Here is a 115,343-nt window from a genome sequence, read left to right on the forward strand (position 1 = left end):
GAAGACTTAACCAAAGAAAAGACAAAGTGTTTAAGGGAAAAAGAGATATTAGCTGGTTTTGAGGGAACAAGTTTTTCTCAAAGAGAAGTGCGGTGGCGATAGCAAGAAGGATACACCTGTACCCATGTCGAACACAGAAGTTAAGCTTCTTAACGCCAAGAGTAGTTGGGGGATCGCCCCCTGCGAGGGTAGGAAGCTGCCGTGCTAATAATTCCGGCATAGCTCAGTTGGTAGAGCGTCTGACTGTTAATCAGAATGTCGACGGTTCGAGCCCGCCTGCCGGAGTATATTGCTGGAGAGTTGTCCGAGTTGGCCGAAGGAGCATGATTGGAAATCATGTAAACGGATATTGATCTGTTTCAAGGGTTCGAATCCCTTACTCTCCGTCAGCAAATTGACCCGTTGGTCAAGTGGTTAAGACACCGCCCTTTCACGGCGGTAACATGGGTTCAAATCCCGTACGGGTCACTTGGAGGATTAGCTCAGCTGGGAGAGCGTCTGCCTTACAAGCAGAGGGTCACAGGTTCGAGCCCTGTATCCTCCATGGAATAAAACAAGCGGATCTTTAACTTTTAGATTCGTTTATGGCTCGGTAGCTCAGTCGGTAGAGCAATGGATTGAAGCTCCATGTGTCGGCAGTTCGATTCTGTCCCGCGCCATTATGGAAGGGTAGCGAAGTCTGGCTAAACGCGGCGGACTGTAAATCCGCTCCTTCGGGTTCGGTGGTTCGAATCCACTCCCTTCCATTTTATAGGGGTATAGTTTAAAGGTAGAACTACGGTCTCCAAAACCGTCAGTGTGGGTTCAATTCCTACTACCCCTGCCATGGCGATAGTGGCGAAGTGGTTAACGCACCGGATTGTGGCTCCGGCACGCGTGGGTTCGATTCCCACCTATCGCCTGTTATTGGGTTATAGCCAAGTGGTAAGGCAAGGGACTTTGACTCCCTCATGCGCTGGTTCGAATCCAGCTAACCCAGTTGATGGAGTTTTAAAATCAAAGATTGGCGGTATAGCCAAGTGGTAAGGCAGAGGTCTGCAAAACCTTCATCACCGGTTCAAATCCGGTTACCGCCTTTTACCTTAAAAAGGTAGTATTTTGATTCTGTCTGTGTTATAATTCTTTTATATCTTGCCGGTGTGGCGGAATTGGCAGACGCGCTGGACTCAAAATCCAGTGTCCGTTGAGGACGTATCGGTTCGACCCCGATCACCGGTATTTTTTATTTTCTTTAAGGAACGTAAAAGCCTTTAAATCAGCGTTTCTAGCACCTGGAGAACATTAAGAGAAGTTAATAAACTTAATTTTGTTGTCCTCTTGTTGTCTTAAGGTGTCCATTAAATGTTCTATCTTGTCATCATTTCGGGTTTTATACTCGTTGATAAGGTAGGCTTTTTTTGTTTCTTAATATATATTTGTTACTAATAGAAATGTTCTCTAATCTAGTACCTGTTTGTATTTTATGTCTTGACTTATCAAATTAAATGCAACTCTATAATGGTTGCTTAAGCTGCTCTAATTATATTATCAAACTTGTTCAGCAGCCATGATGTCTGCTTTTTTAAATGTAAGCGTTAACTACTATCTCGATATATTATGAGAAAATCAGTGTGTAAATAGTGTTAAAGCAAATAAATTTGGAAAATATTTTACAGTGACAGAAGTAATTGTTAAAAAAACTTGCTTTTATTTAATAAGCATGGTACATTAAAAACATCGTATGCGACCTATAAAACTAAAGGAGGAATTTTTAATCGCTAAATCAGCGGATTTTTATGATGAACTTTGCTTGAGTGTTTATACCACTAATCGCTATTTTCATCAATTATACGCCTGGATATTGCAAGCTGATGATTTAACATATCTGCAGTATATGGTTTTATTAAATGTTACTCGGCAACCGAACTGTTCATTAACGGATATTTGTCAAACATTGGGGTTAGACAATAACACTTTGACTCCAGTTACCCAAAAATTGCTTCAAAAGGGTTGGTTGGTTAAAGAACGTTCAACTGAAGATCGACGTCGCTGGATTTTAAAGTTAACTTCAATGGCTGTTGAAAGATTTGATAAATTACGTGGTCAAGTTGAAAATTTGCAAGGACGCTTGATTGGTGATTCGACAAGCGAATTTGAACAGGTATTGCGTCAATCGCATGAGCTAAATCAACGTTTGCAGCAGGTATTGGAGCAAGGGCTAACGGATAAGTAAAGGAGGTATCCATTGCTAAAAAAATAAATATATTCTAGTAAAATATTTGTAGTTTATAAACATATAATACGAAGGAGATTTATAATGAATAATTACGATTATGATGTAATGTTTATTGGCAGCGGACATGCAAATTGGCATGCAGCGTTGGCTTTAAGAAAAGCTGGTAAAAAGGTTGTTTTGATTGAAAAGGATTTAATTGCAGGGACTTGTACCAATTATGGCTGTAATGCTAAGATTTTATTGGATGGAGCGGCTGATGTTTTGCATCAAGCGGCCGCTTATCAGGGCAAAGGAATTACTGGTGAGTTGAAAATTGATTGGTCAGCGTTGATGGCTTACAAACAGCAGACCATTAATCCAATTCATTTGTTGCTGGAGCAGCAATTCAAAGCTGCTGGAATAGAAATTGTGGATGGTACGGCTGCATTTGTTGGCCAACATACAGTAACGGCTGCTGGTAAAACAATCAGTGCTCAAGACATTATTATTGGAACTGGTCAGCGTCCAAATATTTTACCAATTCCGGGAAAAGAATTAATGCATGATAGTCGGGATTTCTTAGACTTACCAGAGCTACCTAAGCATTTAACATTTATTGGTGCTGGAATTGTTTCACTGGAATTTGCAATGTTAGTGCGAGCGGCCGGAGCGCAAGTGACAGTAATCGAATTTGCCAAAACAGCTTTGCGAGGCTTTGAAGGAAAATATGTCGAGCTGATTTTACAGCAAATGCGTGATTTAGGGATAAAACTGCATTTTAATGAAGCAGTTCAAAGTGTTGCTAAGCAAGATTCACGGTTAGTAGTTAAAACTGCTAGTGGTTTGGAAGTCATGACTGACTATGTTGTTGCTGGAACTGGTCGAATTCCAAATATTGAAGAACTAGCTTTAGACAAAGTCGGGGTTAAATTTGATAAGACGGGAATTTTAGTTGATGATCATTTACGGACGAATATTAAAAACATTTACGCCAGTGGAGATGTTATTGCTAAGAGAATTCCTAAATTAACTCCAACAGCTACTTTTGAATCGAATTATTTAGCATCTTTGTTATCAGGTCGGACAACTGCACCAATTCAATATCCGGCTATTGCCAGCGTCGTCTTTACGTTACCACGAATTGCTCAAGTCGGAGTTACATCAGCTCAAGTGGCAGCATCACCGAACGATTATCAAGTAGTGACAATTCCTTATGGAGCCCGCTTACGTTTCCAAACTAAAAACGAACCCACAGCAGAAGCCACTTTGATTTTTAATCGGGAACATTATTTAGTTGGAGCAAGTGTTTATGGTGATGAAGCCCCCGAATTGATTAACTTTTTGACAATGATTATTAGTCAAAAGCTAACCTTGAGCAAACTGAATCAAGCAGTTTTTGCTTTTCCAAGTCAAACAATTGGTTTATTAAGTATGCTGAGTCCTTATTTGAAACAAATTTAGTTGCGTTTCTGTCAAGCTATATTGTGGAACCATGAAGTCCTCTGAATAGGGGGCTTCTTTATTTTACAATTAAAAGAATTCTGTCATAAAATGGTCCAATGAAAAAGAGCCCTGCGAGGTAGGATAGTTCAAGTCGCATCAAGCAGTTTGGCAACAAGGAAAACTGCCAAAAAAATTTTAGAATAGACAATACTGAAAAAAGCTCAATTTTGGAGTTACCGAAAAAAACTTGACACATACCTTAAATAAAAAGTTGTTGTCTCTAATTGCAGAGTGTGCTATTATATAAAAGTCAGTTGGTATTCAGCTAATTGATGGTATTCATTGGGATGTGAATGTCTCTTGCGCTGAGTCATACAGATTTAGTGCTTTTTGTTTGATTAATTCTAATTGGGTTATAGCCAAGTGGTAAGGCAAGGGACTTTGACTCCCTCATGCGCTGGTTCGAATCCAGCTAACCCAGTCGGTTATTTTAGGTTGGAGAGCATTATTTATTTACTATTGTTTCTCAATCTTTTAGCAGCAGAAGTTCCTCTTTATGAGGGCTTTTTTTATTGGAAAAAATAGATCGTAATTCTGATAATCTTTTCCATCTTGACGATTAAAATGATCAAATTACCATTCAGACCTAATTGTTTAGCTATAGATAGGCTTAGCAATCAGCTGCTAAATCTAGCTATAGCTAAGAGACTACTGAATTAGGTTCCCAATGTCAGTGGCTAGTTGTAACGGGGTTTCTTTTGGTTCAAGGCGTCGGACAAGCTGACCCTCCTGATCAATTAAAAACTTGGTAAAGTTCCATTTTATTGGTCGATTGTTAGTCCTAGCAATCAAATATTTGAATAAAGGAATTGCTTCTTTGCCGCGAACTTTTACTTTTTGTGAAATGTCAAAAGTCACACCAAAATTTTTGCGGCAAAATGACTCAATTTCTTCATTAGTCCCAGGATCTTGACGCAGAAATTGATTACATGGAAATCCAATAATTTTGAACCTATCAGGGCCAAATTCTTGATAAAGGCTTTCTAAGTCAGCAAGTTGTGGAGTGTGACCGCATTTGCTAGCAGTATTAACGATGATTATCACCTTGCCTCGATAGTCAGCTAATTTTTTGCTTTCACCGTTTATTAATGTGAATTCAAAGTTGTAGAATTCTTCATTCATTTAAATTGCTCCTTTTCAGTTATTCAAAGTTAATAGACACTTAAATTATTGTGGTGCTTTGATAAATGGCAACAAATTTTCTTGTCCAAAATGCTTGGCTTGCCATAAAAGAATATTTGCACAGGCCAAACTATCATCTAGTGCATTGTGATGATGCTCAAGTTTAATATTTAAGTTCTGACAAACCGTGTTTAGGCGATAATTTTCAAATCCTTTTAGTAAACGTCGGCTAGTTTGTAAACTATCAATCACTGCGAATTGTGCGGGTGGTAAATTGAAAGCTTGTAACGATTTTTGTAAGACACTACAGTCGAAACGAGCATTGTGGGCTGCAACTAATTTATCAGCTTGAAAAAAGGTCGCAATATGTGGCCATAATTCAGCTAACGTTGGTGCTTCTTGGATATCATCTGCAGTGATACCATGAATATGGACATTACGTCGATCAAAGTAAGTGTGTGGATTTAACAATGAATAAAGCTGGTCAGTTATCTCATTATTTTTGACAATTGTTAAGGCAAGAGAACAAGCGCTAGCTCGCCGTGCATTAGCAGTTTCAAAATCAATTGCTACAAAGTCCATTTAATTTCACTCCTTAAGTTCCAACTCAACTGGGCAATGGTCTGAACCATAAATATTTGTCAAAATATTAGCTTTTAAAATTTGGTTCTTTAATCGATCGGCAACAATAAAATAGTCAATGCGCCAGCCAGCGTTATTTTCTCTGGCATGAAAGCGATAACTCCACCAAGAATAAATTCCAGTTGTTTCTGGATGAAGAAAACGAAAAGAGTCAATAAATCCCTTTTTCAGCAAGCTGGTCATTGCTTGGCGTTCTTGATCAGAAAAACCAGCATTATGTCGATTGGTTTTCCAGTTCTTTAAATCAATATTTTGATGTGCAACGTTTAGATCTCCGCATAAAATAACTGGCTTTGTTTGATCAAGCTTTTGCAAATAATTTTGAAAAGCTGTTTCCCATTTCAAGCGAAAGTCCAGCCGCTTTAATTTTTGCTGCGAATTAGGCGTGTAACAATCAACTAAATAAAATTTTTCATATTCAAGAGTAATGACCCGTCCTTCATGATCGAATTCATCGATTCCGATTCCATTAGTAACATTCAGCGCTGGGTACTTTGCAAAAATTACCGTTCCAGAATATCCTTTGCGATCAGCATAATTCCAATAAGCTTGATAGCCAGGTAAATCCAATTTGATTTGACCAATTTGTAATTTAGTTTCCTGTAAACAGAAAAAGTCACTATCTAACTGTTCAAAAACGGCTTGAAAATTTTTTTTTAAAACAGCTCGCAAGCCATTAACATTCCATGAAATAAATTTCATATGGGTTTACACCTTTCTTTACTTGTCTAAAATTGATTTTAGCAGTCTGAAGTTAAAAAAACTAGTTTTAGATCTTTGAATAAAAATGGTAGAATTAACATAGATTAATTATTAGGTGAGGATCGTTTGAACAATGAAAATTAAAACAGCAGCTTTTGTGGATCAGTTTCCAGAAATTGAAATTTTAAAGAATGAACCACTTGCAAAATATACTAATACCAAAACTGGAGGGCCAGCTGAACTTTTGGCTTTTCCTAACAACAGTCAGCAATTACGTCAATTGGTTGTCTCAGCTCAGCAAGCAAATCTTGAATTGACAGTATTGGGAAATGCTAGCAATTTAATTGTCCGAGATGGCGGTTTAGATGGTTTAGTGATTATTTTGCAGAAAATGAATAAAATTACTTGTAGCGCTAATCAAGTGATTGCTGAAGCTGGAGCCGCAATGATTCGGGCCACGGAAGTTGCTTGGCAAAATGGGCTGACGGGTCTTGAGTTTGCAGCAGGGATTCCTGGTAGTGTCGGAGGAGCAATCTTTATGAATGCTGGCGCTTACGGGGGAGAAGTGGGGCAAGTTGTTGAGAATGTTAAAGTGATCGATCGGCAAGGAAATTTAAAAACTTATTCGCAAGATGAACTCCACTTTAGTTATCGTCATAGTCGAATTCAGGATGAAGATGATTTGGTGATTGAAGCAGTTTTTTCATTAAAATCCGGTCAGCCAGCTTTGATTCGGGCTAAAATGGATGATTTGAACTTTCGTCGGGCAGCTAAACAGCCGTTGGAATATCCTTCGTGCGGAAGTGTCTTTAAGCGACCAAAGGGATATTACACCGGAAAATTGATTCATGATGCGAAGCTTCAAGGTTATCGTGTCGGTGATGCACAGGTCTCATTAAAACATGCAGGATTTATCGTTAATTTAAATCATGCAACGGCTGATGATTATTTAGCAGTAATTCAACATGTTCAAGCAATCATTTGGCAAAAATTTCAAGTTCGTTTAGAAACTGAGGTTCGAATCATCGGTAAAAATTGATTTATGAAGTAGTCTGTTGGATAAAAAGGCAGACTACTTTTTTTTAGGCAGTTTTTTTGTAATAATAGTATTGAGATACTTAATGTAGAAAAGTTCATAGAAGTTAGGGGGCGGTGCAAAGTGGCAATTGTTGAAACAGTCATTGGATTGATTTTAATTGTGCTTGTTTCAAATTTAATCAATCATTATTTCAAATGGCTGCCAGTTAGTTTAGTTCAAATCCTTTTAGGAACGATTATTGCCTTAATTTTTAATTTAAAGATCGACTTGGATGCTAACTGGTTTTTACTGCTATTTATTGCTCCGTTGCTCTATAATGATGGCCGTCGTTTTCCGCGTAAGGAGCTTTGGAAGCTAAAAGGTCCGATTTTTAATAATGCGATTTTACTAGTTTTTTTGACAATGTTAGTTGGTGGTTTTTTGATTGCTCAGTTGATTCCTAGTATGCCTTTGCCAGTGGGGATTGCTTTAGCAGCCGTTTTAGCTCCAACTGATCCAATAGCAGTTCATTCAATATCAAAACAAGTTAGATTGCCGGAAAATGTTTTGCATTTAGTTAGCGGGGAAAGCTTAATCAATGATGCCAGTGGCTTAATTGGTTTTAAATATGCAATTGCAATTGTAATTACAGGATATTTTTCATTATTCCAAGCAGTTGGAGACTTTTTTTATGTTTCAATTATTGGAGCAATAGCTGGGTTGTTGTTGATGGGGCTGGTTATCTTAATTATTGAGTGGTTGATAATCAAGGATTTCAATGATGTTGTTTTTAACACCGTCTTACAAGTTTCGATCCCATTTATTATCTATCTAGTTACCGAAAAGTATTTACATGCTTCTGGAGTGATTGCTGTGGTTGTCGCAGGAGTCTTTTTTGCAAGTCAACGAAACAATTTTATCAGTGTTCAGCCAGAGATTAATTTGGTGACGGAAAGAACTTGGGATATTATTGCTTATTTGCTAAATGGCACAATGTTTACAATTTTGGGAGTGGAACTACCCTTTGCCATGCAAGGAGCGATCAAAAGTGATCGAGTTGACACATTTCGGGCATTTTTGTTGATTGGGGCGGTCTGGTTGATTTTATTGATTATTCGGGTTTGCTGGACATTCGTTTATCAATTATTTGATCGTCAAAAGACTAAAATGTTGGTCAGACTGAAAATTGCGTTAATTTCTGGATTATCGGGTGTTAGAGGAGCAATCACAATGGCAGGTGTTTTAACGATTCCTTTGACGATTGCCAGCGGTTCACCATTTCCCGAAAGATCCTTAGTTTTATTCTTAGCTGCAGGAGTAATTATTTTAAGCATGTTAATGGCCATCCTTGTTTTGCCATTTTTAGCTGGTAAGTCATTAGCTATTCAAACACGGGGAGCGAATACTGAATTAGATGCGGCTGAATTAGAAAGTGATGAGGAACAATCAGCTATTGCTGAAGAACAGATCCCGATTTTAACAAAAAGCCAAGCTAAATTATATATATTAAAAAATGCTGTTCGCAGTTTGGAAGAACAACGTCGCCAGCAGAATCAATTAGCAGTTTATCAATTGATTTTGGAATACCAATATTTAATTAAGAAACTTGAAATTTCCGAGGAAGATCAGCCAAATGAAGCCAGTATTATTACCGATGAATTGAAATTAAATCGGGTTGCCATCAAAGGTCAACAAAAAGAATTAAAACGGCTGTACCAGTCAAATCAAATTCAACAAAACATTTTTCAATATTACCAAAAACGTTTAGAACATCAGTTGAAAGAAATCGATCATGGAGTAGCTTTACCACATTTTGGATTACTGTTTAGTTTAAAGCGGATGATTTTGAGCTTTGACCGGCATTTTAAGGTTAAGCATGATGCACAACAGGGAAAAAAATTTATGGCTCAGATTAGATTAGCTGAACGGGCGTTGGCTAAAACAGCCATTAAAACACTTTCAGAATATTTGCGTGACCCGGCTGTTAACGAAAAGAAATTTAATCGAGAGGCAATCTATCATTTAATCATTCGTTATCGAACTTTGATTGAAAAGCAAAAAAATCAAGCTAGCTCAGATCCAACTGCTTTTCAACAGCAAATGAAAAGCTTACGTTTGAAATCAATCAATGTTCAACGACTGTCTTTGCAGTTTTTGATCGAACAAGGCTATCTAGATCATCGTGCAGCCATGCAGTTAAGACAATATATTAATCACGAGGAGAATTTGTTGCTGCGGGTTGATCCGGTTTAGCAGTTGAATGCTGACTTTCAAGTCGTTGAAATTCAAAGCGGTTAATAAACATACAGCCCCAAATTAGTAGTTGCAGTGCATACATGAAAGTAACGAAGACCAGCATCCGCCAGCTCCACATACTGATCAACTGTTGTATGACCCATTGAGGATCTAAAATTAAATAAACAGTGTGCAATCTTAAAAAGCGGCCAATATAAATTCCAATTGCTGATAAAACAAGTAAAATGTTGATCAGAATAACTTGATTAAGCCTACTCCAACGTTTTAAGTGCCAGAGAACTTGATCCGCTACGTATTCCAAGCTAATTGTTCCCACCAGTGTACAGGCTAAGGCTCCGATCAGCAAGTTGGTGAATTTTAGCCAAAGATGTAGATTAAAGACCATTAATTTGTTCAAACTGTTGTATGGATCCAACATTGCTAGATGAAACAGATCAGTCAGTTCATAAGGTGCATTTGGGAAAAATAAGAGCCAGATTATAAATAATAAAAAAAACCAGAAATTATTTTGGCGATAGTCGATGTGAAAACTAATTTCGATTGGAATATATGCTAAGAAGGTATTCAATAATAAGAAACTGTAAATTTCGCCTTTTAAATAAACTGTCAAATAAATATAGAGCATGTATGACCAGAAAAATATTCTAAGTAGCCAACGATTCCTTTTTGTCATTTTTTCACCTGATTTCGAACTTTAATCAATTTTAACAGATTTATTTAAGCAGCAGGCTCAAAAAGCAATTTCTTAACTATTTTGAAAAAAACATTAGTGATATAATCAATTTGTTAAAATCAAGGAGGTTAAATTTGTGACCAGTGATATCGAAAATTTATTAAGCTGGCAAACGGCAATTCATTTACTGGATATTTTAGTGGTCTGGTTTGTTATTTATGAATTGATGATGCTGATTCGGGGCACTAAAGCAGTTCAATTATTAAAGGGTGTTGTGGTCATTATCGTCATTAAAGTTGTCAGTCTGTATATTGGATTGAAAACTGTTTCTTGGATCACGGACCAAGTGATCAATTGGGGCTTGATTGCAATTATTGTCATTTTCCAGCCAGAAATTCGCCGCGGTTTGGAACATTTAGGCCGTGGTTCAATTTTTGTTCATAACAATAAGGAAAATGAAAACCAAAATAAAATGATTGATGCTTTGGATCAAGCTGTCCAATATATGTCCAAAAGAAGAATTGGGGCCTTGATCACGATTCAAATGAAAACCGGCTTGGAAGATTACATTGAAACCGGGATTAAATTAAATGCCAATATTACCGGAGCGTTGCTGATTAACATTTTTATACCCAATACTCCTTTACATGATGGAGCGGTGATCATTAGAGATAACAAAGTCGCGGTGGCGGCTGCTTATTTGCCACTTTCAGAAAGTAATCTGATTCCCAAAGAATTAGGAACTCGTCATCGAGCAGCAGTGGGAATTAGTGAGGTCACAGATGCCTTAACAATAGTCGTGTCTGAGGAAACTGGTGGGGTGACGATCACAAAGAATAACGAACTGCTTCGCGATTTGACCAGAGATGATTATTTAAAATTGCTAAGGAAAGAATTATTAGTAACTCCACAAAAGTCGAGTCATTCGCCCGTAGTCGGCTTCTTTGAGGGCTTTTTTAAGGAGGGCAAGCATTAATGAACTGGAATCGATTATTTGATAACAAATGGTTTTATCGTTTGCTTGCACTGGTTTTTGCCGTCTTGTTATTTAATTATGTTAATTCGATTGGCATCGTTGATAAGGATCAGTCATCAGCAGCTGATAATCAAAATGGCAATTCAGTAGTTGCCGAAAGATCTGAAACATTAAATTTTCCGCTAAGCATTAACGTTGATAGTGATAAGTATTTTGTATCAGGTTACCCAGAAAAAGTCAAAATTAAAATCAGTGGTCAAAGCTCACTGGTGACTGCTGCAACTAATACACGAAATTTTAGCGTTTATGCTGACCTGACTGGTTTAAAACCAGGTAAACATTGGGTAAAGCTAAAGCAAGCTGGTTTGAATCGTGATTTAAATTATCAAATTTCACCAGCTAAGATCAAAGTAAAAATCAGTTTACGAAAAACAAAGACTTTCCCAGTTTCGGTTAGTTACAGTTCTGATCAGCTGGCAAATGGTTATCAAGCTGATAAAGCAGTCGTTAGTCCAAAAACTGTTACAGTGACCGGAGCAAAAAAAGATGTAGATCGAATTGCAAAAGTCCAGGCAAATTTGCAGTTATCAAGTGGAACTCAATCAACAGTTAACCGTCAGGTAATGTTGCAAGCAGTTAACAATAGCGGTAAAATTCTAAACGTAGTTATTAGTCCAGAAACTGTAAAAGTTCGCTTGCCGATTTTTTCATCTGAAAGTGAAAAAAAATTTCCGTTAAATTTTGTCGCCAGTGGCAATTCAGGCAATTATGATTATAGTTTTTCAAGTAACATTAAGGAAGTTACAGTCAAAGGAACTAAAAGTGCTTTAGCCAATCTTTCTAAATTTACAGTATCAGTACCAATTGATAATGTAACTTCAGATACGACGAAAGAAGTTGATTTGGTTTTACCATCTAAAGGTATTTCAAGTGTTGATCCTAAATCAATCAAGGTAAATATCAATGTCAGTTCAGTTTCGGCGGGCAGTGTTAATTCCGCTAGCAATACAACTTCGACAAAAAAGAATTCATCAGTATCGACAACTGAAAGCGAAAGCTCTGATTCAGATTCAGAAACATCAAAAACGAATGCAAGTGCTACAACAAATTCAGACAGTGAAACAACTTCCAGTTCTTCAACCGGAAGTACAGCAGGAAATTAAGTTTAGAGACAGAAATGAGGAAGTATATTTATGAAGTATTTTGGAACAGATGGTGTCCGTGGAATTGCTAACCAGGAATTGACACCAGAGTTGGCATTTCGTTTAGGTCGTTGCGGTGGTTATGTGTTGACTAAACATGCTAAAGACAGTTCAAAATCACCACGCGTTTTAGTAGCTCGTGATACGCGGATTTCTGGTCAGTTGTTGGAGCATGCTTTGATTGCTGGTTTACTGTCCGTTGGAATTGAGGTCTTTTCACTAGGTGTAATTACGACGCCAGGAGTTGCTTATTTGGTCAGAGTCCAAGGAGCTGATGCTGGGGTAATGATTTCGGCTTCACATAATCCGGTTCAGGACAATGGTATCAAATTCTTTGGCGGAGATGGTTATAAACTCTCTGATGAAAAAGAAGAAGAAATTGAGGCATTGCTCGAAGCTCAAAGGGACGAGCTACCACGTCCAGCAGCGGATGGTTTAGGGATAGTTAGTGATTATCATGAGGGAAGTTTAAAGTATACTCAGTTTTTGGAACAGACAATTCCTGATGATTTAAGTAGCTTAAAGATTGCAATTGATGGTGCTAATGGGGCAACAAGTGGGATTGTTTCCCGCTTATTTGCTGATCTGGGAGCGGACTTTCAGACAATGGCAACGAATCCGGATGGTTTAAACATTAATAAGGGTGTTGGATCGACTCATCCTGAAGCCCTGGCAAAATTTGTTGTTGAACAAAAAGCACAATTGGGAGTTGCCTTTGACGGTGACGGTGATCGCTGTATTGCAGTTGATGAATTAGGTAACATTGTTGATGGTGACAAAGTTATGTTTATCTGTGGCAAGTTTCTTAGCGAACGGGGACGTTTAAAGAAAAATACAATCGTTACAACAGTTATGAGTAATCTTGGCTTATATAAAGCAATGGAGAAAACTGGACTCAATTCAGTTAAAACTAAAGTCGGCGATCGTTACGTAGTTGAAGAAATGCTTAAAAACGGTTATAACCTTGGCGGCGAGCAATCGGGACATGTTGTTTTTCTTGATTTTAATACCACTGGTGATGGCATGTTGACAGCTATTCAGTTAATGAATGTTGTTAAGCAGACTGGTAAGAAGTTGTCGGAACTGGCAGCTGAGGTCACTAGCTATCCTCAGGAATTAGTTAATATACCAGTAACTGATAAGTTTGCTGCAACTAAGGATCCACAAATTCAAGCCGCTATCAAGCAAGTTGAAAATAAGATGGGGTCTGATGGTCGAGTATTGGTTCGTCCCAGCGGCACAGAAGCTTTATTACGTGTCATGGCAGAAGCTAAGACCAAAGAACAGGTTCATGAATATGTTACGGAAATCGCACAAGTTGTTCGCGAGCGACTAGGTAAAAATAATTAAAATAATTATAAATTGAAAGATCCGGCTAGTAGTGATTCTTCGACTAGCCGGATCTTTTTAGGAGATTTAGTTTTTAATTAAACGAAACAAGAAATTTAGGATCCTGAAAAATAGGTAAAAGGTCAACGTGATCCAGCTGAGATACCAAATGATCAGCAGAAAGACGATCAGCCAGTTTCCAGAGTTAACTAACAACCAACCAGTTGAAAATAGTGTCAGAACTTGCTGTTTTTGATAAACCGCGTAAATTAGTTTAACAATTATCAGCAACCAAGCTAGGTCAAAACTAATTTTTAATTGATTTAAGTTAATCATAATAGCTACCTCGATAAATAATTTTTAATTAACATCAAATTGCAATTAATTTCATTATAAATAAAAAAATAAAAAAAAAAAGTCAAATTATGTTGACAGCGTTTTCATCTTAAGGTACTATTTAGTCACAAGGTAATTTTATAATTTACCTTCTAATCAATTCTCTTTCTCTCTTATGCCAACCACCGCTGCAGTTGCGGTGGTTTTTTTGTTAAATAAAGATTAATCAGCATTAAAGATTAACTAAAGTCTTTCAACTGAAATTATAATTGGGATAATATAGAATGTGAAGTTTAAAAACTGAAGGAGGAAAAAAACTTGAAGAGTCATGAGACATTAACGCTGATTGAAGAAATTACCTTGAATGATGGGACCAGTTATTTTGAAATTTCGAATATGGTTCAAAATGGAAGAGCAGAGTTAGCTGCAATTCGTGGAATGATAAAAAGTGTCAGAATTCTGCAATTAAACATCCCTCATTCTAGCAGTGTGATCGAGTATGAAAGTTATATCAATGAAAATTTTGAAATGCCATCGGAAAAATTTGATCATTTTGAACGTTGGCAAAGAACGCCAGAAATGGAAAAAATTGTTGAGCAAATTTTACAGGAAAACCATATTGCTTAGAAAAATTGAAAAAGAGTTTTTTAAAAAATTGGGTTGAGTTTTTCAACCCAATTTTTTCCTTTACACAACCGTTACAATAACTAGTCTTTTTCCTTTACATTCAAATCATACAATAGGTATGTAACAAGGAAGGGAAGAAAGAAAAAATGAAAAAACTAACAAAAATTGCAACAATTATTCTTGCTAGCTCTGCATTATTAGTTGGATGCGGCAAATCAAATTCGAGTTCAAGCAGTTCAACTAAAAGCAGTTCAAGTACCCAAGTTTCTGGAAAAATTACAATTGTTGGTTCAACGGCACTTCAACCATTAGTTGAAAAAGCTGCTGAAAATTTTCAAAGTGACAATTCGAAGGTTAACATTACAGTTCAAGGTGGCGGTTCAGGAACAGGTTTGAGCCAAGTTCAATCGGGTGCAGTAACTGTTGGTAACTCTGATATTTTTGCTGAACAGCAAAGCGGAATTAAAGCTAGTAAATTAGTTGATCATAAGGTTGCGGTGGTTGGCATGGCTCCAGTAGTCAATAAAGAAGCTGGTGTCAAAAATGTCACGATGAAACAATTGCGTGAGATATTTACTGGAAAAATCACTAACTGGAAACAAGTTGGCGGCAAAGATCAAAGCATTGTTTTGATCAATCGTCCAGAAGGTAGTGGTACTAGGGCAACCTTTGAAGATGCAGTTATGGATGGTCAAACTGCTAAGAAGTCTCAAGAGCAAGATTCAAATGGTACTGTTCAAAAAATGGTTGCTCAAACTCCAGGTGCTGTTAGTTATTTAGCGTTTTCTTATATCAAGTCTGACATTCAACCACTCTCAATCGACGGAGTTAAACCAACTGATGCTAACGTAACGAATAATAAGTGGAAGATTTGGTCTTATGAGCATATGTATACGAAAGGCAAGCCAAACAAAGTTACTAAAGCATTCTTAAACTATATGGTTTCTGATAAAGTTCAAAAGAGTTTGGTCAAAGATCTTGGTTACATTTCGATCAGTAATATGAATGTTGCCAAAAATTCTGCAGGAAAGGTAAGTACAAAATAAAGAAATCGGTGAACTGAATGACAGTTGCGCTGACAATTTTACAAGTAGGATTATTTATTATAACAGCAATCGCTTTAATTGCTTACATTCATTTAGAATTAAATTGGTCACAATTTCTTGAAGTCACTGGTGGGCTGATAATTTTAGGAGTGACTGGTTGGCTAATTTGGCAGTTATTGGTTTGATGTTTTGGGGAGTGAACAACAGTGAACAACTGTTTAGTTGACTCCCAAATTTTGGTAGAAAGGTGAATTTTTATGGACCCGATTAAAAGTAAGATCCAAAATAGCTCCAAAGAAACTCGGCAGGATCTTTATGGCAGAATTATTTCTTACAGTTGTATTGTCTTGATCGTTGTGGTTGTGCTATCGATCTTTTTCTTTGTTTCTTCAAAAGGAATTGCAACTTTTACTGTCAACCATGTCAATCTCTGGGACTTCTTGAGCGGTAAAAACTGGAATCCGGCAGTGACAGACGATAGTGGACATGCTGAATTAGGAGCCTTGCCAATGATTGTTGGTTCTTTCGGAGTAACTTTTTTGGCGGCTTTGTTTGCAACACCGTTTGCAGTCGGAACAGCGCTTTACATGACAGAAATCGCCTCGCGCCGTGGTGAAAAGTTTTTGCAAAGTGTTGTCGAATTGTTAGTTGGCATTCCTTCAGTTGTTTACGGCTTTATTGGATTATCGGTTGTTGTGCCTTTTATCAGGCACCATTTTGGCGGTTCAGGTTATGGAATTTTATCTGGGGCGATTGTGCTGTTCGTGATGGTTTTGCCGACGATCACCTCAATGACAGTTGACAGTTTGCGTGCTGTTCCAAGATTCTATAAAGAAGCATCGTTAGCTTTGGGTGCAACAAAATGGCAAACGATTTATAAAGTTATTTTAAGAGCTGCGACTTCAGGAATTCTGACGGCAATTATTTTTGGAATGGCTCGGGCATTTGGTGAAGCCTTGGCAGTTCAAATGGTAATCGGAAATAATGCAGTTATGCCTAAGGGGCTGTTTTCATCGGCTTCAACTTTAACAAGTGTTTTAACGATGGGAATTGGTAATACGGTCATGGGAACGGTCAGCAACAATGCTCTCTGGTCGTTGGCATTGATTTTATTGTTAATGTCGTTAGTATTTAATATTATCGTTCGACTGATCGGTCGCAAAGGGAGGATGCAGTCATGAAAACTAAAATTGAAAATCAGGTAGCGCTTGCGATTATCAGGTTGATCGCAATTTTAGTTGTAGTGATCTTGGCCTTCTTGCTTGGCGATATTTTACTAGCTGGCGTTCCGCATATTTCTTGGCATTTCTTGACGGCTCCTTCACAATCATTTACCAGTGGCGGCGGAATTGGTATTCAGCTGTTTAACTCAATTTATCTGTTGGTTTTGACGTTGATTATTTCCTTTCCAATCTCATTAGGAGCCGGGATCTTTTTAGCTGAATATGCACCTAAGAATTTTTTAACGGCAATTGTCCGAATGGCAATCGAAGTTTTAAGTTCGCTGCCTTCAGTTGTTGTGGGCTTATTTGGTTTTTTACTATTTGTGGTTCAGTTGAAAATGGGATTTTCAATTTTATCTGGAGCGATTGCGTTGACTTTCTTTAATCTACCTTTGTTGACCAGAAATATTGAGGAATCACTGTCTGCTGTACCAAACCTGCAACGCGAAGCAGGAATGGCACTAGGTCTTTCTAAGTGGCGGACAGTTACACGAATCATTTTGCCTGAAGCCTTGCCTGGCATTATTACGGGTGTAGTTTTAGGCGCTGGGCGAGTCTTTGGTGAAGCTGCCGCCTTGATCTATACAGCTGGTCAAAGTGCGACGAATATTGACTTTACGCAATGGAACCCGCTTAATTCGGCTAGTCCGCTAAATATAATGCGTCCGGCAGAAACTTTGGCGGTTCATATTTGGAAAATTAATTCTGAAGGTGTCATGCCAGATGCCAGTGCAGTTTCAGCTGGTTCGTCGGCAGTTTTGATTATTGCGGTGCTGTTGTTCAATTTGCTGGCTCGAGTTTTAGGAAATGCTTTGTACCGCAAGTTGACCGCATCCAAGACGAATTAGGAGGAACAAAATGACAATTAGCAAGTACGATTTAAGTCAAACAGCCATTTTACCGCTTGAGCAAAAAAATCGTGAACTAGCACTTAAAACACAAAATTTACAAGTCTTTTATGGTAAAAACCAGGCAATTTTTGCAGAGAATTTGGCATTTGAGAGATTTAAAATTACTTCTTTAATTGGTGCTTCTGGTTCGGGCAAATCAACATTTTTAAGATCCTTAAACCGAATGAATGATGGGATAGCTCGGGTGACTGGAAAAATTTATTACCGTGGTTTAGATATTAACTCACGAAACATCAATGTTTATGAAGTCCGCAAGCATATTGGAATGGTTTTTCAACGACCTAATCCATTTTCAAAATCGATTCGTGATAATATTACTTTTGCTTTACGTCAAAATGGATTAAAAGATAAAGAACAGCTGGCGGCCAGTGTTGAATCCAGTTTAAAGGATGCAGCTTTATGGGATGAAGTCAAAGACGATCTAGACAAAAGTGCTTGGGCCTTATCAGGTGGCCAGCAGCAGCGCTTATGCATTGCCAGAACGATTGCAATGAAGCCTGATATTTTGCTGCTTGATGAACCTGCTAGTGCGCTGGACCCAATTTCAACCAGTAAAATTGAAGAAACTTTGGTCGAATTAAAGCAAAAGTATACAATCATTATTGTGACGCACAACATGCAGCAAGCTTCGCGGATCAGTGATTATACGGCTTTCTTTCACTTAGGACATATTATCGAGTATGATAAAACTAAGCATATTTTTACAAATCCTAAAATTGAAGCGACTAATGATTATATTTCTGGAAACTTTGGCTGAGAGGGGCAGCAAGCAATGAGTGAATTTATTGAGACAAAAGATGTGCATTTATATTATGGTGAAAAAGAAGCTTTAAAAGGAATCAATCTCAGCTTTCCAGCCAATGGAATTAACGCTTTGATTGGACCCTCAGGTTGCGGAAAATCAACTTATTTACGGACTTTGAACCGAATGAATGATTTAATTCCTGGGGTCACGATGACCGGCAGTGTCCAAATTAATGGGCAAGATATTTATAGCCCCAAAACTGACACAGTTGAACTTCGCAAAAAAGTTGGCATGGTTTTTCAACAACCGAATCCATTTCCTTTTTCAATTTACGAAAATGTAACTTATGGTTTACGGATTGCCGGCATTAAAGACAAACAACTGCTGGATGAGCGAGTTGAAGAAAGTTTGAAACAAGCGGCCGTTTGGGATGAAATTAAGGACACCCTGCATAAGAGCGCCCTTTCACTTTCTGGTGGTCAGCAGCAGCGTGTTTGCATTGCAAGGGTGCTTGCTGTTAAACCAGATGTCATTTTGCTAGATGAACCGACCAGTGCACTAGATCCGGTTTCCAGCGGACTGATTGAAGATATGCTGTTGGCAATTCGTGATGACTATACGATCATTATCGTGACTCATAATTTACAACAGGCTTCACGGATTTCGGATCGAACCGCTTTCTTTTTAAATGGCAAATTGATTGAGAGTGGTCAAACCAGGCAGATTTTTATGCAGCCACAAAAAAAGGCAACTGATGATTACATCAGCGGTCGCTTTGGTTAAGGAGGATATAAAAATGGCTAAGATTTTGTTGAAGCAACTAAAAAGTCTGCATCAAGATTTTGCAGCAATGGGACTTGAAATTGCGACTGCTTTACAGCAGGCAGCTCAAGCTTTTCGAGCTAAAGATCAAAAACTAGCACAAGCCGTGATTGATCATGATGAAAAAATCAATGAGCAGGAAATTTATTTAGAAAAAAAAGCCACCCAAGTCATTGCTCTACAACAGCCGGTTTCTAATGATTTGCGGATCTTGATTACGATTTTGAAGGCCAGTTCTGATCTAGAACGGATTGGAGATCATGTGGCTAAATTTGCGCAAGCAGCTTTGAAAATTCCTGCGGGAAAGAAAAATTCAATTATTGAAGATGCGATTGCCAAGATGAGTCAGCATGATCATCAAATGCTGCAAGAAATTATTCAAGCGTACATCGACAATGATGAAAACGCTGCTAAAGAAATTGCTAAATCAGATTTAAAAACGGATCATTACTTACGTTTGATCCGGCAAGAAGCAATGAGCACCATGCAAAACGATCCGGACTTTGTCAGTGTTGGGACCGAGTATGTGGTGGTTGCTGCTCATTTGGAACGAATTGGCGACTATGTAACCAATGTGGCTGAATGGATTGTCTACACGAATAGTGGAAAAATTGTTGAATTAGGTTTTCATTAGGCTAAAAAATTCAACTGCTTAAGAGAAAAAATCGGTTAGCAGGCTGAGACAGTCCTTAATTTCAAAATCCGCTTTCAGAATGGATTTTACAAAAATTCCAAAAATAGTTTATGGCAAACTAGGACAAATTAAACTTTGTCTTAGTTTTTTTTGTTTAAAAAAGAATTGAATTTTTAATGAGAATATGCTAATTTTAAATTAAATGAAAATCATTCTCATTTACGAATGGAAGTGCCTGAATGGAATCTTTAGCAGCAATTAAGGAAAAAGGAAAATATATTGTCGTGGATATTATTGGTGCGTCGCATTTTGTACGTCGACTAGCAGAAATGGGACTGGTAGTTAATTCAAATTTAACAGTAATTTCTGTTTCACAAAACGAAAGCGGCTTAGTAGTCTTTTTAAAGGGCCAGCGCTTAGCGATCAGTGACTCATTAGCAAGCAGCATTTTAGTCAAAGGAATTGATGAGCTTGGTGATTTGCAAGTTGAACCACTAGCACAATTGGAAACTGGTAAATCTGCCGTTGTCAGCAAAATAATTGGTGAGCGCCCCGTTAGAAGGCGCTTGATGGATATGGGCTTGACAAAAAATACCGTGATTAAAATTTTGAGAGTCGCTCCTTTAGGCGATCCAATCGAATTAGTGTTGCGAGGATATAAATTAAGTATCCGCAAGCAGGAGGCTGAATATATTATGGTGCGGGAGGTGCTTGAATGAAAATTGTTGCTTTAGCCGGCAATCCTAATAGTGGGAAAACCACTCTTTTTAATCTTTTGACGGGCTCAAATCAGTCAGTTGGTAACTGGCCTGGAGTTACAGTTGAAAAAAAACAGGGCCCATATCGAAAAGATAAAAAGATCATGATTCAAGACTTGCCAGGAATTTATTCTTTATCACCTTATACAGCTGAAGAGGTAGTTTCACGGAAGTATTTGATTGAGCAAGGCCCAAGTCTGGTAATCGATATTGTTGATGCTACTAACATTGAACGTAACCTTTATTTGACCTTGCAACTGATGGAAACTGGCCAACCAATGATTGTCGCTTTAAATATGATTGATCTTTTAAAAAAACAACAACGAAAAATCAATTTAAAGAAATTAGCCTATCTTTTATCGGTCCCGGTAATCGCAATCTCGGCTTTAAAAAAGAAAAACATTGATAACTTGCAACGACAAGCAGAACATTCATTAACTGAACAGCCAGCTTATCCACAACCGCAATATGATGAACGGCTGGAGTCAGCTTTAACGATGATCGAAAAAAATTTGACGGGAATCATTCCAGAAACCAAACTTCGCTGGTATGCAATTAAGTTATTTGAGCGTGATGAACAAGTTTGGCAAGAAATCAAGTTGGATAATACACGAAAAAAAGATATTGAAAAAACCATTGATACAGCTGAAAAGCTCTTTCAAGATACCAGTGACAGTATTATTATCAATGCTCGTTACGAGTTGATTTCACGGCTAGTTAAGATGTGTGTGATTGATGAAAATGATTTTGCGATGAGTTTTAGTGATCGAGTTGATATGGTGATCACTAATCGTTGGTTAGCACTGCCAATTTTCTTTTTGGTCATGTGGGCAGTCTATTACTTGTCGATTCAAACAATTGGGACAATGGGCAGTGATTGGATCAATGATGTTTTATTTGGTAAATTGATTCCTAACTTTGTTCAAGGATGGCTGGTGAAATGGCAAGTTGCTAGTTGGATGCAAGGGCTGGTCATTGACGGGATCATTAACGGGCTTGGCTCGATTTTAGGCTTTGTACCGCAGATCATGATGCTGTTTTTATGCTTGGGGATCTTAGAAGATTGCGGTTATATGTCCAGGATTGCTTTTGTTATGGATCGAATCTTTCATCGTTTCAATTTGTCCGGCAAATCATTTATTCCAATGTTGATTTCAACCGGCTGCGGGGTGCCAGGCATTATGGCAACTAGGACGATTGAAAATGAAAAAGACCGCAAGATGACAATCATGCTGACGACTTTTATGCCTTGTTCAGCAAAGCTAACCGTTATTGCTTTAGTCTCAGGGACCTTTTTCCCTGATCAAAGCTGGGTTGCTCCGTCAGCTTACTTTTTAGGAATGGTAGCGGTAGTTGGCTCGGGAATCTTTTTAAAAAAGACCAAATTATTTGCCGGGCCACCGTTGCCATTTGTTATGGAACTGCCAGCTTATCATTTTCCAAAACCAGCCAATGTTGGCCGGCAGGTTTTGAATCGGGCTGATAGCTTCATCAAAAAGGCAGGAACGATTATTTTTGCCTCCTGTGTTTTAATTTGGTTCTTTTCGAGTTTTAACTTTTTATTACAGCCAGTTGGGCAAAATCAAAGTATGCTGCGCTATTTTGGTATGGTATTATCACCAGTATTTGCTCCGCTTGGTTTTGGCGACTGGCATACAACAGTTGCTGTTTTGGCGGGCTTGATTGCCAAGGAAAATTGTGTTGGAACTTTGAGAATTACTTTTGGCAATGCAACAGCAGCGGGTTTTATGACAACTTTGCGGCAGACTTATTTGCCAATCGCTGGTTACTCATTTTTAGTCTTCAATTTGTTATGTGCTCCTTGTTTTGCAGCAATTGGCACCATGTACAAAGAATTTGGAGACGCAAAATGGACATTGCGTGCGGTTGCGTATCAAACAGTTCTAGCGTATATTGTTGCGATGTTGATTTATCAGGGTTATCAGGTAGTTGTTGGTCAGGGCAACTGGTTCAGTTTATTGCTGAGTGGAATCGCAATTGCAGTGATCAGTTATGGACTTTTAATCAAAAAAGATCAAAACGAAGAATTAAATCAATTACAGGCAGACGTACAGGAAGGAGTTTCAAAATGATTGCAACAATTATCTTAGCGATCGTAATTTTTTCAGGAGTTGGTTATATCATATATACGCGTTTCATTAAGCGCAACCACGCGGCTGGATGCCATGATTGTGATGATCTCGGTTGTCCGTTAGTTGATCCAGTCAAACTTAAACAACAGGCTCATTTGAAAAAATGAGAAAACTTAGTGAAAAAATTTTCAATTATATACTGCGTTTTCATTTAATTTTGTGTTAAAATAAAAATGTACTCAGATGAGTAATATATTTTAGGAGGCTGTTTTATGTCATTCGTAAACGGTAATGAAATCTTCTCTGCTGCTCGTAAGGGCCATTATGCAGTCGGTGCTTTTAACACAAACAACTTGGAATGGACGCGGGCTATTTTGAAGGGCGCACAAGAAACCAAGACACCTGTTTTGATTCAGGTTTCCATGGGCGCTGCAAAATACATGGGCGACTATAAGTTAGTTAAGACCCTAGTTGAAAACGAAATGCGTGTTATGAACATCACTGTACCAGTTATTATGCATCTTGATCATGGTAATTATGAAGCTGCTAAAGAATGTATTGAAGCTGGCTATACTTCAGTTATGTTTGATGGTCATGATCTCCCATTCGAAGAAAATCTGGAAAAGACCAAGGAAATTGTTAAATTAGCACATGCTAAAAATATTTCCGTTGAAGCTGAAGTTGGTTCAATCGGGGGTACTGAAGATGGTATCGTTGGTTTAGGTGAATTAGCTGATGTTGAAGAAGCTAAGAAGATGGCAGCAACGGGTGTTGATTACTTAGCTTGTGGAATTGGTAATATTCATGGCAAATATCCTGCAAACTGGAAAGGCTTGAGTTTTGATCGGCTGAAGGAATTGGCTGATGTCATTGATACTCCATTAGTTTTACATGGTGGTTCAGGCATTCCTAAGGAACAAGTTGTCAAAGCTATCAGCATGGGTATTTCAAAAGTTAATATCAACACTGAATGTCAATTATCATTTGCTGCTGCAACTCGTAAATACATTGAAGCTGGCAAAGATCAACAAGGAAAAGGCTATGATCCTCGTAAGTTATTGGCTGACGGAACACAAGCAATTACTGACACAGTTGAAGAAATCATTAGCTGGTTAGGAACTCCTTCAGTTAAGTAATTTGTATTTTTCGCATTAAGAGTATTTCGTTTGAGATACTCTTTTTTTGTAGCAAATTTTGTAAACAAGTCCTGATTGATTATTGGTTTTGTGTTAATATATTATTGTTACAGCACATTCCCGAAAGGATTCATTTTTATGTGAAGATGCCTTGTAACCAAATTTTTGAATGGGGGAATTTATGTGTCAGAAAGACATTTATTTACGTCGGAATCGGTCTCTGAAGGTCATCCCGATAAAATTGCTGATCAAATCAGCGATGCGATTTTGGATGCTTTGATTGCCAAGGACCCAGATGCTCGGGTAGCTTGCGAAACAACTGTGACAACTGGCTTAGTGGTCGTGGTAGGAGAAATATCGACAAAAGCTTATGTCGATATTTCCAAAGTTGTTCGTAAAACGATCAAAGAAATCGGTTATACTGATGGAAAATATGGTTTTGACGGCGATAATTGCGCTGTCATGACTTCGATCGATGAGCAGTCACCAGATATTGCTCAGGGAGTTGATAATTCCTTGGAAACACGGACTGGAGAGGTCGACCCGCTTGATCAAATTGGAGCTGGAGATCAAGGAATGATGTTTGGTTATGCTATTAATGAAACACCTGAATTGATGCCATTACCAATTGCTTTGAGTCATCGCTTAATGCGCCAGATCGCCCAAGTTCGCAAACAAGGGATTTTAAAATATCTTGGACCGGATGCTAAAGCTCAGGTCACAGTTGAATACGATGAGAATAATCAGCCAAGTCGGGTAGATACAGTTGTTTTATCGACCCAGCATGATGCGGATACTTCACTAGAAGCGATTCGGCATGATGTCATTGAAAAAGTCATTAAAGCAGTCATCCCGGCTAAGTATTTGGATGATAAAACAAAATATTTAGTCAATCCAACTGGTCGTTTTGTGATTGGCGGTCCTCAAGGTGATGCAGGTTTAACTGGCCGCAAAATCATCGTTGACACCTATGGTGGTTATGCTCATCATGGCGGTGGGGCTTTTTCGGGTAAGGATCCGACAAAAGTTGATCGCTCAGCGAGTTATGCAGCTCGTTATATTGCCAAGAACATTGTGGCTGCTAAACTTGCTTCTCAAGTTGAAGTCCAGTTAGCCTATGCAATTGGAGTTGCTCAACCAGTTTCAGTTTCAGTCAACACCTTTGGAACTAGCCAAGTTTCAGATGAAAAGCTAGTAGCTGCAATTCGCCAAGTCTTCGATTTACGACCAGCAGGAATTATTAAGATGCTGGATTTGAAGCGACCAATTTACAAGCAGACAGCAGCTTATGGCCATTTTGGTCGAACAGACATTGATTTGCCATGGGAGCACACAGATAAAGTTGCGGAATTGAAGAAATTTTTACAACTTTGAAAAGAAAAGTTTTTAGAAACAGTTGCATAGCAAACCAAGTTTTGTTATGATTAAATTAATATTTAATTAGAAGGATTAGTAGCTAAAATTAGCATTTTACAGAGAAAGTATCAGGGCTGGGAGTACTTATTTGTTAGTTTAGTGAACTCGCCTGCTTTATTTTCAATTGAACTTTTAATAGGTTGAAGCGGCTGTTTCACCGTTATCGAAATTAAAGTGCTGATCGCTTTGATCAGAAAATAGGTGGTACCGCGAGATAAATCTACTCGTCCTATATTGAGAGTCTCAATATAGGACTTTTTTTAAACTTCGGAAAGGAATGGAATTTTTAAAATGGCATACGATCATACAAAAATCGAAAAAAAGTGGCAGCATTATTGGGAGACACATAAAACTTTTAAAACGTTGGAACATCCGGGCGAAAAAAAGTTTTACGCACTTGATATGTTTCCTTATCCATCAGGACAGGGGTTACACGTTGGTCATCCAGAAGGTTACACGGCAACAGATATTATTTCTCGAATGAAACGGATGCAGGGATATGATGTTTTGCATCCGATGGGGTGGGATGCATTTGGGTTGCCAGCTGAACAATATGCATTAAACACTGGTCATTCGCCACGTGAGTTCACCAAGGAAAATATTAATAATTTTCGTCGGCAGATTAAGTCATTAGGTTTATCTTATGATTGGGATCGTGAAATCAACACGACTGATCCTTCATATTACAAGTGGACTCAATGGATTTTTGAAAAATTGTATGAAAAAGGACTGGCTTATGAAGCTGAAGTTCCAGTTAACTGGAGTCCAGATTTAGGAACGGTTGTCGCTAATGAGGAAGTTATCAATGGTAAGACCGAACGCGGTGGCTTCCCTGTTATTCGCAAGCCGATGCGTCAATGGGTCTTAAAGATCACAGCATATGCGGATCGCTTGATTGAGGATCTTGATGATATTGATTGGCCAGAAAATATTAAAGAACAGCAGCGTAACTGGATTGGTCGCTCGGTTGGGGCCTCGATTCGTTTCAAAGTAGCTGGCAAAGAAAATCTTCAAATTGAAGTCTTTTCAACTCGTCCTGATACGATTTTTGGAGCTACTGGGATGGTTTTGGCACCAGAATTAGATATTGTTAAGGAATTAACGACTCCTGAGCAAAAAGCAGCGGTTGAACATTATGTTGATAAGGTTGCTCACAAGTCTGATTTGGAGCGAACAGATTTAGCTAAGGAAAAAACTGGGGTCTTCACTGGTAGTTATGTTGAAAATCCCGTTAATGGCAAAAAGGTACCGATTTGGATCGCTGATTATGTTTTAGCTACTTATGGAACTGGTGCAGTTATGGTCGTACCGGCTCATGATGATCGTGACTATGAGTTTGCTAAGAAGTTTGGCCTTGAGATCATTCCAGTCATTGAAGGAGGAAATGTTGAAAAAGAAGCTTATACTGGCGATGGTGTGCATATCAATTCCGGATTTTTAAATGGCTTGAATAAAAATCAGGCAATTGATAAGATCATTAATTGGTTAAAGGAACATCAAATCGGCGAGAAGAAAGTTAATTATCATTTGCGTGATTGGTTATTTTCCCGGCAACGTTATTGGGGCGAGCCAATTCCAGTAATTCACTGGGAAGACGGCGAAACTACTCTAATTCCCGAAGATGAATTGCCTTTGCGTTTGCCAAAAGAGAAAAACATCAAACCTTCTGGAACTGGTGAAAGTCCATTAGCTAACTTGACTGATTGGGTAAACGTTGTCGACAAAAATGGTCGCAAGGGTAAACGAGAAACTAACACTATGCCGCAGTGGGCTGGAAGTTCTTGGTATTTCTTACGCTATGTTGATCCGCACAATCAAGGGGCAATTGCTGATAAACAAAAACTCAAGGAATGGATGCCGGTCGATTTGTACGTTGGTGGTGCTGAGCATGCAGTACTGCATTTATTGTACGCTCGTTTCTGGCATAAATTCCTGTATGACTTAGGAGTTGTACCAACTAAGGAACCTTTCCAGAAGTTAGTCAACCAGGGAATGATTCTAGGTGATAACCATGAAAAAATGTCGAAATCCAAAGGCAACGTTATTAATCCTGATGATATTGTAAAACAGTATGGAGCTGATACACTTAGACTTTATGAAATGTTCATGGGACCGCTGGAAGCTGCTAAACCATGGAGTGAAAAAGGCTTAAATGGTGCAAATAAATTTATTAAACGTGTATGGCGTTTACTGATCGATGATGAAGATAATTTACGTGATCGGGTTACCACTTTGAATGATGGTAAGTTGGATTATGTTTATCATCAGACGGTCAAAAAAGTGACGGAAGATTTTACAGTTATGCATTTTAATACAGCAATTTCACAATTAATGGTCTTTGTCAATGAAGCTTATAAAGCTGATGCTCTGCCTCTTGACTATATGGAAGGCTTTGTTAAAATGCTTTCACCGGTGACCCCACATATAGCTGAAGAATTATGGACAAAATTAGGCCATGTCGGAACAATTACCTATGAAGCTTGGCCAACTTATGATGAAGCCAAACTGGTCAAAGATGAGGTTCAAGTTGTTGTTCAGGTCAATGGCAAAGTTAGACAGCATTTAACAGTTGCTAAGGATATGTCAAAAGAAGAATTACAACAGCTGGCCTTAAATGCTGATCATGTCAAAAAGGCTATTGGTGATAAAAAGGTAGTTAAAATAATTGTTGTTCCAAATAAACTTGTCAGCGTTGTAGTTAAATAAATTATTTGCAATTAATGAAAAAAGTCTAATCGACATGTTTTACAGGTTAAGAAAACCTTGAAAATGTCGTGCTAGGCTTTTTTATTTTTAAAGAAAGCTTGCTTTAAACTTACGTATTTAATATAATTTACAATATATTGTTAGATTTTAATTAATAATTTTTAATTTTTGGATCAAGGAGACTTAATTAAGATGAAGAATGAATTGTCACGAGGATTAACGCACCGGCATGTACAAATGATTGCAATTGGCGGTGCAATCGGAACAGGACTTTTCCTCGGCTCCGGTACAGCCATCAAGGAGGCTGGTCCAGCAATTATTTTGGCCTATTTGATGGCTGGAATAATTTGTTTTTTTATGATGAGAGCAATTGGTGAATTAGTTCTGTCAGATATTAAATTAACTTCCTTCATCGATTTTGTTCGGCGTTATTTGGGAGATCGTTTTGAATTTGTAATTGGTTGGACATACTGGCTGTGCTGGGAAAGTTTAGCAATGGCTGATCTGACCGCTAGCGGGATTTATCTACGCTATTGGTTTCCTTTTATCCCGCAATGGGTGACGCCTTTGATTATTATCATTTGTCTATTAGCTTTTAATCTATTGAGTGTAGGTAGCTTTGGCGAATTAGAGTCATGGTTTGCCGGTATTAAGGTTTTTGCTATCATTGCTTTAATTATTACTGGGGTTATCTTACTATTGCTGGATGTTAAAGTTGGTGGTCATCAAGTTACCGTAAAGAATCTTGTTAATTATGGTGGCTTTTTCCCTCAGGGATGGTCAGGTTTTTTAGCTGCCTTTCCGATGGTAATTTTTGCTTTTACTGGCATTGAAATGGTGGGGTTGACTTCAGGTGAAACCGAAGACCCTGAGCGTGATCTGCCACGTGCAATCAATAGTCTGCCAATCAGAATCGGCTTATTTTACATTGGTTCAATGTTTGTTTTAATGTGTATTTATCCTTGGAATCAAATCACAACTACTTCAAGTCCATTTGTACAAGTTTTTGCGGGAATCGGCGTTAAAGCTGCAGCTGGCTTGATCAATTTCGTTGTTTTAACGGCCGCATTGTCAGCTTGTAATAGTGCAATTTTCAGTACTAGTCGAACTTTATATGTTTTGTCTAAAACTCATAAAGCTCCGCAGTCATTTGGGACAACTAGTAATCGTAGTGTACCGGTCAAATCCTTGGTTTTTTCATCGTTAACGTTGCTAATTATTGTTTTACTGAATTATGTGGTGCCGCAGACAGTTTTTGAAATAATTTCCGGGGTGGCCACCGTCAGCTTTATTTTTGTTTGGGTCGTTTTAGTTATTTGTCATTATCGTTGTCGCAAGCAAAATCCTCAGCTTGAAAAGAAATTTCCAATGCCTTTTTTCCCATATTCAAATTATTTAACAATTATTTTCTTTATTGCGGTTACAATTTTGTTGGCATTCGATCAAAGTACTTTGATTTCATTATTTTTTGCAGCTTTGTGGTTGATTGCTTTGGGATTGATCTACAGTTTAGTGATTACTAAACAGAAGATTGAAAAAACTAATTAGTTTAAATAATTTAAGGGTGATTGCATCTATTCTTCAAACAGTTTAAAATTAACAAGGTTAGACTAGATGAAGGCAGGAAAGAAAATGGCTGGAAAACCAATTAATGGAAATTCCTCCCAACCAGTAGCGGTTAGTCATCCTTCAACAAAAGAGAAGATGTTGCGTGGCTCAGCCTGGATGACAGCGGGAAGTGTTTTTTCACGAATTTTAGGAGCAATTTACATTATTCCTTGGTATACTTGGCTTGGTAAGGATAGCTTAGCGGGAAATGCTTTGTATACGAAAGGCTATACTTTATACAGTGTTTTTTTGATGATTTCAATTGCCGGGATTCCGTCAGCAGTTGCTAAGCAAGTAGCACATTATAATGCACAAAACGAATATGCTGTCGGTCAGCGATTATTTAAAAAATCATTGCTTGTTATGTTGGCTTTTGGATTTATTGGAGCGACAGTGATGTGGTTAATTGCACCGTTGCCGTTTATATCATTAGGAGAAAAAGATGTTATTCCAGTTTTTCGTTCTTTAGCGGTAGCATTAATTGTTATTCCGGTCATGAGCCTGACCCGTGGTTTTTTTCAAGGATATCAAGATATGTTTCCTTCTGCTTTATCACAATTAATTGAACAGTTAGTTCGAATTATTTATATGTTGGTAACGATGTATCTGATCATGCAAATTTTACATGGTAATTATCAGTTAGCAATTATTCATTCAACTCTGGCAGCTTTTGTGGGTGCTTTAGGTGGGCTGTCAATACTGATTTGGTATTATTGGAGAAAACATGCTGAGTTGCAGGCATTAGCGTTGCAAAGTGCCGGCAAACTTCAGGTTAAAGATTCAAGAATTATTTATGATATGCTAGCTCAATCAGTACCTTTTGTTTTGATTGGGGCCTCGACAACGTTGTATAACCAGTTGGATTATTTTACTTTTAAACCGACGTTGACACATTTTTCTAATGATAGTTTGAAGATGATCAATGATTTATACGCAATTTTTGCTGGCAATGATAATAAATTGATTATGATCATTGTTGCATTAGCTTCGGCGATGGCTGCTACAGCGGTACCGTTATTATCCGCTGCTTATACTAAAAAGGATCAGCAAGGAGTAGCTAATCAAATTGCAGATGCATTAGAGTTATTTATGATCATTATGTTGCCCTGTTCTTTGGGGATGGCGGCAGTAGCTAAACCGTTATATATTGTTTTCTATCAGTATAATTTTACTGGGATTTTTGTGTTAAGTTTTTCAGCATACATTGCTTTACCAATTGGATTATTTATTGTTCTTTCTTCACTGTTGCAAGGAATTTATCAAAATAAAAGGGCCGTTCAATATTTTTTATTTGGTTTTCTGATTAAATTATTAGTGCAGGTACCGTTGACAATCGGACTAAAAGCTTTTGGGCCGCTTTTGGCAACAGGAATCGGCTTAATGGTTTCAAATGTTTTAATGCTTAGATATTTTTGTTTTGATTGTCATTTAGATCTTAATCGTTTGCTTGAACACTTTAACCAAATCTTAATCTTTTCTTTGCTGACCTTTTTGGCAGCTTTAGGAGTGATTTCTATTGCGTCGCGAATGTTTAATTTAGAGTTTCGGTTGATTTCCTTTATTGTCTTAGTATTTGCAGTTGGATTGGGTGCTTTTGTATATATTTATTGTTGTTTGAAGACTCGCTTAGCCGATCAAATTATTGGTCGCAGGGTGGCGGGCTTACGAAAAATCTTGCATATTAAATAATAAATGCCTACCAAATTATTGGTAGGCATTTTTGAAAGATGTTTATTTTCAAGCCAAACTAACGGTTAACATAAATTCAGGCAAACTTTTGATCAATTGACTTGGCAATACAACATAGTTGGTGGCAGACAGCTTTTGAGCAAGTGCGCTGTGGGCATAAACAGCTGCATCGACCACAGTTTCGTAAGCAATTTGGTGGAACTGTCCTAGAAAAGCAGCAATGATACCGGTCAACGTGTCTCCCATTCCACCAGTTGCCATATATGGACCGCCGACATTTAAGCGAGTAAACGTACGATTTAGATGATAAATCGTTGTACCAAATTTTTTTAGGACGACCGTTGCCTGTAGTTCTTGTTGAACGGTCAAATTGTGAATATCAGTTTGCTCCTTGATTGGAATTTGACTAACTCTTTGCCACTCCATTTGATGAGGAGTTAAAATAATTTTTTGTTTAACAAATTTTTTAAACCAGGTTCGGTGATGGCTTAATATTGTTAGGGCTGAACCATCAATAATTAAAAATTGCTGACTTTGCAATTGATCGAGTGTTTTTTTTAAAATTTTTTCAGCAGCAGGGCTTTCGCCAAGGCCAGGGCCGATTACAATTACATTAGCTTGTTCAAGTGCAGCTGCAATTTGCTGGTCATTCGCAAGATCAACGAACATTGCCTCGGGCACAATTGTATGTAAAGCTGAAAGATTCTCACGGCAAGTAGCACAGGTCACTAGTCCAGCGCCGGCATGAACGGCGGCACTGGAAGACATGATGATGGCACCACCGAAATTTAAGCTGCCGCCGATCGTTAGTATTCTACCATAATTACCTTTATGACTTTCAAGCGGACGAGAATGAATAACTTCTTTGAGAATTTGGTGATCTATTTCAGTCATACTTAATTCCTCCCTCAATAAGTTAATTATAATGATTTTAAAAGTTAATTTGTAACTTTTACCAATAAATCTAACCAATTTTTTTAATGCAATCAAGAAATTACGAACACTTTGGTTTTTGATTCTTTGAATTTTTGCCTTTTTAGCGGTAAAATTAAATTGAGAAAATAATATAGGAGGCTTAAACATGCAAAAAAGTTTTATTAAAGAACTTGAAGCAAACGTGTTGACAGAAGATGGAAATTCCAAAACTTTCCTTGTACCCAGTAAAAGAGAACGATTAGCAGTAAAAATAGATAAGGATGTCTTGAAAAGACTGTCAGACAAGCGGAAACTTGAACACATGTTAAAGAACTTAATAAAAATGAATTCTAAAAGTACAACTGAGGAAACTATTAATATTAATAAACGTAACTTTCGAATTTTTATTTAATAAAAAAAGCTGGCATGAAAGGCTGTGATGAATTTCTCATCACAGCCTTAATTGGGGGGGAACTTATATGTTTTTAACTACCGGCGATATTGATCGCTCATATGTAATCTTGGGAATTATTAATGCAACCGTTAAAAAGTCTTTACGAGCTGATGAAATTGACCAAGTTGATGATTTTGATGATTTATTTACGTCTGCTAAGACAAAGTTATTGGATAAAGCAATCGGTAAAAACGGAGCTGGGGTGATTCAAGTTCGTTTTGTACCTCAAGTTGTTGAGGTTGGAGCTGGTCCCAAATATTTGTTGCTCCATGCATATGGAACAGCAGTTAAGTTTCCACATCAGGTCAAGTAATCACTTTAACGAATTATCAATGCGTCACAAGCAGCTGTTCGAATTACATAGCTTGAAACAGAACCAGTAAAAATCCTTTGCAGATAGTTTTTGGTTGAACTTCCCAAAACAATCAAATCATTGCGATATTCATCTGGAAATTCCTTGGCGATGATTGTCCGCGGATCTCCAAATCTTAAATGAACGTGAACTTGATAAACTGATGATCCACAAGCTACTAGCCGCTTTTTTATACGGTCCAACAGGCTAATGGCTTTTTCTTCAAAAAGATATAAATCATCTTCAGAAGGGGCAGCATGAGTATTTCCAAACCCAACAATTGAACTATCTAAAACATATAAAATGTCGAGTTGAATGTTATTTTCTCGTGCGTAGTCAGCCGCAATGTCCAAGGCCTTTTCGGCTGACTTGCTTCCATCATGCGCAAGTAAGATTCTTTGATAAGGTTGTTGATTCATAACTTCACTTCCTCTAAAACTTTTGTTTATATAATAACATGGTTTGAAAATTTTAAAAGCCAATTTTGACAGAAAGTAATTTTTTATTCTTGAAGTCTTGTTTCTGAAATTGAAATATTGTACAATTAATTTTGTTGTTATTGCGCTTGCCCTCGTGGCGGAATTGGCAGACGCGCAGCGTTCAGGTCGCTGTTTGGGTAACCAAGTACAGGTTCGACTCCTGCCGAGGGCATAGTTTATGTTATTTACTGAGATGTTAGCAAAACAAATTTTCGACTTAATAGCATTCAGCTTTAGAGCTAGGTGCTATTTATTTTGCTACAAGATTGATGCATTATTTTTAGACATCTATATTATCAAATTGTTCAGTCATTTAAAAGAACTCAAATTTGATTTAGCTGTCATGGCTATCATCGTTAAGCTTTGCAGATTTGAGAATAAAAATAGACTGTTTGGTATGAATGTTTCAAAACGAGAATAATTTGTTTTGGCATTTTGTACCTTGCATTAAACTAGCTGTTAATCTACAATCAAAGTAAAATGTAAGCGCAAACATGAGAAAGCAATCGATATGAGGTGAAATTATGGTGAAAAATGTCTATCAACTTGATCGGGCAAGAATCTATTTGGGAGAAGTTCAAAAGGCAATTGAATTTATTATCAATGATGACTGGTTCTTGGCTAATTTAACACTTAAAAGTTTACAGGTTTCGTGCCTTTCAGAGATAAAAAATAATGCATCTCAGACAAATGACTATTTAAATTATCTAAGATCAATGTACCAATTACTTAAAAAAAATGAACATCAGCTTGAAAATCTAGTAAAAGTTCGTAGTTTATGTTATAAATTTATGAAAAACGAATAGTTATTTAGTCTGCGAATTATAGTTGATAATGGTATAATTTAATTAGGCAAAGAAAGAAGTGAGCAAAATGACACAATATTATCAAGAAATTTTGGCTCCAGTTGATGGATCAAAGAATGCTGAACATGCTTTAAAACAGGCGGTTCAAATTGCCAAGAGAAACAACTCACGTCTTGAAATCTTAAATGTGATCGATATTAGAAACTTTACGAATGCATTTGGCAGTATGCTGGATATGAATGGTGATATAGTGTATTCAACCTTCAATTCAGTTGAAAGCTATTTAAACAAATTGAAACAGGCAATCAAACAACAAGCTAATTTTGAGAATGTGAGGATCCATGCCCGGTTTGGTTCTCCAAGAGTTGTAATTGCAAATGACTTTCTAACTGATTACGCAATTGATTTAATTGTGATGGGGAAGACTGGATCTAATCCAGTCGAAAGATTTTTAACCGGATCAGTTACAGATTATGTTACCAGGAATGCTAAATGCGATATAATTATTATCCATAAGTGAGGAGAGTGTGAATTGTCGATTTATGAATTAATAGGACTCTGTGTTCTGGTTGGATTAATGTTTTATAATTTTAGACTTAGTCTAGCGGTTAAAAAACTAAAGCAAAAAATTGGTCAAGCGACCTTAATGAATTTAATGAATTCGCAAAATCAACAGTTAATGGCAGTTGTCCATGAGAAGAAGCGTTGGGGTATTTTAAGTGAAATCTTGATTTTTGCGAGTTTTATGATTGCAATTTTTGGTGGCAATTTATCGGTTCTGCTTTATTTTTTAATCTTGTATACGATCACGACAATTTATATCAATCATCTTACCGAGAAGACTTTCAAAAATATTAGTAAATTAGATTAAAAATCAGCAAAAAAGTTCTGAAACTGGTTACATAAGATCAGTTTCAGAACTTTTTTATGTTAAAAATAATTAAGACGAAACTTGCTAGTCTTTAAGAAACTTATAACATGAATTTGCTAGGAGATTTGTAATTCAAACTATAATTAGCTTTTTTTCGCTTTTATTAAATAGAAACAGTAATTAAGTTTTAATAAATTTGACTTTTCTAATTTCTTTGTTATAATTTCATTAATTGTTGTAATTTTTATTATCATTATTATCTTATGTAGGGGGAGTTTTTTTTATGGGAAAATTTTTCAACAGGCTTGCTCTGAAAGAGGATCCAAAAGTTTATCAAGACAAGGATTCTCATTTAAAGCAAGTTTTGACAGTTAAGGACTTTATTGCCTTAGGAGTTGGAACGATTGTTTCAACGTCAATTTTTACTTTACCTGGGGTGGTTGCTGCTCAACACGCTGGTCCAGCTGTTGCATTGTCATTTTTAGCTGCTGCTATCGTGGCTGGTTTAGTCGCCTTTGCGTACGCTGAGATGGCTTCAGCAATGCCTTTTGCTGGTTCGGCTTATTCTTGGATCAATGTCATTTTTGGCGAGTTTTTTGGTTGGGTTGCTGGCTGGGCTTTGTTAGCTGAGTATTTTATTGCGGTGGCTTTTGTTGCTTCTGGACTCTCAGCCAATTTGCAAGGCTTGCTTTCACCGCTTGGTTTTACACTACCTAAATCATTAAGTGCGGCTTTTGGAACTAGCGGTGGCGTGATTGATCTGTTTGCAGTGTTAGTTGTTGTTTTGGTTGCCATTTTACTGAGTCGCGGAGTTTCTGAGGCGGCGCGAGTTGAAAATATTTTAGTTATTTTAAAAGTTTTAGCAATTTTAACCTTTGTTTTTGTTGGCTTGAGCGCAATCAAAGCATCTAATTACTCACCATTCATTCCGGCTTATCATAAGAATGCTGATGGTTCTGCTTTTGGTGGTTGGCAAGGAATCTACGCTGGTGTTTCATCAATTTTCTTATCATATATTGGTTTTGATTCAATTGCTGCCAATTCAGCTGAAGCAAAGAATCCACAAAAAACGATGCCGCGTGGAATTTTAGGTTCATTGCTGATTGCAGTGGTTTTGTTTATTAGTGTTTCGTTAGTTTTAGTTGGAATGTTCAAGTATTCGGCATATGCTAACAATGCTGAGCCAGTTGGCTGGGCTTTGCGTCAAAGTGGACATGGAGTGATTGCAACAGTAGTTCAGTCAGTTGCAGTTGTTGGAATGTTTACCGCTTTAATTGGTATGATGCTGGCGGGCTCAAGGTTGTTGTATTCATTTGGCCGTGATGGTATGTTGCCAAAATGGCTGGGTAAATTAAATCAAAATGATTTACCAAATCATGCCTTATTAGTTTTATCGATCGTCGGGGTTGTTTTAGGGGCGATTTTCCCATTTGCCTTTTTGGCCCAATTAGTTTCTGCCGGGACATTGATTGCCTTCATGTTTGTTTCCTTAGGAATTTATGCGCTTCGTCCAAGGGAAGGCAAGGATTTGCCGATTCCGAGTTTTAAAATGCCGCTATATCCTGTAATGCCGACATTAGCTTTTATTGGAGCATTTTTAGTATTTTGGGGATTAGATAAAGATGCTAAATTATATGCATTATTCTGGTTTATCTTTGGAATGATTTTGTATTTCTCTTATGGTATTCGTCATTCATATTTAGCTAATAGTTTAAAAAAGTAGGTCCTGATGGTGAGAAATAAAGAATTATTGCAGTTGGAAGATGCGTCGTTATCAAAAACTTCGCGTATCAAATATTTCAATATTGTAATTGATTCCGGTCAAGGAGCAATCATTAAGGATGTTGAGGGGCATGAATATCTTGATTTATTAGCTAGTGCTTCTTCAACTAACACTGGACACTGTCATCCGAGAATTGTGAAGGCAATTCAAGATCAAGCAGCTAAAATTATTCAATATACGCCAGCTTATTTTGCTAATACGCCAGCAGCGTTATTGGCACAAAAATTGAGCGCCGTGGCTCCCATCAGTGGTCCAGTCAAGGTTGCTTGGGGTAATTCGGGCTCGGATGCCAACGATGGAGTTATTAAGTTTGCGCGTGCTTATACTGGCCGGCAATATATTGTTAGTTTTATGGGTGCTTATCATGGATCAACGTATGGCTCGATGTCGGCGTCAGCTGTTAGCTTGAATATGTCACGTAAAATTGGGCCATTTTTGCCGGGAGTGGTTAAAGTTCCTTATCCGGATCCTTGGCATCGGTTGCCAAATGAGGGTGAATCTGAATTTGTTGAGCGGATGTTTGCAGCTTTTTTGGAGCCATTTCAGACTTATTTACCAGCTGAAGAGACAGCGGTCATTATGATGGAAGCTATTCAGGGCGATGGTGGCATTGTTAAGGCTCCAACCTCATTTGTTAAAAAGGTCGTTGATTTTGCTCATCAGCACGGAATTTTATTTGCAGTAGATGAAATCAATCAAGGACTTGGTCGCAGCGGAAAAATGTGGGCAATTCAGCATTTTGATGTTGAACCCGATTTAATGTCAGTTGGAAAATCATTAGCTTCTGGATTACCGTTAAGTGCAGTGATTGGTCGTCAGAAAATTATGGATTCACTAGATGCTCCGGGACATTTATTTACTACTTCGGGCAATCCAGTTACAACGGCAGCTGCATTAGCGACTCTAGCTGTGATTAAAGATGAAAAATTAGTGCAGCGATCAGCTGAATTAGGCCAAGTGGCAGCAGAATTTTTTAAAGAGCAAGCTAAAAAATACGCTTTTATTGGCAGTTGGCGGATGTATGGTTTAGATGGTGGGATTGATATAGTTGATCCAAAGAGCAAGAAACCGGATATCGTGGCTACTAATAAACTGATTTACCGGATTTTTGAATTAGGTGCGATCATTATTAGTTTACGTGGAAATATTTTACGTTTTCAACCGCCGTTGGTAATTACTAGAGAACAGTTGAATCAAGCCTTTGAAATTTTAGCACAGGCATTTGACGAGTTGGCAGCTGACAAGTTAGAACTTCCACCAGCCGCGACGGAAATGGGTTGGCAAAAATGAGTGATTTGTTATTTAATCTATTTTGAAGTTCGGTTAGTTTGGTGAATTTTAATAGTTTCTGTAAATGTTTATCAGCTTCAAAGGGTATCAAATTGTGATCACAATTTGATACCCTTTTTGCCGTAAAGATTTTTAATTGACAGACAAAATAATCTATTCAAATTATTCATAAAAGAAATCTATTAAATATAAGGTTTTGTTTTATTCATTCTATTTAAACAGCTGAGTAAAATATAAGTGGAAAAGTAAAAGATTGAAGTGAAAGAATCTTTTGAAGAGGTTTAACCAAAAAATTTATTCAAGAATTTAAAAAATTGACAGGCAAAAGTTATTTAAAGTTTGCTTGTCTTGAGTGAGTTGTTGGTCTGGAAACTAATTTAAAAAAAAGCTAGTCGGTATGTTGAAAAGTTCAAGAATAAAAAGGAGAGCTAAAAATGATTGAATACAAACATATTTTTGAGCCGATCGTAATTAATGGAATGCAACTAAAAAATCGAATTATTATACCCCCAATGGGATCAAACTTTGCCAATTACGATGGAACGATCAATAATGACATATTAAGTATTATGAACAACGTGCAAAAGGTGGTACTGCTTTGATCACTTTAGAAAATGTTTGTTTTGATTATCCGCTTGGAACGAACGGTACAACTCAATTAAGAATAGATAATGATCAATATCTGCCTGGACTTTGGAAATTCAATGAACGAATGCATGCTTATGGCGCATGTACATCAGTTCAAATTAATCATGCCGGTGCTTCGGCGACGAACTTACGGTTAAACGGATTGCAACCAGTATCAGCGTCTAATATTCCTTCAAAAATGGGAACGAACTGCCCGCGGCCGTTAACAGTTCCTGAAATTAACCAAATTATTGTAAAATATGCCGAAGCCGCTGACCGGGCTAAACGAGCAGGATTTGATTGTGTCGAAATTCATGCCGGACATAGTTACTTGTTGGATCAATTTCTTTCGCCACATTACAATCACCGAACTGATCAATATGGTGGTTCAGTTGAGAATCGGGCTCGGTTTGCCAAAAAAGTTTTGCAAGCTGTTCGTCAAGCTGTTGGTCCGCGTTTCCCAATTTCAGTTCGTTTTAGTGCGGATGAATTTGTCGATGATGGCAATTCGTTAACAGATACACTGAATCTATTGCAATATTTTGGTGAGCCAGCTGACATTTTTAATGTTTCAGCCGGAATCAATGATAATTTGCAGTACCAGATTGACAAAATGAGTCTTTCAGATGGCTGGCGTTCCTATCAAGCGGCAGCAGTCAAGTAAAGATTTAACAAAATTACGGTTACATCTGGAAACTTTCGGTCTCCAAAGGCCGCTGAAAGAATTTTGGCAAATAACGAGGCTGATTTAATTGCTATGGGTCGTGGCTTAATTGCTGAACCCAACTGGGTAAATAAAGTCCAGTTTGGGCAAGAAAAATTATTGCGAAAATGTATATCCTGCAATATTGGTTGCGCTGATCATCGAATTGCTAAGGGCTTGCCGATCCGTTGTACGGTAAATCCAGATGTGATTGGGGAAGATGAATATAAGCATCATCGGCTTAAAAATAAAATTAGGTTAACAGTCATTGGCGGAGGGACAGCAGCTTTAGAAGCAGCCTGTTCTGCTGCCGAAATTGGCGCTGAGGTTAATTTATATGAACAAAAAAGTTATTTAGGAGGCTTAGCTCATCAGATTGCTCAGTTGCCAGATAAAAAGCGCATTGATGACTATGTTAACTATTTAAAACAACGTGCGTCATTATTACCCAATCTCAAAATTAACCTTAATCAAAAAGCTGATCTAGAAACAATTATTCATCAACAGACAGATATGATCGTTAATGCTTCAGGAGCGCAGCCATTTTTGCCCCCAATTGAAGGTCTTCAAGCAGCGCATGCCGCAAGTAATTCTCAAGTTTTTGATATTTTTGATCTGTTAAAAAATTTAGCTGCTTTCCAAGAAAAAAACCAGCAGATTTTAATTATCGGTGGAGGAGCGGTTGGATTAGATGTGATGGAATATTTTACTAAACATTGCGCTGCCAAGGTGACAATGGTTGAAATGCTACCGGAAATTGGTCGTGATCTTGATATTGTTACTAAGTTTGGAATGAAGGAGTTATTAGATAAGTATCAGGTAAAGCAATTTACCCAGACCAAGTTAAAATCAATTTCAAACTCAAAAGCAGTTGTGCTTCAGGCTGGTAAGCAACTTGAATTAGAATTTGATAAAGTTTTTATTTGTTTAGGTATGCGCAGTCAAGCTCCCCTCATGCCAACGTTAGAAAAGTATTCGTTAGAGCAAGGAATCAGTCTGACCAATATCGGTGATTCAAAACAAGCTCGCAGAATTTTTGAAGGGACTCAAGAAGCCCGACAGATTCTAAATGAAGTGCATTTGGTTGATCAACGTAAATCAAAATCAATGCACTTAGAACATAATTATTGAAAAATAATAGCAAGCAGAAGTAGCTTTTCGGTTTGCTGTTATCGATTAGCTATGTTTTGAAATCGGCAGCTTAAGTCATTTCATTGATAATTGAAGCCTTTTAAATCTTGCTAATTGGCAATGCTTTAGAATAAAAGCGGACAGCATATTTAATTATTGAAAACTTTAAGATTTTTCCATGCTTGTGCCCATTCCTTCCAAGCAATGCGTTGTTGGTAAAAAGTTAATTTATGCGGATCTTGAGCAAATGTTGGTGTTGGATGAATTTCAAAATTAAAGAGGTCAGTTAAACCAAAGGGGGCAATCACTTGAAAATGGTCCTGTCGTGTTAGATTCAACCCAACCGCATTGCAAGTTTCTGGAATGGTCTTAAGAGCAGCAGTAATAGTTTTGCCATAGGGCTGATGACTGGAAGAATTGTTCAGACAAACATTTTCGAGATTCCAAAGATAATTTGCGTGATGCAATTTAATTAATTCCTGCAGAGTTAAAAATTCTTCGTAAGACTGGTTTTGGTCGAGATAAATTAAGTCAAGATTGTTACGCAGAAAGTTTGGCTGTCGATTTGCTAAATGGTCCCAAACCATATTACGCAAAGATCCGGCGCAAAGAAAAACCTTATCCAGGTTAAATGACCATAAAATTTGAAAAATTTTCTTGATTTCATTTTCTTGAGCAGCAATTTTAATTAATTCAATTTCATATTTCAATTTAATCCCTCCAAATAAACTAATAAACATTGTAGTTTCTTTTTAAGCAAAAGAAAAGTGCAATTCTTAGAATGAGCTGGTTAAATGAAAAAATGGATTTTTTTTGTTATATTTGTCATAGAAATTATAGAGTAAAAGCGGAGGAATAAATTTGGCTAAAATATTAGCAATTAATGCTGGTAGTTCAAGTTTAAAGTTTAAGTTGTTTGAAATGGGCAGTGAGACAGTGATCGCCAAGGGTAATTTTGAGCGGATTAGTCTGCCTCAAGGAAAAATTTTTCTTAGTTTTGGTGATCAGAAATTTGAAAGTTCAGAAGAAATTAAAACTCATGCAGTAGCAGTTAAGCGCCTTTTACAGTTAATGAAGGAATTTGAAATTGTTAAAGATTTTAGCGAAATTGCTGGTGTCGGTCATCGGGTAGTTGCTGGTGGTGAATATTTTCAACACTCGGTAATTGTTAGTCAACGGGTAATCAGGAAAATCAATCGGTTAGCAGAATATGCGCCGATTCATAATCCAGCAAATTTAATGGGGATCAAAGCTTTTAAGAAATTACTGCCACATGCCGTTTCAGTGGCCGTTTTTGATACATCTTTTCATCAAACGATTCCTAAAATTAATTATTTATTCAGTGTACCTTATGAATGGTATCAAAAATATCGGGTGCGCCGTTATGGTGCCCATGGAACTAGTCATCGTTATGTCGCCAATGAAGCGGCTAAACTTTTGAATCAACAATTAAAAAATCTGAAGCTAATTAGTTGTCATTTGGGAGCAGGTGCATCAGTTTGTGCCATCAAAAATGGCAGATCATTTGATACTTCAATGGGGTTTACGCCGTTAACCGGTTTAACGATGGCAACTCGCGCGGGAGATACGGATATTGCAATGGTTTCTTTTTTGATGCAAAAATTGAAAATGCATTCAATGCCGGAAGTTATTTATGATTTAAATAAAAAATCTGGTTTACTTGGCATTTCAGGGGTCTCTTCGGATATGCGGGATATTCTAGCAGCCGCTAAGGACAATGAACGAGCGCAGTTGGCAATTGATATTTTCGTCAAGGACATTGTCAAGTACATTGGAGCTTATACAGCAGAAATGGATGGCGTTGATGGAATAATTTTTACAGCTGGAATTGGCGAGCACTCCAGTGAAATTCGCAAATTGGTTTGTCAACGATTAAAGTTTTTAGGTATTCAACTTGATGGAACGGCTAATCAGATTTCAGGGAAGAACCTAATAATTTCTAGTGCCGCCTCAAAAGTCAAAGTAATGGTTATTCCAACCGATGAGGAGTTAATGATTGCTCGAGATGTGGTTGACTTAATGAAGCAAAATAAATAGCCAGAATTTTGAAACTTTGGCTTGGAAAAATTTGAATTATTAGAAAGATTGCTAAAAAGGTTCACAAACCTGTCAAAAAGTGTTAGATTATTCTAGTCGAGATATTAAAGATTCTTTTTAGGGGGTTTTGTTATGAGCAATAAGCTTGATCTTATTAATGAGTATCAAGCGGCGAAAGCGAAACTGGCTGAACTGGACCAAGTATGTGAACAAATCAGCGAAACCAATCGTGGACGTCATTTGCTGGATGCTTACGATGAAAAAAGAGAGAAAGCTCAAGCTGAATGTGATCGGCTCAAAGCAATTTTAGAAGCCATGTCAGCGGCAGAGGATTAGTTTTAAGCAAGAAATTACTTAAAAAGTAAGTAATGAATGTTGTTCGCCTTTTGATGAACAACATTTTTTTTGTTGGAATAAGCAGCCTTAAAAAACGTGTTATTAAAAATAACCCGTATAAAAAGCTAAAAAGTAAAAATAAAGTTCGATTTTTCTTTGACAAGGCTGTGTGGTTTTGATAAGCTGTTCACAGATGGAGGGATTAAAGTGAGTAAGCAAATCAGTGTCGTTATGGGAAGTATTTCTGATTGGAACACAATGAGTGCCGCCACAGAGATGTTAGCAAGCTTTGGTATTGAATTTGAAAAAAAAGTTATTTCAGCTCATCGGATGCCAGCTGAAATGTTTGATTTTGCGCAAAAGTCAGCAGGCCGTGGAATCAAAGTTATCATTGCTGGGGCAGGTGGAGCTGCTCATCTGCCAGGGATGATTGCCGCTAATACAACTTTACCGGTAATCGGCGTTCCGGTTCAAAGCCATGCACTAAATGGGATGGATTCATTATTGTCAATTGTGCAAATGCCGGCCGGAGTTCCGGTTGCAACGACAGCAATCGGTAAAGCAGGTGCTAAAAATGCGGCTTTGTTAGCTGTCGAGATTTTAGCAGTCGGACAGCCAGAACTGACTGAAAAATTGCGGCGCTTTCGACAAGAGCAACATGCTGCGGCAGTGAAAAGCGGTGATCAGCTTGACTAAGCAAATGATCGAACAAGGTCAAACGATTGGAATTATTGGTGGAGGCCAATTAGGACAAATGTTGACTTTTTCTGCCAAAAAAGCTGGATTTCGCGTTTTGATCCTCGATCCTAATCCAGATTGTTCTGCTGGTCAGGCAGCCGATGATCAGATTGTTGCACCTTACGCTGATCGACAGGCTATTAATGAATTAGCTCAGAGGTCTGATGTCTTAACTTACGAGTTTGAAAACGTTGATTTGACAGCTTTAAAGGCTGTGCAGGATCAAGTTATGATCCCTCAGGGTACCGAATTGTTGGCGATCACTAAAAATCGTTTACGGGAAAAGACGTTCCTTAGAAATAACGGTTTACAGGTTGTACCATTTACAGCCGTCAATGATCAAAATGATTTGCAAGCAGCAGTCAAAAAAATTGGGCTACCAGCAGTGTTAAAAACCTGCGAAGGTGGTTATGATGGTAAAGCTCAAGCAGTGATTCAAACTAAAACTGATCTGCCAGCCGCTGCAAAGCTTTTGCAGCAGGGTGGATGTATCTTGGAAGGCTGGATTGATTTTAGTCATGAGTGTTCTGTTATGATTGGCCGTAATTGGGACGGCCAAGTGTCGGTTTTTCCAGTCAGTGAAAATATTCATCGCAATGAAATTTTGCATGAAAGTATTGTTCCAGCTCGAATCCCGCAATCAGCGCAAAAAGCAGCCCAGCAAATGGCTCAGAAAATCGCTAGTGCTCTTGACTTATGCGGTATCCTAGGTGTTGAGTTTTTCTTAGGAAAAAATGGTCAGGTTTATGTTAATGAACTAGCTCCACGACCGCATAACTCTGGGCATTATTCGATTGAGGCTTGCAATTTCTCGCAATTTGATGTTCATAACCGGGCAATTTGCAACTGGCCGCTGCCTAAAATCCAACTGCTTAAACCAGTTGTCATGGTTAATGTTTTAGGCCAGCATGTCGCTGGATCCAGAAAATTAGTTTGTGAAAAGCCGCAGTGGCACTTCCATGATTATGGCAAGGCAGAAGTTCGACAAGATCGTAAAATGGGTCATATCACGATTTTAACCGACGACTTAGAGCAAACGCTTGCTGAAATTGAAGCAACGAAAGTTTGGAATTAAACTTAGTAAGGAGATAAAGATGATTTCAAGATATACAAGACCTGAAATGGCAGCAATTTGGAGTGATCAGAAAAAATACCAATGTTGGTTGGCGGTTGAAATTGCCGTTGATGAAGCCTGGTCGAAGTTAGGCCATATTCCAGCGGAAGATGTTGCAAAAATCAAAAAGAATGCTAAATTTGACGTTAACCGAATTCAGGAAATTGAAGCGGTAACTCACCATGATGTAATTGCATTTACACGATGTGTTTCAGAGTCTTTGGGAGCAGAGCGCAAATGGGTTCATTATGGATTGACGAGCACGGATGTTGTTGATACCGCTTATGGTTATCAACTGAAGCAAGTCAATCAGATTTTGCGGCAAGATTTAGTGGACTTTAAACAAATTGTTGCTAAAAAAGCATTGCAATATAAAAAGACTGTCATGATGGGACGGACTCATGGAGTTCATGCCGAACCAACCACTTTTGGCTTGAAATTGGCACGGTGGTATTCAGAAATCAATCGTGACATTGAGCGCTTTGAACATGCTGCGGCCGGGATTGAAGCTGGCAAAATTAGTGGGGCAGTTGGAACTTATGCCAATATTGATCCCTTCGTGGAACAGTATGTTTGCCAAAAGCTAGGCATTCGTCCTCAAGAAATTTCCAGTCAAGTACTGCCACGAGATTTGCATGCGGAATACCTAGCTGTTTTGGCTTTGATCGCCACCAGTTTGGAAAAATTTGCTACGGAAATTCGCGGCTTGCAGAAATCAGAAACACGTGAAGTCGAGGAACATTTTGCCAAGGGTCAAAAAGGTTCTTCAGCTATGCCGCATAAGCGCAACCCAATTGGTTCAGAAAATATTTGCGGCTTAGCCCGGGTAGTCCGAGGTCATATGATCACAGCTTATGAAGATGTAACTCTTTGGCATGAACGAGATATCTCGCATTCTTCGGCCGAGCGGATCATTTTGCCGGATACAACGATTCTGATTGACTATATGCTGCAGCGTTTTGGACGGATTCTTGATACTTTGACAGTCTTTCCTGAAAATATGAAACGTAATATGGGTCGAACTTTTGGCTTGATTTATAGCGGCCGAGTACTATTAAAATTGATTGACAAGGGAATGACGCGTGAAGCAGCTTACGATCTGATTCAACCTAAAACAGCTGAATCGTGGGATAAACAGGTTCAATTCAGACCTTTGTTGGAACAAGATCCTAAGATTTCCTCGTTGTTGTCAAAAGCTGATCTAGATGATGCTTTTGATTATCATTGGCATTTGCGTCATGTCGATGATATTTTTCAACGATTGGGACTAAGTTAAACATTATCATAAATTTGTTGAAAGACTGAGACTAGTAATTAAAACTCAGCCTTTTTTTATTGTTCGTGATTTTGACCAAAAAGTAAATTTTTTAGATTACTGAAAGTTCACTAATTCAGCTAAAATTCTGAGTAAAAGTATGTTTATAAGCATTTTTAAATTCAAATAAAAACTAAAAACTGAAAATAAATAATAAAGTTCGCTTTTTCGCTATTGACTAAGTTAAATAAAATTGTTAGTCTTTAAGAAAAATAGCGATTATTTAATTAGCTATTCATTATTAATATTCGTATTTAGCGAAAGGATGGCAATTTTAAATGGCAAAAATGATTTATGCTGGTAAAGCAAAACAACTCTGGACAACTGATGATGAACAGATTTTACGAGTAGTCTATACTAATCAGGCGACGGCTTTAAATGGAAAACGCAAAGACCAAATTAACGGTAAAGGCGAATTAAATAATGAAATTTCAACGTTAGTTTTTAAATATCTAACTCAAAATAAAATTCCAACGCATTTCATTAAGAAAATTTCAGCGACTGAGGAATTGGTCAAAAAGGTTTCAATCATTCCTTTAGAAGTTGTCACTAGAAATATTGGAGCTGGCCATTTTGCTTCTCGTTTCGGAGTAAAAGAGGGATTGGCATTGGCAGTACCTGTCGAGGAATTGTATTACAAAAGTGATGAGCTTGATGATCCATTTATGAATGAGTCACAAGTTTATGCTTTGAAAGTTGCTACACCGGCTGAAATTAAGCAGATTTGGCAATTATCACGACAGGTGAACCAATTGCTGACTCCTCTTTTTGCATCGATTGGTTTGCAACTCGTTGATTTCAAACTTGAATTTGGTCGGACAGCTGATGGTCAGGTTATCTTAGCTGATGAATTTTCTCCGGACAATTGCCGCCTTTGGGATCTAAAAACTAAGCAGCACATGGATAAAGATGTTTTTCGTCGTGAATTAGGTGATTTAGCAGATGTTTATCAAGAAGTCCTACGGCGTTTGGAAGGAAAATTGGGGGAATAAAATATGAAAAAAGTGCGAATCTATGTAACCTATAAACCATCAGTTTTTGATCCTCAAGGTGAAACGATCACTTCCGCTGTTCAAAGTTTGGGATATCCGCAAATTAAAAAAATTGGGGTTGGAAAATTTTTTGATGTTCAATTAGATGATTCGACTGATCTTGAACAGACAATTTCGGAAGTAGCTGAAAAACTGCTGGTCAATTTTAATTTAGAGACTTATCGTTATCAAGTATTGGAGGAACAGAAATGAAAGTCGCTGTTGTTGTTTTTCCGGGATCAAACTGTGACATCGATCTTTATGAAGCTTTAACATCAGTTTGTCAGGCACAAGCAGAGTATGTTTCTTATCAACAGGATAATTTATCTGGTTTTGATGCTGTCATGCTGCCAGGAGGGTTCTCTTATGGGGATTATTTACGTTGCGGGGCGATTGCTCGCTTCAGCAAGATTATGCCAGCCATTAAAGCTTTTGCAGATGACGGGAAACCGGTTTTTGGCACCTGCAATGGTTTTCAAATTTTAACAGAAGCCGGTTTGCTGCCAGGAGCTCTGAAAAAAAATGATTCGCTGAAATTTGTGTGTAAAACAGTTGATTTGAGAGTTGAGAACAATCAGACAATTTTTACGAGACTATATCAACAAGCTGAACAAATCAAGCTACCAATCGCTCATGCAGAAGGCAGCTATTATGCCGATCAAGCTACGTTAGCTGAGCTTGAAGCTAATCATCAGGTAGTTTTCCGCTATGTTGGCGAGAATCCCAATGGCAGTTTGCACGATATTGCCGGGATTACTAATCGTCGAGGCAATGTTCTAGGCATGATGCCGCATCCAGAACGTGCAGTTGAAGCGTTACTGGGGAATACTGATGGTTTAAGATTGTTTAAATCATTATTATCTGGGAATTTGAAGGAGGCAATCAATTAATGGCAGCAGAAATGACTCCTGAAGAGATCAAAAGCAAAAAGCCTTATTTAGATTGGGGATTAAGTGAAAAAGAATATGATTATATTTGCCAAAAGTTATTAAGACGTTTGCCAAATTACACGGAAACGGGTTTGTTTGCGGTGATGTGGAGTGAACATTGCTCTTATAAAATGTCCAAGCCGCTTTTGCGAAAGTTTCCTAATCAAGGTGCAAGAGTTTTGCAAGGTCCTGGAGAAGGAGCCGGTATTTTAGATATTGGCGATGATCAAGCGGTTGTTTTTAAGGCTGAAAGTCATAATCACCCCTCAGCCGTTGAACCATATCAAGGAGCGGCGACCGGAGTTGGAGGGATTATTCGGGATATCTTCAGTATGGGTGCTCGTCCCATTGCGCTGCTTGATTCTTTGCACTTTGGTGAAATCAATCGTCCAAGGACAAAATATTTGATTAATGAAGTAGTTGCTGGTATCGGTGGTTACGGTAACTGTATGGGAATTCCAACGGTTGGCGGTGAAATTACTTTTGATTCATGTTATACCGGTAATCCATTGGTCAATGCTATGTGTGTTGGTTTGATGGATCAAAAAGATATGCAAAAAGGACGGGCACAAGGAATTGGTAATGCTGTCATCTATGTAGGTGCTAAAACTGGACGCGACGGAATCCATGGTGCAACTTTTGCGTCAGCTGATTTTGCCGATGAGAAGGAAACACAGCGCTCGGCAGTTCAAGTTGGCGATCCATTTATGGAAAAATTGCTAATGGAAGCCTGTTTAGAGTTGACTCATCAACATCAAGATTGGTTAGTTGGAATTCAAGATATGGGTGCAGCCGGCTTAGTTTCATCAAGCTGCGAAATGGCGTCTAAAGCTCAAAGCGGAATGGAGCTACAATTAGATTTGGTTCCGCAGCGTGAACCAAATATGTCAGCTTATGAGATTATGCTAAGTGAATCACAAGAAAGAATGCTGCTGTGTGTCAAGGCTGGGTTTGAAGAAGAAGTTAAACAATTATTCAAGGGTTATGGCCTTGAAGCAGTAGTTATTGGCCGCGTAACTAGCGGTCATCAATATATTCTGCATCAGCATGGTCAAAAAGTAACTGATATACCAGTCAGCTCTTTGACTGATGATGTGCTGGAAGAACAGGTTCCTGAAAAACAGCCCAAGCGGATTCAAGCTACGCAGAATCAAACAAAACGGTTGCCACAGTTTGATGTTGAACAAGTTTTCTATCAAATGCTGCGCCAGTCGACAATTGCTTCCAAGAAAATGTTTACCCAAACTTATGATTCGCAAGTTAGGACCAATACAGTTGTTGGGCCGGGTAGTGATGCTGCAGTTTTGCGAATCAGAAGAACTAAAAAGGGATTGGCGATGACCACCGACGGTAATGGTCGCTTTGTTTATTTAGATCCAGAAATTGGCGGGAAGCTGGCGGTTTTAGAAGCAGCGGCCAATTTAGTGGCCAGTGGGGCTGAACCTATAGGCATTACTGATTGTCTGAATTATGGCGATCCGCATGATCCTGAAGTCTATTGGGAATTACATCATTCGATTCAAGGAATGGCGGCAGCTTGCCGAGCGTTAAAGATTCCAGTAATTTCTGGCAATGTTTCGTTATATAATGAAAACAATCATCAGGCTATTTATCCAACACCAATGGTCGGGATGGTTGGGTTGATTCCGGATCTTCAGCATCAGACAACAATTTCTTTAAAGAATGTTGGTGATCAGGTCTATTTAGTTGGCGCAACTAAGGATGATTATGCTGGCAGCGAGTTACAAAAATTACTGACTGGGTCAATCAGTGGCAAATTACCAGGCTTTGATTTAGACTCAGTCACAGTTTTGTTGAAAAAACTGTTGACTGCTGTTCAAAAGGGCCTGACTGCTAGTGTTCATGACTTAAGTGAAGGCGGACTGGCAGTAGCTGTGGCTGAAAGTGCTTTTAAGACCAAATTTGGTTTGCAGCTTGAAGTGGGTTTGTCAGACCAACAGTTATTTAGTGAAACTCCAGGCAGATTTTTAGTAACTGTTCCAGCCGGCCAAACGGCTGAATTTATCGATTTATTGCAAACCGATGCTCAACTGATTGGTCAAGTTACTGCCCAAAAAACACTTGAGTTGAAGACTTTAACTAGTTGTTATCAACTTGATCTTTTAAAGGCCGAAAAATTATGGGAGGAAGCAATACCATGCCTTATGAAATCAAAGGATTAAACGAAGAATGCGGAGTATTTGGTGTTTTTGGAACTCCCGAGGCAAGCCGGATGACTTATTTTGGTTTGCATAGTCTGCAGCATCGTGGTCAAGAAGGAGCAGGAATTGTTTCTTGTAATGGTCAAAATTTGTTGCAGTTCCGAAATCGTGGTTTATTGTCAGAAGTTTTTGCCAATCGAGAGGATTTAGATCGTCTCGTTGGGACAACGGCAATTGGTCACGTTCGTTATGGCACCAGCGGCAATAATACTTTAGCTAATGTTCAGCCGTTTTTATTCCATTTTCATGATGGTGACGTGGCCTTGGCCCATAACGGCAATTTGACCAATGCTAGTTCATTAAAAAAACAACTTGAAGACGAAGGAGCAATTTTTCAGTCAACTTCCGATACAGAAATTTTGATTCATTTGATTCGGAAAAATCAACAACTGAATTTTATTGATGCTTTGAAAAAAAGCTTGAATCAAGTTCATGGTGGTTTTGCTTTTCTACTTTTGCGGCGGGATTGCTTGATTGCGGCCCTTGACCCCAATGGCTTTCGACCGCTGTCAATCGGTCAGCTCGATAACGGTGCTTACGTCGTTGCTAGTGAAACCTGTGCCTTTGACATGATTGGTGCTAAATTTGTTCGGGATGTTTTGCCAGGCGAATTGATCATTATTGATCGTGATGGCTTGCATATTGATCATTATACGGACCAGACTCAATTATCGATTTGTTCAATGGAATATATTTATTTTTCCCGTCCAGATTCAATTATCCATGGGGTTACGGTTCATAATGCTCGCAAGAAAATGGGCCGTTTGTTAGCTCGTCAGGCACCGGTACCGGCTGATGTTGATATGGTAATCGGGGTTCCAAATTCTTCGCTTTCAGCAGCCAGTGGTTATGCTGAGGAAAGCAATCTGCCATATGAAATGGGACTGATCAAAAATCAGTATATTGCACGAACTTTTATTCAACCAACACAAGAGCTGCGGGAACGTGGCGTAAAAATGAAACTTTCTGCTGTTCGTGGTGTCGTCGAGGGTAAAAAAGTTGCAATTATTGATGATTCAATCGTGCGTGGAACAACTAGCAAACAAATCGTCCGGTTGTTAAAAGAAGCTGGTGCCAAAGAAGTCCATATGCGAATCGCCTCACCACCGTTGCGCTTCCCTTGCTTTTACGGCATCGATATCTCAACGCGTTCTGAATTAATGGCTGCAAATTATACTGTTCCGGAAATGTGCTCAATTATTGGCGCCGATTCGTTAGAATTTTTGTCAATTGCTAATCTGATTAAAGCAATTTCGGTGCCAGATGCGGGTGATGCTCCCAATGGTGGTTTGTGTGTAGCTTATTTTGATGGTAAATATCCAACACCGCTTTATGACTATGAAGCCGGCTATTTAAAATCGTTGCAAAAACAAAAAGCACGGGAGGTCGTTCATTAAATGGATCGTTATCAACAGGCTGGAGTTAACGTCGAGGCTGGATATGAACTGGTTAAACGGATCAAACAGGATGTGGCTTCAACCGCACGACCGGGTGTTCTCGGCCAACTTGGAAGTTTCGGCGGGCTATTTGATCTTTCTGCTTTGAAAATTAAAGATCCAATTTTAGTTTCTGGAACAGATGGTGTCGGCACAAAATTGCTGATTGCGCAAGAAGCTGATCAGCATCAAACGATCGGCGTTGATTGTGTTGCCATGTGTGTGAATGATGTTTTAGCTCAAGGTGCACAGCCATTGTTTTTCTTAGATTATATTGCAACTGGCCATAATCAACCTGAAAAGTTAGCAGCAATCGTTAAAGGCGTGGCGGCGGGCTGTCGGCAAGCTAAAACAGCTTTAATTGGCGGTGAGACAGCTGAAATGCCAGATATGTATGCTCCTGATGAATATGATTTGGCTGGCTTTGCTGTCGGAATTGCAGCCAAGGATCAGCTTTTGACCGCTCAGTTACCGCAAGCTGGAAATGTTTTACTGGGCTTGCCTTCAAGTGGTTTGCATTCTAATGGTTATTCATTAGTTCGGCAGATTTTATTTAAAGATCATCATTTAGCTTTGAATGATCGACCGGCTGAGTTGAATGGTCAAAGTTTAGCACAGGTTTTATTGACTCCGACGCGAATTTATGTTCAAGCTGTTAGGCCACTGCTAGAGCAAAATCTGGTTAAAGGGATCAGCCATATTACAGGCGGCGGTTTTTATGAAAATTTGCCGCGGATGTTTAATGATCAGCTGCAGGCAGTGATTAATCCTGATAGCTGGCCGCGGCTGCCGATTTTCTCCTATTTGCAAAAGTTAGGTCAATTAACTGAAACGGATGCATTTAAAACCTTTAATTCGGGAATTGGCATGGTTTTAGCAATTTCAGCTGAACAGGTCAAGAAAGTTCAACAGCAGCTGAAAGCCAATGGTGAAAAAAGTTATTTGATTGGTAAATTGCGGCAGCGACCGGCAAATCAGGCAAAGATAGTAATTAAGCGAGGCTAAACAATGAAAGTAGCAATTTTTGCTTCTGGCAACGGCACTAATTTTGAAGTGCTGGCCAAGAAGTTTTTAAAGCATGAGATTCCAGGTCAACTGGTACTTTTGTTTTGTGATCATCCACAGGCAAAAGTAATTGAACGTGCTAAACGTTTGGGAGTCGCTTGGAAATCATTGACTGTCAAAGAATGTGGCAGTAAAGCTGAATATGAGAAAAAGGTTTATCGGCTGCTCATTGAAAAAGAGATTGATTTTATTATTCTTGCGGGTTATCTGCGAGTTGTCGGTGGTCCAATTTTGGCAAATTATGAAGGTCGGATTGTTAATTTACACCCAGCTTATTTGCCTGAGTATCCAGGCTTGCATTCGATTGAGCGGGCATTTGCTGATCAGCGAAAACAAACTGGAGTGACAGTTCATTACATTGATGCAGGACTTGACTCAGGGCCAATCATCGCGCAAGAACATGTCCCAATTTTACCGAATGATACTGAAGCAAGCCTTGAGCAGCGAGTTCATGACTGCGAACACCGGCTGTATCCGGCAGTCATTAAACAGGTTTTAACGAAATTAGTGAAAAAGGAGCAGACAAAAAATGAGAAGAGCGGTAGTTAGTGTTTCGGATAAAGCAAATCTAGTTCCGTTTGTCAAGAAATTAATCGAGCATCAATTTGAAATTGTTTCAACTGGTGGTACGCGAAAGGCTTTAGCTGAAGCGGGTATTAAAACAACCTCAGTAGAAGATGTGACTGGTTTTCCAGAAATCCTTGATGGACGTGTCAAGACCTTGAATCCCTTTATCCATGGTGGTTTGTTAGGGCGGCGTGAATTGCCAGAACATGAGCGGGTAATGAAGAAACTTGGCATTCATCCAATTGATTTAGTTTGTGTCAATTTGTATCCTTTTAAAGAAACAATCATGAAATCAGGGGTAACTTTAGCTGAAGCAATTGAAAATATTGATATTGGTGGTCCAAGTATGCTGCGCAGTGCGGCCAAAAACTATCAAGATGTCACTGTCGTCGTGGATACGGCTGATTATCAGTTGATTATGGACCAATTAGATCAAAATGATCAAGTTGAATTAACAACGCGGGCTAAACTGGCAGCTAAAGCATTTCGGCATACGGCGGCATATGACTCGTTGATTGCTGGATATTTATCAAAGCAGGCTGGAATTGAAGCACCAGAGAAGCTGTCACTAACCTATGAGCTGGAAGAAACCATGCGTTATGGGGAAAACAGTCATCAAAAAGCCTGGTTTTACAAAGATGCTTTGCCAGTTAAAAAATATTCAATTACCAATGCCAAACAATTGCATGGCAAGAAACTTTCATATAATAATATCAAAGATGCAGATGCAGCGCTTCGTTTAGCTCGCGAATTCGTGCAACCAACTGTTGTGGCCTTAAAACATATGAGCCCTTGTGGAGTCGGACAAGGTAAGACTTTGGAAGAAGCCTGGGATCGAGCTTATGCTGCTGATCCAATTTCGATATTTGGTGGTGTAATCGTTCTAAACCGACCTGTTGATTTAGCAACCGCGGCAAAGATGCATAAATTATTTTTGGAGATCATCATTGCACCAGACTTCGACGAAGATGCCTACCAAGTATTGGCTAAGAAGAAAAATGTTCGGTTGCTGCAGCTTGATTTTACAGCCAAGGATGAGCCGGCTGAAAAAGAAGCTGTTTCCGTTATGGGTGGTTTACTGGTGCAAGAACAGGATGTATTAGCAGAGGATCCAGCTGATTGGCAGGTCGTAACTAAACAGGCGCCGACTAAAGACCAATTGGCTAATCTATTTTTTGCTTGGAAAACGGTCAAGCACACTAAGAGCAATGCAATTGTCGTTGCTAATAGTCAGCGGACTTTAGGAATTGGAGCTGGTCAGCCAAACCGGATCGATTCAACTAAGATTGCAATCAAACATGCTGCTGACCAAATTGATGATCAGACAGTAATGGCCAGTGATGCTTTTTTCCCGATGGACGATTGCGTTCAATATGCTGCTGAACACGGAGTCAAGGCAATTGTTCAGCCGGGTGGCAGCATTCGTGATCAGGATTCCATTGATATGGCTGATAAGTATGGAATTGCGATGGTCACAACTGGCATTCGTCATTTTAGACATTGATTTAGGAGGTGCAAAATAATGGCTTCAAATTTGCGGATTTTAGTCATTGGTTCTGGTGGCCGCGAACACGCGATCGCTCGCAAACTACTGGCAAGTCCCTCAGTTAGCGAGGTTTATTGTGCACCGGGGAATCCAGGAATGGTTGCAACTGGGATCAAACTAGTTCCTTTGGGTGAGTTAGATTTTGATCAGCTGATTGAGTTTGCCAAAAAGCAAAGCATCAGCTGGACGTTTGTTGGGCCAGAGGATGCTTTGGTGGCGGGAATTGTTGATCGGTTTCAAGCTGCTGGTTTAAAAATCTTCGGACCAACTGCGCAAGCTGCTCAGCTTGAGGGCTCAAAAAAGTTTGCTTTAGAGTTTATGCAAAAATATCAGATTCCAACCGCCCGTTACCAGGCTTATGCTGATGAACAGTCAGCTTTGGCTGGTTTAAGCAATTTTGAACTGCCAATCGTAATCAAAGCTGATGGATTGGCAGCTGGCAAGGGTGTCACGATCGCTCAGGATCAATTGACAGCTCAACAAGCTATTAAGCAAGTTTTTGAGGAGCGCAAGCAACAGGTGGTTTTGGAAGAATTCTTAGTTGGGGATGAGTATTCATTATTTGTTGTCGTTGGTCAAACTGATTATCGAATTTTGCCAATGGCTCAGGATCATAAAAGAGTGGCAGATCATGATCACGGTCCAAATACCGGCGGAATGGGTGCGTACAGCCCCTTACCGCAGTTATCAGCCGAGCTGTATCAGCAAATGCTGACGGAAGTTGTTAAACCGACTGTTCATGGCTTGCGGCAGGCAGGGTTCAATTATCATGGGGTTTTGTATATTGGCTTGATTGCAACCAAAACCGGACCAAAAGTTATTGAATACAATGTCAGACTTGGGGACCCGGAGACCCAAGTCGTCTTGCCTAGAATTGCCAGTAATTTTGCAGAATTAATTGATGCTTGTGTCCAAGATCAGCCCCTGCCACCGGTTGCTGTTGCAGATTTTGCTGCCGTAGCAGTTGTGATTGCCGCTCAAGGTTATCCGCAATCTCCACAAGCAGGTCACAAGCTGCCAATATTAGCAGAAAATAGTAAAATCAAAATTGATTATGCTAATGTTGCTGGTCAAGCACCAGGCAACCTAACTGCAAATGGCGGCCGCTTAGCTGCGGTAATTGCGAGTCAGCCTGATTTATTAACAGCTCAAAAGGCAGCATATGATTATTTAAATTCTCTAAATTTGACAGGGTGCTTTTATCGACATGATATTGGTCAAAAAGCGACTGGAAAAAGTTTTACTTAAGTTGTCAAAATGGTTGTTTTTAATTTATAAAGGGAGCTTGAAACAAAAGTTAATTTGCTTCAAGCTCCCTTTGAGATTTATTAGAAAAAACTATTTGATTAATTAAAATCTGGTTTTAGACTTATTTTTTTAGTTATCCTTTTTTATTGTTATCTGACGTGTTAAGATATGGTTTGTGTTTAAACGATCGATGGTTGCAAAGCCTGTTGAATTGCCTGCCCCAGTTCTTGACAACCCTGTTTGATTTGCTGAGTTGTTGCTCCAGTAAAGTTCAACCGCAAATGATTTGACTGATGTGAAACAACAAAGAGGTCTTTACCTGGCAAAAAAGTGACACCTTTACTCAGTTTGAGTAAATTTTGGGCATCGAGTTCCGCTGGAAGCGTCACCCAGACAAAAAAGCCGCCCGCTGGTTTGGAAAAAGTACAATTTTTCGGTAAATTTTCGGCTAAGCCTGTCAACATAGCTTGCAGTTTGGTTCGATAGGTTTTTCGAAGCTGGCGAATATGGGCTTCAAGGTCATTGTCATTTAGGTATTGATCGATGGCCTCCAAAACAACATTGGAAGACTGGCAGTCAAAAGAAAGCCGTAAAGTTGAAAGAGGTGCAATGATTTTAGGATCAGCTAATAGCCAGCCACAGCGCAGGGCAGGAGATAGAATTTTTGAAAAACTATTAACCATCACCACGTTGCCTGTTTGATCGAAAGCTTTGATTGGTGGCAAGCTTTGACCTTGATAGCGTAATTCGCGATAAGGGTCGTCTTCGATCACTAAAGCATCATAAGTACTGGCTAGTTTTGCCAAACGTTTTCTTTTTGCGATTGACATGCAATAACCAGTCGGATTTTGAAAATTAGGAATAACATAAATTAATTTGATTTGCTGTTGCTGCAATTGATTTTCCAAAAAATCGAGATCCATTCCATCAGGCTGCATTGGAATTTCATAATAGGTTGGTTGATATTCATTGAAAGCTTCGACTGCTCCAATGTAGGTTGGCCCTTCAACGGCGAGTCCATCGTGTTTATCAAGAAATAGGCTGGCTAATAATTTGATTGCTTCTTGCCCGCCTTGGGTCAACATAATTTGATCAGGTTCAGCCTCAACACCTAATTTTTGAACGTAATGCTTGATTTTTATTCGTAAGGCAGGGGTGCCTAAAACGGATTGATATTGGAAGAGATCAGCAGAAGCAAGCATGATTCTTTTTTGAAAAGCTTTTTCTAGTTCATTTTTAGGGAAAAGAGCAGGATCTGGATACCCGCCGGAAAATGAAATTGAGTTAGGACGATCACTCAAGGAGAACAAAGCAGCTAAACTTGAAGTTCCTTGGTGATGACGATATGAAATATTTGGTATCATAATTAGATCCTCCTTGACAATATTTGTGCTTGCTAATAGTGTAAACTAGATTTATTATTAAGTAAAATTCATTTTGTTCAATTTAAAGTGAAATTAATTCAACAAAGGAAGGTAAGCTTTAATGTCAACTTTTGCGTATGAAGTTTTTAGTGAAGTAGCGAAGCAGGAAACTTTTTTGGCTGCTGCCAGTCAATTAAATGTAACCCCTTCTGCTATTAGCCATTCAATCACTAATTTGGAAAAAGAACTTGGTTTTTCACTTTTTATTCGCAATCGAACGGGAGTTAAATTAACCCAAGATGGTGAAAAAATCTTACCAGTTATCCAAGATATTTTAAATGATGAGGCTAAATTAGCCGAAGAAGCTGCACGAATCAACGGTTTAAATCAAGGACGGATTCGAATTGGAGCGTTCAGTAGCGTTTGCATTAATTGGCTGCCGGATATTATTCGCAGTTTTAAGAAAAGTTTTCCGGAAATCGAATTGTCGGTTACGCAAGGAAATTTTAATGCCGTTGCTGAACAAGTTCGCATTGGTACGATTGATATTGGCTTTAGTGCTTTGCCAATTAAAGAAAAGTTGGAAGTTATTCCTTTACATCGTGATCCAATTTATTGCGTAACACCAGAAAGCTTCAAGCCGCAAGCCGGAGAGATTGTCACCGCTGATGATATTGAAGGCCGAAATTTTATTTTGCAACAGATTGATTATGATCGAGACACCAAAAAAGCTTTAGATACTTATCAAGTGTCTTTAAATTCAATTCATTATAGTATTGATGATGCTTCAATCATTGCGATGGTTGAAAGTGGTTTGGGATTAGGAATTTTACCTGAACTGGCCTTGCAGAAGCTTTCCGGCAATGTCAATTATTATCCCTTTAAGGAACATTTTTACCGGACGATTTGTTTGGTTACGCACTCTGAGGCCAAACAAACGCCTTCAACTAAAGCTTTTGTCAGAGCAATTCAAGACTACTTAGCCAGTCGTTACGGCGAGAAATGGTAGTTAACATTTCAAAGGGAAATCTAGCTGAAGTTTGCATAATTAATTTCTGATGACAACTTAAAAAAAATTCAAGAATAGTATTGCAATTAATAAATTTTGTGCTATGATTTAAAAACATGATTTTGATGAAGTGTTTTTGCTTGAATTACAGGAGGATTATATTGAAAGAACTAACTAAGGGCAGCCCAATCAAGCTGATCATCCTTTTTACTTTGCCGTTAGTCATTGGTAACTTTTTTCAGCAGCTGTACAGTATTTCAGATACTTTGATCGTTGGACAAACACTGGGAGTTAAGGCGCTGGCAGCAGTTGGCTCGACAGGCAGTATCCAATTTTTGATTATTGGTTTCGCTCAAGGCCTGACCGCCGGATTATCAATTTTAACGGCTCAGTATTTTGGAGCACATGATTATCAACAAGTCCGTCAAAGCTTTGCAACAAGTATCGTAATTTGTGCGGTGGTAACAGTTTTCTTAACAGCTGTCAGTTTGACATTTATTCATTTGATCCTCCAACTGATGCAGACACCAGCAGACATTGAAAAAAATGCCCAGACTTTTATTTCCATAATTTTTGCGGGTATTTTTGCTTCAATGGCATTTAATTTATTATCAAATGTTATTCGGGCTCTGGGTGATAGCCGGACGCCCCTTTATTTTTTGATTATCGCGGCTGTTGTAAATGTTATTTTGGAACTGATTTTTATTTTAATTTTTAAAATGGGAGTTAGTGGTGCAGGATTTGCCACCGTTATCGCTCAGTTCCTATCAGTTTTGTTATGTATAGGATATATTATTCGCCATATTCCCTTATTGCAGGTGCATAAGCAAGATTTTCAAGCAATTACTTGGAAAAAAATAGCTCATCATCTTTATATTGGTTTGCCAATGGCTTTTCAGGCTTCAATTATTGCGATTGGTTCGATCATGATTCAATCAGCAATCAATGGTTTAGGTACAACAGCTGTTGCAGCGACAACGGCGGCCAGCAAAATTGACCAAATTGCTACTTTACCGATGATGTCGTTAGGAATTGGCATGGCAACTTTTACTGCTCAAAATTATGGGGCAAAATTATATGATCGGATTCTTTTAGGGGTCAAGCAGTGTTTGCTGGTTTCCGTTATTTTCAGCCTTTTTGGCGGAGTTTTGGTGATTTCCTTTGGTAAAGCGATGGTAACGCTCTTCGTCGGCAAAGCAGCTAAAGAGGTCTTGAATCTGGCGCAAGTTTATTTTAACGTCAATGGGTCTGCATATTTTATCCTAGCGATTTTGTTTATCTTGCGTTATACTTTGCAGGGCTTGGGACAAAGTGTTGTGCCAACTCTTGCTGGAATGGCTGAATTAGCAATGCGCTGTGTGGCGGCTTTAGTTTTAGCCAATTCTTTGGGTTATATGGGAGCTTGCTTTGCCAATCCATTAGCTTGGTTAGGTTCATGCTTAGTTTTAGGAATTTCTTATTTTCAAGCCATCAAAATGCTCAAGCACAAGAGCCGGCAAGCCCAGCATTTGGCAGGAGTACAAACAGCCAAAAAAGTTGCCTGTTTGAATGAGTGAATTTCTTGAGAATTATGTTTAAAAAGTGTAAATTGATAAAGAATAATTGAAAAGGTGATCAAATGGATAGTGAGTTTAAAATCGGACAAAAAGTGAAATGTAAAAAATTCGGCAGCCTAAATCATGACTTTGTCGGCAGCATTGAAAAAATTTATGAAAATTCAGCTCTAGTCAAAATTTTGGAGCATGACCAAGAGGATGAAGTGGCCGTTAATGATTTCCATAAGCGGGCGATCGTTCGCTTAAAAAGTATGAAGCAAATCAAATAAAAGTTGCTGACAGTGAAAGTATTTTATGCTATACTAGAAGCTGTCTTGCGGGTGTAGTTTAGTGGTAAAACACCAGCTTCCCAAGCTAGCGTCGCGAGTTCGATTCTCGTCACCCGCTTAAGATCGCAAAAGAGAAGTAGGCTGTTTTTAAGTTGAAGCGAATCTGGAATGGTGGAAGCCGGGTACTGTGGACAGTTGAAGCGTGCTTTTGTGGGCAATTGATATAAATTTATAAGTGGATCGTTAATGATCAACTAGAGTGGTACCGCGGGGAATCTCGTCTCTTACATTTATTAATGTAAGAGTTTTTTTTATCACAAATATTTTAATTTTAAGGAGTGAAGATTATGGATTTTAAAGTACAAGTCGTTCAAAGTCTTCAGCAGGTCTTACCAATTGAGATCGCATCAGAAAAGCTTAATAGTTTATTGGAAATTCCTAAATCAAGCAAATTAGGGGATTTGGCTTTTCCAACCTTTATCTTAGCCAGAGAAATGCATCAGTCACCAGTTAAAATTGCTGCTGATTTGGCTGAAAAAATCGATGCAACACAATTTGAAAAAGTCCAGGCTGTTGGCCCGTATCTAAATTTCTTTTTAGATAAGCAAAAATTCAGTCAACAGATTTTAGAGACTATTTTGGCTCAGCAGTCTAAGTTTGGTCAGCAAGATTTGGGTCAAGGCGGCAATGTTCCGATCGATATGTCTTCACCGAATATTGCCAAGCCAATGTCAATGGGACATTTACGTTCAACAGTGATCGGCAATTCATTAGCTGAACTGTTGAAAAAAGTCAATTATCAGCCAATTAAGATCAACCATTTGGGTGATTGGGGAACTCAGTTTGGTAAGCTGATTACCGCCTACAAGCTTTGGGGATCAGAAGAAGACGTAAAAAAGGATCCAATCAACAAATTACTGCAGTATTATGTTCGTTTTCATCAAGTAGATGTCGAGCATCCTGAATTAGATGATCAAGCACGTGAATGGTTTAAAAAATTGGAAGACGGAGATTCAGAAGCCATGGGACTTTGGAAATGGTTTCGCGAAATTTCCTTGCAGACTTTCATGAAAATTTATAATCGGCTGGGAGTTGAGTTTGACTCATATAATGGGGAAGCCTTTTATAATGATAAAATGGCAGAAATTGTTGAAATCTTGGCGGACAAGGGTTTGTTGCATGAAAGTCGCGGTGCTCAGATTGTGGATTTGAGCAAGTATCATTTAAATCCGGCTTTGATCAAAAAGACTGACGGAGCGACTTTATATATCACGCGGGATTTGGCTGCTGCTGTTTACCGCAAACGGACCTACCACTTTGTGCAATCACTTTATGTCGTTGGTAGCGAACAAACTAATCATTTTAAACAGTTGAAAGCTGTTTTACACGAAATGGGTGCCGATTGGTCCGACCAGATTCATCATATTCCGTTTGGGTTGATTACTTCAGGTGGCCATAAGCTGTCAACGCGGGCTGGGCGAGTAATTCTGTTGGAAAAGGTGCTTGATGACGCAGTGGCTTTAGCTCAAAAACAAATTGAGCAAAAAAATCCTGGCTTAAAGGACAAGACTGAAGTTGCTGAAGCTGTTGGGGTTGGAGCAGTTGTCTTTCATGATCTGAAAAGCAATCGAATGGATAGTTTTGATTTTAATCTGGAAGAAGTTGTTCGTTTTGAAGGTGAAACTGGTCCGTACGTGCAATATACTCATGCCAGAGCAGAAAGTATTCTGCGTAAATCCGGTAAAGATCTTGGAAAGTTGACCGGTCAGTTACAGTTGTCCAGCCAGGTAAGTCCAGACACCTGGGAGATCGTTAAAAAATTGGCAGATTTCCCGTCAATGATTGGACGGGCGGTTGCTGAATATGAACCTTCAGTCATTGCTAAGTACGCACTACACTTGGCTAAAGCGTTCAATCAATATTATGCTCACCACCGGGTCTTAAATGAAGATGCCGGTCTAAATGGTCGTTTAGCTTTGGTCGATGCTGTGGCAATCGTTTTGAAAGAAGCTTTGCGTCTTTTGGGTGTTAAAGCACCAGATGAGATGTAACAATTAAAAATAATTTGAAAGTCGTGTTACTATTAGACACGGCTTTTTGAATAAAAAAATTAAACCCTATATTTCCTTCCCCTAAGTTTTTTGATATAATTATTTGTGTAATAAATTATTTTTAAAAAGTGGGGAAAGTTATGAAAAGAGATGACAAACATCATTTAATCTCAAAGCTAAAGTTTTTTCCGTGGCTGGATAATAGTCTGCAGAAAAGTTTGCTAATTCGTGGTCGGGTTAAAGATTTCAAGAAGAATCAGAATTTAAGTCTCGATTTTAGACTTGATGAATACCTTTTAATAATTCTGCAGGGTGCGGCTGTTCTTTCTAAGTCAACTCAAAATGATTGTGGAGCTAAAATTTTTTTAACGAAGGATTATTTGTATTCGGCAGTTGACCTAGAGTTAAGCCGGACAACTTTCGTTAAAACTGATAGCGGTTTCTATGAGCTGGAAAATTGGGATGAAAGTCGGCTGTTATTTACCGAGATTTTGGGAAAATGTAATGGCTTGGCTTTGCTGATACCGATAGATATTTTAAAAAAGATGATTTCAAACAATGAAAAAATTAGCTTCTTTTTATCTTTTAAAAATAAAATTTTACTAGAAAATATCTATAGACAGCAAATAATTTCGACAGCAATTAGACCAAGTGACCGGGTTATTAAGCAGCTTTTATTTTGGGGGGAGAAGTTTTGTCCAAAAGCTGAAAATGGGGATCGAGTCTTACCAAAATGGATCACGGTTCATGATCTGGCTGTTAGTGCTTCAACAACCGATCGAACAGTTAGGAGAATTTTCAGTGAATTAGCTAGTCGAAACTTAGTTATCCGAGTCGGGTATAAGGAAAAAAGACTAAAAGAACAGTTGTTTATCGAATATAAAGATTTTAATTAGATTGCTCGGCGGTTTTAACACCGCTGTTTTTTTTGCTATAATTAAAAAAACAACGAGATAAAAGATGAAGGGGTTCAAATGAAAAAGGAAATCAGACAAGCAGCAATTGAACAGTTGATCAGTCAAGAAGAAATCGCCAATCAAGAGGAGCTGATGATTGCTTTAGAAAAGCAAGGCATTAAGGCAACTCAAGCAACGATTTCGCGTGATATTCGTGAACTACGGATCGTTAAAGAACAATCATCCAATGGCAAACAACACTATGTTATCTTTAAAGAAGACCCGGTTTCAGAAAAGCAGCAACTCTATGCTAATATCAATGAAATGGTGACGGGGATCACGCAAATTCAATTCTTGAATGTCGTTAAGACACTGCCTCATAACGCGAACGTCTTATCGGCAATCATTGATGATCTGGACTTGTCCCAGATCGTCGGTACATTGGCAGGTTACGATACGATCGTCATCTTCAGCCAAACAACCGAGCAAGCAGCTAAAATAAATCAGATTTTCAAAGAGCATTTACAGTCACAGGATTGATCTGATCAGTAAGGATTGATAGTTTGAAAACAAATTTTAATTTAGTGTGGGAAAAAATTAAACAAGGTTTAAAAAATTGGCGACGGGCATTTGCCAAGCAGTTGAAGCAGATTTGGCATCGCTATTGTCTGACGCGTTGGTTGATTATTTGCTTTTTAGGTTTCTTTTTGCTGATTAGTACGTATTTAGTATTTGTTGCCAAAACTGCCAAAGTTGATGATTTAAAAGCTCGCCTGGAACGCTCAACAGAAATTTATGATTACAACGATCAAAAGGCTGGTTATTTGTATTCGCAAAAAGGAACGTGGAAGTCTTTAAGTCAGATCTCGGTCAATTTGCAAAATGCGGTAATTTCGACCGAGGACCGGAACTTCTACCATGAATATGGTTTTTCGTTCAAAGGAATCGCCCGCGCAGGGTTGTTATATCTTCGTAATCAGCTGACTGGCCGAAATTATATTAGTGGCGGTGGTAGTACTTTAACTCAGCAATTAGTTAAAAATGCATTTTTATCTCAAGAACAGACTTTTTCTCGCAAGGCCAAAGAGATTTTTATTGCTATGCAGGTGGAAAACGAATATTCTAAAAAAGAAATTTTGACGATGTATTTGAATAATGCCTATTTTGGACATGGTGTTTGGGGAGCGGAAGATGCAGCTTTAAAATATTTTGGCGTGCATGCCAGTCAATTGACCGTTCCGGAAGCGGCAACACTAGCCGGGATGCTGACTAGTCCTAATGGCTATAATCCGATTGATCATCCACATGCCTCTAAAGAGCGGCGTAACCTGGTTTTGAATTTAATGGTTGAAAATAAGAAGTTGACGGCTTCACAAGCTAAAAGTTACCAGCAAACCTCAATGACGACCAAGGATCGCTACCACTACCAGTCTGGTTATAAGTATCCGTATTATTTTGATGCCGTGATCAATGAAGCCATTACCAAGTATGGCTTGACTGAATCAGAAATTATGAATGGTGGGTATAAGATTTATACTTCCCTAAACCAGAATTATCAGACTGATTTGCAGAATGCTTTTGCCGATTCGACATTGTTCCCATATAATGCTAGCGATGGGACTAAAGCTCAAGGAGCATCAGTAGCGATTAATCCGAAAACTGGCGGAGTGGTAGCCTTGATTGGCGGCCGCGAGGGTTCACATGTTTTTCGAGGTTACAATCGGGCAACTCAGTTGATTCGTTCGCCTGGGTCAACGATCAAACCGATTTCTGTTTATGCGCCAGCTTTAGCGGCTGGGTATCATTATGATTCTTATTTGGAAGATAAGCTTCAATCTTATGGTACCAATAAATATACGCCACATAATTATGATAATGAATATGCGGGCAAAATCAGGATGTATTTGGCTTTAGCTGACAGCAAAAATGCCGCGACGGTCTGGTTATTGAACAAAATTGGCGTCGATCGTGGGTATCAAATGGCCAAAAAATTTGGTTTAAATGTTACTTCAAGTGATGACAATCTAAGTTTAGCCTTGGGAGGACTGAAAAAGGGTGAATCGCCATATCAAATGGCAAGTGCCTATGCAACATTTGCTAATAATGGCGTAAAAAAATCACCACATCTGATTACCAAAATTGTTGATGCGACTGGAAAAGTGATCGTTAATAATCAAAAGGTTTCCTCTAAGCGAATCATTAGTAAAAGTCAAGCCCAGGAAATGACCAGCATGATGATGGATGTTTATAATCTTGGGACAGGAGTTAACGCAAAACCAAGTGGTTATACGATTGCTGGCAAGACTGGTACAACTCAAAGTTCCCTGGGGTCGACTTCTGATCGTGATCATTGGTATATTGGCTATACTCCAGACATTGTCTTAGCAACTTGGGTTGGTTTTGATTCTAGCAAATATTCCTTAACCAATGAAGGAACGCGTGGTGGGTCAGCATTGTTTAAGGAACAAATGCAGGCGATTTTGCCACAAACTGCTGGAACAAAATTTACAGTTAAGAGTGCATCAGTCCGCCTGAACAGCGCGACTTCATCGAGCAACAATTTGTGGGAAACGATTGAAAATGCTGGCAGCAATTTAAAAGATAAATTTTCAAAATCAACTTCAGGTTTAGGCGAAAAAGCCAGCAGTTTGTTTGAACAAGGAAAACAAAAATTTCAAGACATTTTTGGAAAGTAGGTAATTAACGAAAAAAAATGACTGATTCATGTTACACTGATTAAAGTACGATGATCAACTTAATATTGGAGGAGAAACCATGGTAAATATTTACGATACAGCTAATCAACTGGAAGAAGATCTGCAACAAACGAGTGAGTTCTTAGCTCTCAAAGGCGCCTATGCCAAAATTAAACTGGATCCGCTGGCTTTAGCAATGTTTAAAAAATTTCAGCAAAAGCAAATCGAGTTTCAAAAGAAACAAGCTAATGGGACTTTAAAAGATGAAGACATCAATCAGTTAAAAGATCTAGGTGAAAGAGTCCAAAAAAATCCTTTGATTGTCGACTTGATGCAAAAAGAACAAGGGCTGGCTCATTTGCTAGATGAAATTAGTCAAATTATGTTTAAACCAGTTGATGAACTTTATCATGATTAATTAAAATATTTTGTTAAACCCAATTAGGGAGGAATCAGCTTGAGTTCCAAAAAAATTTACGACTATCAAGTTAACGAAGGTCTTGAATTATTTGTCCTGATCAAGGCTGCTGATGTGCGGGTGGCTAAAAATGGTAAAAAATTCATTTCTTTTACCTTTACTGATCGTTCGGGAGAAATCAGTGCTAAATTTTGGGATGCTTCAGAGCATGAAATTGCTGAATTTCAGCCAGGTAAAGTGGTTTTGCTGAAAGGAAAGCGCGAGATTTATCAAGGAAATCCGCAAATTAAAATTTTGCATTTAAGATTGGCAACTGAATTAGAACCGAATAATAGCAGTTTATATTTAAGACAGGCGCCGATCGCGACTGAAAAGATGGAAAGCCAGATCAACCAAACAGTTTTTGAAATCGTTAATCCAAATTGGAATCGGATAGTACGCTATTTGTTGAATAAAAATCATGCTGCTTTTTTTAAGTATCCTGCTGCTAAAAAAAATCATCATGCATTTGCCGGTGGTTTAGCTTATCATACTTTATCAATGCTGAGGTTGGCTCATGCAGTTGCCGATCAATATCCGGTGATTAATGCTTCGCTGTTGTATGCAGGAGTGATTTTGCATGACATGGGTAAAACAGTTGAACTTTCTGGACCGACAGCGACTGCCTATACTTTAGCTGGGAATTTGATTGGCCATATTGTTTTGATTGATGAGCAGATCGTTGAAGCTTGTCATCAGTTGCAGATCTCGGAAAATCAAGAGGATGTTTTACTGCTCAGGCATCTGATTTTGTCGCATCATGGTTTGCTTGAATATGGTTCACCAATTCGTCCGCATATCTTAGAGGCTGAGGTTTTACATCAAATTGATCAGCTGGATGCCTCAATTCAAATGTTGAGCGGGGTTTTGGATCATACTGAACCTGGTAAGTTTTCTGAAAAGATTTTTGGAATGGATGGTCGCAATTTCTATCGTCCAAGTGAAGATTTGAAGGATACGTTACGTCAAGAAAATAAATTTCAAAAAAACGGTGACTAATGTTAGTCACCGTTTTTGGGGTCAATACCTTCTGATATTGGTGGAACATAAAATCCAATATCAGTTTTTTTATTTTATATGTTAAAGGACATATGGTATCCGGTGATACGATTTAAGTATCTAAACCCAATCAAAAGAAGTAGAAACCATGTCCCAGTTAGATTCTATCGCACGCTTACTCCAAATAAAAGATCCAAATATCAATCCTTTAAAGTTGAAGATCTTAGAGCTGTTAGTTTTGGCGTTGGTTATTTTTAAGATGATTCATGCTGGCCTTAGCGTTGCCATCACAGATTAAAAATGGGACAACTTTGACCAAGTTCCATTTGATGACACTCAATACCAATAGCGGGATCTACCGTAAAAGCCAAGAACTTAAACATTTTTGTTATGGATTCAAAAAGCTGGCTTACTTTTTATATCAGAATTCTTTTGCAAAATAAAGAAGCCCTCCATTCGAAGGACTTCATAGTTCCACCAATACGATTTAACCGAGACCCTTAATTGCTTGAAGAACTTGAGCTTGAAGATAAGTAACTAGAAAGAATATTCTTCAAGTCATCATCCTTAATTGAAACATTTCCACCTTTTAAGACTTTTGAGATAACACTTTGCAAAACAGTTGAATCATTCATATCATCACTGATAATCTGTTTTTTAAGTTCTGCAATGTGATCTGACATCTTGCCCTTAGCCGGCCGTTTGATTGATTTAATGACATGATAGCCATAGCTTGTTTTAACAGGTGTTTTTGTATATTCACCTTGTTTCAAGTTGAAGGCTGCCTTCTTGAAGCTTGAAGCAAGAGAAGTATTGGTATTATCAAAAGCTGATAATTTGCCACCTTTATTCTTAGTTGAACTATCAGTAGAATATTTTTTAGCTAATTTGCTGAAACTTGCTCCATTGTTTAATTGAGTAATAATTTTTTCGGCGGTTGCCTTCTTAGAAACTAAAATATGAGCAACTGTTGTTTTGGGTTGATATTCTTTCCATTGCTTTTTCAGTTTCTTATTGGTAATTTTTACGTGATCCTTAACAGCTTCTTTTAGTAACAGGCTTGAACGAATGGACTTCTTAAAACTCGACTTAGTCATACTGTTTTGTGAGAGAAGTGAAGAAAATGATGATCCATATTCCTTCTTATAAGTATTATAAGTATTATTAACTTTCTTTTGAGAAACCTTGTCTCCATAATCTTTTTCTAAGACCTTATCCAGAATCATTTGTTCCAAGATCTGTTTACCAGAAGAAGTTTTCTTCATGCTATCATAATATGCACTCTCAGTAATTTTACCGCCGGAAGTAGTAGCGACGGTTTTGGAACATGCTCCCAGAGACAGTGTTAGTATGACCCCGGCTGCTGCAAGTAACCATTTTTTCATTATCTAAAACACATCCAATCTAAAGTATTCAGTTAATAACTAACGTTTATAACTATAACACAAGCAGTGAACCAAGACAGTTAAAATAGTAAAATTTACAAAAAATTTCACTTTTTATTCATGGTTCATTCGCGAAAGTCTTTATATTTTGAAAAATTTTTGCTGCAGCATTGCTAATCGTTCTAAAATTGGACTAATTTTAAATTGATATTCAATAAATGATTTTTCTAAGTCAGCTGTAAAAGTTGAATTGGCAAGCTCTTTTTCTAATAATTGAGTATTCTTATTAACTGCTTTTATAGAGTTGCCAATTTTTTGCAAAGCATCATTCAACTCCTGCTTTTCAGTTATGGATAATTGCTGTTGCTTAATGGTTCTATAGAGCCAGACACCAGCAGTTAAACTAGTTCCCAAAAACAGAAATCTTTTCCATCTCATAATTAATCCTCCAGTTGTTTTTTGATGGCATCGGCAATTGTTTGTAATTTTTCCGCATTATAAGTTGCTGAGTTATCTTTAAAAATCATTTTGAAGTCATCTTGATCGTTATAGCGCGGAATAAAGTGGATATGTGAATGAAAGACCGATTGATAAGCAACTTTGCCATTATTATTGATGATATTCAATCCCTCGATCGCTGGGTTGCTTGTTTTGATTGCCCGCGCAATTTTTGGTACTCTAGAAAAAACAGCCTCAGCTAATTGTTCATCATAAGCATAAATGTCAGTAACGTGCTTTTTGGGTACCAAGAGTGTGTGGCCTGGTGTCACTTGCGAGATATCAAGAAAAGCCTTGACCTCTTGATCTTCATAGACTGTGATACTAGGAATTTCACCGCTAACAATTTTACAAAAAATACAATCATCCATAAAAATAACCTTCTTTCTAATCCATTAATTTTAGTATACACTAACACTAGTAGAGCTTTTAAGCTAGTAATTAATAATTAGCATTTTTTTTGCTTAGAAAGGAGTATTCAATGGCACTTGAAATCAATAATTTAGTTGGCGGTTATTCACAGATCCCGGTTTTAAAGAAAATATCTTTTCAAGTCAGACCGGGTGAGTTGGTTGGCTTGATTGGCTTGAACGGAGCCGGTAAGTCGACGACGATCAATCATATTATCGGCTTGCTGCAACCCCAACAAGGCACAATTACAATTGATAATGTTACCTTAGAACAAGATCCGCGCAAGTATAAAAAGAGTTTAGCTTATATTCCGGAAATGCCGCTACTTTATCCAGAATTAACTTTAAAGGAACACCTTGACTTAACAATTAAGGCTTACGATTTAAATCTAACAACTGCTTGGGAGCTCGCTCGGCAGCTGTTGAAAATTTTTCGGCTAGACAATAAATTAAACTGGTTCCCAGCTAAGTTTTCAAAAGGAATGCGGCAAAAAGTTATGATTGTCTGTGCCTTTATTACCCAGGCTGATTATTATATCATTGATGAGCCATTTTTGGGTTTGGATCCGTTAGCGACGCGTGATTTACTGGAATTGATAACTAAGGAGAAAAAAAGAGGTGCTGGAATTTTAATGTCGACCCATGTTTTGAGTACTGCTCAGACAAAATGTGATTATTTTGTTTTGCTGCAGGTAGGACAAATTAAAGCACAGGGGAATCTAGCCGAACTGGAAAAACAATCACAAACAAGCTCGAATCAGTTAGAAGATATTTATTTTGCACTCACTAAGGAAGACAGACAACATGAATGAATTATGGAAAAAACGTAAGCAAAATTATTTGAATACTCTTTTGCGTTATGCAAAATATGTTTTGAATGATCATTTTGTGATTGCCCTCCTTTTTTTCATGGGCGGTTTGGCATTAGCTTATTCAAATCTGGTCAAAAGTTTGCCTGATCAGCCAAATTGGTGGGAAAAACCAGTAGTGATCCTTTGGTTATTGCTGTGGCTGCAGATTGGACGGTTAACAACTTTATTGCAGCCAGCAGATGTGATTTTTTTAGCCCCTGAACAGTACCAAATACCGGGATATTTAAGACAGGCCTTTAAACACTCATATCTGGTCGGTGCAAGCTGGCAAGTGGTTGCTTGGTTTATAACATTACCGTTAGTGGGACAGGGATTAAATTGGTCGTGGCCATTGTTGCTGGGGCTTTTAGTTTTGCAGTTGCTTTTAAAGCTGATTTGGCTGGTTGCCCAGCAAGATCAGGCCTTTAGTTGGGGAAAGGCCTCTGCTTGGCATTTATCAACAGCTAAATGGCTGCTGCCGCTAGTCTGTTTAGCTTTATATGTTTGGACCAGCAATTTATGCAGTCTTTTCTTGCCAGTGGTCGTGATCGCTGGACAAGTTTTATTACATCGATTTTCTAAAAGTAAAAGGATATTTAATTGGCAACAAATGATCAAAAATGAGCAGCAACGGATGCAATCAATTTATCGGGTAATTAATTTGTTCATTGATGTCCCGCAGATCAAAGGCCGAGTTTATCGTTTGCGTTGGTTGGATGGCTGCTTGCCATCGATTAAGAAATCACAAAATATTTATGATTTCTTGTTTTTGCGCAGCTTTTTACGTCGTAGTGAGTATAGTGGCCTATTTTTACGGTTAGTTGTTTTAGCAGGAATTTTACAGGTAATTCTAAAGGGGTTTTGGCTGCCAATAATCTTAGATCTGATTTTTATCTATTTAATTGGCTTTCAGCAGTTTCCATTATATTTTACTTTTGATGATAATGCTTTAACTTATCTTTATCCAGTCGACAAAGGGACCAAGTATCAAGCTTTTAAAAGATTGAATTGGAAATTAATGTTGGCGGCGACAGTGATTTTACTGGTGATTGGTCAGTTGATCGAGTTTGATCTTAAACGTTTGCTGTTTGAAGCTATTAGCGTTTTAATAGAAATTTGGTTACTGAACAATTTATTTTTATTGTCATATCTAAAAAAAAGAACTTGACACTTAGATTTAAAGTTTTGTAGACTATAATTTAGTTGAGTACTAAATCAGAGAGGACTGGCCGTCATGGACTTTAGACTAGATAACGGCTGGCAGATCAGACCAATCGGTGGCAGTACCGGAATGGCTTACATGGGAATTAATGAGGAACAGCAGAAGTTATTTATTAAACGTAATACTTCACCATTTCTGGCTGCACTGTCACTTGAAAAAATAACGCCGCGCTTAGTGTGGACAAAACACACTTCGACTGGAGATACACTAACAGCTCAGGAGTGGCTGAATGGGCGTTGCTTAAAAAGAGAAGAGATGAAAGATCCTGTCGTGGCAAAGCTGATTGCCAGGGTGCATCATTCGGCTTTGCTGAAAAAAATGCTACGGCAAGTTGGTGGGATCTATCTTTCTCCGGCAGATCTGCTCAGCAATTATTTTCGGGGATTAAGCAGTGACTTGCGGCATCATCCGTTATTAAAACAGGTTGCTAATTTTTTGCGGGCTAATCAGCCAATTTTAAATTTTCGTCATTATCAAGTTAGTCATGGTGATTTAAATCATAAAAATTGGCTACTTTCAGATAGTGGCCGTTTGTACTTAGTAGATTGGGAATCAGCGGCTTTAGCTGATCCAGCATTGGATTTAAGTATGTTAATGCGTCAGTATGTTCCACGTCAGGATTGGCAAGATTGGTTAATCAACAAGTATCAGATCAGAGTTGATCGGCAATTGGAAAAAAGACTTCAGTGGTATGAGATGCTGCAATTGTTACTTGAGATCAAGGATTTTCACCAGCGTGGTCGTTTCTTTGAAATGAACCGAAACATATTGGATTTAGCCAAGATATTTGAAAAAATTGATTTAAATCAATAAAACTTTTGGACATATTCAGAATTGAATGTGTCTGTTTTTGTTTTAGAGCAAGGAGGATAAATTTATGCGTTTGCGTAACAAACCTTGGGCGAAACCGCTGATTGCCAAACATCCAGCTATAATAGTGACTGATCCAGCGATTTATCGCGGAAAATGGCAATCACGATTTGCAAAAGAAGCCCCGCTTTATTTAGAGATCGGCATGGGCAAGGGAAAGTTTATCATTGAGATGGCAAGAAAACATCCTGAGAATAACTATCTTGGAATGGAACTACAGACTACGGTGGCAGCCGTAGCCCTTAAGAAACTCTTACAAATAGATGAGATGCCGACCAATCTCCAACTAGTTTGCGGCAATGGTAATCAATTACTGGATTTTTTTGCAGGTAGTGAAATCAATGGGATTTTTTTAAACTTTTCGGATCCATGGCTGAAAAAAAAGCAAGCTAAACGTCGCTTGACTTATCAAACATTTTTAAGTCAATATCAGCAAGTAATGGTAACAAATGGAAAAATTGAATTTAAAACCGATAATCAAGGTTTTTTTGAATTTTCAGTAAAAAGTTTAAACAATTTTGGCATGAAATTTGATGAGATTTGGTTAGATCTGCATCACAGTGAAGCCAGTGAAACCAATGTTATGACTGAATACGAGGAAAAGTTTAGCCAAAAGGGGCAACCAATCTTCAAATTGATTGCGCATTTTGACTAGTTTGATAAATCAAAAGCCTGAAAGCAAAAATCTTGCTTTCAGGCTCGTTATTGAAAATTTAATTAATTGCTAGCAATGGGATTTTTAAGATAATTACTGCGCTTTAGCTCCAGCACACTGCCAGTATTAGCATCAGCCAAAAAGTCATATTGAATCAACTGTTGATCTTCTAAACGTGAAATTCCACCACGATAAACATCTGCCTTTAAAGCAAAACGTTGAAAATGTTGTGGCTGCATGTTGATCCAAGAATCTTGGACTGGTGTCTCTGCTTGGAAAGCTGCCCGAATTTTTTTAAGGATTTGCTGAGGCGTTAGTTTGGTTGGCTGCTGGAGATTTCCGTTGGCTTGTAATCCGCTGATAAATCCAGCAATAGCACCAAAAATAAGTGGGAAAAAAATGTTGGTCTTGATTTTCATTGGGAAAACCTCCTCGGTAATTGTTTAAATTGAGTATAGCACAACTAAAAAAAGTGGTGCAAAAAATTATAAATTTTGGTTTCAAACGTAACTTGCTTTATAATAAAAGCAAACTTATTGGAGGTAGCGTTTATGCAAAAATTGGAAAAAATTGATCAGCAGACTTTGCAACAAAAATTTGCTAAGGGCAAGTTTGTCTTTTTCTTTGAAGCTGGTTGGTGTCCTGATTGTCAATTTATCAAACCTGCGATGCCAGAGATTGAAAAGGACTTTCCGCAATACAAATTTATAAAAATTGATCGTGATGAGAATCTTGATCTATGTCAAGAAATGGGGATCCTTGGTATTCCGAGTTTTGTTGTTTACGAAAATGGCAAAGAAATCAGTCGCTTTGTTAACAAAGATCGTAAAACTAAAGCTGAAGTTGAGACTTTTTTGACAAAGGCTTAATGATTAATTTTTGAGGGAGTTCTAGGAATGTTGATTACTTGTTATAACCCAGCTCAACTGGGAGATGTTTTGCTGGTAGTTTTAGGTCAAGCAAAGGCTGAACAAAGAGTTAGCCGGAAAGCAAACATTGTTCAAATTGCTGATCAGGAAACCGGCCAGATTATTGGTTTTAATTTTTTCAAAGTTTCCGAACTTTTAGGCGATTTAACTGCAACCGGTCAAATTGTTTTAAGTTTCCAGCAGTTGAAAAAATTAAACCAGGCATTACAGGCTGCGGGGATAGATTATACATTATTGGCTGATCAGGATGCTAAATTTGTGGTTGGCTATGTTGAAAAATGCGAACCACATCCAAATTCAAATCATTTGCACTTAACGCAAGTAAAGGTTGATAAAGATCAAGAATTACAAATTGTTTGTGGGGCACCTAACATAGCTGCTGGACAAACAGTGGTAGTAGCTAAAGTTGGTGCAATGATGCCCAACGGAGAAATTATTTGGCCTGGGAACTTGCGCGGTGCAATCAGTAATGGCATGATTTGTGCAGCTCGTGAATTAAAATTACCGCATGCTCCTCAAAAAAGAGGCATTTTAGTTTTGTCACCTGAGAAATATCAAGTGGGTTCAATTTTTGATCTGCACCAAGCTCAAAAAGCTGATTGGAAATTTTAAAAAGATCATGTTGGCCGGAATTTGTCAGTGGAAGCTGAATTTCCGGTTATTTATTTGAAGTGTGAGATTTTTAGTAAGACGAGGGGTATTAATTATGGAACATTATGATGGCCCAGCAATTTTCCGTTTAAAAAAAAAGCTGCCAGAACCTGAGCATTCAATTGCTGATAAAAAATTTAATCGGCAGACAAAAAGTGAATTGCATAACTTTCATCCAAGTTATGTTCCGCCGTCACTTCAGAATTTGCGTCAGCCAAAAGCTACTCCAAAATATCAGCAGATTTTAGCAGCAATGGTCAAGTCACCTGAAAGTTATTTGCTGTTTGAACCAGTTGCCACGGATGATTTAGCAAATGCCAAAGAAATTTCTGTGAAAAAGGATGTTTCCGCTAAATTGAGCTTAGCTACCAAGAACGTGACAGAAAATCAGCAAGTTTCAAATCAATCAACTAAAGCTGCTTATGAGCTGAGTAGGGATGATAAATCGTCAGTCTTCAAATCTTCAACAGGCAGTGATAACTCAGAAATAAATACATCGACAGGAACAGTAAATGTTAGACCAGCTATTCAGGTCCAAACTGATGGCCCTGCAGTAATTAAAGTTAAGCGAACTAATGAATCAAGTGAGGGCTCAAAGCAAGAATCAGTCGCAAAAGTTAAGTCGGCGATGATTTCTCGCCAGCCAGAGTTGCCTGTTAATACCGACTTGCAGCTACAAAAACAATCAAAGGATCAGCATTTGGGATTGATCGATCAGCCCAAAATTTTAGCGACTTCTGCCTTTAATTGTGATCAGCAAATTTCAACAGCTGAGACTGACAAGAAATTAAATTTGCCGTTAGAATTGTTACCAACGCCAATTTCAGCAATTGATCAATCGATGGACGATTGGGTCTTAAATGAAAGCGAAATACTTAATCAAACATTAGCCTCATTCCATGTTAAAGCCAGTGTTGACAACTGGACAGTTGGGCCGACAGTTACTCAATTTGAAATCAAACTTGCACCAGGAGTCAAAGTCAATAAGATTACCAATTTGAGTGATGATTTAAAATTAGCACTAGCTGCTAAGGATATTCGGATTGAAGCCCCAATTCCCGGGAAAAGCAGCGTTGGGATTGAAATTCCTAATCTGCAGTCACGTCCAGTCATGTTGGCGGAAATTCTTAATGCAAAAACTTTTCAGCAAGCAGCTTCACCTTTGACAGTTGCATTAGGGGTGGATTTATTTGGACAACCACGAATCATGGATCTGCGAAAAATGCCGCATGGCTTAATCGCGGGAGCGACTGGGGCAGGCAAATCAGTTTTTATTAATAGTTTGCTGATTTCTTTGCTGTATAAAACGACCGCTGATCAAGTTAGATGGCTTTTGATCGATCCAAAAGCTGTTGAACTAGCGGCTTATCATGATTTGCCCCAATTGTTAGCACCGGTTATTTCTGATCCAGCTGCTGCCACAGCTTCACTAAAATGGGTAGTTGAGGAGATGGAAGATCGTTACCAACGTTTAGCATCAGCTGGTGTACGAAATATTGAAAGTTATAATCAAAAGGCTGCTGAACACCAGCAGTTTGGTTTGCAATTGCCGTATATTGTCGTCGTAATCGATGAATTAGCAGATTTGATGATGGTAGCTTCTAGTGATGTCCAAAATTACATTGCCCGGATCACGCAAAAAGCGCGAGCAGCGGGAATTCATTTACTGATTGCTACTCAACGTCCCAGTGTTGATGTGGTAACTGGAACGATTAAAAACAACATTCCAACGCGGATTGCGTTTATGGTTTCAAGTCAAACCGATTCACGAACGATTCTCGATGCTGCTGGAGCAGAGCGGCTTTTAGGAAAGGGCGATCTGTTGTACTTAGGAAGTGGTTCAAGTCAGCCGATTCGTTTACAAGGTGCTTTTGTCGGCGATGAAGTTGATCGAATAACCGATTATTTGCGGCAACATTCACAGCCAAATTATGTTTTTGACCCGACAAGCTTAAAAGCAACTGTGCAAGCTGAAGAAAAGGAAGATGATCTTTTTCCACAAGTGATGGCATATTTAGTTAATGAAGACACAATTTCAACTTCAAAGTTGCAGCGGGTTTTTTCAATCGGTTATAATCGGGCGGCTGGTTTGATCGACGAACTGGAAACCCGCGGATATATTTCAGCAGCGCGCGGTTCTAAACCACGAAAAGTTTTCATTAAACAAGAAGATCTTACTGAAAATTGATTGAAAAAATCTTAACACAAAATCAGACTGTTTTATGGTAAACTTAGCAATGGTTGCAAACATGGTAAACAGCAATAAAGGAGATGCGATCATGGATAAGGAGACAACATATTTCTTTGTCGGAATCAAGGGTACTGGTATGAGCTCACTGGCGCTGCTTTTAAACGACAAAGGATTAAAAGTAACAGGTTCGGATATCGACAAGTATACATTCACTCAGCGCGGACTAGAACAAGCTGGGATTAAAATTTTACCTTTTGATGAAAAAAATATTCATTCTGGATTGACAATTATTCAAGGTAATGCTTTTGATCAAGATCATCCAGAGATTAAAAAGGCTCATGAATTAGGATTGCAAATTTTCAGCTACCCAGCAATGGTTGAAAAAATTATTCAGGAAACTACTAGTATTGGAATTGCTGGTTCACATGGGAAGACCAGTACAACTGGCTTACTAGCTCATGTTTTAAGCGGAATTGCTCCCACAAGTTATTTGGTTGGCGATGGCAGCGGCAAGGGTGTTCCGGCTGCACGTTTTTTTGTGTTTGAAGCGGATGAATATCGGCGTCATTTTGTAGCTTATCATCCAGATTATGTGATCATGACAAATATTGACTTTGATCATCCAGATTATTTTACGGGGGTTGAGGATGTATTTGATGCATTTACGACACTTGCCAATCAAACTAAAAAAGCAATTTTTGCTTGGGGTGAGGATAAATATTTACGGAATTTAAAAGCTTCGGTTCCGGTTCATTACTATGGGATAAAGGAAAACGATGAATTTCGTGCAGCTAATATTAAGCGGACAACGCAGGGGTCAACGTTTGATGTTTACCGCGAGGAAGAATTCTTGGGCAATTATAAAATTCCTTTATTTGGAGAACATAATGTTTTAAACAGCTTAGCAGTGATTGCGGTATCTTATTGTGAGCAAGTACCACAGGAAGAAATTAAACGTGAGTTATTGAGTTTTAAGGGTGTTAAACGCCGCTTTACTGAGAAAAAAGTGGCTGATATGACGATTATTGATGATTATGCTCATCATCCATCAGAAATCAAGGCAACTTTGGATGCGGCTCGGCAAAAATATCCTAAAAAAGAAATTATTGCTGTTTTTCAACCGCATACATTTAGTCGAACGATTGCTTTAATGGATGAATTTGCTGAAAGTTTGAATTTGGCAGACAAAGTTTTCTTGACAGATATTTTCAGTTCGATTCGTGAGCACAACGGAAGTGTTTCAAGTGACGATTTGGGCAGCAAGATATCAAAAGGTGGAGAAGTGCTTAAGCTTGATAATATGTCACCGTTACTTGATTTTCGTGATGCGGTGGTAGTCTTCATGGGTGCAGGTGATATTCAGAAGTATGAATATGCTTATGAACGCTTATTGAGCAATTTAAGTTTAAAAAATAATTAATACTTGTTTAAAATGCTGGAGAGCAAAGGCTTCCCGGCATTTTTATTGTGTCGAGTATGAGGTAATTAATTGAGAGATTTTAAGCAGTATGTTAGAATACAATCATAAAACTACTGGAGGTGGCGCAGTCGATGTCTGGTGATGGACAGAGATTTGGAAAAACGATTGATGAAATAGCAGAAGGAGAAACACTGACTGTCAATGAAAGTATTGACCACCAGCAGGTTTTGCTTTATTTAGGAATGACAGATGATCAAAACCCACTATATTCAAACATTGAATACGCTCGGCAACAAGGCTACCAAGCCAAAATAGTGCCAGGAATGTTAGTTACTAGTATTATTACAACAACAGTTTCAAAAATCTTACCGGGTCCAGGAAGTCAAATTGTTAATCTGGCAATCAATTATCTCAAACCTGTTTATCAGAATGAAAATTTGACATTTAGCTTGACAGTCATTAAAGTTGATAAGATGAAAGAGGTTGTAACGATATCTGTGACAGCTAATGAGCAAGTAAGTCGGGTTTTGGATGCTATTGTTATGGTCAAACCACCACATGAGGTTTTAAATGTGTCAAGAGTTACGATAGGAGTGAATGCTAATGAATGAAGATCAACAAAGAGTAATTATTAATCCCAATGAGGTGGGATTGCAGGGCTTTTTAGCTAAAATGTACGGTTTTATGGCTGGGGCAATTGCTATTTCTGCAGTGATTGCTTACCTAATTTCCAATGTCTTTTATACTCAAACAATTAATTTTATTGCACAGAATCAATTAATAGTTTGGATTCTTTTCGGTCTGCAGTTTGCCATTGTTTTGGGTATGTCGTTTAAAGCCGACCGCTCACCGGTCATGACAGCTTTTGGACTACTTTCGTATGCAGTAATTGAAGGTTTGTTTTTTGGTGTCATTGTGTCTGCCTATGCTAAGTTGGATGTAACGATGGCTTTTGTTGGAGCTGCGGCCGTTTTTGCTACGATGGCAGTGATTGGAACAACAACCAAAAAGGATCTTTCAAGAATTGGTACGCAAGCTTTGGCAGCTTTGATTGCATTAGTGATTGTTTCACTAATTAACATCTTTTTACAAAGTTCAGTGATCATGTTTGTTTTCTCATTTATTGGAGTTATTATCTTCACCGCGTTGACCGCTTGGGACGCACAGAAGTTTAAGCAGCTGTATTTTCAGACGGCGGGTCAGATCAATGAGAATAATCTGGCCTTAATGGGAGCATTGCAACTTTATTTGGACTTTATTAACTTGTTTATCAGTTTATTAAATATTTTTGGCGGTTTCAATCGCAATTAGTTTTAAATCGATTCTGAATTAGTCGTAGCTGTCGATGCTGCGACTATTTTTTTGCTGAAAACTATCGTTGGATCTTTTTCTTTGTTAAAATAAAGCTAGGAAAACAAAGGAGTTCGAATAGAATGAAGGAAACTAACAGATTATTATTGATCGATGGCAATAGTGTGGCTTTTCGGGCCTTCTTTGCTTTGCATCAATCATTGGAACGTTTCGTCAATCATGATGGGTTGCATACTAATGCAATTTATGGATTTAAAAAGATGCTGGATAATGTTTTGGCAACGGTTCAGCCGACCCATGTTTTGGTGGCGTTTGATGCTGGGAAAAAAACTTTTCGCACGGAAAAGTTTGCTGCTTATAAACAAGGTCGTGCCAAGACGCCAAGCGAATTGAGTGAGCAATTTCCTTTTTTAAAAAAGATGTTGAGTGCTTGTGGAATCATTAGTTATGAATTGATCAATTATGAAGCTGATGATATTATCGGCACTTTGGCTACTCAAGCAGAGGCACAAGATTTTCAAGTAACAATCGTCACTGGTGATCGTGATTTGACACAATTGGCAACAGCCAAAACGACGGTTGCAGTTAATCAAAAAGGTGTTAGTGAAATTGAAAAATATACCCCAGCTCATGTGCAGGAGAAGTATGGGCTGGCGCCCGCTCAAATTGTTGATTTAAAAGGTTTGATTGGTGATAACTCAGACAACTATCCAGGTGTAACCAAAATTGGTGAAAAAACTGGTTTACGCTTGTTGCATCAGTTTGGCTCAATTGAAGAAATTTATCAAAACCTTGACCAGCTTAAGCCTTCAAAAATGAAAGAAAATCTAATCAATGAAAAACAGCTGGCTTTTTTATGCAAGGATTTAGCACAAATTAGACGCGATGCGCCAATTGAAATTAAATTGGAACAGCTTAAATGGGATGGACCGGATATTGAAAATTTGCGTGAATTTTATCTTGCAATGGATTTTCGCAGCTTTTTAAGACAAATGGCAGTTGATGGTCAGCTCAAAGATCATCAAGCGACTGTTGAACAAGAAAAGTTGACTTATCAGTTGCTTGAACAGGCCAAGCTAGCTAATTTGCCGGTTGCACCAGCACAAATCGCATTTTATTTAGAAATGAGCGGGGAAAACTATCATACTGCTAAATTTGCCGGTTTTGCCATCAAGGTTGATGACAAATACTACGTTAGCCGGCAAACTGAATTATTGAAGCAAGCTCCATTAAAAAATTGGTTAGAAAATCAGCAAACTAGTGTTAATTTATTTGATGCTAAACGAACGATTGTTGGGCTACGCCGGCTTGGTATCCATTTGCAGCAGGTCGATTTTGATCTGTTACTGGTTTCTTATTTATTAGATACCAGTGATAACAGCAATGATTTAGGTAAGTTAGCTCAACAGCATGATTATTATCAAGTAGCAAGCGATGAAGAGATTTATGGCAAAGGCGCAAAATATGCGATCCCCAGCGAAGATTCACGGCTTTTTGAGCATCTTTGTCATAAAGTTCAGGCAATTGCCAGGCTACAGCAGCCATTATCAGCTAAATTAGAGGCAAATCAGCAATTAGAGTTATATTTGAAGATTGAACGTCCGTTGACTTTTGTTCTAGCTGAAATGGAAATTACTGGGATCAAAGTTGACCCGCAAAGGCTGAAAACGATCAGCAGCAAATTGATCGAACAGCTTAGTGATCTGGAAAAAGCAATTTATAATGAGGCTGGTGAAGAATTTAACATCAATTCTCCTAAACAATTAGGAGTGATTCTATTTGAAAAGCTGAAATTGCCAGTTATTAAAAAGACTAAAACAGGGTATTCAACTGCAGTTGGTGTTTTAGAGAAGTTGCGCGGGATGGCACCAATTGTTGATCATATTTTAAAATACCGTCAATTAGCTAAACTGCAATCGACTTATATTGATGGTTTATTGAAGGTCATTTCTGCCAAAGATCAAAAGATTCATACTCGCTATACGCAAACCCTGACAGCTACTGGTCGCTTATCTTCTGTTGATCCTAATTTACAAAATATTCCAATCAGATTGGAAGAGGGCCGTCAAATTCGACAGGCATTTATTCCGAGCCATGCCGGTTGGAAAATTTTTTCTTCGGATTATTCACAGATTGAACTGCGGGTTTTAGCTCATGTTTCGCATGATCAGAATATGCAGGCAGCCTTTAAAGCTGGTGCTGATATTCATGCCAGCACGGCTCGACAGATTTTTGGCTTGGCCGATGATGCAAAGGTAACTGCAAATTTGCGTCGTCAAGCAAAAGCAGTTAATTTTGGAATCGTTTATGGTATTAGTGATTATGGTTTATCGCAAAATGTTGGAATTTCGCGTCAACAGGCCAAAAAGTTTATTGAACGTTACTTTGAAGTTTTTCCAGGTGTTCATCACTATATGCAGGAAATTGTCAAAAAAGCTCATGCTCAAGGATATGTTGAAACACTTTTCAAACGGCGGCGTTATCTACCGGAAATTAAAAGCAAAAATTATAATTTACGATCCTTTGCCGAACGGACAGCGATGAACACTCCAATTCAAGGCAGTGCAGCTGATATTATCAAAGTTGCGATGATCAGGATGCAACAAGCGCTGCAAGCAAATCATCTGCAGGCTAAAATGTTGTTGCAGGTTCATGATGAATTGATCTTTGAGTCACCTGCTGACGAAATTTTGCGATTGAAAGAATTAGTTCCAGGGATCATGGATAGTGCCGTGAAACTTGAAGTACCGTTAAAAGTTGAAAGTGCTTGCGGAGACACTTGGTTTGAAACAAAATAGGAGCGAAAAATTATGCCGGAATTACCTGAAGTTGAAACCGTCCGTCGTGGCTTGGAAAAGTTGGTCGTTGGTCAGCGAATTACTGCCGTTGATGTTCGTTACCCTAAAATTATTATTGGCGAGCCGGCCAAATTTTGCCAAACTTTAAATAATAAAAAATTGTTATCAATTGGGCGGCGTGGAAAGTTTTTACTGTTTAATTTCGATCAAAATCTGACAATGGTTTCACATTTGCGAATGGAGGGAAAATATTTCATTCGTCAAATTGACCAGCCGCTTGAAAAACATACTCATATTATTTTTCAGTTGGCTAATGGTCAGCAGTTACGCTACAATGATGTACGAAAATTTGGGCGAATGCAATTGGTCAAGACTGATCAAGTTCAAAATTTACCAAATTTGCGTAAATTAGGACCAGAGCCATTGAGTGATGATTTTAAGCTGAGAGATTTTGCAATTAAACTTTCGCATTGCAAAAAGGCAATTAAACCAGCACTTTTGGATCAGACCATCGTTGTTGGCCTTGGAAATATTTATGTTGATGAAGTTTTGTGGCTCAGCCAGCTCAATCCTTTGACCGGCTGTAATGAGTTGACTGCTAAACAAGTTGCTAATCTTTTTCAGAATATTATTCAAGAATTGACAGCAGCGGTCAAAGCTGGTGGCACAACAGTTAGAACTTACACCGACGCTTTTGAACATTCAGGAAAATTTCAGTTTGCTCTGCATGTTTATGGAAAGGAGGGCCAGCCTTGTCAGCGCTGTGGGACAAAAATTCAAAAAATTCGGGTTGCTCAACGTGGCACGCATTTTTGCCCGCAATGTCAGCAAGTGCCATCATGAGTTTTGTCTTAGGTTTAACTGGCGGTATTGCTGCTGGGAAAACAACAACTGCGAAAATCTTTCAGGAATTTGGGGCAATGATCATTGATGCTGATCAAGTTGCTCGCCAAATTGTTGTACCGCAAACACCTGGCTGGCGGCAGATCAAAGCACAATTTGGTGAAGCTTTTATTTTACCCAATCAGCAACTTGATCGAAAAAAGTTAGGCCAATTGGTTTTTGCTGATCGTCGCCAATTGGTAAGACTTGAGCAGATTACTGGACCATTGATCAGAAAAGAGATTCAACAGCAACTGCAGGAATTAAAAAAGCAACGGCCACGATTGATTATTTTGATGGTTCCGCTTTTATTTGAAGGGGGTTATCAAAGCTATTGCGATCAAACGATGACTATTAGTTTATCTGAACAGCTGCAAGTCAAACGTTTAATGGAACGTAATCATTTGAGCAAAGAATCAGCTGAAAATCGGCTAGCTGCTCAAATGTCGACTGAAAAACGGGATCAACTGGCAGATTTTGTGATCGATAATTCGCAAGGATTTGCTCATTTGCGAAGTCAAGTGATAAAATGGCTACAGGAAAAGCAGTTTGTTTAAAGAAAAATTAATGAGGTGGATTAAATGAGATGTCCTCATTGTCAGCACAATGGATCACGAGTCGTTGACAGTCGTCCAACTGATGACGGAAAGGTTATTCGACGGCGACGTGAATGTGAAGCATGTGGTTTTCGTTTTACTACATTTGAAAGAATTGAAGAAACACCTTTATTAGTGATTAAAAAAAATGGTGAACGTGAGGAGTTTAGTCGTGATAAGATTTTGCGGGGAATTATCCGATCAGCAGAGAAAAGACCGGTTGGGATGGATAAGATTACCCAAATTGTTGACCAAGTTGAAACTAAGATTCGCTCTTTAGGTGAAAATGAAGTTTCTAGCCAGCTGATCGGTGAATACGTAATGGGATTATTAGCAGATGTTGATGAAATTTCTTATATTAGATTTGCCAGCGTTTATCGGCAATTTAAGGACATGAGTGTCTTTATGAAAGAACTGAAAGAAATGATGGCTCGTGATAAGAAAAACTCACAAGATGATGATGATTCAACTGACAAATCAGCAAAAAAGTAGTAGGTGGGGGTAATGGTACAAAAAGTAGAATTTAGTCCGCAAACTCAATTTGAATTAACTGCTCCTGAACGAATCCTCGCCGGAGATCAGGAAATTGTACTGTGGCTTTATCAACCATTGCTTGGTCCGACAGCCAGCAGTTTGTATGGTTTATTCCAAACTTGGGTAGTGGCTAAACCGGTAACTGGATTTTGTTATCAGTTGTTAGAGCAATTAAATAGTGGTTGGCAGAGTTTCACTGAAGCTTTACAGCATTTAGAAGCACTTGGCTTATTGCGAACCTTTGTTAGAGAAACTGATTTTGAAGGGGAATTATTGTTTTCACTCCAGCGACCGCAACAACCAAGCAGTTTTTTTAAAGATGATTTGTTAAGAAGCTTATTGCTAGAAACTGTTGGTGAGCAGCATTATCGACGATTGGCGGCGCATTTTTTCTCAGCAGGTGATCAACAGTCATTTACTGGCAAAGAAATCTCCAAGAATCTGCTGGATGTTTTTCAAGTTGCTGCTAAAGATTTGACGCATGCTAGTTTGGTAAAAATCAACCAGCCTGCAAAATCAGCTTCAGCGGTCAATAAGTCTGCTAGTACTTTAGATGTTCCTTTGCTCAAGCAATTGCTAAGTAAATCATTTGTCGATCAGGCCCAAGTTTGGCAGCACCAATCAGCGTTGAGGACGGCAAGCTTGGTTTATGGTTTGGATGAGATCAAAATTGTCCATCTGTTGGAAAATGCGGCAAATGTTCAAACTGATCAAGTTGACTTTAAGTTGTTTTTTCAATTGTTGCATGCCAGTCAAGCATTGCAGCCAACCGATAGCAATAAAAAAAGTGCTAGTGAATTGGATAAAGCAACAACGTCAGCCAGTAAAACTGATACTTTTGCACAACAGTTGTTGACTGCTTGTCAGGCCTATGCTCCTAGCGAATTTTTGCAGACGCTCAAAGCTGAAGCCGGAAGTTTTGTCACAAGTTCAGAACGCAACTTGATTGATCGGTTTGGCGGTTTAGAGTATTTGTCTCCAGAGGTGATCAATGTTTTAATCTATTATATGATCATTGATCGTGACATGCCGAGCTTAAATCGAGCTTTCTTTGAAAAAGTAGCTGCTGATTGGAAGAGAAAAAAAGTTACTAATGCCCGAGCAGCTCTCAGCCAAATTCGCCAGGTTAAAGAGAAGGCTTTAACTAACCAACAAAGTAAAGACCAGCGAAGACAAGTATTTCGTTCAAAACGGATCATTCAAAAGGAAAAATTGCCTGATTGGGCACGAGAAGGTTATCAGCTAACGAAAAAGTCAGCTTCATCTGAGCAGGAAATCAAAAAAATTGAAAAAGAACTCAAAAAGTTTAAAAAATAAAGGATGGTGTGATCAATGCACGATATCGGCAAACAGTTTGAAAATGAATTGGATAAGCATAACTGGAACAAAGATTATCAGCAACTGATAAAAGCAGCTTTTGCTGATCCAGAAGTTCGGGCATTGATTACTGCTCATCACGATGAACTGACCACGGCTGATTTGAAAAGAAGCGCTAGCAAGGTTTATGAGTTTGTTACGGCTAAAAATCAATTGAAGACCGGTCAGACAACTTTAGCACCTGGTTATGTACCGCAGCTGCGCGTCGTTGATCATTCGTTTGAAGTTAGCTATGTGCCTGGTCAGCAACTGCAAGAACAACACAAACAGGTTCAGCTGCAGCAGCGAATTCAACTGGTAAATCTGCCGAAGTCCTTGCGGCGTGCCCAACTAGCCAATTTTGAAGTAGCTGGTCGTCAAGAAGCAGCTGTCGCAGCAGTAAACTTTGTGAAAGCTTATTTGGACTCACCGCAGACTTTTCATCAGGGCTTATACTTGTCGGGTAGTTTTGGAGTCGGCAAAACTTATTTATTAGCAGCAATCGCTAATGGTTTGGCTGCGGAAGGATATCGTTCTTTACTAGTTCATTTTCCATCTTTTGCGGTTAACCTAAAAAATTCAATTGGAACAGATCGGACACGAAACTTAACGGAAAAGTTAAAGAACACGCCGGTTTTAATGATTGATGATTTGGGTGCTGATCAATTGTCTAGCTGGATTCGCGATGATGTTTTAGGAGTTATTTTGCAATATCGGATGCAAGAACAGCTAGCCACATTTTTTAGTTCGAATTTATCGCTTAAAGAATTGCAGGACGGCTACTTAACAGTTAATAATCGTGGAGAAGCTGAACCGCTAAAAGCACAACGCATCATGGAAAGAATCCGTTACTTAGCACAAGAGATCAGGATGGTCGGGAGAAATCGGCGCAATCCGTAGTTTTTTTAAGAAAACTTGAATTTTGGTGGGAAGCGTGTTTTAATAAGAATTAATTGATGTGGAAGATAAACGGTTGTTAAATTACAGGGATGGCAGGATTGATTGAGAACTTGCTGCTTAACGACTTACCACTTCCATTTACAGCTTAGTTAAATGCTGGGCCGGATCGTTACCGTTAATGACGGATTGAGGGGATCATTTATTTGATCCTAGAATTTGGGTGGAACCACGTAAATTTGCGTCCCAAGCAGATAGTTAAAATGTCTGTTTGGGATTTTTTTATTGAAAAATTTAGGAGGTAATAATTTATGGCAAAAATCAAAATTGAATTTCCTGATGGCAAGTCTAAAGAGTTTGAAGCGCTAACGACAGTTAAAGTTGTTGCAGCATCAATTAGCAACAGCTTGGCTAAAAAAGCGGTTGGTGCTCGTTACAATGGTGAATTGGTAGGCTTAGCCCATCAATTAACAGCTGATGGCTCAATTGAAATTTTGACTAAGGACCAACCGACTGCTTTACCGATCCTTTGGCAAACCGGGGCAGTTGTTTTGGGCGCAGCTTTAAGTCAGTTATATCCGCAAATGAATTTTGGCGAAAATGCGGCAACTGAGCACGGATTCTATGTTGATACTGATAATCAGGCTGGTCAAGTTGCTGAGACTGACTTTGAAAAGATTGCTAAAGAGGTTAGCAATCTGGTTAAAAAAGCTTTGCCTTTGGAAGAAGTTTCATATGATGTTGCTGAGGCACTTAAACTTGTCGGGGATGATCCTTATCGGCAAGATTTAATCAAAGCAAATGCACAAGAACACCAAGTTAAGGCAATTAAATTAGGCAGTTTTGTTGATTTTTCGGCAACTGCGGTCTTACCTAATAGTTCAGCCTTGAAATTTTTTAAAGTTTTATCAGTGGCCGGAGCTTATTGGAAAGGTGCTTCAAGTAATCCAATGCTTCAGCGGGTTTACGGAACGGCTTTCTTTAAACAAGCCGATCTTAATGCTGAGTTAGAACGGCAAAAAGAAGCTCATGAACGTGATCATCGGGTGATTGGAAATGAACTAGATTTGTTCTTCGTTGATCCAAAAGTTGGAGCAGGGTTGCCTTATTGGATGCCAAAGGGAGCCACGATCAGAAGAACAATTGAACGTTACATTATTGATCGTGAAGTTGCAGATGGATATCAGCACGTTTATACCCCGGTTTTAGCTAATTTGAATGTGTATAAGCAATCCGGCCACTGGGCACATTACCGTGAAGATATGTTTCCGCCAATGGATATGGGTGATGGTGAGATGCTTGAACTCCGGCCAATGAATTGTCCATCGCATATTCAAATCTACAATCATCATATTCGTTCCTACCGTGATTTGCCATTGCGGATTGCAGAATTAGGGATGATGCATCGTTATGAAAAATCTGGTGCTTTAACTGGACTTTCTCGAGTGCGTGAGATGACTTTGAATGATGGCCATACATTTGTAACACCAGATCAAATTGAATCAGAATTCAAAAAGATTTTACAATTGATGGTTTCAGTCTACCAAGACTTTGATATTACTGACTATCGTTTCCGACTAAGCTATCGGGATCCCAAAAATAAAGTAAAATATTTTGATAACGATGAAATGTGGGAGAAATCTCAAAAAATGTTGAAAGCTGCGATGGATGATCTAGGTTTGGATTACTTTGAAGCTGAAGGTGAAGCAGCCTTTTATGGCCCTAAATTAGATGTTCAGACTAAGACAGCACTCGGTGGAGAAGAAACATTGTCAACAATCCAACTAGACTTCTTATTGCCAGAAAGATTTGATCTTCATTATGTTGGTACTGATGGTCAAGAACATCGGCCGGTAATGATCCATCGTGGTATCGTATCGACTATGGAACGGTTTGTGGCTTATCTGACAGAAATGTATAAAGGTGCTTTTCCAACATGGTTGTCACCACAACAGGTAGCTTTGATTCCAGTAAATAATGATCTTCATTTAGATTATGCTCATAAATTAGCTGATCATTTAGTGGCAAATCATGTGCGAGTCCAAATTGATGATCGCAACGAAAAAATGAGTTATAAAATTCGTCAAGCTCAGGTTAATAAAATTCCTTATACTTTAGTGGTTGGTGATAAAGAAGTTGCAGCTAACCAAGTATCTGTTCGGCGCTATGGTGAAGAGAAGACCCAGTCAATGAGTTTTGCTGATTTTGAAAAAGAAGTTCTAGCAGATATTACTTCTTACAGTCGTCCCAATGAAAACTAAAGCTTGACATCTTTTTAAACAATTGGTAAGCTTAATAGGTTGAGAAAAAGCAGAAGCACCCGCTTCTCGCCTGACAGACAAAAGCCTGTGGGCCGATGAACGATAATATAGTTTTGCTGTGCGGGTAGCTTTGGTCAAAGCTACCCGTTTTCTGCTACATTTCTCGGAAAATTAATTGGAGGTGAAAGACCATAGCAATCGATAAAATGGTTAACGAAGGCATTCGTGCCCGTGAAGTTCGGCTGATTGCCAGTGATGGTTCACAGCTGGGAGTTAAGTCTAAGCAGGAAGCACTAAAAATTGCTGAAAGTGCAAATTTAGACTTGGTTTTAGTTGCTCCTAAAGCCAAACCACCAGTTGCCAGAGTCATGGATTATGGAAAATATCGGTTTGAGTTGCAGAAAAAGCAGCGTGAAGCGAGAAAAAAGCAAAAAGTTATTAATGTCAAAGAAGTACGTTTAAGCCCAACAATCGATGTTAATGATTTTAATACCAAGACGAAAAATGCTCAGAAGTTTTTGAGCAAAGGTGATAAAGTCAAAGTATCAATTCGTTTTAAGGGTCGAGCAATTACTCATAAGGAAATCGGTTATGATGTATTGAACCGTTTTGCTAAAGCAGTGGCAGAAGTTGCTACTGTCGAATCAAGGGCAAAAATGGATGGACGGAGTATGTTTATGATGCTCGCTCCGCAGACCGAGAGTAAGGCTTAATTATTTAGGAGGAAATTGGATTATGCCAAAACAAAAAACACATCGCGCATCAGCAAAACGGTTTAGCCGGACAGGCAAAGGTGGTTTGAAGCGCTTTAATGCTTATACAAGTCATCGTTTTCATGGAAAAACTAAGAAACAACGTCGTCAATTACGGAAGGCATCAATGGTTTCTAGCTCAGATATGAAACGAATCAAGCAGATGCTGTCACAGATGAAATAATTGGCAGCTGCAGCTGTCTGATTTATCGCGAATATTGGATCGGAGTTTAAGGAGGAATTATTATGCCACGTGTTAAGGGTGGAACAGTTACACGTCAACGTCGTAAAAGAATTATTAAATTAGCAAAAGGTTACCGCGGTGCCAAGCACTTACAATTTAAAGCTGCTAAGGAACAGGTTTTAAAATCATATCAATATGCTTTCCGCGATCGTCGGAAAAATAAAAGCAACTTCCGTAAGTTATGGATCGCACGGATCAATGCTGCAGCTCGAATGAATGATATCAGTTACAGTCAATTGATGCATGGCTTAAAGGTTGCTGGAGTTGAAGTAAACCGTAAAATGTTAGCTGATTTAGCTGTCAACGATGGAGCTGCTTTTAGTGTGCTTGTTGATGAAGCAAAAAAGGCATTGGCTAAATAAGAACATTTTGTCTAAGAAGGTCGGGATCATTTTTTTGATCCGGGCCTTTAATTTTAGTCAAACAGTCTTGATTATTTGATAGTGATTTTGCTTATTAGATCAGTTTTGACCTATAATATAATAGGTTAAGAGAAAATAGGAGTGTCACGAATGTTTGAAAGATTTAAACCAACTTGGATGTTAAACTCAATCTATAGCTTGACCCCAGCAGATTTAAAAAGACATGGGATCAAGGCGATCCTAACTGATCTTGATAATACTTTGATAGCTTGGAATCAACCCCAAGCTAATAATGACCAACTGAGAAATTGGCTGGCGATGATGAAGAAAGCAAATATTTCAGTGATCGTAGTTTCGAATAATAATCACCATCGTCTAAAGAAGTTTGCTCAACCGTTAGGAACAGATTTTGTTGCGCGGGCAATGAAACCATTTGGCTTTGGAGTAAAAAAAGCTAAGAAACGTTTAAATTTAACTGATGATCAGTTAGTTTTAGTTGGTGATCAATTACTGACAGATATTGCAGCTGCTAATTGTACAAATATTCGCAGTATCTTAGTTAAGCCGCTGGTCGCTTCTGATGCTTGGAATACTAAAATCAATCGCCTGCTTGAAAAAGTGGTTCGTCATTATCTTTTAAAACATAAAATGTTGGATGATGAATGGAGGAACAAATTAAATGGCTGAAGAATGCTTATTTTGTGTTGGTTGTGGCGCACCAATCCAAACCAGCCAACCGCAAGAGCTGGGATATGTTCCAGCTGCAACTTTGGCTGCAAGAGAGGATCAACAGCTTGATATTTACTGCCAGCGATGTTTTCGTTTACGCCATTATAATGAAATCGAACCAGTATCACTGACAAATGCTGATTTTTTGAAAGTTTTAAGTCAGATTAGTCAACAGTCAGCTTTAGTAGTTAATGTAATTGATATTTTTGATGTTGATGGTTCACTTTTACCATCGTTGCAACGTTTTATTGGTAATAATCCGTATATTCTAGTTGGCAATAAGGAAGACCTTTTACCTAAGTCCTTAAAACGTGCCAAGATCAAAGATTGGTTGCGCCAGCGAGCTAATCAGGTTGGCCTCAAACCATTAGCCGTTGTTTTATTGAGTGCGGAAAAAAATCGTGGAATTGATGAGCTAGTGCAACAGCTCAATAAATATCGTCAACAAAGGGACATTTATTTTGTTGGGGTAACAAACGTTGGTAAGTCAACTTTGATTAACCATTTATTACAGCAGGCGGCAGGAATTAAAAACTTGATCACAGCTTCTCGTTTTCCTGGAACGACTTTGGATTTCATTAAGCTGCCATTGACAGATGGCGGCAATTTGATTGATACACCAGGAATCATGCAACCAAATCAAATCATTCACCGCCTGACTCCAAAGGAAATGAAGTTGATCCAGCCAAATAAGGAATTAAAACCCAAAGTTTATCAGCTAGGAGCTGGTCAAACTTTGTTGCTTGGCGGGCTAGCACGAATTGATTATTTAAAATGTTCAAAAAAGTCATTAGTTTTGTACCTAGCTGAACGGTTGAAGGTGCATCGGACTAAGACTGAAAATGCTGAATATTTTATTGATCGGCATTTAGGGGAGCTTTTACAACCGCCATTTAAAGAAAATGCAGCCAGTTTTCGAAATTTGCAACGGCATGTTTTCAAAGCTCAGCAAAAAAGCGATCTCGTATTTTCTGGTTTGGGCTGGGTCACAATTCCAGTTGGAGCAACGATTGCTGCTTGGGCTCCCAAAGAAACCGGAGTGACAATTAGAAAGGCAATGATTTAATGAAAAAACAAAAACTAAACAATCAACAAAAAAAGTGGCTGAAGTCGACGGCTCATTCGTTACGCCCGCTAATTCAAATTGGGAAGCAAGGAATTTCAGAGATTTGGTTGGAGCAGTTAGAAAAGGCATTGAACAAGCGGGAATTGCTTAAAGTCAATCTCTTGCCAAATGCTCCAGTCACTGAAAGTAAGGCGGCTGAATTGATTGAAGCTAAACTACCAGCAAGTGTTTTGCAGAAAATCGGACATGTGCTTGTTGTTTATCAGCGTTCAAATGATAAAGAAAATCGCTATTTTTCAGAAAAAATCAAGCATTTACCAATCAAGGAGTGAAAAGATTTGAATTTGGTAACTTTTCAAAAGCCAATCGTCAAGCCGGTTTTCGAAACAGAATCAGTCATTCCTAAACAACGGATCGGAATTTTAGGTGGGACTTTTAATCCACCGCATATAGGACATTTAATTATTGCGGAACAGGTTTGTCAACAGTTAGGACTAAAGAAAGTTTTATTTATGCCGGATGCAAAACCACCGCATGTTGATCACAAAGAAGCAATTGCGGCAACTGATCGAAAAAAAATGGTTGCCTTAAGTATCGCAGATAATCCGCATTTTCAGTTGGAGGATTGTGAGCTGCGCCGTGGCGGAATCAGTTATACCTTTGAAACGATCAAAGCTTTGCTACAGAAGCATCCAGATTATGAAATTTATTTTATTATCGGCGGTGATATGGTTGCGTATTTGCCAAAATGGCATAAAATAACTGAATTGGTTAAATTAGTGCATTTTGTTGGTGTCAGACGAGCTGGATATCCAACGAGCAGTCCTTATCCAATTTTGTGGGTTGACGTACCTTTGATTCAAATCAGCTCGACTCAGATCAGGGAAAAGGTTGCGGCTGGTGACTCAATTCGTTATCTAGTGCCAGATGCAGTCAAAGAGTATATTCATAAAGAAGGTCTTTATTGTGAAAGAAGTTGAATATCAAGAACATTTTTTTCCAGGGACAAGACAGGAGTTATTGAATAAGGTCAAACAAAGTGTAAAAGAAAAACGTTATCAGCACATTTTAGGTGTTGAGCAAACAGCTGTCAAATTGGCTGAAATTAATCAGTTCGATCTAGAAAAGGCCAGTGTTGCCGGTTTAGTCCATGATTACGCGAAAGAAAGAACGGCAGCGGAATTTAAAGTGGCAATCAAGCAACATCAGCTTGATCCGGATTTACTGAATTGGGGAAATTTCATCTGGCATGGAGTGGTTGGCGCAGAAATTATTCGTGATGAATTAAGAATCACTGATGAGGAGATTTTAAATGCTGTTCGTCGGCATACAGTTGGCGCAGTTGAAATGACAACGCTTGACAAGTTGATTTATGTGGCAGATTTTGTTGAACCTAGTCGCGATTTCCCTGACGTGGAATTTGCCCGAAGCTTGGCGTATGCTGATTTAGATCAAGCAGTAAGATTTGAAACTAAGCATACATTGCAATACTTGCTCAATGCAAATCAGACAGTTTATCCGCGTGCAATTGATACGTATAACCAATGGGTCGTAAAAAAGTGAGAGGAAAATTCAATGGAAAATTCTAATTTATTGAAAGTTATTGTCAATGCTGCTGATGATAAAAGAGCAGAAGAATTGGTGGCTTTGGATGTTCGCCAGGTTTCTTCAATTACCGATTGTTTTGTGATTATGCAAGCCGATTCAAAACGTCAGGTTCAGGCAATTGCTGAAGAGATCGAAGAAAAAGTTGCAGCTGGCGGATTTGAAATTCAGCGAATCGATGGTAAAAATAGTGGCACTTGGGTCTTGATTGATTTAGGTGATGTAATTGTCCATGTTTTTCAAACTGAGACACGCAAGTTTTATAATTTAGAAAAGCTTTGGTCGAATTGTCCATCAATCGATTTGCGTTCGCTGATCAACGAGTAAGGTAAGAAAATGACAGTTGTGGGAATCATTGCCGAATTTAACCCTTTCCATAATGGCCATTTATACTTATTACAGCAGATCAAAAAAAAGTTTCCGCAAGCGACAGTTGTAGTAGTGATGAGTGGCAATTTTCTTGAACGTGGCGAACCGGCTTGCATCGACAAATGGACAAGAACCAAACAGGTTTTGCTAGCTGGAGTCGATTTAGTAGTTGAATTACCAGTTGCTTACTGTGTCCAGCCGGCAGATCGATTTGCTTGGGGAGCGATAAAAATCCTCAATGAATTAGGAATCGATTATTTATGTTTTGGGGCTGAACACGCCCAGTATGATTTTAGCCAGATGGCCTGCCAAGTTGCTAAGGTCCATGGAAATTTTCAAAAGTTTAATGAATCATATGCAGCGGCGTATCAACGAGCGGTAACTGAAAAGATCGGTCATCCAGTCGATCAGCCAAATGATTTATTGGGATTGGCATATGCCAAGGCTTGCCAGCAGTTGACATCTAAGATTCAACTTGTACCTATTCAACGTGTTGCGGCTGCCTATCATGATCAAAGTTTGAATCCTAAGCAAAAAATTGCAAGTGCAACGGCAATTAGAAAAGCTTGGCATCAAGCTGATCAGCAAGTCGGTAATTATCTGCCTACAACCAGCTGGCAAACTATTAAGCAGCAAAAGCCATTGACTTGGGATGATTTTTGGCCATGGCTTCGCTATCGCATAATTTCGAGTACGCCGCAGCAACTAAAAGTAATTTATGATGTTACGGAAGGTTTGGAATATCGATTGCAACAGCAATTGATTAAATTGCCTTTGACAGCCAGCTTTGATGACTGGATCAAAGCTGTTAAAACTAAACGCTATACTTATACGCATTTAAGTCGGATAGCAGTTAATATTTTATTGCAGTTGAAACAAGCCGAAGTTGAACAGCAGTTTAAACAGCCATATTTACGGCCATTAGGTTTTAATGCGCGCGGTCAGCAGATCTTGCATCAGATCAAAAAGCAAACTGCTTGGCCAGTAATTGTTAAAGTTGGCCAAAAAGAAGTTAAAAAAATTGTTGAAATAGACTACCGGGCTGGCAAGGTTTATGAATTAGCCAGTCATAGGCCACAGGATTTAAAGCAGGCGCCGTTGATCATTAATTAACGGGTGTCAAGTAAAAAACGTTGACATTGGTTGAAATCGTCGGTATAATCAAAATTGTTGTATTGGGGGGAAAGTTTTGGTAAATTGGACACTAACTGAATTGAAACGCAATTGTCGTGAACCTTTGAAAATTGCAGAAGTCATTGATGCTACTTCAATTGTTAAAGCCAAAAATGAAAATGTTATTTCTGTTTCTCCTGCGAATGTGAATGGTTTTTTCTTATTAGATCAACTGGGAGTACACGGTAGCTTTCAAATCGAAGCAACCGTTGTTTTACCTTCAACACGGTCGTTAAGGCCAGTTAAGGTGCCATTAAGTTTTGCAGTTAATGAATATTACGTTGATGCTGCTGAACATGATTTGTCGAGATTTGAGCAAACAGATGTGGTAATTCAATTAAAAGATGGTTTGCTTGACCTAGCAGAGGTAGTCGCTGATAATCTCTTGGTTCATTTGCCAATAAAAGTTTTGACCTCTGAAGAGGAAAATGAGGATTGGCCGATGCCACAAGGAAAAGATTGGCGGTTGGTGGTAGAAGGGCAAAAGTTAAAGGCAAGTCAAACGGTTGATCCGCGTTTAGCTAAATTAAAAGATTTTTTTAAAAAACAATCTTAGACGCTAGTTGCAAAAATTAGAAATAACCGGTACAATTTTACATGTTGAGTATATTTTAAAGGAGGTGGCTGTGATGGCAGTTCCAGCACGAAAAACATCGAAAACACGCAAGCGTCTACGTCGGACACATTATAAACTTCAAGCAGCAAGTTTAAGTGCTTGCCCAAACTGTGGTGAGTTAAGAAGACCGCATCGTGTATGCCCAAGTTGTGGCTATTACGACGGAAAAGAAGTCGTTAAGGTTAAATAGTTGCTTTTTCAAGCAGACTAATTGGTGTTCTAAGTGCTGAACTTGGAGCGCTTTTTTTTAGCTTACAATAGGCCGATTAAGTACATTAAAATTTAAGCGAAAGGCTGATAAATTATGAAAGTTCATCAAGCAGATCTTCAAATCAGTGCAGTTTCTCCTCAGCAGTATCCGCAAGCTATACTCAGTGAAATAGCTTTTGTCGGTCGTTCCAATGTTGGCAAGTCTTCATTAGTCAATTCTTTATTGGGACGAAAAAAATTGGCGCGAATTTCGAGTCAACCAGGCAAAACACAAACCTTGAATTTTTATTTGATTGATGAGAAATTTCGTTTTGTTGATGTTCCTGGCTACGGGTACGCCAAAGTTTCGCAACAAAAGCGTCAAGACTGGGGCAAAATGATTGAAACTTATTTGACGCAACGGGATAATTTAAGAGGTGTTATCTCGTTAATCGATGGACGCCATGCTCCAACTCAGCTTGATCAGCAGATGGTCGATTATCTGAAATATTATCAATTGCCGCTTTTGATAGTTGCAACCAAAACGGATAAGATAGCTAAGGGTCGTCGCCAACAGATCAAGTCGGTTTTTAAACGGCAATTACAGCTTGATGAACAGGACCAAGTTGTGCTTTTTTCAATAGTCGAGCATTACGGGCAAGCTGAGGTTTGGCAATGGATCAGGGAAAAAATATCTTAAAAGATTGGTGATTAGAAATGGAATTTAATGAATATCAACGAGCTGCAAATCGGACTTTATATGGTAATGAGCAGGTGCTAACGAATTGTGCGCTGGGATTAGCTGGTGAGAGCGGTCAGCTGATTGACTTGATTAAAAATTATACTTTTCGTGGCAAAGAATTAGATCGCCAAGAAATGATTCATGAAATGGGCGATGTTCTCTGGTATTTGTCACAAATTGCTCAGTGGGCTGACGTTTCTTTTGATGAAGTTGCCAAAACAAATATTGCTGCTTTAAACAAACGTTATCCAAATGGTTATTTACCAGAAAAATAAAATAACTGTCAGGCTTTAAGCTTGACAGTTATTTTAATCCTGTTTAACTATTTTTTCTTGCTCGGCTTTTTTTCTTGTTTATTAGCAAGATTTTTTTTAGCGAGCTCTTTGTTGTCCTCTTTTTTAGCTGTTGGAACAGGATCAGACGCAAACTTTTCAAACATGCGTTCAAGATTATTTTGGCGATTGACGATTAATCCCATTTTTTAAAACCTCCAATTTAAGGATTTTCATCTAGTTTAGCAAAAACCAGTATAATTTTCAAATTTTATCAGTGATATAGAACTTAAAGTTGCTTTTTTAATTCTTTATGAATAAAAACAATTATAATTCCCAGAATATTGCATAATAATTCTTTTCAAAGTATACTTACATTACTAAGTTAATTTGAAGGGGAGAACTAATGAAAATCAAGAAATTTTTGCTATTATTTATATTCCTGTTAGCTGGATCGCTAATTTGCTTCGGTAAGGTGCAAGCATCAACGGATACTTCACTTCAACAAGTTAAACAAAAGGGAACGTTAGTAGTGGGTACAAGTGCTGATTATCCGCCATATGAATTTACAGTCAAAAAAAATGGGCAAACGAAATATGTTGGTTTAGATATTGAGATTGCCAAGCAGTTTGCAAAAAAATTAGGAGTTAAGTTAGAAATTAAGAATATGAACTTTGACTCTTTATTGGTAGCATTGGAAACGCGCAAAGTTGATATGGTCATTTCCGGCATGAATCCAACACCTGAGCGAAAAAAAAGTGTCGATTTTTCCAAAATATATTATCGCGGCAAGCAGTATATGCTGATTAATAAAAAAGATGCCGCACGCTTTAAGAATATTCATAGTTTTAAGGGTCAAACAATTGGGGCGCAAACAGGCTCTTTACAATACCAATTGGTTCAACAGCAAATGAAAGACAATCAGGTTAAAGGCTTGGCTAAACTAAATGATTTAGTAATTGCTTTGCAGTCAGGCAAAGTCAATGCAGTGGCGATGGAAGAAGCAACTGCCAAGGCCTTTGCAGAAAATAATACCTCGTTAAAAGTTATTGATCCGCATTTTAATGTCAAATCTAGTCAGACTGGTTCGGCAATCGCATTTCATAAAGGCTCGTCTAGTTTAGTTGCAGCAGCTAATCAGACGATTGATCAGATCAAGCAAAAAAATTTAATCAATCAAAAATATATCCCCTTGGCTGGCAAGTATATGTCGAATAATTCGAAGAAAAATACTATGTGGAATTATTGGACTTATTTTGCTAAAGGGATCGAATATACTTTACTGATCACGGCGATTTCAGTTTGTATTGGTTTTGTTTTAGGGACTCTATTTTCTTTAATGAGATTATCAAAAATTAAAATTTTACATTTGTTAGCAGTTTGGTACATTGAATTTGTTCGTGGAACACCATTAATGGTTCAGGTAATGTTTGTCTATTTTGGGATTGGAGCAGTAATTCAGTCAATGCCGGCTTTGATTGCAGGGATCATTGCTGTTTCTTTGAATTCAGCTGCTTATGTTGCTGAGATCATCCGTTCTGGTATCCAATCGATTCCAATCGGTCAGACCGAAGCAGCCAGAAGTCTAGGAATGTCACAACACGAAGCTTATCGTTATGTGATTATTCCACAGGCTTTAAAAAATATTTGGCCAGCATTAGGCAATGAATTTATTACTTTAATCAAAGAAAGTTCGATTGTTTCAATTATCGGCGTTGGCGATTTAATGTATGAGATGCAACTGGTTCAATCAGCAACTTATAAAGGTGTTTTACCGATTTTTATTGCAATGGTGATTTACTTTATAATGACCTTTAGTCTGTCAAATGTTTTGGGATATTTTGAGAGGAAGATGAAGCATGCCTAAGGATGAGTTAATGATTGAGGTCAAACATTTGAAAAAAACTTTTGGCGATAATTTAGTTTTAAAAGATATTACTGAATCGGTCAAAAACGGTCAGGTAATTTGTGTGATTGGACCTTCTGGATCAGGAAAAAGTACTTTTCTGCGTTGCTTAAATGTTTTGGAACAGCCAACTGATGGGAAAGTTTTATTTGAAGGCAACGACTTAACTGGTATTTCAGATGAGAAACTTAATCAGTTACGTCAAAAAATGGGAATGGTTTTTCAAAGTTTTAATTTATTTCCAAATTTGACTGTTTTAGAAAATATTGAGCTGGCACCGTTGAAGGTCAAAAAGTTTCAGTCAACAGCAGCTAAAGCAAAAGCCATGGATCTGCTAACCCAAGTTGGGCTGGCTGAAAAAGCCAATCAGTATCCGCAAAGCCTTTCCGGTGGTCAGCAACAGCGGGTGGCAATTGCGCGAGCGTTAGCTATGAGTCCGGAAGTTATGTTGTTCGACGAACCAACTTCGGCTTTGGATCCAGAAATGGTTGGCGAAGTTTTAAAAGTTATGCGAGATTTGGCTGAATCAGGGATGACGATGGTGGTCGTGACGCATGAAATGGGATTTGCGAAAGAAGTTGCCGATCAGATTTGGTTCATGGCTGATGGTTATATTCAAGAAAAAGGAACTCCAGCTGACTTTTTTGCTCATCCTCAAACGGATCGGGCTAAAGATTTTTTGTCTAAGATTTTGTCGTAGCTAATGATTGAATTCAAAAATTTGAATTGCTAAACAATTATTTAAGGCTGAAAAAGATTTGCTTTTGAGGTATTTCAAAGGAAAATTGCTTTGAGATTAAATACCGCGAGCATCTTTTTCAGCTTTTTTAAATTTGAAAGTGGCGAGAATTTTTGATTTTGCCTATAATAAGAATGACTTTTAAAATTGAAAGGAAATTAGATGACAACACTGTATTTAGAAAATAAATTAAAACTTTTGCCGGATCTTCCTGGTTGTTATTTAATGAAGGACATTAATCACAAAATTATTTATGTCGGTAAAGCTAAAAACTTAAAAAACCGGGTACGTTCGTATTTTAAAAGCAGTCACGAAGGCAAAACTGCTCGTCTAGTTGGAGAAATTCGAGATTTTGAAACGATCGTTACTTCGACCGATAAGGAAGCTTTTTTATTAGAGATTACTCTGATTCAAAAACACAAACCTTATTATAATATCAAACTAAAACGTGGAACAGGCTATCCATATATCAAAATTACTAAAGAAAAAGATCCCCAGTTAAAAATTGTTAGCCAAATCAAGCGTGATGGGGGAGATTATTTTGGACCATATCCGAATGTTTACGCTGCAACTGAAACAGTGCAACTCTTGCAGAAAGTTTATCCATTGCGCCGATGTAATGGTTATCAAAAGCGACCGTGTTTGTACTATCATATGGGCCAGTGTTTAGGCGCTTGCTTTCGAGAAGTACCGGCCAGCGAATATCAAGAACAGATTCGTAAAATCAAGTCATTCTTAAATGGAAATGTCGGCGGAATTAAACATGAATTGCAAAAGAAAATGGAGCAGGCTGCTGAAAAGCTTGAATTTGAACGTGCAGCTGAGTTTCGAGATCAAATTCACTACATTGAAATGACGGTTGAAAAGCAGAAAATCATCTCTAATGACTATACTCCGCGGGATCTGTTTAATTGTTACTTAGATAAAGGCTGGTTATCGATCCAGGTCTTTTATATTCGACAGGCCCGCTTGATGAAACGAGAAAAGCGCCTTTTTCCTTGTATTGATACACCAGCAGCTGAACTTGAATCATTTATTCTGCAGTTTTATAATCAGAAAAATAAAATTTTACCACGAGAAATTTTAGTTCCAGCTGGAATTGATCGAGAAGTCTTATCAGCAATTTTAAATTTGCCAGTCAAAATACCTCATCGTGGTCAAAAAAAGAAGCTTTTAGATTTAGCAGCTAAGAATGCGCGACTGCTTTTAGAGGAAAAATTCAGATTGTTGGAATTAGATAATCGCAAAACCACTGGAGCAGTTAATCAGATCTTAGCATCTTTAAATTTAAGGACTGGACATCGGATTGAAGCTTTTGATCATTCACACATTCAAGGAGCGGATTTGGTTTCAGCTATGGTTTGTTTTGTCGATGGACGACCAGAAAAAAATTCTTATCGTAAATATCGCTTGTTGACAGTCGACCACGCTGATGAAGCTGCTAGCACTCGGGAAGTTATTCGACGGCGTTATACTCGTTTATTAAGAGAAAAGGCTCCACTACCTGATTTGATTTTAATGGATGGTGCTGAAATTCAAATTCAAGCAGCCAAAGATGTATTAGTAAATGAACTTAATTTGAATTTGCCGGTTGCTGGAATGGTCAAAAATGAACATCATAAAACGGCCGACTTGATGAATGAAGAATTTCAGAAAGTCCAGCTTGATCCTAAAAGTGAGGGCTTTTACCTTTTGCAGCGAATCCAAGATGAGGTTCACCGCTTTGCGATCACTTATCACCGACAAACCCACTCCAAAAACTCATTGGGTTCAAGGTTGGATTCGATTCCTGGAGTTGGTCCGAAAACACGAAATAAATTATTACGTAAATTCGGTTCACTAAAAAAAATTGCAGCTGCATCTTTAAGTGAAATCCAGTCGTTGGGAATCCCATCACAAGTTGCGCAAACAATTAAAATTACGCTCAAGTCTTTTCAGTGACTATTTAACTCATTTGGTCGCGGTGGTTCATAATCGACATCCCAAGGTTCAACATGGACATCGGTATCATAAACCGTAAACTTGCGGCGTAATAAACTTTCAACTTTTTCAGTGACATGGTGACTTTCGCGAACGGTCATTTGCGGGTCGACCCAAATAATGATGTCGACATAGATATTGGCACCATAAGTTCGGCCTTGAATGTTATGAACTTTTTCGACCTGCGGAATTTGTTCAACTGCTGCAATATATTGGTCTAATAAATCATCATCAAAGCCGTCGCTTAAAGCAAAAGCGCTGTCGGATAAAATGTGATAAGCAGTTTTTAAAATTAAACCGCCAATCAGCATGGCAACAAGATTATCAATTTGCGGAAGTTGGAAGTTAGCTGCAATGATCGTCAAACTGGTGCCAATACTTGTCCAAGCATCGTTGCGGGTATCTTTTGCAATAGCCAATAGTGAATCTGATTTGATTTTTTTAGCAAGACGGGCATTATGAAAATAAATCAGCAGCATAACAATAGCACTGATGATTCCAACGAAAAGTGAATAAATTCCAGGTGTTTTTTCTTCTCCAATCAACATCTGCTTAATTGATGAGTAGATAACACTGCCGCCGGTTGCCAGCATGACTAATGAAGTGGCAAAAGTGGCAATGGTTTCGGCTTTCCAATGGCCGTATTGGTGGTGCTCATCAGGTGGTCGGCGAGCTAGACGTAGGCCGTAAATGATAGCCAGCGATGAAAGAATGTCAGTGATGTTATTTGCACCATCGGCAATCAAGGCTGAGGAGTTAGCTAATTGACCAATGATCACTTTGAGAGCTGCTAAAAAAATATAAGCGAGCATACTTAAAATGACACCCTTTTCGGCGACTCTTAAATTTTGATAGCGTTCTTGCATAATTACCCTTCCTTAAAATGTTGGATTTTTCAGCTTTGAAATTTAGCCCCTAGGTTTCAGTATAAAATTATAGTTTTCTTTAGATCAAAAGCCAAATCTTTTACCAATTAAAATTTTTTAATCAGGTATGGTTGGTGAGCTCAATTGATTAATTTTGACCGCTTTTCTAAAAACTGTTATAGTGAGGCTTGGTAGTTTTACTCTATAATAAATACGTAAAATAAAAAAGGAGGCGTTGGGATGTTTGTTGATCAAGCCAGGATTTTTATCAAAGCTGGTAAAGGTGGAGATGGTATGGTTGCTTTTCGTCGGGAAAAATTTGTCCCCAATGGTGGCCCAGCTGGTGGAGATGGCGGTTACGGTGGTAGTATCATTTTGAAAGCAGTTAGCGGAATGCGGACTTTAACCGATTACCGTTACCATCGACATTTTAAAGCAGCAAGTGGCGGTAAAGGAATGATCAAAGGAATGTATGGTCGCAAAGCCGAAAATTTAATTTTAAAAGTTCCGCTGGGGACTACTGTCAGTGACGCACAGACTCATGAGATTTTGGGGGATCTGATTACTGAGAATCAAGAGTTAGTTGTTGCACAGGGCGGTCGCGGCGGTCGTGGTAACATTCATTTTGCTAGTTCCAAAAATCCTGCTCCGGAGATCGCTGAAAATGGTGAACCGGGTGTTGAACGAACGATTCAGTTGGAGTTGAAGGTTTTAGCAGATGTTGGTTTGATTGGTTTCCCTTCAGTTGGCAAGTCAACCCTGTTAGCAGCCGTTACGAGTGCTAAGCCTAAAATTGCTGCTTATCAATTTACGACTTTAACGCCTAATTTAGGAATGGTCCAGTTGACAGATGGACGGGATTTTGCTATGGCTGATCTGCCAGGCTTGATTGAAGGAGCATCGCAAGGAATTGGTTTAGGGATTAGTTTTTTGCGCCACATTGAACGGACAAGAGTTCTTTTGCATGTCATTGATATGAGCGGGACTGATGGACGCGATTCATTTAGTGATTATCAAAAAATTAACCATGAATTAGCGGTTTATGATAAAACTTTATTGGATCGACCGCAAATTGTCGTCGCTAGCAAAATGGATCTTCCAGATGCGGCAAAAAACTTAGAAAATTTCAAATTAGAATTACAAAATGAGAAAAAGCAGCCGGAAGTTGTGGCAATTTCTGCAGTTACGCACCAGGGGTTAGAGAAGTTATTGAACCTGACAGCTGATTTAATTGAAAGAACGCCAGCTTTTCCAACTTTAGCTGAAAAAATAAAGGCAAATGATTTGCAAGTCAATTTTGAAGCTTCACAGCCAACCTTTAAAATTGAACGAGATTCTAGTGCGACTTGGATTTTGACGGGGGCTAAATTAGAAAAATTATTTGAAATGACAAATTTTGAGCATGATGAAAGTGTCATGCGTTTTGCTCGTCAGTTACGTGGTATGGGTGTCGATGATGCTTTACGTCAACGTGGAGCAAAAAATGGTGATGTAGTCAAAATTAAAGACTTTACTTTTGAGTTTGTCGATTAATTACTGGGGTTTTAAAATGGATCAAAGGTTAAAAAAACATCGGTATATTACAGGTTTTGATGGGATTCGAACGATTGCAGTAATCACGGTTATCTTCTATCATTTGATGCCGTATAGTATCCAGGGTGGCTATTTAGGTGTTTCCATCTTTTTTGTCTTATCAGGCTACTTGATAACCGATTTGCTGAATCAGGAATTAGAACAAAATGGTCAGATCAATATTTGGGCTTTTTATCAGCGGCGAATCCGCCGGCTTTATCCTGGTTTAGTTGCGATGGTTATTGCAACAGCGGCTTATATTACTGCCTTTCAACGTAATTTGCTGATCAGCCTAAGGACTACGATAATCACTAATTTCTGTTATGTTTATAATTGGTTTCAGATTCACCAAGGTCAGTCTTATTTTGATCGTTTCAGTAATCAGTCACCTTTTACCCATCTTTGGTCATTATCGATTGAAGGTCAGTTCTATTTTGTTTGGCCGTTTATCATAGTTTTGCTTTGGAAATTTTTGCGCCGTCGGTTACCGATTTTTGATGTGATTTTTATGGCCGCTTTCTTTTCAGCTTTAGCAATGGCATTCTTATTTGTTCCAGGGAAAGATCCCAGTCGCCTTTACTTTGGTACTGATACGCGTATGTTTTCAATTCTGTTGGGCGCAGCTTTGTCTTTTGTCTGGCCAAGTGCGTCACTAAAAAAAGAATTACCGCTTTCAGCCAGAACATTTTTGAACTTAGCAGGTTTATCAGCTTTAACCGTGATAATTTTAATGTTCTTTCAGCTTTCTGGTCAGAGTGATTTGACTTATCGTGGGGGAATGTTTTTCTTTTCGTTGCTAGCAATGATTTTGGTTGCAACAGTTGCTCATCCAGGATCAGATATGAATTGGATCTTGAGTAATCGTGTTTTTTCGTGGATTGGTAAAAGAAGTTATGGAATTTATCTCTACCAATATCCGGTAATGATTTTTTATGAGTCTAAGGTTCAAAATATTGCTGCTCATCCTTGGATACATGCAATGATTGAAATTGCAGTGATTTTATTGATCAGTCATCTTTCATATAAATATTTGGAACGCCCATTGCAGCATTTTGATTTTCATCAAACCAAACGAGTGTTAGGCGAGATCTTTTCTTTTAATTTAAAACATCGAGTAAAAAAAAGTGCTTTTGCGCTGACAACAGTTGTTTTTGTAACTGCTTTAGCAGGTTCCTTTAGCAGTCAGGCAGCGCAGACAAAGCAACCAGCTAATCCTTTGCAAACTAAGATTACTGATAATGAAAAAGCAATCAAAAAACATAATAAACGTGTGGCCGTCCAGCAATCAACTGAAAAAAATTCTAGCTCAGCAACAGTTAGTAGTTCAGTCAGCTCAGTTAAAGCGACAACGGATAGTCCGTTGTCGGCCAATCAATTAACTGCAGCTAGTAAATTGCAAATTACGGCAGTCGGTGATTCAGTTTTAGCGGATGGCTCATTGAATTTACAGAAAATCTTTCCCCAGATGTATATTGATGCCAAAGTTGGTCGCCAGACAAAAGATGCAATTGGTGTTTTGCAAGGCTTAGCTCAGCAACGTAAATTGGCACCAATTGTTTTATTGAGCTTAGGTACTAACGGACCATTTACTTCTGACCAGTTGCAACAAATTATGCAGGTAATCGGTCATCGCCAGGTATTTTGGGTCAATACTCATGTACCAACCCGGCGTTGGCAAGATCAAGTAAACCAAGCCTTGAAACAAGCAGCTGGTCATTATCGGAACCTACGAATCATTGATTGGTATGACTATAGTCAAGGACATACAGACTGGTTTTACAGTGATAACGTTCATCCTAATCAATACGGTTTGAAATATTATAGTAGTTATCTCGCGGAGCAGATCTTGAAAAATAGTTAGCGTTAATTTGGCGCTGGCTATTTTATTCTCAAGACCGAATATTTTTTTATTTTAACACTTTTGATGATAAAATGAATTTAGTTAGGAATTTTAAATAGATGGGAATTTATTATGGAGTTAGAATTTTTAGGTACCAGTGCTGGTTCGCCAGCCAAGTCAAGAAATGTCTCAAGTTTAGCACTTAAGCTGTTGGAAGAAATCAATGAAATCTGGTTATTCGATGTCGGTGAAGGAACTCAGCATCAGATTTTACGGACAACGATCAAGCCACGCAAGATTGCTAAAATTTTCATAACTCATTTACATGGTGATCATTTGTTTGGGCTGCCGGGTTTTTTAAGTAGCCGTTCGTTTCAGGGAGCTGATCAAAACGAGCCGTTGCTGATCTTTGGACCTAAGGGGATCGTTGATTTTGTGAAAGTCAGCTTAAGAGTTTCCCAAACCAAATTAAGCTACCCAATTAAATTTATTGAAATTGAACATGACGGATTGATTTATGAGAATTCACGCTTTAAGGTCTATGCAGCACATTTAGATCACCGAATCGAATGCTTTGGTTATCGGATCGTTGAAAAAGATTATCCGGGAGAATTGTTGGTTGATAAGTTAAAGATTGATCAGATTCCCAGCGGGCCGCTTTATGGGCAATTAAAAGCTGGCAAGGTTGTAGTTTTACCTAATGGACGACGGATTGATGGTCGTAATTATCTTGGTAGTCCGCGCCGAGGAAGAATCATCACGATCTTAGGTGATACCCGCCAAACAGCTACGATTGAACAATTAGCTGAAAATGCCACCGTTTTAGTTCACGAGAGTACTTTTGGCAAAGGAGAAGCTAAATTAGCCCGGAATTATTACCATTCGACCTGTTTGCAAGCTGCTCAAGTTGCTAAAAGAGCGCATGTTAGTCAATTGTTGTTAACACATATTTCAGCCCGTTATATTGGGCTGCAAGTTTTTCAATTAGAAAAAGATGCCAGTCAGATTTTTAAGAATACGAAAGTTGTCAAGGACTTTGATTGTTACATGATTCCTTTTCCAACGAGAAAGGCAGGGCAAATTAAATGAATAAAATGGGTTTTCGTCAACTAAAAGATCTACGTAATCAAGTGGCAGTCGTTACAGGTGCTTCCTCCGGTTTGGGTGAACAGATTGCTTATCAATTAGCTCAAAAAGGTGCGATTGTCGTTGTTTGTGCTCGGCGGATCGAGCGTTTGCAGCAAGTCAGTCAGCGTTGCCAAGCTTTGTCAGGAAGACTATCATTGCCACTGCAGGTTGATGTCAGTGATCCTGAGAAAATTGAGCAAGCTGTTACTCAAGTTGAAACAAAACTCGGACCAATTGCAGTTTTGGTAAATGATGCTGGTTTTGGTTCAATGGAGAATTTCTTGCATTTTAAAATGTCAACAGCTGAAAAAATGTTTCGGGTCAATGTTTTGGGCCTGATGTATTTTACTCAATTTGTTGGGCTAAAAATGGCCGCTCGAAAAACTGGAGCAATTGTTAATATTGCATCAATTGCTGGCAAGATTGCGACACCAAAATCAACAGTTTATTCGGCTACTAAATCAGCTGTGATCGGTTTTTCGAATGCGTTGCGGCTGGAATTAAAGCCATTTGGTATTTCAGTTTTAACTGTTAATCCTGGGCCAATTAAAACTGACTTTTTTGCAATTGCTGATCAAACGGGTCATTATTTGGATCATATTGGCTGGTTAGCCTTGGAACCTGATAAACTCGCTGAGAAAATTGTTGCAGCAATCGGTACTCGTCGTCGGGAAATTAATGCACCAGGCATTTTTGAATGGGCCTATCATTTTTATAATCTTTTTCCAGCAGCTGGAGATTTTTTAGCTGGCGGGCTCTTTAATCAAAAATAAGGGGGTTGATTTAATGAAAAATCAAGGACGCTTATTAAGTGCGATTGTATTAATTTTATTAGTGGCGGTTTTTGCCTTACTAAATACGCAAAGAATTGTTTTACATTTGATTTTCTGGCAACCAGCATTTCCTTTAGTGATCGTGTTGATCGTTTCAGTCTTGATAGGGGCGTTGATAGCAGCTTTATTATCGACCGTTTCCATTTATCAATTGAAGAAACAAATTAAAGATTTGTCCCAAGATCATGATCAAATTGAAGAAAAAATCAAACAGAAATATGATGAAAGATTGAGTCAGCAACAGAAGGTCTATCAAAAAAAGATCAATGCATTAAAAGGCCAGCTTGCTAAAAAATAAGGAGTTTTTATAATTGTTGGAAGCAAAGTATTTGTGGCAGCCAGTTGCTGAACCTGAGGATGGACAAGTTAAATCTCTCGCCCAAGAATTATCAATCAGTGACTTACTGGCAAAGTTGTTGATTGAACGTGGGATAAAAACCAAAGCAGCGGCGACAGTTTTTTTAACGCCAACAGTTGCTCAAATTGACGATCCATTTAAGCTACATGATTTAAAAAAGGCTGTTAATCGACTACAGCAAGCGATTGCTCAACAAGAGAGTATTACTGTTTACGGTGACTATGATGTGGATGGAATCACGGCTACTTCAGTTATGTATGAGGCGCTTGAACAATTAGGAGCCAAAGTTGATTATTATGTGCCAGATCGAATAACTGATGGATATGGTCCAAATTTAAAACGCTATCAGCAATTGATTGCAAATAAAACGCAACTGATCGTAACGGTCGATAATGGCGTCGCTGGTTTTGAGCCAATTGAATATGCGCAACAGCATGGTGTTGATGTGATTGTGACTGATCACCATTCCTTTGGAGGAAAAATGCCGCCAGCCTATGCAATTGTTCATCCAGCTTTTCCTGGCAAGAATTACTCCTGCCCAGATTTGGCAGGAGTTGGAGTAGCTTTTAAAGTTGTCTGTGGTCTGTTGGAAGAAATACCGCAAGAAATGCTAGATCTGGTGGCATTGGGAACGATTGCTGATGTGATGAAACTGACTGGAGAAAACCGAGCTTTGGTCAAGTTTGGCTTGCAAGTCTTGCAGCAGACACAGCGAGTGGGTCTAACTGCCTTGGCAAAAAAGGCTAATGTAAAGCTTAGTCAAGCAGATGAAGAAACGGTTGCTTTTAGTTTTGCGCCACGGTTGAACTCACTGGGCAGACTAGCTGAAGCAACAGATGGTGTCGAGTTGCTAACGACTTTTGATGAACAAAGAGCTGATGAGTTAGCTGACAAGATTGAAAAGCTCAATGAACAGCGGCAAAAGTTGGCTGAAAAGATGACTAAGGCAGCTTTAGAGCAACTGTCGTCTCAACCGGACAATTTGGTTAATTTAGTTGCAGCATCTGATTGGCCAATTGGTCTTTTAGGAATCGTTGCCAGTCGTTTAGTAGAAAAGACGGGCAAACCAAGCTTGGTGTTCAATTTGAATCAGCGGTCACAACTGGCTAAAGGGTCTGGCCGGTCAGTTGTTGCCTTTGATTTGTTTCAAGCCTTAGCCCCCAATCGTGACTTGTTAACGGCATTTGGGGGTCACCAGCAAGCGTGTGGCTTAACTTTGCCAAGCGCTAAGTTGCCCCAGTTGCAGGAAATTTTAAATCAAGCAGCTGACCGGCAGGGGTTAAGAACTACTGAACGTGAAAAGCTTCAAGTAGCCGCAGCTTTATCGGTTGGTCAAGTAGATTTAAGCTTATTTGATCAACTGAAACGGCTAAAACCTTTTGGCAACGGCAATCCGCAACCAATTTTTTCCTTTAAGAATTATCAGCTCAAAGATGCTCGATTAATTGGTAAACAAAAAAATCATTTACAATTTAAATTAACTGAAGGTCAAAAAGAAATCAGTGCAATTGATTTCTTTGTCGGCAATGAAGGCAAGTACCTGACTGAAGATCCACCAGCTTTTGATTTCGTGGGACACTTAACGCTTAATCATTGGCGTGATCAATCACGAATCCAAGTTATTGTTGATGATCTCGCAGCTAAAAGACCAGTGATTTGTGATTTACGCTCGCTGAAAGATAAGAAAGCAAGTTTGAAAAAAACGGGAGCTTATTTTTTCTTCAAAGAGAAGCATTTTTTGAAATTAAAAAAAATATTGCCAGAAAGGGCGCAAGCAATCGTTGGTGTGCAACAACTTGAAGAAACTTTAAGCCAAGATCATTTAGTTTTGGTTGATTGCCCAGACTCTTTAATAGAACTGGAGAAGCTTTTAAAAGCTATTCAGCCACAGTTGCTTGATTTGATATTTTTGCCTTCCATTGATTTGCGACAACCATTACCTTCGCACAATGATTTGGCGAAAGTCTATCGTTTTGCAGTTAGTCATCAGCAGATAAATTTAAAAAACGACTTAATGAAGTTAGCTGAATATCTGCAAATTAATAAAGAAACATTGATTTTTACAATACAGCTGTTTTTTGAAGCAGGATTTGTTAAAATAAAAGATGGGCTGATGACCGGGAATCTAAGCCAAAAAAAGGTTGATTTGACTCAAACGGCCAGTTATCGTTCGAGAATTAAGCAGATTAAGACCCAAAAGATTCTAAATGATAGCAAAACAGCTGACTTAAAAAAATGGATCATCCAGTTTCTAATTGATTAAAGGGGCGTTTATAATGGCAGTAGATTTAACAAAATATGTGGCAAGTATTCCTGATTTTCCTGAAAAAGGAATTATTTTTCGTGACCTTTCCCCATTAATGGCAGATGGCACAGCTTATCGTCAAGCAACTGATCAAATTGTTCAGTTTGCTAAGGATAAGAATGTTGAAATGATTGTTGGACCTGAAGCGCGTGGCTTTATTGTTGGCTGCCCGGTCGCATATGAACTGGGGGTCGGTTTTGCACCTGCCAGGAAGAAAGGCAAACTGCCACGAGAGACAGTTAAGGCTACCTATCAGTTAGAATATGGGACTTCAGAGTTGTATCTTCATCGTGATGCAGTTAAACCTGGACAGCGTGTTTTGGTAACTGATGATCTCTTGGCAACTGGTGGAACAATCAGTGCGACGATCGACTTGGTTAAGCAGCTGGGCGGAATCGTAGTTGGCTGTGCCTTTATTATTGAATTAGATGCCTTGAAAGGCCGGGAGAGAATCAAGGACTATGATGTATTAACTTTGATGCATTTTTAAAGTTGGAATAAAAATAATGATTTGGAAATAACAAAAAGGAGGCTGGAAATTTATTTTTCCAGCCTCCACTGTAATTTTTAGAAAGGAGGATCTCTTTGACGAAAGAAACTTTTGCAATCATCGGCTTGGGACGTTTTGGCGGCAGCGTGTGTGAGACCTTAGTGCAAGGTGGAGCCGAAGTCTTGGTCCTTGATAAAAGTGAAGCTCGAATCAATAGTTATAAAGAAATTGCAACCCAAGCAATAATTGGTGATGCGCAGGATGAGAACACTTTAAAATCGATCGGTATTCGAAATTTTGATCATGTGATCGTTGCAATTGGTGAAGATATTCAGGCTAGTATTTTAGTAACATTAATGGTCAAGGAACTAGGTGTCAAGCAGGTGACTGCCAAGGCGCAAAATAAATATCATGCCAAAGTTCTAAAAAAACTAGGTGTCGATAAGGTCGTTCATCCCGAAAAAGAAATGGGTATCAGGATTGGCAAGAGTCTTTTGTCGCAAAATATGCTAGACTATTTGGATTTGTCACCAAATGTTTTGATTGCCGAAATCAAAGTTTCTAGTCAAAAGTTGGTTGGCCGGACTTTGATCGAGTTGAACTTTCGCAATCGATATCATCTAAATGTCATTGCAGTCAAACGGCAAGATGAAATTATTATCTCACCGCAAGCGGCTCAGGAACTGCAATTTGATGACAGTCTGCTAGTAGTTGGAAAGACCAAAGATGTTGAACATTTCAGCTCGGTAATTGCTGATTAATGATGAGTACGTCTTTTTACTGGTTGCCAAAACCAGCCTAAGATTAAGCAACAGCCAAGCGAAATTAAAGTGATAACTAAACCAAGCATTAAATAAGGCGGCTGATAAATTAAGGTGATTCGTTGCTGGCCTTTACCGTGAGTCGTGATTCCAATGAACATTCCTTGAATCTTTTTGAGGGATGTTTTTTTGCCGTTAATTTTTGCTTGCCAACCTTGGGCGTATGGAATAGTCGTTGCTACTAACTGTTTTTTCTTAGTTGAATTAAAGTTGATCGTCAAGCTGCGCTCAGATAATTTTTTGACCTGTGGCTCCTGGTTCTTAAGTTGGTGGATCCTTTTTTCAACTAAATGATTTTTCATTCGATAAAGCACAAAATGATTCAACCAGAGTGAAGGTTTTTTAAATTTGACGGTTAGTACTATTTCTTGGCCTTTGGCATGGTTGGCTAAATTAACAATCACCGTATGACGAAAGGTTTCATACTGATTTAATTGCCGATTATTTAAATAGAAAGTTGCATTGTCAGAATCCAAAGAAGATCCTAGCGTCAAATAATATGAGTCATTGGTCTTTGGCGTAAATTTAAAAATAATTTGCGAGACCTTGCCAAGATTTTTTCGTTTGAAAATGGCATCTGTTAGTTTTAATTGTTGATTAACATTTTGAAAAACTACTTCATTAAAGTTTTGCGGAACAAAGTATTGATCTGTTAAATGACCAGTTGCGTGCGCTAACCATTGTGTCTGAAAGTTAATTGGATCATCATAATAGCTTTTGAATTGCAAAAGGTGCCGATTTGCCAAGTAAGCAAATGGTAAACTATTTGAATTACGATAAATCTCAGTTAATTTTGTTGTGCCAACTTTTTGATAGCTCTTTAAATCAGGTTTTTCGGTCAATTGATTTAGGGGTTGGCCATTGTTAGTTTGTCCCAGCTGCTTAGGATTAATAAAATATTTCATACCTAACAAAGCATCTGAAATTAGGGTTCCATTTGAATAAGTGACATAATTATCACCATCAGGATCGCCAAGTTGACCATAAAAGTCCGGAATACTTTTTTCCATGGCCGAGCTGAAATAGGAACCAGCATATAAATCATGAGCGATTCCATCATTCTTGGTCCGACTATAGACTTGTCCGGTGCGATAGAATCCTTGATCAAGTTGTTTAAGCTTTTTAGCATCAGCGGCTAAAGAATTTGTTGGTTGTTGATATTCCTTTTGACTTAAATAACTGAGATTATTAAGTGAAAAATAGGCATTAATCGTTACTTCGGCAATGACTGCCGTCAAAAGTAGTAACCATTTAATAAAGTTAAATGAGTGCCAGTGAACAAATAATAAAAACCAAATAATAGCTGCAAAAAAACAACTCAGCAAGAGATTTCTAGTTGTCACAAAGGAAAATTGATTGCGATTCAAATAAGTATAACCTAAAATTGCGGCATAAATTAACAAGCTACTGCTAGCTGGACCCCAGCAAGGCCAAGTCAATTTTGCCAAAGCTCGTCCCGCCAGCAGCAACATCCAAAAGGTCACAATAAAAGAAAAGCGATAAGGATACCAAACCGGAAACTGCATACCATGCCAGAAAAGATCGAGTGGTTCAAAGCAAAGTGATAAGAAAAGAAAGGCTGAGATCAACAAGGCAGCGACCTTTTCCCGTCCAGCAATCTGCTTAACTCCAAAATAAGAAATAAAGCCAATTAGTCCTAATGATCCCAGAAAAATATTTGGCAGACCACTTGGCATTTGCTGGAAATTAAAGGTGCCAATGACTAATTTAGCCAACATTTTAAATGGAAAGTATTCAAATTTAAAATGGATAATTTGTTGAGTATACTGTCCCTTACTTTTTAACAACGAATAAAAGGTTGGTAAGATAATTACAGCTGCCAAGCCAGCGGCTAATAGTGAGGCACTGATGAATTTTAATAATCGGCTGGTGAAAGCTTTGAAATCAGTCCAGTTAATAATCGATAGCCAGAAAAAATATAACGCCAAAAAAATACAGATCATATAAGCCATGTAATAATTGATGATCAAGGTCAAAGCTAAGACGATCGAAAAACCAAGGCGTTGTTTTTGGTCAAGCAACAAGCGATTCAGAAAATAGCAAACCAGTGGTAATAAGATAGCTGCGTCCAGCCAAAGCAAATTTAATTGGTAAGAAACAAACCACCCCATCAAAGCATAACTGACACTTAACATGATAACTTTTAGATCAGTTAATGCTTGGGTTTTTTTGATAAACCAGGCAAAACTGAGCCCAGCGAATGCGTACTTTAAAATTGTGATCAAAAAAATAGCTGCATCGATATTTTTAGCTGGAAAGAGCAATAACAGCAGATTAAATGGACTTAACAAATAATAAGCCCACTCACCAAGCATTTCACCTCCCAGAGCCTTGGAAAATGAGTAAAAGAAACTAGAGGGATGATGGAGCAGCGTATTGCGAAAAAAAGCAAAAAAATCGACATATTGCTGACCTAGGTCAACTGTCAGCAAGCTGCTACTGCCAAAAGGATACATTTGTCGGCTGATAAAATAGCAACTCATCAAAATTAATGGTATAAAAAAGCTCAAGATAAAGGCATAATTGTGTTTGAAAAAATTGCTGATTTTAGTTTTCATGAAATAACTCCTTTGGAATTTCCAATGTTACTTACTATTATAACGTGAATTAAAGAATTAAAGATGGAGATTTTATTAAAATTTGGTCTAAAGTCAACAAAAGTAGAAAGTCTATGGTAGGATAAAAGAGTGTTGAAAAAAAATACCTTACCAAGAAATGTTAATTAAGGAGTCGGAATCAGTGAAATTTTTAAGAAGAAGTCAAGAAAAAAAGAAACGAATTAAATCGCGGATCCCTTTCCGTTTAAATTTTCTGTTCTTTATTGTTTTTTTACTGTTTGCGGCTTTGATCATTCAGCTAGCACATCTACAAATCGCTGAAAAGAATAAATTTGATGCCGAAATCAACAGTACCGACACTAAAACTGAAACTAAAAATGTTCAGCGTGGAATGATTTACGATTCAACAG

The 115,343-nt window shown here is 38.4% G+C and carries 115 protein-coding genes, 14 tRNA genes, 1 rRNA gene, 1 pseudogene, 1 riboswitch and 2 other annotated features (1 of these 134 running past the window's edge); of the genes and pseudogenes, 115 read left to right on the top strand and 16 right to left on the bottom strand.

Annotated elements, in window-relative coordinates; all coding sequences use genetic code 11:
* The first annotated feature begins 88 nt into the window (after positions 1–88).
* From rrf to KH893_RS03380, 15 genes are all read left to right on the top strand, one after another.
* A 5S ribosomal RNA gene (rrf, locus tag KH893_RS03310) occupies positions 89–205 on the top strand.
* A gap of 7 nt (positions 206–212) precedes the next feature.
* A tRNA-Asn gene (locus KH893_RS03315) sits at positions 213–285 on the top strand.
* Between the two features lie 9 nt (positions 286–294).
* Positions 295–386 (top strand) — tRNA-Ser (locus KH893_RS03320).
* Between the two features lie 10 nt (positions 387–396).
* Positions 397–468: transfer RNA gene (locus tag KH893_RS03325), tRNA-Glu, on the top strand.
* A 3-nt stretch (positions 469–471) separates the two neighbouring features.
* Positions 472–544: transfer RNA gene (locus KH893_RS03330), tRNA-Val, on the top strand.
* A 42-nt stretch (positions 545–586) separates the two neighbouring features.
* Positions 587–659: transfer RNA gene (locus KH893_RS03335), tRNA-Phe, on the top strand.
* 4 nt (positions 660–663) lie between these two features.
* Positions 664–746: transfer RNA gene (locus KH893_RS03340), tRNA-Tyr, on the top strand.
* Between the two features lie 6 nt (positions 747–752).
* Positions 753–826 (top strand) — tRNA-Trp (locus tag KH893_RS03345).
* 2 nt (positions 827–828) lie between these two features.
* Positions 829–901 (top strand) — tRNA-His (locus KH893_RS03350).
* 6 nt (positions 902–907) lie between these two features.
* Positions 908–979, top strand: a tRNA-Gln gene (locus KH893_RS03355).
* Between the two features lie 26 nt (positions 980–1,005).
* Positions 1,006–1,076 (top strand) — tRNA-Cys (locus KH893_RS03360).
* Between the two features lie 57 nt (positions 1,077–1,133).
* Positions 1,134–1,218, top strand: a tRNA-Leu gene (locus KH893_RS03365).
* Positions 1,219–1,789: 571 nt separating this feature from the next.
* A complete protein-coding gene (locus KH893_RS03370) occupies positions 1,790–2,212 on the top strand; it encodes a MarR family winged helix-turn-helix transcriptional regulator (RefSeq protein ID WP_281164737.1) in 423 nt (140 codons plus the stop codon).
* Between the two features lie 84 nt (positions 2,213–2,296).
* Positions 2,297–3,655: a dihydrolipoyl dehydrogenase family protein gene (locus KH893_RS03375; protein WP_281164738.1), complete on the top strand. Its 1,359-nt coding sequence runs from the start codon at positions 2,297–2,299 to the stop codon at positions 3,653–3,655.
* Between the two features lie 391 nt (positions 3,656–4,046).
* A tRNA-Gln gene (locus KH893_RS03380) sits at positions 4,047–4,118 on the top strand.
* 227 nt (positions 4,119–4,345) lie between these two features.
* Here the strand turns inward: KH893_RS03380 and KH893_RS03385 are convergent.
* Genes KH893_RS03385 through KH893_RS03395 form a run of 3 tightly spaced genes read right to left on the bottom strand, consistent with a single transcriptional unit; the run spans position 4,346 to position 6,163 of the window.
* Entirely contained in the window at positions 4,346–4,819 is a 474-nt protein-coding gene (locus KH893_RS03385) for a glutathione peroxidase (RefSeq protein ID WP_281164739.1), read from the bottom strand.
* Positions 4,820–4,864: 45 nt separating this feature from the next.
* On the bottom strand, positions 4,865–5,401 hold the full coding sequence (locus KH893_RS03390) for a 3'-5' exonuclease (protein WP_281164740.1): 537 nt from the start codon (positions 5,399–5,401) through the stop codon (positions 4,865–4,867).
* A gap of 6 nt (positions 5,402–5,407) precedes the next feature.
* Positions 5,408–6,163 carry an exodeoxyribonuclease III gene (locus KH893_RS03395; RefSeq protein ID WP_281164741.1) on the bottom strand — a complete coding sequence of 252 codons (756 nt, stop codon included), beginning with the start codon at positions 6,161–6,163 and terminating at the stop codon, positions 5,408–5,410.
* Positions 6,164–6,302: 139 nt separating this feature from the next.
* Here KH893_RS03395 and murB point away from each other — a divergent pair, with 139 nt between their 5' ends.
* Both murB and KH893_RS03405 read left to right on the top strand, forming a co-directional pair.
* Positions 6,303–7,202, top strand: a complete 900-nt coding sequence (murB, locus tag KH893_RS03400) for a UDP-N-acetylmuramate dehydrogenase (protein ID WP_427859818.1) — start codon at positions 6,303–6,305, stop codon at positions 7,200–7,202.
* A gap of 120 nt (positions 7,203–7,322) precedes the next feature.
* Positions 7,323–9,434, top strand: coding sequence for a cation:proton antiporter domain-containing protein (locus tag KH893_RS03405; protein ID WP_281164743.1), 2,112 nt, complete (start codon positions 7,323–7,325; stop codon positions 9,432–9,434).
* On the opposite strand, the gene KH893_RS03410 is transcribed toward KH893_RS03405, so the two are convergent.
* Positions 9,391–10,110: a DUF1361 domain-containing protein gene (locus KH893_RS03410; protein WP_281164744.1), complete on the bottom strand. Its 720-nt coding sequence runs from the start codon at positions 10,108–10,110 to the stop codon at positions 9,391–9,393. The two genes, KH893_RS03405 and KH893_RS03410, sit on opposite strands and share 44 nt — an antisense overlap.
* Positions 10,111–10,246: 136 nt before the next feature.
* Here KH893_RS03410 and cdaA point away from each other — a divergent pair, with 136 nt between their 5' ends.
* The 3 genes from cdaA to glmM are packed head-to-tail and all read left to right on the top strand — an operon-like array spanning position 10,247 to position 13,638.
* Positions 10,247–11,086: a diadenylate cyclase CdaA gene (gene cdaA / locus KH893_RS03415; RefSeq protein WP_281164745.1), complete on the top strand. Its 840-nt coding sequence runs from the start codon at positions 10,247–10,249 to the stop codon at positions 11,084–11,086.
* Positions 11,086–12,249 (top strand): CdaR family protein, encoded by a 1,164-nt coding sequence (locus tag KH893_RS03420; RefSeq protein WP_281164746.1) that lies wholly within the window; start codon positions 11,086–11,088, stop codon positions 12,247–12,249. Before cdaA ends, KH893_RS03420 begins: the two co-directional genes overlap by 1 nt.
* A gap of 30 nt (positions 12,250–12,279) precedes the next feature.
* Positions 12,280–13,638 (top strand): phosphoglucosamine mutase, encoded by a 1,359-nt coding sequence (gene glmM, locus KH893_RS03425; protein WP_281164747.1) that lies wholly within the window; start codon positions 12,280–12,282, stop codon positions 13,636–13,638.
* Positions 13,639–13,704: 66 nt separating this feature from the next.
* On the opposite strand, the gene KH893_RS03430 is transcribed toward glmM, so the two are convergent.
* On the bottom strand, positions 13,705–13,953 hold the full coding sequence (locus KH893_RS03430) for a hypothetical protein (protein WP_281164748.1): 249 nt from the start codon (positions 13,951–13,953) through the stop codon (positions 13,705–13,707).
* Positions 13,954–14,271: 318 nt separating this feature from the next.
* Between KH893_RS03430 and KH893_RS03435 the strand changes: the two genes are divergently transcribed.
* The 16 genes from KH893_RS03435 (at position 14,272) to KH893_RS03510 (ending at position 31,367) form a co-directional block, all read left to right on the top strand.
* Positions 14,272–14,580, top strand: coding sequence for a hypothetical protein (locus tag KH893_RS03435; protein ID WP_281164749.1), 309 nt, complete (start codon positions 14,272–14,274; stop codon positions 14,578–14,580).
* A gap of 146 nt (positions 14,581–14,726) precedes the next feature.
* Positions 14,727–15,626, top strand: coding sequence for a phosphate ABC transporter substrate-binding protein (locus tag KH893_RS03440; RefSeq protein ID WP_281164750.1), 900 nt, complete (start codon positions 14,727–14,729; stop codon positions 15,624–15,626).
* A 17-nt stretch (positions 15,627–15,643) separates the two neighbouring features.
* Complete coding sequence (locus KH893_RS03445) at positions 15,644–15,811, top strand: hypothetical protein (protein WP_281164751.1); 168 nt, start codon at positions 15,644–15,646, stop codon at positions 15,809–15,811.
* A gap of 72 nt (positions 15,812–15,883) precedes the next feature.
* Positions 15,884–16,807 carry a phosphate ABC transporter permease subunit PstC gene (pstC, locus tag KH893_RS03450; protein WP_281164752.1) on the top strand — a complete coding sequence of 308 codons (924 nt, stop codon included), beginning with the start codon at positions 15,884–15,886 and terminating at the stop codon, positions 16,805–16,807.
* Complete coding sequence (gene pstA, locus KH893_RS03455) at positions 16,804–17,697, top strand: phosphate ABC transporter permease PstA (protein WP_281164753.1); 894 nt, start codon at positions 16,804–16,806, stop codon at positions 17,695–17,697. The genes pstC and pstA overlap by 4 nt, the downstream gene beginning before the upstream one ends.
* A 10-nt stretch (positions 17,698–17,707) precedes the next feature.
* Complete coding sequence (pstB, locus tag KH893_RS03460) at positions 17,708–18,517, top strand: phosphate ABC transporter ATP-binding protein PstB (RefSeq protein ID WP_281164754.1); 810 nt, start codon at positions 17,708–17,710, stop codon at positions 18,515–18,517.
* Between the two features lie 15 nt (positions 18,518–18,532).
* Positions 18,533–19,288 (top strand): phosphate ABC transporter ATP-binding protein PstB, encoded by a 756-nt coding sequence (gene pstB / locus KH893_RS03465; RefSeq protein ID WP_281164755.1) that lies wholly within the window; start codon positions 18,533–18,535, stop codon positions 19,286–19,288.
* A 13-nt stretch (positions 19,289–19,301) separates the two neighbouring features.
* Positions 19,302–19,961, top strand: a complete 660-nt coding sequence (phoU, locus tag KH893_RS03470) for a phosphate signaling complex protein PhoU (RefSeq protein WP_281164756.1) — start codon at positions 19,302–19,304, stop codon at positions 19,959–19,961.
* A 239-nt stretch (positions 19,962–20,200) separates the two neighbouring features.
* Complete coding sequence (locus KH893_RS03475) at positions 20,201–20,680, top strand: FeoA family protein (RefSeq protein ID WP_281164757.1); 480 nt, start codon at positions 20,201–20,203, stop codon at positions 20,678–20,680.
* Entirely contained in the window at positions 20,677–22,812 is a 2,136-nt protein-coding gene (gene feoB / locus KH893_RS03480; RefSeq protein WP_281164758.1) for a ferrous iron transport protein B, read from the top strand. The genes KH893_RS03475 and feoB overlap by 4 nt, the downstream gene beginning before the upstream one ends.
* Positions 22,809–22,979, top strand: a complete 171-nt coding sequence (locus tag KH893_RS03485) for a FeoB-associated Cys-rich membrane protein (RefSeq protein ID WP_281164759.1) — start codon at positions 22,809–22,811, stop codon at positions 22,977–22,979. Before feoB ends, KH893_RS03485 begins: the two co-directional genes overlap by 4 nt.
* A 105-nt stretch (positions 22,980–23,084) precedes the next feature.
* A complete protein-coding gene (gene fba, locus KH893_RS03490; protein ID WP_281164760.1) occupies positions 23,085–23,948 on the top strand; it encodes a class II fructose-1,6-bisphosphate aldolase in 864 nt (287 codons plus the stop codon).
* A 102-nt stretch (positions 23,949–24,050) separates the two neighbouring features.
* Positions 24,051–24,132, top strand: a riboswitch (SMK box riboswitch).
* Positions 24,132–25,322: a methionine adenosyltransferase gene (gene metK / locus KH893_RS03495; RefSeq protein WP_281164761.1), complete on the top strand. Its 1,191-nt coding sequence runs from the start codon at positions 24,132–24,134 to the stop codon at positions 25,320–25,322. Its footprint overlaps the riboswitch before it by 1 nt.
* Before the next feature lie 56 nt (positions 25,323–25,378).
* Positions 25,379–25,599, top strand: a binding site (T-box leader).
* A gap of 56 nt (positions 25,600–25,655) precedes the next feature.
* On the top strand, positions 25,656–28,070 hold the full coding sequence (gene leuS, locus KH893_RS03500) for a leucine--tRNA ligase (protein WP_281164762.1): 2,415 nt from the start codon (positions 25,656–25,658) through the stop codon (positions 28,068–28,070).
* Between the two features lie 192 nt (positions 28,071–28,262).
* Positions 28,263–29,618 (top strand): amino acid permease, encoded by a 1,356-nt coding sequence (locus tag KH893_RS03505; protein ID WP_281164763.1) that lies wholly within the window; start codon positions 28,263–28,265, stop codon positions 29,616–29,618.
* An 84-nt stretch (positions 29,619–29,702) separates the two neighbouring features.
* Complete coding sequence (locus KH893_RS03510) at positions 29,703–31,367, top strand: putative polysaccharide biosynthesis protein (protein ID WP_281164764.1); 1,665 nt, start codon at positions 29,703–29,705, stop codon at positions 31,365–31,367.
* Between the two features lie 48 nt (positions 31,368–31,415).
* Here the strand turns inward: KH893_RS03510 and KH893_RS03515 are convergent, their stop codons facing one another.
* The gene (locus KH893_RS03515) at positions 31,416–32,261 is read right to left on the bottom strand and encodes an NAD(P)H-hydrate dehydratase (protein ID WP_281164765.1); all 846 of its coding nucleotides are present in this window, start codon (positions 32,259–32,261) and stop codon (positions 31,416–31,418) included.
* Between the two features lie 187 nt (positions 32,262–32,448).
* Here KH893_RS03515 and KH893_RS03520 point away from each other — a divergent pair, with 187 nt between their 5' ends.
* Positions 32,449–32,694 carry a hypothetical protein gene (locus KH893_RS03520; protein ID WP_281164766.1) on the top strand — a complete coding sequence of 82 codons (246 nt, stop codon included), beginning with the start codon at positions 32,449–32,451 and terminating at the stop codon, positions 32,692–32,694.
* A gap of 67 nt (positions 32,695–32,761) precedes the next feature.
* Positions 32,762–33,049, top strand: a complete 288-nt coding sequence (locus KH893_RS03525) for a hypothetical protein (protein WP_281164767.1) — start codon at positions 32,762–32,764, stop codon at positions 33,047–33,049.
* A gap of 5 nt (positions 33,050–33,054) precedes the next feature.
* Here KH893_RS03525 and KH893_RS03530 read toward each other — a convergent pair whose 3' ends face one another.
* On the bottom strand, positions 33,055–33,507 hold the full coding sequence (locus tag KH893_RS03530) for a universal stress protein (protein WP_281164768.1): 453 nt from the start codon (positions 33,505–33,507) through the stop codon (positions 33,055–33,057).
* Positions 33,508–33,655: 148 nt separating this feature from the next.
* Here KH893_RS03530 and KH893_RS03535 point away from each other — a divergent pair.
* The 9 genes and pseudogenes from KH893_RS03535 to KH893_RS03575 all read left to right on the top strand — a co-directional run bounded on the left by KH893_RS03535 (position 33,656) and on the right by KH893_RS03575 (position 40,778).
* A tRNA-Leu gene (locus KH893_RS03535) sits at positions 33,656–33,739 on the top strand.
* Positions 33,740–34,091: 352 nt separating this feature from the next.
* Positions 34,092–34,373: a hypothetical protein gene (locus tag KH893_RS03540; protein WP_281164769.1), complete on the top strand. Its 282-nt coding sequence runs from the start codon at positions 34,092–34,094 to the stop codon at positions 34,371–34,373.
* Between the two features lie 67 nt (positions 34,374–34,440).
* Positions 34,441–34,893, top strand: a complete 453-nt coding sequence (locus KH893_RS03545) for a universal stress protein (protein WP_281164770.1) — start codon at positions 34,441–34,443, stop codon at positions 34,891–34,893.
* A 12-nt stretch (positions 34,894–34,905) separates the two neighbouring features.
* Entirely contained in the window at positions 34,906–35,244 is a 339-nt protein-coding gene (locus tag KH893_RS03550; protein WP_281164771.1) for a hypothetical protein, read from the top strand.
* Between the two features lie 283 nt (positions 35,245–35,527).
* Complete coding sequence (locus KH893_RS03555) at positions 35,528–36,967, top strand: APC family permease (protein WP_281164772.1); 1,440 nt, start codon at positions 35,528–35,530, stop codon at positions 36,965–36,967.
* A 6-nt stretch (positions 36,968–36,973) separates the two neighbouring features.
* A complete protein-coding gene (locus KH893_RS03560; RefSeq protein ID WP_281164773.1) occupies positions 36,974–38,317 on the top strand; it encodes an aspartate aminotransferase family protein in 1,344 nt (447 codons plus the stop codon).
* 434 nt (positions 38,318–38,751) lie between these two features.
* Complete coding sequence (locus tag KH893_RS03565; RefSeq protein ID WP_281164774.1) at positions 38,752–38,919, top strand: hypothetical protein; 168 nt, start codon at positions 38,752–38,754, stop codon at positions 38,917–38,919.
* A pseudogene (locus KH893_RS03570) lies at positions 38,916–39,698 on the top strand (NADH:flavin oxidoreductase); the annotation flags it as partial. The gene KH893_RS03565 and the pseudogene KH893_RS03570, both read left to right, overlap by 4 nt.
* 3 nt (positions 39,699–39,701) lie before the next feature.
* Entirely contained in the window at positions 39,702–40,778 is a 1,077-nt protein-coding gene (locus KH893_RS03575; RefSeq protein ID WP_281164931.1) for an FAD-dependent oxidoreductase, read from the top strand.
* 149 nt (positions 40,779–40,927) lie between these two features.
* Here KH893_RS03575 and KH893_RS03580 read toward each other — a convergent pair whose 3' ends face one another.
* Entirely contained in the window at positions 40,928–41,488 is a 561-nt protein-coding gene (locus KH893_RS03580) for a nucleotidyltransferase family protein (RefSeq protein ID WP_281164775.1), read from the bottom strand.
* A gap of 151 nt (positions 41,489–41,639) precedes the next feature.
* On the opposite strand from KH893_RS03580, the gene KH893_RS03585 reads away from it, so the two are divergent.
* The 14 genes from KH893_RS03585 to purD all read left to right on the top strand — a co-directional run bounded on the left by KH893_RS03585 (position 41,640) and on the right by purD (position 56,383).
* Positions 41,640–42,836, top strand: a complete 1,197-nt coding sequence (locus KH893_RS03585; protein ID WP_281164776.1) for an acetate/propionate family kinase — start codon at positions 41,640–41,642, stop codon at positions 42,834–42,836.
* Positions 42,837–42,968: 132 nt separating this feature from the next.
* Positions 42,969–43,172: a hypothetical protein gene (locus KH893_RS03590; RefSeq protein WP_281164777.1), complete on the top strand. Its 204-nt coding sequence runs from the start codon at positions 42,969–42,971 to the stop codon at positions 43,170–43,172.
* A 207-nt stretch (positions 43,173–43,379) separates the two neighbouring features.
* Positions 43,380–43,868, top strand: a complete 489-nt coding sequence (gene purE / locus KH893_RS03595; protein WP_281164778.1) for a 5-(carboxyamino)imidazole ribonucleotide mutase — start codon at positions 43,380–43,382, stop codon at positions 43,866–43,868.
* Positions 43,869–43,872: 4 nt separating this feature from the next.
* A complete protein-coding gene (gene purK, locus KH893_RS03600; protein ID WP_281164932.1) occupies positions 43,873–44,985 on the top strand; it encodes a 5-(carboxyamino)imidazole ribonucleotide synthase in 1,113 nt (370 codons plus the stop codon).
* 19 nt (positions 44,986–45,004) lie between these two features.
* Positions 45,005–46,300, top strand: a complete 1,296-nt coding sequence (gene purB, locus KH893_RS03605) for an adenylosuccinate lyase (RefSeq protein WP_281164779.1) — start codon at positions 45,005–45,007, stop codon at positions 46,298–46,300.
* A 317-nt stretch (positions 46,301–46,617) separates the two neighbouring features.
* Positions 46,618–47,331, top strand: coding sequence for a phosphoribosylaminoimidazolesuccinocarboxamide synthase (gene purC, locus KH893_RS03610; RefSeq protein ID WP_281164780.1), 714 nt, complete (start codon positions 46,618–46,620; stop codon positions 47,329–47,331).
* 3 nt (positions 47,332–47,334) lie between these two features.
* Complete coding sequence (purS, locus tag KH893_RS03615) at positions 47,335–47,583, top strand: phosphoribosylformylglycinamidine synthase subunit PurS (RefSeq protein ID WP_281164781.1); 249 nt, start codon at positions 47,335–47,337, stop codon at positions 47,581–47,583.
* Positions 47,580–48,260, top strand: coding sequence for a phosphoribosylformylglycinamidine synthase subunit PurQ (gene purQ, locus KH893_RS03620; RefSeq protein WP_281164782.1), 681 nt, complete (start codon positions 47,580–47,582; stop codon positions 48,258–48,260). The genes purS and purQ overlap by 4 nt, the downstream gene beginning before the upstream one ends.
* The gene (gene purL, locus KH893_RS03625; protein ID WP_281164783.1) at positions 48,260–50,482 is read left to right on the top strand and encodes a phosphoribosylformylglycinamidine synthase subunit PurL; all 2,223 of its coding nucleotides are present in this window, start codon (positions 48,260–48,262) and stop codon (positions 50,480–50,482) included. Before purQ ends, purL begins: the two co-directional genes overlap by 1 nt.
* A complete protein-coding gene (gene purF, locus KH893_RS03630) occupies positions 50,458–51,918 on the top strand; it encodes an amidophosphoribosyltransferase (protein WP_281164784.1) in 1,461 nt (486 codons plus the stop codon). Before purL ends, purF begins: the two co-directional genes overlap by 25 nt.
* Entirely contained in the window at positions 51,919–52,962 is a 1,044-nt protein-coding gene (gene purM / locus KH893_RS03635) for a phosphoribosylformylglycinamidine cyclo-ligase (RefSeq protein ID WP_281164785.1), read from the top strand.
* A gap of 3 nt (positions 52,963–52,965) precedes the next feature.
* Positions 52,966–53,571 (top strand): phosphoribosylglycinamide formyltransferase, encoded by a 606-nt coding sequence (purN, locus tag KH893_RS03640; RefSeq protein ID WP_281164786.1) that lies wholly within the window; start codon positions 52,966–52,968, stop codon positions 53,569–53,571.
* Complete coding sequence (purH, locus tag KH893_RS03645) at positions 53,552–55,093, top strand: bifunctional phosphoribosylaminoimidazolecarboxamide formyltransferase/IMP cyclohydrolase (RefSeq protein WP_281164787.1); 1,542 nt, start codon at positions 53,552–53,554, stop codon at positions 55,091–55,093. The genes purN and purH overlap by 20 nt, the downstream gene beginning before the upstream one ends.
* 18 nt (positions 55,094–55,111) lie before the next feature.
* A complete protein-coding gene (purD, locus tag KH893_RS03650; RefSeq protein WP_281164788.1) occupies positions 55,112–56,383 on the top strand; it encodes a phosphoribosylamine--glycine ligase in 1,272 nt (423 codons plus the stop codon).
* 179 nt (positions 56,384–56,562) lie between these two features.
* Here the strand turns inward: purD and KH893_RS03655 are convergent, their stop codons facing one another.
* Positions 56,563–57,747, bottom strand: a complete 1,185-nt coding sequence (locus tag KH893_RS03655) for an aminotransferase-like domain-containing protein (protein ID WP_281164789.1) — start codon at positions 57,745–57,747, stop codon at positions 56,563–56,565.
* 121 nt (positions 57,748–57,868) lie between these two features.
* Here KH893_RS03655 and KH893_RS03660 point away from each other — a divergent pair, with 121 nt between their 5' ends.
* The 11 genes from KH893_RS03660 to KH893_RS03710 all read left to right on the top strand — a co-directional run bounded on the left by KH893_RS03660 (position 57,869) and on the right by KH893_RS03710 (position 67,978).
* Positions 57,869–58,756 carry a LysR family transcriptional regulator gene (locus KH893_RS03660; RefSeq protein ID WP_281164790.1) on the top strand — a complete coding sequence of 296 codons (888 nt, stop codon included), beginning with the start codon at positions 57,869–57,871 and terminating at the stop codon, positions 58,754–58,756.
* Between the two features lie 161 nt (positions 58,757–58,917).
* Positions 58,918–60,312: an MATE family efflux transporter gene (locus KH893_RS03665; RefSeq protein WP_281164791.1), complete on the top strand. Its 1,395-nt coding sequence runs from the start codon at positions 58,918–58,920 to the stop codon at positions 60,310–60,312.
* 62 nt (positions 60,313–60,374) lie between these two features.
* Positions 60,375–60,581 carry a DUF2187 domain-containing protein gene (locus KH893_RS03670; protein ID WP_281164792.1) on the top strand — a complete coding sequence of 69 codons (207 nt, stop codon included), beginning with the start codon at positions 60,375–60,377 and terminating at the stop codon, positions 60,579–60,581.
* A gap of 47 nt (positions 60,582–60,628) precedes the next feature.
* Positions 60,629–60,699: transfer RNA gene (locus tag KH893_RS03675), tRNA-Gly, on the top strand.
* A 229-nt stretch (positions 60,700–60,928) separates the two neighbouring features.
* On the top strand, positions 60,929–62,632 hold the full coding sequence (argS, locus tag KH893_RS03680) for an arginine--tRNA ligase (RefSeq protein WP_281164793.1): 1,704 nt from the start codon (positions 60,929–60,931) through the stop codon (positions 62,630–62,632).
* Positions 62,633–62,772: 140 nt separating this feature from the next.
* Positions 62,773–63,528, top strand: coding sequence for a cyclic nucleotide-binding domain-containing protein (locus tag KH893_RS03685; protein WP_281164794.1), 756 nt, complete (start codon positions 62,773–62,775; stop codon positions 63,526–63,528).
* Between the two features lie 78 nt (positions 63,529–63,606).
* A complete protein-coding gene (locus KH893_RS03690) occupies positions 63,607–64,068 on the top strand; it encodes an arginine repressor (RefSeq protein ID WP_281164795.1) in 462 nt (153 codons plus the stop codon).
* 23 nt (positions 64,069–64,091) lie between these two features.
* Positions 64,092–66,224, top strand: coding sequence for a PBP1A family penicillin-binding protein (locus KH893_RS03695; protein WP_427859761.1), 2,133 nt, complete (start codon positions 64,092–64,094; stop codon positions 66,222–66,224).
* Positions 66,225–66,303: 79 nt separating this feature from the next.
* Complete coding sequence (locus tag KH893_RS03700) at positions 66,304–66,642, top strand: YlbF family regulator (protein WP_281164796.1); 339 nt, start codon at positions 66,304–66,306, stop codon at positions 66,640–66,642.
* 39 nt (positions 66,643–66,681) lie between these two features.
* Positions 66,682–67,680: a 3'-5' exoribonuclease YhaM family protein gene (locus KH893_RS03705; protein ID WP_281164797.1), complete on the top strand. Its 999-nt coding sequence runs from the start codon at positions 66,682–66,684 to the stop codon at positions 67,678–67,680.
* 148 nt (positions 67,681–67,828) lie between these two features.
* Positions 67,829–67,978 carry a hypothetical protein gene (locus tag KH893_RS03710; RefSeq protein WP_281164798.1) on the top strand — a complete coding sequence of 50 codons (150 nt, stop codon included), beginning with the start codon at positions 67,829–67,831 and terminating at the stop codon, positions 67,976–67,978.
* 202 nt (positions 67,979–68,180) lie between these two features.
* Here the strand turns inward: KH893_RS03710 and KH893_RS03715 are convergent, their stop codons facing one another.
* The 3 genes from KH893_RS03715 to KH893_RS03725 all read right to left on the bottom strand — a co-directional run bounded on the left by KH893_RS03715 (position 68,181) and on the right by KH893_RS03725 (position 69,934).
* Positions 68,181–69,065, bottom strand: coding sequence for a peptidylprolyl isomerase PrsA (locus tag KH893_RS03715; protein ID WP_281164799.1), 885 nt, complete (start codon positions 69,063–69,065; stop codon positions 68,181–68,183).
* A 141-nt stretch (positions 69,066–69,206) separates the two neighbouring features.
* Positions 69,207–69,503, bottom strand: coding sequence for a hypothetical protein (locus KH893_RS03720; RefSeq protein WP_281164800.1), 297 nt, complete (start codon positions 69,501–69,503; stop codon positions 69,207–69,209).
* Between the two features lie 2 nt (positions 69,504–69,505).
* Entirely contained in the window at positions 69,506–69,934 is a 429-nt protein-coding gene (locus tag KH893_RS03725; RefSeq protein WP_281164801.1) for an HIT family protein, read from the bottom strand.
* 110 nt (positions 69,935–70,044) lie between these two features.
* Between KH893_RS03725 and KH893_RS03730 the strand changes: the two genes are divergently transcribed.
* The 4 genes from KH893_RS03730 (at position 70,045) to trmB (ending at position 73,571) form a co-directional block, all read left to right on the top strand.
* On the top strand, positions 70,045–70,785 hold the full coding sequence (locus KH893_RS03730; RefSeq protein ID WP_281164802.1) for an ABC transporter ATP-binding protein: 741 nt from the start codon (positions 70,045–70,047) through the stop codon (positions 70,783–70,785).
* Complete coding sequence (locus KH893_RS03735; protein WP_281164803.1) at positions 70,778–71,992, top strand: ABC transporter permease; 1,215 nt, start codon at positions 70,778–70,780, stop codon at positions 71,990–71,992. Before KH893_RS03730 ends, KH893_RS03735 begins: the two co-directional genes overlap by 8 nt.
* Before the next feature lie 66 nt (positions 71,993–72,058).
* The gene (locus KH893_RS03740; protein ID WP_281164804.1) at positions 72,059–72,859 is read left to right on the top strand and encodes a phosphotransferase family protein; all 801 of its coding nucleotides are present in this window, start codon (positions 72,059–72,061) and stop codon (positions 72,857–72,859) included.
* A gap of 64 nt (positions 72,860–72,923) precedes the next feature.
* On the top strand, positions 72,924–73,571 hold the full coding sequence (gene trmB, locus KH893_RS03745; RefSeq protein WP_281164805.1) for a tRNA (guanosine(46)-N7)-methyltransferase TrmB: 648 nt from the start codon (positions 72,924–72,926) through the stop codon (positions 73,569–73,571).
* A gap of 62 nt (positions 73,572–73,633) precedes the next feature.
* On the opposite strand, the gene KH893_RS03750 is transcribed toward trmB, so the two are convergent.
* Positions 73,634–73,990, bottom strand: coding sequence for a hypothetical protein (locus tag KH893_RS03750; RefSeq protein ID WP_281164806.1), 357 nt, complete (start codon positions 73,988–73,990; stop codon positions 73,634–73,636).
* A 132-nt stretch (positions 73,991–74,122) separates the two neighbouring features.
* On the opposite strand from KH893_RS03750, the gene KH893_RS03755 reads away from it, so the two are divergent.
* From KH893_RS03755 to KH893_RS03885, 27 genes are all read left to right on the top strand, one after another.
* Positions 74,123–74,440: a thioredoxin family protein gene (locus KH893_RS03755; RefSeq protein WP_281164807.1), complete on the top strand. Its 318-nt coding sequence runs from the start codon at positions 74,123–74,125 to the stop codon at positions 74,438–74,440.
* A 27-nt stretch (positions 74,441–74,467) separates the two neighbouring features.
* Entirely contained in the window at positions 74,468–75,112 is a 645-nt protein-coding gene (ytpR, locus tag KH893_RS03760) for a YtpR family tRNA-binding protein (protein WP_281164808.1), read from the top strand.
* A gap of 94 nt (positions 75,113–75,206) precedes the next feature.
* Complete coding sequence (locus KH893_RS03765; protein WP_281164809.1) at positions 75,207–77,339, top strand: DNA translocase FtsK; 2,133 nt, start codon at positions 75,207–75,209, stop codon at positions 77,337–77,339.
* Between the two features lie 91 nt (positions 77,340–77,430).
* Entirely contained in the window at positions 77,431–78,762 is a 1,332-nt protein-coding gene (gene murC, locus KH893_RS03770; protein ID WP_281164810.1) for a UDP-N-acetylmuramate--L-alanine ligase, read from the top strand.
* A 131-nt stretch (positions 78,763–78,893) separates the two neighbouring features.
* Positions 78,894–79,373, top strand: a complete 480-nt coding sequence (locus KH893_RS03775) for a MaoC/PaaZ C-terminal domain-containing protein (RefSeq protein WP_281164811.1) — start codon at positions 78,894–78,896, stop codon at positions 79,371–79,373.
* Positions 79,366–80,073: a Bax inhibitor-1/YccA family protein gene (locus KH893_RS03780; RefSeq protein WP_281164812.1), complete on the top strand. Its 708-nt coding sequence runs from the start codon at positions 79,366–79,368 to the stop codon at positions 80,071–80,073. The genes KH893_RS03775 and KH893_RS03780 overlap by 8 nt, the downstream gene beginning before the upstream one ends.
* Positions 80,074–80,195: 122 nt before the next feature.
* Positions 80,196–82,871, top strand: coding sequence for a DNA polymerase I (gene polA, locus KH893_RS03785; RefSeq protein WP_281164813.1), 2,676 nt, complete (start codon positions 80,196–80,198; stop codon positions 82,869–82,871).
* 12 nt (positions 82,872–82,883) lie between these two features.
* Positions 82,884–83,714, top strand: coding sequence for a DNA-formamidopyrimidine glycosylase (gene mutM, locus KH893_RS03790; RefSeq protein ID WP_281164814.1), 831 nt, complete (start codon positions 82,884–82,886; stop codon positions 83,712–83,714).
* Positions 83,711–84,310, top strand: a complete 600-nt coding sequence (gene coaE / locus KH893_RS03795; protein ID WP_281164815.1) for a dephospho-CoA kinase — start codon at positions 83,711–83,713, stop codon at positions 84,308–84,310. Before mutM ends, coaE begins: the two co-directional genes overlap by 4 nt.
* A 24-nt stretch (positions 84,311–84,334) precedes the next feature.
* Positions 84,335–84,841: a transcriptional regulator NrdR gene (gene nrdR / locus KH893_RS03800; RefSeq protein WP_281164816.1), complete on the top strand. Its 507-nt coding sequence runs from the start codon at positions 84,335–84,337 to the stop codon at positions 84,839–84,841.
* A gap of 12 nt (positions 84,842–84,853) precedes the next feature.
* A complete protein-coding gene (locus tag KH893_RS03805; protein WP_281164817.1) occupies positions 84,854–86,200 on the top strand; it encodes a DnaD domain protein in 1,347 nt (448 codons plus the stop codon).
* Between the two features lie 15 nt (positions 86,201–86,215).
* On the top strand, positions 86,216–87,139 hold the full coding sequence (gene dnaI / locus KH893_RS03810) for a primosomal protein DnaI (protein WP_281164818.1): 924 nt from the start codon (positions 86,216–86,218) through the stop codon (positions 87,137–87,139).
* Between the two features lie 308 nt (positions 87,140–87,447).
* A complete protein-coding gene (gene thrS / locus KH893_RS03815; RefSeq protein WP_281164819.1) occupies positions 87,448–89,397 on the top strand; it encodes a threonine--tRNA ligase in 1,950 nt (649 codons plus the stop codon).
* A gap of 41 nt (positions 89,398–89,438) precedes the next feature.
* Positions 89,439–89,555 (top strand) — a sequence feature (ribosomal protein L20 leader region).
* A gap of 48 nt (positions 89,556–89,603) precedes the next feature.
* Positions 89,604–90,110, top strand: a complete 507-nt coding sequence (gene infC / locus KH893_RS03820; protein ID WP_281164820.1) for a translation initiation factor IF-3 — start codon at positions 89,604–89,606, stop codon at positions 90,108–90,110.
* 22 nt (positions 90,111–90,132) lie between these two features.
* Positions 90,133–90,333 carry a 50S ribosomal protein L35 gene (rpmI, locus tag KH893_RS03825; RefSeq protein ID WP_281164821.1) on the top strand — a complete coding sequence of 67 codons (201 nt, stop codon included), beginning with the start codon at positions 90,133–90,135 and terminating at the stop codon, positions 90,331–90,333.
* 62 nt (positions 90,334–90,395) lie between these two features.
* Positions 90,396–90,755 carry a 50S ribosomal protein L20 gene (gene rplT, locus KH893_RS03830; protein ID WP_281164822.1) on the top strand — a complete coding sequence of 120 codons (360 nt, stop codon included), beginning with the start codon at positions 90,396–90,398 and terminating at the stop codon, positions 90,753–90,755.
* A gap of 150 nt (positions 90,756–90,905) precedes the next feature.
* On the top strand, positions 90,906–91,442 hold the full coding sequence (locus KH893_RS03835) for a YqeG family HAD IIIA-type phosphatase (protein WP_281164823.1): 537 nt from the start codon (positions 90,906–90,908) through the stop codon (positions 91,440–91,442).
* A complete protein-coding gene (yqeH, locus tag KH893_RS03840; RefSeq protein ID WP_281164824.1) occupies positions 91,435–92,550 on the top strand; it encodes a ribosome biogenesis GTPase YqeH in 1,116 nt (371 codons plus the stop codon). Before KH893_RS03835 ends, yqeH begins: the two co-directional genes overlap by 8 nt.
* Complete coding sequence (locus KH893_RS03845; protein ID WP_281164825.1) at positions 92,550–92,882, top strand: YhbY family RNA-binding protein; 333 nt, start codon at positions 92,550–92,552, stop codon at positions 92,880–92,882. The genes yqeH and KH893_RS03845 overlap by 1 nt, the downstream gene beginning before the upstream one ends.
* A 12-nt stretch (positions 92,883–92,894) precedes the next feature.
* On the top strand, positions 92,895–93,530 hold the full coding sequence (locus tag KH893_RS03850; protein ID WP_281164934.1) for a nicotinate-nucleotide adenylyltransferase: 636 nt from the start codon (positions 92,895–92,897) through the stop codon (positions 93,528–93,530).
* On the top strand, positions 93,517–94,113 hold the full coding sequence (gene yqeK / locus KH893_RS03855) for a bis(5'-nucleosyl)-tetraphosphatase (symmetrical) YqeK (RefSeq protein WP_427859774.1): 597 nt from the start codon (positions 93,517–93,519) through the stop codon (positions 94,111–94,113). Before KH893_RS03850 ends, yqeK begins: the two co-directional genes overlap by 14 nt.
* 12 nt (positions 94,114–94,125) lie before the next feature.
* Complete coding sequence (rsfS, locus tag KH893_RS03860) at positions 94,126–94,482, top strand: ribosome silencing factor (protein WP_281164827.1); 357 nt, start codon at positions 94,126–94,128, stop codon at positions 94,480–94,482.
* A 9-nt stretch (positions 94,483–94,491) separates the two neighbouring features.
* Positions 94,492–95,637 (top strand): nucleotidyltransferase, encoded by a 1,146-nt coding sequence (locus tag KH893_RS03865; protein WP_281164828.1) that lies wholly within the window; start codon positions 94,492–94,494, stop codon positions 95,635–95,637.
* Positions 95,638–95,713: 76 nt separating this feature from the next.
* A complete protein-coding gene (locus KH893_RS03870) occupies positions 95,714–96,253 on the top strand; it encodes a DUF177 domain-containing protein (protein WP_281164829.1) in 540 nt (179 codons plus the stop codon).
* Positions 96,254–96,326: 73 nt separating this feature from the next.
* Positions 96,327–96,503: a 50S ribosomal protein L32 gene (gene rpmF / locus KH893_RS03875; protein WP_010579822.1), complete on the top strand. Its 177-nt coding sequence runs from the start codon at positions 96,327–96,329 to the stop codon at positions 96,501–96,503.
* A 114-nt stretch (positions 96,504–96,617) separates the two neighbouring features.
* A complete protein-coding gene (yihA, locus tag KH893_RS03880) occupies positions 96,618–97,202 on the top strand; it encodes a ribosome biogenesis GTP-binding protein YihA/YsxC (protein ID WP_281164830.1) in 585 nt (194 codons plus the stop codon).
* Positions 97,203–97,219: 17 nt separating this feature from the next.
* Positions 97,220–97,519 (top strand): nucleoside triphosphate pyrophosphohydrolase family protein, encoded by a 300-nt coding sequence (locus tag KH893_RS03885; protein WP_281164831.1) that lies wholly within the window; start codon positions 97,220–97,222, stop codon positions 97,517–97,519.
* 47 nt (positions 97,520–97,566) lie between these two features.
* Here the strand turns inward: KH893_RS03885 and KH893_RS03890 are convergent, their stop codons facing one another.
* On the bottom strand, positions 97,567–97,722 hold the full coding sequence (locus KH893_RS03890) for an SPJ_0845 family protein (protein ID WP_281164832.1): 156 nt from the start codon (positions 97,720–97,722) through the stop codon (positions 97,567–97,569).
* 200 nt (positions 97,723–97,922) lie between these two features.
* Between KH893_RS03890 and KH893_RS03895 the strand changes: the two genes are divergently transcribed.
* The 3 genes from KH893_RS03895 to uvrC all read left to right on the top strand — a co-directional run bounded on the left by KH893_RS03895 (position 97,923) and on the right by uvrC (position 102,102).
* Positions 97,923–99,383, top strand: coding sequence for an ABC transporter substrate-binding protein/permease (locus KH893_RS03895; protein WP_281164833.1), 1,461 nt, complete (start codon positions 97,923–97,925; stop codon positions 99,381–99,383).
* A 10-nt stretch (positions 99,384–99,393) separates the two neighbouring features.
* Positions 99,394–100,122 carry an amino acid ABC transporter ATP-binding protein gene (locus tag KH893_RS03900; protein WP_427859821.1) on the top strand — a complete coding sequence of 243 codons (729 nt, stop codon included), beginning with the start codon at positions 99,394–99,396 and terminating at the stop codon, positions 100,120–100,122.
* 201 nt (positions 100,123–100,323) lie between these two features.
* Positions 100,324–102,102 (top strand): excinuclease ABC subunit UvrC, encoded by a 1,779-nt coding sequence (gene uvrC / locus KH893_RS03905; protein WP_281164835.1) that lies wholly within the window; start codon positions 100,324–100,326, stop codon positions 102,100–102,102.
* On the opposite strand, the gene KH893_RS03910 is transcribed toward uvrC, so the two are convergent.
* Positions 102,096–103,007: a cation diffusion facilitator family transporter gene (locus KH893_RS03910; RefSeq protein ID WP_282564693.1), complete on the bottom strand. Its 912-nt coding sequence runs from the start codon at positions 103,005–103,007 to the stop codon at positions 102,096–102,098. The genes uvrC and KH893_RS03910 overlap by 7 nt on opposite strands.
* Positions 103,008–103,247: 240 nt before the next feature.
* On the opposite strand from KH893_RS03910, the gene obgE reads away from it, so the two are divergent.
* The 8 genes from obgE to KH893_RS03950 all read left to right on the top strand — a co-directional run bounded on the left by obgE (position 103,248) and on the right by KH893_RS03950 (position 112,294).
* Positions 103,248–104,540, top strand: coding sequence for a GTPase ObgE (gene obgE / locus KH893_RS03915; protein ID WP_281164836.1), 1,293 nt, complete (start codon positions 103,248–103,250; stop codon positions 104,538–104,540).
* 16 nt (positions 104,541–104,556) lie between these two features.
* Entirely contained in the window at positions 104,557–106,440 is a 1,884-nt protein-coding gene (locus tag KH893_RS03920) for an acyltransferase family protein (RefSeq protein ID WP_281164837.1), read from the top strand.
* Positions 106,441–106,551: 111 nt separating this feature from the next.
* Positions 106,552–107,508 carry a ribonuclease Z gene (rnz, locus tag KH893_RS03925; RefSeq protein ID WP_281164838.1) on the top strand — a complete coding sequence of 319 codons (957 nt, stop codon included), beginning with the start codon at positions 106,552–106,554 and terminating at the stop codon, positions 107,506–107,508.
* The gene (locus KH893_RS03930) at positions 107,505–108,320 is read left to right on the top strand and encodes an SDR family NAD(P)-dependent oxidoreductase (protein WP_281164839.1); all 816 of its coding nucleotides are present in this window, start codon (positions 107,505–107,507) and stop codon (positions 108,318–108,320) included. Before rnz ends, KH893_RS03930 begins: the two co-directional genes overlap by 4 nt.
* A 13-nt stretch (positions 108,321–108,333) precedes the next feature.
* On the top strand, positions 108,334–108,678 hold the full coding sequence (locus KH893_RS03935) for a LapA family protein (RefSeq protein ID WP_281164840.1): 345 nt from the start codon (positions 108,334–108,336) through the stop codon (positions 108,676–108,678).
* A gap of 13 nt (positions 108,679–108,691) precedes the next feature.
* Positions 108,692–111,001 (top strand): single-stranded-DNA-specific exonuclease RecJ, encoded by a 2,310-nt coding sequence (gene recJ / locus KH893_RS03940; RefSeq protein WP_281164841.1) that lies wholly within the window; start codon positions 108,692–108,694, stop codon positions 110,999–111,001.
* A 13-nt stretch (positions 111,002–111,014) separates the two neighbouring features.
* Positions 111,015–111,533, top strand: a complete 519-nt coding sequence (locus KH893_RS03945; protein ID WP_010580771.1) for an adenine phosphoribosyltransferase — start codon at positions 111,015–111,017, stop codon at positions 111,531–111,533.
* 95 nt (positions 111,534–111,628) lie between these two features.
* On the top strand, positions 111,629–112,294 hold the full coding sequence (locus tag KH893_RS03950) for a potassium channel family protein (RefSeq protein ID WP_281164842.1): 666 nt from the start codon (positions 111,629–111,631) through the stop codon (positions 112,292–112,294).
* Here the strand turns inward: KH893_RS03950 and KH893_RS03955 are convergent.
* On the bottom strand, positions 112,291–114,933 hold the full coding sequence (locus KH893_RS03955; RefSeq protein ID WP_281164843.1) for a YfhO family protein: 2,643 nt from the start codon (positions 114,931–114,933) through the stop codon (positions 112,291–112,293). The two genes, KH893_RS03950 and KH893_RS03955, sit on opposite strands and share 4 nt — an antisense overlap.
* 181 nt (positions 114,934–115,114) lie before the next feature.
* Here KH893_RS03955 and KH893_RS03960 point away from each other — a divergent pair, with 181 nt between their 5' ends.
* A protein-coding gene (locus tag KH893_RS03960; RefSeq protein ID WP_281164844.1) for a peptidoglycan D,D-transpeptidase FtsI family protein crosses the window boundary here: on the top strand, positions 115,115–115,343 show its 5' portion. 1,829 nt of this gene lie beyond the right edge of the window; 229 of the gene's 2,058 nt are visible here — the first part of the coding sequence; it begins with the start codon at positions 115,115–115,117; the stop codon falls past the right edge of the window.

The organism is Liquorilactobacillus sicerae, assembly GCF_029916425.1.
GTDB classification, from domain to species: Bacteria; Bacillota; Bacilli; order Lactobacillales; family Lactobacillaceae; genus Liquorilactobacillus; species Liquorilactobacillus sicerae.

Excerpts from the sequence above, each read along its gene's own strand:
- purB (WP_281164779.1), top strand. The coding sequence starts at position 45,005 with ATGATTTCAAGATATACAAGACCTGAAATGGCAGCAATTTGGAGTGAT.
- KH893_RS03805 (WP_281164817.1), top strand. The coding sequence starts at position 84,854 with ATGGTACAAAAAGTAGAATTTAGTCCGCAAACTCAATTTGAATTAACT.
- KH893_RS03685 (WP_281164794.1), top strand. The coding sequence starts at position 62,773 with ATGAAAAGAGATGACAAACATCATTTAATCTCAAAGCTAAAGTTTTTT.
- KH893_RS03720 (WP_281164800.1), bottom strand. The coding sequence starts at position 69,503 with ATGAGATGGAAAAGATTTCTGTTTTTGGGAACTAGTTTAACTGCTGGT.
- KH893_RS03935 (WP_281164840.1), top strand. The coding sequence starts at position 108,334 with ATGAAAAATCAAGGACGCTTATTAAGTGCGATTGTATTAATTTTATTA.
- rsfS (WP_281164827.1), top strand. The coding sequence starts at position 94,126 with ATGGAAAATTCTAATTTATTGAAAGTTATTGTCAATGCTGCTGATGAT.
- thrS (WP_281164819.1), top strand. The coding sequence starts at position 87,448 with ATGGCAAAAATCAAAATTGAATTTCCTGATGGCAAGTCTAAAGAGTTT.
- KH893_RS03735 (WP_281164803.1), top strand. The coding sequence starts at position 70,778 with ATGAATGAATTATGGAAAAAACGTAAGCAAAATTATTTGAATACTCTT.
- KH893_RS03420 (WP_281164746.1), top strand. The coding sequence starts at position 11,086 with ATGAACTGGAATCGATTATTTGATAACAAATGGTTTTATCGTTTGCTT.
- KH893_RS03930 (WP_281164839.1), top strand. The coding sequence starts at position 107,505 with ATGAATAAAATGGGTTTTCGTCAACTAAAAGATCTACGTAATCAAGTG.
- yihA (WP_281164830.1), top strand. The coding sequence starts at position 96,618 with ATGAAAGTTCATCAAGCAGATCTTCAAATCAGTGCAGTTTCTCCTCAG.
- KH893_RS03945 (WP_010580771.1), top strand. The coding sequence starts at position 111,015 with ATGGCAGTAGATTTAACAAAATATGTGGCAAGTATTCCTGATTTTCCT.
- polA (WP_281164813.1), top strand. The coding sequence starts at position 80,196 with ATGAAGGAAACTAACAGATTATTATTGATCGATGGCAATAGTGTGGCT.
- KH893_RS03410 (WP_281164744.1), bottom strand. The coding sequence starts at position 10,110 with ATGACAAAAAGGAATCGTTGGCTACTTAGAATATTTTTCTGGTCATAC.
- leuS (WP_281164762.1), top strand. The coding sequence starts at position 25,656 with ATGGCATACGATCATACAAAAATCGAAAAAAAGTGGCAGCATTATTGG.
- KH893_RS03375 (WP_281164738.1), top strand. The coding sequence starts at position 2,297 with ATGAATAATTACGATTATGATGTAATGTTTATTGGCAGCGGACATGCA.
- KH893_RS03725 (WP_281164801.1), bottom strand. The coding sequence starts at position 69,934 with ATGGATGATTGTATTTTTTGTAAAATTGTTAGCGGTGAAATTCCTAGT.
- KH893_RS03730 (WP_281164802.1), top strand. The coding sequence starts at position 70,045 with ATGGCACTTGAAATCAATAATTTAGTTGGCGGTTATTCACAGATCCCG.
- KH893_RS03560 (WP_281164773.1), top strand. The coding sequence starts at position 36,974 with ATGGTGAGAAATAAAGAATTATTGCAGTTGGAAGATGCGTCGTTATCA.
- KH893_RS03485 (WP_281164759.1), top strand. The coding sequence starts at position 22,809 with ATGATTGCAACAATTATCTTAGCGATCGTAATTTTTTCAGGAGTTGGT.
- KH893_RS03710 (WP_281164798.1), top strand. The coding sequence starts at position 67,829 with ATGTCCCAGTTAGATTCTATCGCACGCTTACTCCAAATAAAAGATCCA.
- rpmI (WP_281164821.1), top strand. The coding sequence starts at position 90,133 with ATGCCAAAACAAAAAACACATCGCGCATCAGCAAAACGGTTTAGCCGG.
- KH893_RS03515 (WP_281164765.1), bottom strand. The coding sequence starts at position 32,261 with ATGACTGAAATAGATCACCAAATTCTCAAAGAAGTTATTCATTCTCGT.
- rnz (WP_281164838.1), top strand. The coding sequence starts at position 106,552 with ATGGAGTTAGAATTTTTAGGTACCAGTGCTGGTTCGCCAGCCAAGTCA.
- mutM (WP_281164814.1), top strand. The coding sequence starts at position 82,884 with ATGCCGGAATTACCTGAAGTTGAAACCGTCCGTCGTGGCTTGGAAAAG.
- KH893_RS03440 (WP_281164750.1), top strand. The coding sequence starts at position 14,727 with ATGAAAAAACTAACAAAAATTGCAACAATTATTCTTGCTAGCTCTGCA.
- glmM (WP_281164747.1), top strand. The coding sequence starts at position 12,280 with ATGAAGTATTTTGGAACAGATGGTGTCCGTGGAATTGCTAACCAGGAA.
- purK (WP_281164932.1), top strand. The coding sequence starts at position 43,873 with ATGATCGAACAAGGTCAAACGATTGGAATTATTGGTGGAGGCCAATTA.
- KH893_RS03910 (WP_282564693.1), bottom strand. The coding sequence starts at position 103,007 with ATGCAAGAACGCTATCAAAATTTAAGAGTCGCCGAAAAGGGTGTCATT.
- KH893_RS03655 (WP_281164789.1), bottom strand. The coding sequence starts at position 57,747 with ATGATACCAAATATTTCATATCGTCATCACCAAGGAACTTCAAGTTTA.
- purC (WP_281164780.1), top strand. The coding sequence starts at position 46,618 with ATGGCAAAAATGATTTATGCTGGTAAAGCAAAACAACTCTGGACAACT.
- rplT (WP_281164822.1), top strand. The coding sequence starts at position 90,396 with ATGCCACGTGTTAAGGGTGGAACAGTTACACGTCAACGTCGTAAAAGA.
- KH893_RS03520 (WP_281164766.1), top strand. The coding sequence starts at position 32,449 with ATGCAAAAAAGTTTTATTAAAGAACTTGAAGCAAACGTGTTGACAGAA.
- KH893_RS03955 (WP_281164843.1), bottom strand. The coding sequence starts at position 114,933 with ATGAAAACTAAAATCAGCAATTTTTTCAAACACAATTATGCCTTTATC.
- pstC (WP_281164752.1), top strand. The coding sequence starts at position 15,884 with ATGGACCCGATTAAAAGTAAGATCCAAAATAGCTCCAAAGAAACTCGG.
- KH893_RS03845 (WP_281164825.1), top strand. The coding sequence starts at position 92,550 with ATGAAAAAACAAAAACTAAACAATCAACAAAAAAAGTGGCTGAAGTCG.
- ytpR (WP_281164808.1), top strand. The coding sequence starts at position 74,468 with ATGTTGATTACTTGTTATAACCCAGCTCAACTGGGAGATGTTTTGCTG.
- KH893_RS03575 (WP_281164931.1), top strand. The coding sequence starts at position 39,702 with ATGGGTCGTGGCTTAATTGCTGAACCCAACTGGGTAAATAAAGTCCAG.
- KH893_RS03670 (WP_281164792.1), top strand. The coding sequence starts at position 60,375 with ATGGATAGTGAGTTTAAAATCGGACAAAAAGTGAAATGTAAAAAATTC.
- KH893_RS03900 (WP_427859821.1), top strand. The coding sequence starts at position 99,394 with ATGATTGAGGTCAAACATTTGAAAAAAACTTTTGGCGATAATTTAGTT.
- KH893_RS03780 (WP_281164812.1), top strand. The coding sequence starts at position 79,366 with ATGAATGAAGATCAACAAAGAGTAATTATTAATCCCAATGAGGTGGGA.
- infC (WP_281164820.1), top strand. The coding sequence starts at position 89,604 with ATGGTTAACGAAGGCATTCGTGCCCGTGAAGTTCGGCTGATTGCCAGT.
- KH893_RS03700 (WP_281164796.1), top strand. The coding sequence starts at position 66,304 with ATGGTAAATATTTACGATACAGCTAATCAACTGGAAGAAGATCTGCAA.
- purD (WP_281164788.1), top strand. The coding sequence starts at position 55,112 with ATGGCTTCAAATTTGCGGATTTTAGTCATTGGTTCTGGTGGCCGCGAA.
- KH893_RS03865 (WP_281164828.1), top strand. The coding sequence starts at position 94,492 with ATGACAGTTGTGGGAATCATTGCCGAATTTAACCCTTTCCATAATGGC.
- purF (WP_281164784.1), top strand. The coding sequence starts at position 50,458 with ATGCCTTATGAAATCAAAGGATTAAACGAAGAATGCGGAGTATTTGGT.
- KH893_RS03740 (WP_281164804.1), top strand. The coding sequence starts at position 72,059 with ATGGACTTTAGACTAGATAACGGCTGGCAGATCAGACCAATCGGTGGC.
- KH893_RS03920 (WP_281164837.1), top strand. The coding sequence starts at position 104,557 with ATGGATCAAAGGTTAAAAAAACATCGGTATATTACAGGTTTTGATGGG.
- pstB (WP_281164754.1), top strand. The coding sequence starts at position 17,708 with ATGACAATTAGCAAGTACGATTTAAGTCAAACAGCCATTTTACCGCTT.
- KH893_RS03525 (WP_281164767.1), top strand. The coding sequence starts at position 32,762 with ATGTTTTTAACTACCGGCGATATTGATCGCTCATATGTAATCTTGGGA.
- KH893_RS03715 (WP_281164799.1), bottom strand. The coding sequence starts at position 69,065 with ATGAAAAAATGGTTACTTGCAGCAGCCGGGGTCATACTAACACTGTCT.
- KH893_RS03510 (WP_281164764.1), top strand. The coding sequence starts at position 29,703 with ATGGCTGGAAAACCAATTAATGGAAATTCCTCCCAACCAGTAGCGGTT.
- trmB (WP_281164805.1), top strand. The coding sequence starts at position 72,924 with ATGCGTTTGCGTAACAAACCTTGGGCGAAACCGCTGATTGCCAAACAT.
- uvrC (WP_281164835.1), top strand. The coding sequence starts at position 100,324 with ATGACAACACTGTATTTAGAAAATAAATTAAAACTTTTGCCGGATCTT.
- rpmF (WP_010579822.1), top strand. The coding sequence starts at position 96,327 with ATGGCAGTTCCAGCACGAAAAACATCGAAAACACGCAAGCGTCTACGT.
- KH893_RS03545 (WP_281164770.1), top strand. The coding sequence starts at position 34,441 with ATGACACAATATTATCAAGAAATTTTGGCTCCAGTTGATGGATCAAAG.
- KH893_RS03475 (WP_281164757.1), top strand. The coding sequence starts at position 20,201 with ATGGAATCTTTAGCAGCAATTAAGGAAAAAGGAAAATATATTGTCGTG.
- KH893_RS03895 (WP_281164833.1), top strand. The coding sequence starts at position 97,923 with ATGAAAATCAAGAAATTTTTGCTATTATTTATATTCCTGTTAGCTGGA.
- KH893_RS03690 (WP_281164795.1), top strand. The coding sequence starts at position 63,607 with ATGAAAAAGGAAATCAGACAAGCAGCAATTGAACAGTTGATCAGTCAA.
- coaE (WP_281164815.1), top strand. The coding sequence starts at position 83,711 with ATGAGTTTTGTCTTAGGTTTAACTGGCGGTATTGCTGCTGGGAAAACA.
- KH893_RS03885 (WP_281164831.1), top strand. The coding sequence starts at position 97,220 with ATGGAATTTAATGAATATCAACGAGCTGCAAATCGGACTTTATATGGT.
- KH893_RS03835 (WP_281164823.1), top strand. The coding sequence starts at position 90,906 with ATGTTTGAAAGATTTAAACCAACTTGGATGTTAAACTCAATCTATAGC.
- purH (WP_281164787.1), top strand. The coding sequence starts at position 53,552 with ATGAGAAGAGCGGTAGTTAGTGTTTCGGATAAAGCAAATCTAGTTCCG.
- phoU (WP_281164756.1), top strand. The coding sequence starts at position 19,302 with ATGGCTAAGATTTTGTTGAAGCAACTAAAAAGTCTGCATCAAGATTTT.
- KH893_RS03505 (WP_281164763.1), top strand. The coding sequence starts at position 28,263 with ATGAAGAATGAATTGTCACGAGGATTAACGCACCGGCATGTACAAATG.
- KH893_RS03755 (WP_281164807.1), top strand. The coding sequence starts at position 74,123 with ATGCAAAAATTGGAAAAAATTGATCAGCAGACTTTGCAACAAAAATTT.
- obgE (WP_281164836.1), top strand. The coding sequence starts at position 103,248 with ATGTTTGTTGATCAAGCCAGGATTTTTATCAAAGCTGGTAAAGGTGGA.
- feoB (WP_281164758.1), top strand. The coding sequence starts at position 20,677 with ATGAAAATTGTTGCTTTAGCCGGCAATCCTAATAGTGGGAAAACCACT.
- KH893_RS03590 (WP_281164777.1), top strand. The coding sequence starts at position 42,969 with ATGAGCAATAAGCTTGATCTTATTAATGAGTATCAAGCGGCGAAAGCG.
- dnaI (WP_281164818.1), top strand. The coding sequence starts at position 86,216 with ATGCACGATATCGGCAAACAGTTTGAAAATGAATTGGATAAGCATAAC.
- purN (WP_281164786.1), top strand. The coding sequence starts at position 52,966 with ATGAAAGTAGCAATTTTTGCTTCTGGCAACGGCACTAATTTTGAAGTG.
- KH893_RS03565 (WP_281164774.1), top strand. The coding sequence starts at position 38,752 with ATGATTGAATACAAACATATTTTTGAGCCGATCGTAATTAATGGAATG.
- KH893_RS03530 (WP_281164768.1), bottom strand. The coding sequence starts at position 33,507 with ATGAATCAACAACCTTATCAAAGAATCTTACTTGCGCATGATGGAAGC.
- pstA (WP_281164753.1), top strand. The coding sequence starts at position 16,804 with ATGAAAACTAAAATTGAAAATCAGGTAGCGCTTGCGATTATCAGGTTG.
- nrdR (WP_281164816.1), top strand. The coding sequence starts at position 84,335 with ATGAGATGTCCTCATTGTCAGCACAATGGATCACGAGTCGTTGACAGT.
- fba (WP_281164760.1), top strand. The coding sequence starts at position 23,085 with ATGTCATTCGTAAACGGTAATGAAATCTTCTCTGCTGCTCGTAAGGGC.
- purS (WP_281164781.1), top strand. The coding sequence starts at position 47,335 with ATGAAAAAAGTGCGAATCTATGTAACCTATAAACCATCAGTTTTTGAT.
- argS (WP_281164793.1), top strand. The coding sequence starts at position 60,929 with ATGGATTTTAAAGTACAAGTCGTTCAAAGTCTTCAGCAGGTCTTACCA.
- KH893_RS03775 (WP_281164811.1), top strand. The coding sequence starts at position 78,894 with ATGTCTGGTGATGGACAGAGATTTGGAAAAACGATTGATGAAATAGCA.
- KH893_RS03660 (WP_281164790.1), top strand. The coding sequence starts at position 57,869 with ATGTCAACTTTTGCGTATGAAGTTTTTAGTGAAGTAGCGAAGCAGGAA.
- KH893_RS03430 (WP_281164748.1), bottom strand. The coding sequence starts at position 13,953 with ATGATTAACTTAAATCAATTAAAAATTAGTTTTGACCTAGCTTGGTTG.
- purL (WP_281164783.1), top strand. The coding sequence starts at position 48,260 with ATGGCAGCAGAAATGACTCCTGAAGAGATCAAAAGCAAAAAGCCTTAT.
- KH893_RS03390 (WP_281164740.1), bottom strand. The coding sequence starts at position 5,401 with ATGGACTTTGTAGCAATTGATTTTGAAACTGCTAATGCACGGCGAGCT.
- KH893_RS03445 (WP_281164751.1), top strand. The coding sequence starts at position 15,644 with ATGACAGTTGCGCTGACAATTTTACAAGTAGGATTATTTATTATAACA.
- KH893_RS03555 (WP_281164772.1), top strand. The coding sequence starts at position 35,528 with ATGGGAAAATTTTTCAACAGGCTTGCTCTGAAAGAGGATCCAAAAGTT.
- KH893_RS03385 (WP_281164739.1), bottom strand. The coding sequence starts at position 4,819 with ATGAATGAAGAATTCTACAACTTTGAATTCACATTAATAAACGGTGAA.
- KH893_RS03765 (WP_281164809.1), top strand. The coding sequence starts at position 75,207 with ATGGAACATTATGATGGCCCAGCAATTTTCCGTTTAAAAAAAAAGCTG.
- yqeH (WP_281164824.1), top strand. The coding sequence starts at position 91,435 with ATGGCTGAAGAATGCTTATTTTGTGTTGGTTGTGGCGCACCAATCCAA.
- KH893_RS03890 (WP_281164832.1), bottom strand. The coding sequence starts at position 97,722 with ATGGGATTAATCGTCAATCGCCAAAATAATCTTGAACGCATGTTTGAA.
- murC (WP_281164810.1), top strand. The coding sequence starts at position 77,431 with ATGGATAAGGAGACAACATATTTCTTTGTCGGAATCAAGGGTACTGGT.
- KH893_RS03395 (WP_281164741.1), bottom strand. The coding sequence starts at position 6,163 with ATGAAATTTATTTCATGGAATGTTAATGGCTTGCGAGCTGTTTTAAAA.
- purQ (WP_281164782.1), top strand. The coding sequence starts at position 47,580 with ATGAAAGTCGCTGTTGTTGTTTTTCCGGGATCAAACTGTGACATCGAT.
- pstB (WP_281164755.1), top strand. The coding sequence starts at position 18,533 with ATGAGTGAATTTATTGAGACAAAAGATGTGCATTTATATTATGGTGAA.
- KH893_RS03540 (WP_281164769.1), top strand. The coding sequence starts at position 34,092 with ATGGTGAAAAATGTCTATCAACTTGATCGGGCAAGAATCTATTTGGGA.
- KH893_RS03750 (WP_281164806.1), bottom strand. The coding sequence starts at position 73,990 with ATGAAAATCAAGACCAACATTTTTTTCCCACTTATTTTTGGTGCTATT.
- purM (WP_281164785.1), top strand. The coding sequence starts at position 51,919 with ATGGATCGTTATCAACAGGCTGGAGTTAACGTCGAGGCTGGATATGAA.